This window comes from Kitasatospora sp. NPDC097605, assembly GCF_040302725.1.
GTDB lineage: Bacteria > Actinomycetota > Actinomycetes > Streptomycetales > Streptomycetaceae > Kitasatospora.
In genome coordinates, this window is record NZ_JBEOSF010000029.1 from 1 (window position 1) to 103,871 (window position 103,871).

The following is a 103,871-nucleotide window of genomic DNA, read 5'->3' on the forward strand; positions in this document are numbered from 1 at the left end:
GCCCCGCGCGCCCACCCCGCCCACCACGCCCCCGGGGGGGCCCCGCCGCTGCCCCCGCCCGGCCCGCACCCCCACGACGGCGGTGCCCCCTGCTCCAAGGGGGCACCGCCGTCGTGGCGTTCCGGGCTCGCGGGCTACCGCGCCGCCGCCGCGCGGGCGGTCTCGGCCCGCACGAAGTCCGCGAGCCGGGCCACGCCGGCCGCGATCCGCTCCGGCGTCAGGGAGCTGGTGGAGAGCCGCAGCCGGTGCTCACCGCCGCCGGCCGGGTAGAACGGCGCCATCGGCGTCCAGAGCACCCCGGACTCCCGTGCGCAGCGCTCCATCGCCGCGTCGTCGGCCGCGAAGGCCACCGTGAGCACCGCGAAGAAGCCGCCCTCCGGCACGTTCCAGGACAGCCCCAGGCGCTCCCGCTCGGCGGCCGGGAAGCACCGCTCCAGCTCCGCCAGCAGGACGCCCATGTTGGCCGCGTAGTGGGCCGCGGCGGGGGCGTTGGCGGCCCGCAGCCGGCAGTCGTGGGTGAGCAGCATGCCGCCGATCACCGCCTGGCTGAGGGCCGGGGTGTTGACCGTCGTCATGCTCTTCAGCTTCGCCAGCTCGTCGGCCAGCAGGGTGCGCCGCCCGCCGGGGCCGGTCACCTCCTGGTCGGCGACCACGTAGCCGAGCCGGGCGCCGGGGAAGCAGGTCTTGGCGAAGGACCCCAGGTAGACCACCCGGCGGTCGCGGTCCAGCGCCTTGAGGGTGGGCCGCTCGCCGCCGTCCCGGGCGAAGAAGCCGTACGGGTTGTCCTCGATGACCAGCAGGTCCTCCCCGGCGGCCGTCTCCAGCAGCCGGGTGCGGGCCGGGACGGGCATCGAGGTGCCGGAGGGGTTGGCGAAGTCCGGCACCACGTACAGGGCGCGCGGGCGCCGGCCGGCGGCGCGGACCTCGCGGGCGGCGGCGCGCACGGCCGCCGGGTCCGGCCCGCCGTCCGGGCCCTCGGGGACGGGCACGGTGGTCAGGTCGAGCAGCCGGGCGGCGCCGGTGACGCCGACGTAGCAGGGCGAGCTGACCAGCAGCACGTCGTCCGGGCCGGCGCAGAGCGCGCGCAGCGCCAGCAGCATGCCCTCCTGGGCACCGACGGTCAGGACCAGCGCCTCGGGCGCCACGGCGAGGTTCTCGTCGTGGGCGAGGGTGCGGGCGACCAGGTCGTTGATGACGCCCTTGGTCGGCCCGTACTGGAACAGGGTGGTGCGGATCGCGTCGCGGTCCAGGCCGGTCGCGGCCAGGTGGTCCAGGTAGGCGTCCAGGTAGACCGGGACGTCTTCGGGCTCGAAGAAGCCCTCGTAGGGGCGGCCGGGGGCGAAGGAGACCGCCCGCGGGTAGCGGGTGGTGACCTCGTTGAGGAAGGTCATCGCGTCCAGCAGCGGGTCCGCGAGCGAGGCGTGCAGCTCGGCGAGCGGGAGCGTGACGGGCCCGGTCGGCCGGGCCGGTGCCGAGGCGGCGGAGGCGCTCACGCGAGGGCCTCGCGCAGTCGCGCGGCCGCGTAGGCCTGGGCTTCGGCGGCGCCGTCCAGGGTGCCGGTCATGGCGAAGAACCCGTGCGGCATGCCCGCCCAGCGGCGCAGTTCCACGGGGACGCCCGCCGTGCGCAGCGCCTCGGCGTACTGCTCGCCCTCGTCGCGCAGCGGGTCGTACTCGGCGGTGATGACGGTGGCGGGCGGCAGGCCGGCCAGGCTCGGGGCGCGCAGCGGGGAGGCGTGCGGGTGGGCGCCGTCGGCCGGGTCGGCCAGGTAGTGGCTCCAGTACCAGGCGACCGAGCGGCGGTTGAACAGCGCCGGGTCGTCGTGCTCGCGCAGTGACGGGGTGTCGGCGCGGGCGTCGGTGTTGGGGTAGACGAGCAGCTGGTGGCGGAGCGCCGGGCCGTCCTCGTCGCGGGCGAGCAGGGCGAGCACGGCGGCGAGGTTGCCGCCGGCGCTGTCGCCAGCGACGGCGAGGCGCCCGGCGTCCAGGCCGAGCCCGTCCGCGTGCGCGGCCAGCCAGCGGGCGGCGGCGGCGCAGTCCTGGACGGCGGCGGGGAACGGGTGCTCGGGGGCGAGGCGGTAGCCGACCGAGGCGGTGGCGCAGCCGACCGCGTTGGTCAGCGCGCGGCAGATCGCGTCGCTGGTGTCGGGCGAGCCCAGGGTCCAGCCGCCGCCGAACAGGTAGAGCAGGACGGGCAGCGGGCGGCCGTCGGCGGGCGGCTCGGGCCGGTAGAGGCGCAGCGCGAGCTCGCCGCCGGGGCCGGGGAGGCGGTGCTCCTCGACGGCGGCGACCGGCTCGGGCGTGCCCGCGGCGGCGCGGATGTCGGCGAGGTCGGCGGCGCGGGCCTCGGCCACGGTGAGGCTGTAGAGCGGGGCGGTGCCGGAGCTCGCGCGGCGGTCGCGCAGCGCCTGGGCCTGGGGGTGCAGGGGCATCGGGGTTCCTCGGGACGGGGCCGGATCGGCGGTCGGCCTCGACGTAGCTGGTCTCGTCGGTACGGAGGGGGAAGGGCAGGGGGTGGAGCGCGGTGTGCGGGTCGGCGGCGTCGGCGCGGGCACCCCGGCCCTGGATCCACCGGTGACCGTAGTGACGGCGGATCAGGTTGGCCAGGAGGACGGGCGCGCCGGACCCCCTCGGCGGGGTGGTGTACGCCCGAAGGGGTCATCCGGGCCAGGGCGCGAGGGCAGTGCGGTCCAGGTCGGCGACCGTGGGGCGGCCCAGCAGGGCCATGGTGTGCTCCAGTTCGTCGCGCAGCAGGTCGAGGACCCGGCCGACGCCGGCCTCGCCGCCGGTCGCCAGGCCCCAGAAGGCGGGGCGGCCGACCAGGACGGCGCGGGCGCCGAGGGCGAGGGCGACGGCGATGTCCGCGCCGCCGCGCACGCCGCCGTCGAGCAGCGCCGGGATGTGCGGCGGCAGGGCGTCGACGACCTCCGGGAGGGCGGCCAGGGCGGGCATCGACCCGTCGAGTTGGCGCCCGCCGTGGTTGGAGACGACGACCGCGTCGACGCCGTGGTCGGCGGCGCGCCGGGCGTCCTCGGCGGTCAGGACGCCCTTGAGGACCAGCGGCAGCCGGCTGCGTTCGCGCAGCCAGGCGAGGTCGGCCCAGGTGAGGGTGGGGTCGAACTGTTCGCGGGCGTGCTCGGCGATGCCCGAACTGCCCTGGCCGGCGTGATGGGTGGCGGCCATCAGGGCAGGGTCGAGGTTGACCGCGCGGATCTCCGGGGGGACGGCGAAGCCGTTGCGCAGGTCGCGCAGCCGGCGGCCGATCCGGGGGGCGTCGACGGTGAGCAGCAGGGCGGCGAATCCGGCCGCCTCGGCGCGCTCGACCAGGGCGGCGAGGGCGTCGCGGCGGCGCAGCCAGTAGAGCTGGAGCCAGAGCGGGCCGGTCGCGGCGGCGGCCATCTCCTCCAGGGTCCGGCTGGCGAAGATTCCGGCGACCAGCAGGGCGCCCGCCTTTCCGGCCGCCCGGACGGTCGCTGTTTCACCGTCCGGATGGACCAGTCGGTGGTAGGCCATCGGGGCAATTCCGACCGGCAGTTGGAGCGTCGTGCCGAGCAGCTCGACGGCCGGTGCGCAGACGGAGACGTCGACGAGCGTGCGGGGGCGGAACGCATAGCGTCCGAACATTTCCCGGTTGCCCGCCAGAGTGCGTTCGGCGCCGCTGCCGCCTTCGACGAAGTCCCAGATCTCCGGGGCGAGTTGATCGCGCGCCGCGCGTTCGATCGCGGCCAGTTCGAGTGGTGCCACGGGCGTCCTCGTTCCCGGACCGGCCGCGTTCGGACCGGTCCACGGATCGGCAGCGTAGGAGGTCTACACCTCATTGGTATAGACCTTGATTTGACCAATCGTCTGTGCAATGGTCTGGCAACGGAATTGGACGTATTGCTTGTGATGACCTGTGAACATCACCATCGTTCAAGTGTCCATGACAAATCTCCTCACTGTGTGGAGTGGCGTTGACCGGCTTTTCCCCTTCCTCACCGGCGCCCGCCTCACCCCCGCTTGCCGATGCTCCCGCCGACTGGGTCGACCGGGTGCTGCTGGCCGGTCCCGGGGGCGAGGAGTGCCTGCGATTCGGCACACCCGTCGACCGCGACGCCCTGCGCGCGCTGGTCGCCGAGCAGGCCGAACGGCTGACCGCGGTCGGCCTCGGCCCCGGCGGCACCGTCGCCCTGCGGCTGCCGCCCTCCCTGGGCTTCGTCGCCGTGCTCCTGGCGGCCTGGCAACTGCGGGCCCAGGTGGCCCTGTTGGACCACCGGCTGACCGACCACGAGGTCGATCTCGCGGTCGACCGGCTGGCCCCCCAGGTGCTGGTCGGCTCGGCCTCGCGGCCCGCGGCCGCGGCGCTGCGCGGCTACTCGCTGGTCGACCCGGTCGCCGTCCGGCTGCCCGCCGGCCGGCCCGCCGGGACCGGCCACGCGCTGGTCCAGCTCAGCTCCGGCTCGACCGGCCCGGCCAAGGTGATCGCCCGCACCGCGGGCGACCTGATCCGCGAACTCGACTGCTACCGCAGGCTGGCGGCGTTCCCCGGCGAGGGCGAGCGGGTGGTCCTGCTCTCCTCGGTGGTGCACGTGCTCGGCCTGGTCGGCGGGCTGCTCAACAGCCTGCACGCGCGCGCCCCGCTCACCGTCCCGGACCGGATGACGGCGGCGGGCATCCTCGGCGCGATCGCCGCCGACGGCCGGCCGACCACCGTGATCGGCGTGCCGTTCCACGCCGAACTGCTGGCCGGCGCCGCCGACCCGCCGGAACTGCCGCAGCTGCGGCGGATGGTGGTGGCCGGCGAACTCGTCCGCCCGGGCCTGCCCGCCGCGTTCACCGCGCGGTACGGCGTCCCGCTCGGCACCATGTACGGGATGACCGAGACCGGGGTGATCGCCACCGACCTGGACGGCACCCTGCACCCGGCCAAACAGCCCGTGCACGGCATGGAGTCGCGGCTGGTCGGCGGCGAGCTGCAACTGCGCACCCCCGCCTCGCCCTACCCCGGACTCGACGACCCGACCCGCTGGGCGGACGGCTGGCTGCACACCCGCGACGCCGCCGAACTCGACCCGGACACCGGCCTGGTCACCGTCCTGGGCCGCCGGGACTCGCAGGTCTCGATCGGCGGCCTCAAGGTCGACCTCACCGAGGTCGAGCAGACCCTCGCCGCGCTCCCGCAGGTCCGGGAGGCCGTGGTGGTCTTCGACGACGGGGCCATCGAGGCCTACCTCTCGGCCGAGGACGGCGCCGACCGGGCCCTCGTCCAGGACGGCCTGGCCCAGCAGCTCGCCGCCTACAAGCGGCCGCGCCGGCTGGCCTTCCTCCCGCAACTGCCCCGCACCGCCACCGGGAAGCTGCTGCGCGACCCGGTCGCGCTGCGCGCCGCCGCCGGCTGACCCGCCGCGCCGCGACCCGCCGCGCCGCGACCCGGCGCGCCCGGCCCCAGACCTTCCCCGCCCAGGCACCCCGGTGCACGCCCGGGCCGACCCCGGCCCGAGCACCACCGGAGCGCCCCGACGGGGCCGCGTTCCCCTCCCCGACGACCCCGGGCGCCGCACGCGCCCGAGCACAAGGAGCAAGCCATGCAGGACCGCATCCGCGCGTTCGTCCTCGCCGCCCTGGCCGAGATGCAGTACGACGTCTCCGAGGTGACCGGCGACACCGACCTCGGCCCGGCCGGCCTGGACCTGGAGTCGCTCGCCCTCGCCGACCTCTCGGTCCAGGTCGAGGACGAGTACGGGGTCAAGTTCGACCTCGACGAGATGGAGACCACCGCGCTGATGACGCTCGACCAGTTCACCGCCGACGTCGCCGCGCGGATCGCCGCCGCCACCGCCACCTCGGGCAGCCCGGCGTGACCGACCTCGCCCGCCCCGACCGGGCCGAGGTGCTGGCCATGCTCGCGGCGTTCGGGCAGCGCGCCGCCGAGGACGTCCCGGACGAACTCGGCTCGCTCGAACTCACCTGGCTGATCGCCGAGTTCGAGCAGCGTTACGGCATCGAGCCGGACCTCGACGACGACGCCTTCGAGGCCGTGCGGACGGTCGACGACGCCGTCGCGGTGTTCCGCGCCGCCGTGCTCGCGGCCGGCGGCCCCGCCGTCACCGACGCCACCGCGGGGGCCGCGCGGCCATGAACCGCCACGCCCCGCCCGCCGTCCGGCCCGTGGTGACCGGTGTCGGCGTGCTCAGCGCGGCCGGCGACGGACCCGCCGCGCTCACCGAGGCCGTCGTCCACGGGAAGGCCGCGTTCGCCGCGGTCACCCGGTTCGACGTCTCGGCGCGCCGCACCGTCCGCGCCGCGCTGCTGCCCGAGCCGCCGCCGCTGGCCGACGCCGTGCTCGCCGCCGTCGGCCAGGCCTGCCGCCGGGCCGGCCTGGCCCCGGCCGCGGCCGGCACCGGCCCGCCCGTGCTGCTCGCCCTGCACAGCGACCTGCGCACCCGGGCCACCGTCGCCTCGGTCGCCGCCGGGACGGCGGCCGCCTGGGGCGCGCCCGGGGTCACCCGCGCCTACACCGGCGCCTGCGTGGCGGCCGCCACCGCCGTGGCCGACGCCGCCGCGCTGGTCGCCGCCGGCCGCCACCCCCGGGTGCTGGTCGCCGCCGGGCACCTGGTCGAGCCCGGCGTCTTCGCCGCCTTCGACGCCGGCCGGGCGCTGGCCCGCGACGGCGAGCTGCGCCCGTTCAGCACCGGCCGCACCGGCACCCTGCTCGGCGACGCGGCCGCCGCCGTGCTGGTGGAGGCCGAACCGGAGGCCGAGCGGCGCGGCGCGCCCGTCCTGGCCCGGCTGGCCGGCTGGGCCCGGACCGGCGACGCCCACCACGTCTGCCGCCCCGAACCCGAGGGCGAGGGCGTGACGCGGGCGGTGCGGGCCGCGCTGCGGCGGGCCGCGATCGCCCCGGACGAGGTCGGCTACGTCAACGCCAACGGCACCGGCTCGCCGATGTCCGACCTCGCGGAGGCCAAGGCCCTGCACCGGGTCTTCGGCGCGCACACCGCGCGGCTGCCCGTCAGCTCCAGCAAGGCCGTGCACGGCCACGCTCTGGAGGCCTCGGCACTGCTCGAACTCGTCGTCACCATCGGGGCGCTGACCGAGAGCCTGCTGCCGGTCAACGCCGGCTGGCTCGGCCCGGACCCGCAGATCGGCCTGGACCTCGTGCTGGACGGCCCGCGCGCCGCCCGGCCGCGCTACGCGCTCACCCTCAACTCCGCCTTCGGCGGCGCCAACACCGCACTCCTGGTGGCCGCCCCGTGACCGTGCTGCGCATCCTCGCCGAGGCCTCCTGGCCCGACCCCGACGCCCGCGAGCCCGAGCCGCTCCCCCCGCTGCCCGGCTTCGCCGCCTCCTCCTTCAACCCCCTGGTGGCCGAGACCGCCGAACGCTGTCTGCGCGCCCGCCACGGCGCGGCCCCGGCCCCCGGCCGGACCGCGCTGCTGCTGGCCAGCTCGGGCGGCGACCGCGCCACCGCCCGCGCCATCGACGAGGCCGCCGCCGACACCGGCCGGCGGATGCCCCCGCTGCTGTTCTTCCAGTCCAACCCGAACGCCGTCCTCGGCCACATCGCCGCCCGCTGGGGCCTGACCGGCCCGGTGGTGGCGATCAGTCCGGCCCAGGCCCCGCCACCCGGACGGGTCCCGCAGGACGCGCTCGACCTGGCGGAGCTGCTGCTCACCGACGGTGACGCCGATCAGGTCCTCGTCATCGCCGCCGAGCAGGCCGACAGCACCGGCAGCACCGGCAGCACGGACGGAACCGACGACGCCGACGGCCCGCACGGCACCGACCGGGCCGTGGCCCTGCTGGTCACCGCCGTCTGACCCCCGCCCACCCGACCGACCCGACCCGCCGAACGTCCGCACCCACCCCCCTGCGCACCACCGGCGCGAGCGGTCCCCCACCCGCCGCGTCCCGCCGCAGCACGCCCCGCACGCCCGCACCCCGGGAGGGATCCACCCCGTGAGCATCCGCAGTATCCGCACCCAGCTGGCGGACGATCCGGCCGTCGGCGCCGGAAACGTCCTCACCAGCCGCCTCGCGCTCGGCGTCGGCCTCGACGAGCCGCTGCTGACCTTCGACACCCCGGTGGACGACCACGCCGCCTGGCAGCCCTTCACCCTCAACGAGCTGGACCGCGCCGTGCGCGCCCGGGCCGCCGCCCTGCACGCCCTCGGCATCGGCCGGCGCGACCCGGTGGTGGTCTACGCGAGCGACGCCGCCGACCATGTGCTCGCCTTCCTCGCGCTGGCCCGGCTCGGCGCCATCCCCGCGCTGCTCAATCCCAACCTGGACGGCGAGCGGGCCGCCCGCTACATCGCCAAGCTCGGCCCGGTCGGCATCCTCGCCGACGCCGCGCACCTGGCCGCGCTGGACGGCCACGAGCCCGGCGCCCCCGCGCTGCCGGAGATCGCCACCCTCGGCGCCGGCGACCCCGAGGCCGCCCCGGAGCCCTACCGGCACTGGGCCGGCGACCCGGTCGCGATCACCCACTCGTCCGGCACCACCGGCATGCCCAAGGCCGTGGCGCACTCGCACGCGAGCCTGTACGCGGCGATCCGCCACCGTGCCCGGCTGCCCCGCCCGCAGGGCCAGGACCGGATGCTCAGCGCGCTGCCGGCCCCGCACGCCGCCACCCTGATCGCGGTCAACCTCGCCCTCTCCACGCACTCCCAACTCGCTCTGCTCTCCAGCCAGTCCGGCGCCGGCGTGCTGGACGCCATCGAGCAGTGGCGCCCCAGCGGCGTGATCGGCTTCGCCGCCACCTGGGCCGAGCTCGCCCACCACGACCTGGCCGCCCGGGAGTTGGAATCGGTCGCACTCTGGTGGAACACCGGCGACTGCGCCCACGAGGTGCACATCCGCCGCCTGGTCGCCGCCGGCAGCCGCGAGTCGGTGACCCGCGAGGGCCGGATCCGGGTGCCCGGCTCGCTGTTCGTGGACGGCCTCGGCTCCACCGAGATGGGCCACTCGCACTTCTTCATCACCCACGGCCCGGACACCGAGCGCTACGGCCGCTGCGTCGGACGCCCGCACACCTTCGTCGACTGCGAGCTGGTCGGCCCCGACGGCGAACCGCTCGGCCCCGGCGAGGTCGGCGAACTCGCCACCACCTCCCCGACCCTGGCCCTCGGCTACTGGAACGACTCCGCCACCACCTACCGCACCCGGCTGCGCGGGCGCTTCCTCACCGGTGACCTGATGTACCGGGACGAGGAGGGCTACTACTACCACGTCGACCGCGCCGTCGACTCGGTCGAACTCGGCGACGGCAAGCGGCTGTTCACCGCGATGTCGGAGGAGCGGGTGCTGGCCGCCTGCCCCGACGTGCTGGACTGCACGGTGGTCGCGGTGCGCGACGGCGAGCGGGTGGTCACCGATGTGCTGCTGGTGCTGGCCGCCGGGGCCGATCCGGCCGCCGACCGCACCAAGGCCGTCACCGCCGCCCTGGACGAGGCCGCCGCGGCCACCGTCCGCCAGGTCGTCGTGGTGGCCGGGGACGACATCCCGCTCGGCCCCACCGGCAAGGTGCGCAAGGTCCTGCTGCGCCGGCGCTACCTGGACGCGGTCGCCGCCGGGGCGAGCGCATGAGCGCCGCCCGCCGCCCGGGCGCCGTGGTCACCGGCATCGGCCTGGTCACCCCGCTCGGCCGCAAGCCCGCCGAGGTCTTCGACGCGCTCACCGCCGGCCGCTCCGGCATCCGCGCCCTGCCCGAGGGCCACGCCGCCCACGGCTGGCTGACCGCGGCCGGCCTCGCCCCGGCGGTGGACGGCCGCGAGGTGCTGCCGCCCACCGAGACCCGCTGCGTGGACCGCTTCGTGCTGCTCGCCCTGGCCGCCGCCGACGACGCGCTCGCCGACGCCGGCCTGGTGGTCGGCCAGGACGCCGACCCGCACCGCACCGCCGTGGTACTGGCCACCGGCGGCGGCGGGCTGGAGACCTTCGAGCAGCAGTCCCACCGGCGTCTCGACCGGGGCCGGCCCGGCGTCAGCCCGTACCTGCTGCCCGGCATGCTCTCCAACATGGCCACCGCCCGGATCGCCATCAAGCACGGCATCCGCGGCTTCAGCACGGCCATCGTGACGGCCTGCGCGGCCGGCGCCCAGGCCGTCGCCGAGGGCCTGCGGCTGATCCGCTCCGGCGACGCCGACGTGGTGGTGTGCGGCGGCACCGAGTCCTCGCTGCATCCGACGATCGCCGCCGCGTTCACCAACGCCCGCGCGCTGTCCTCCGGTTGGGAGGATCCGGGGCAGGCCAGCCGGCCCTTCGACCGCCGCCGCAACGGCTTCGTGCTGGGCGAGGGCAGCGCCGTGCTGGTGCTGGAGAGCGCCGAGCACGCCGCCGCCCGCGGCGCCGCCGGCTACGCCGACCTCACCGGCTGGGGCGCCTCCACCGACGCCCACCACCCGACCATGCCGCGACCCGACGGCGCGGGCGCCGCCGACGCGATGCGCGCCGCGCTCGCCAACGCCGGCCTCGCGCCGTCCGACATCGGCTACGTCAACGCCCACGGCACCGGCACCAAGCTCGGCGACGTGGCCGAGAGCGCGGCGCTGAACGCCGTCTTCGGCGAACACCGCCCCGCGGTCAGCTCCACCAAGGGCGCCACCGGCCATCTGCTGGGCGCCGCAGGCGCGTTGGAGGCGGCGGTCACCGTGCTCGCGGTGGCCCGGGGGACGCTTCCGCCGACCGTCAACCTCGACGAGCCGGACCCGGCCTGCGACCTGGACCACGTCCGGGGCGCGGCCCGCGCCGTCCCGCTCGCCGCCGCCCTGAGCAACGCCTTCGCCTTCGGCGGGCACAACCTCAGCCTGGTCTTCGAGCCCGCCTCCACCCCGTCCCGCCGCTGACGCCCACCGGCGCCCCAGCGCTTGGACACCCGTGCCAGGCCACTCGTCAACTCGCCATCCCCCGGGGAGATCCCGTTGTCCATCCAGTCCATCGCCCACGTCGAGTACCACTGCGCCGACGCCGACGCCACCGCGGCGGAGCTCTGCGCCGACTACGGCTTCACCGCCACGACACCCGATCCCGACCAACTCGCCGCGGCCGAGTCCGCGAACGCGCGCACCGTCCTGGTGGCCCAGGGCAGCGTCCGGTTCCTGCTGCGCTCCGCCGCCGACCCGGCGCACCCGGTGGCCCGCTACGCCGCCCGGCACGGCGAGGGCGTCGCGGCGCTCGCGCTCTCCTGCCCCGACCCGCAGGCCGCACTGGACCGCGCCGAGCGGCACGGCGCCCGGGTGCTGGACCGGTCCGGCGGACTGGTGGCCGGTTTCGGCGACACCGCCCTGCGGTTCGTCCCGGAGGCGCCGGCCGCGCCCGAGCCCGCCGCCGACGGCGAGCCGCGCCTGCTGGACGCCCTCGACCACGCCGCGATCTGCCTGCCGGCCGGCGAGCTGGCGGACGCGGTGAAGTTCTGCGAGGCCGCGCTCGGCATGCACCGCATCTTCGGCGAGTACATCGAGGTCGGCGAGCAGGCGATGGACTCCAGCGTGGTGCAGAGCGCCTCCGGCGAGGTCACCTTCACCCTGATCGAGCCCGACACCACCCGCCGCCCCGGCCAGATCGACACCTTCCTCGCCGACCACGACGGCGCCGGCGTCCAGCACCTGGCCTTCCGCACGGCTGACATCGCCACCGCCGTCCGCACCATCCGCGGGCGCGGCGTGGCGTTCCTGAGCACCCCCGGCACCTACTACGACGCGCTCGCCGAGCGGCTCGGCGGCACCGCCATCCCGGTGGAGACGCTGCGCGAGCTGGACGTGCTGGTCGACCAGGACCACGGCGGACAGCTGTTCCAGATCTTCGCCCGCTCCACCCACCCCCGCCGGACGTACTTCGTGGAGCTGATCGAGCGCCAGGGAGCCGGCACCTTCGGGACCGCCAACATCAAGGCCCTGTACGAGGCCGTCGAGCGGCAGCGCGCCGGCGCCTCCGTCTGAGCCCCGTCCGCCCCGAGCCCTCACCCACCCCCGAGCCCTCATCACCACAGGAGGCCCGACCCCCATGACCACCGCACCCGCCGCACCCGCGTTCCACCTCACCGAGGCCGAACGCGCCCTGCTGCCCACCCCGGAGGAGGTGGCCGGCTACCTGGAGCACGGCTGGTACCTGTCCCGCAAGCTGTTCAGCGACGAGGAGCTGGACACCCTGCAGGCCGCCACCGAGCGGTACTACACGGGCGAGCGCGACCGCACCCTGCCGGTCCGGCCGCCGCGGCTGGCCTCCTGGGAGCCCGCGCACGGTCCGGTCCAGCGCCACAACGACTACGTGCACTACGAGAGCGACGCGATCGGCGCGATCCTGCGCAAGCCGCTGCTGGGCGCCGTCGCCGCGCTGCTCGCCGAGGCCGAGGAGATCCGGGTCTTCCAGGCGACCCTCATCTACAAGCCGCCGGTGCCGGGCGAGCCCAGCAACCAGGTGCCGTGGCACTTCGACAAGCACTACTGGCAGACCACGTCCTCGGACCGGATGCTCACCGCCTTCCTGCCGTTCCACGACTGCACCGAGGAGAACGGCACCATCACCATGGTGGACGGCAGCCACCGGTGGAAGGAGCTGCCCTCCGTGGAGGACTCCACCCGGCACTTCGCCGACCGCGACAACTCCGAGCTGGACGCCATCCTGGACGCCAACGCGGCGTACAACGGGACCGAGGTCCGCAAGATCCCGATGATCATCCCGCGCGGCCACGTCAGCTTCCACCACTGCCGCACCTACCACGGCAGCGGCCCCAACCTGGCCACCCACCCGCGCCGGGCGGTCTCGCTGCACCTCCAGGACGGCGCCAACGCCTACCGGCACGCCACCCGCCCGGACGGGGAGACCGTCGTCTACAACCACGACGTGCTGGTGCGCCGAGACGCCGACGGCCGCCCCGACTACGCCGACCCGGAGTTCTGCCCGACCGTCTGGCGGGGCGCGCTGTGACGACCACGGCACCCGCCGTCGCCGCGCTCGACACGCCCGAGCGCCGGTACCGGATGCTGAGGCTGATCCGCTCCTTCGAGGAGCGGGCGCTCGACCTGGTGAAGTCCGGGGTGATCATCGGCGGCATCCACCCGTACATCGGGCAGGAGGCCGTCGCGGTCGGCGTCTGCGCCGCGCTGGGGGCGGGCGACCGGCTCGCCTCCACCCACCGCGGGCATGGCCACGTCCTGGCCCGCGGGCTCGACCCGGCCCGGCTGCTGGCCGAACTGGCCGGGCGGGTCGGCGGCTCCAACGGCGGCCGGGGCGGCTCGATGCACGCCGCCGACCTGCGGCTGGGCATCCTCGGCGCCAACGGCATCGTCGGCGCCGGCGCGCCGATCGCGGTCGGTGCGGCCTGGGCCGACCTGCGGGCGGGCTCGGACGCGGTCGCGGTCGCCTTCTTCGGCGACGGCGCGCTCAACCAGGGCGTGCTGCTGGAGTCGTTCAACCTGGCCGCGATGTGGCGGCTGCCGGTGCTCTTCGTCTGCGAGAACAACGGCTACGCCACCACCCTGCCGGCCGGCACCGCGGTCGCGGGCAGCGCGACCGGCCGGGCGGCCGCCTTCGGCATCCCGGCCGTCGAGGTCGACGGCATGGACACCGAGGCGGTCCGGGCCGCCGCCGAGCAGGCCGTCGCCCGGGCCAGGTCCGGCGGCGGACCCGGTTTCCTGGAGTGCCGCACCTACCGGTTCGAGGGCCACCACACCATGGAACGGCGGATGAAACTGCACTACCGCACCCCCGAGGAGGTGGCCGCCTGGCGCGAGCGCGACCCGCTCCCCCGGGCCGCCGCCGCGATCGGCGCCGACCGCGCCGCCGCCCTGGACGCCGAGGTGGCCGCCGAGCTCGCGGCGGCCGAGGAGTTCGCGCTCGCCTCGCCGCACCCGGACCCGGCCGGCGCCGCCGACCACCTGTACGCCTCCGGGCTGCGGCCCCGGGCGGGAGCGACCGCATGAGACTCTCCTACACCAAGGCGCTCAACCGGGCGCTGGCCGACGAGCTGGACGGCGACCCGGCGGTCTGCGTGTTCGGCGAGGACATCGGCGCCGGGATGGCCGGGCCCACGCTCGGGCTGCTGGACCGGTTCGGGCCGGAGCGGATCGTCGACACCCCGCTCTCCGAGCAGGCCTTCACCGCGATGGCGCTCGGCGCGGCACTGGCCGGGCGGCGGCCGGTGCTGGAGTTCCAGATCCCCTCGCTGCTGTTCCTGGTCTTCGAGCAACTCGTCAACCAGGCCCACAAGTTCTCGCTGATGACCGGCGGCCAGGCGGGCGTCCCGCTCACCTGCCTGGTCCCCGGCTCCGGCTCCCGGGACGGCTGGGCGGGCCAGCACTCCGACCACCCGTACAGCCTGTTCGCGCACGCCGGGATGAAGACCGTCGTCCCCGCCACGCCGACCGACGCCTACGGGCTGCTCCGCTCGGCGGTCCGGGACCCGGACCCGGTGGTGGTCTTCGCCCCGGCCGCCGCGCTGCCGGTGCGCGAGACCGTCACCTGGGAGCTGGCGCCGATCCCGCTCGGCAGCGCCCGGGTGCACCGCGCCGGCACGGACGTCACCCTGGTCGCCGTCGGACACCTGGTGCACGACGCGCTGGCGGTGGCCGAGGAGCTCGCCGGGGAGATCTCGGTCGAGGTGCTCGACCCGCGCACGCTGTACCCGTTCGACTGGGCGGCGCTGGGCGCCTCGCTGGAGCGCACCGGACGGCTGGTGGTGATCGACGACTCCAACCGCAGCTGCGGGATCGGCGCCGAGGTGCTGGCCACCGCCGCCGAGGAGTTCCGGCTCGTCGCCCCGCCGCGCCGGGTCACCCGGCCGGACGGCACGGTCCTGCCGTTCGCCCCCGCGCTCGACCGGGCCCTGCAGCCGGACCGGGAGCAGCTGCGGCAGGCGCTGCGCGCCGTCATGAAGTGACACTTCGTCAATCTGCGATCCGGGGGCTGCCGTTCTGGCCGCCCCCGGATCCGTTTCGGCGGTTCAGAGCACCTTGGGCACGGCCGCGAGCAGGGCCGGCAGCTCGTCCGCCGGGTCCCGGTAGCGGTGCAGCGCGGCCCGCCCCTCCGTCCCGCGCACCCGCGCGGCCAGCCGGGCGGGCAGCACCACCGTGGCGAGCGTCCCGCTGCCGCCGAAGCCCTCGACGGCCCAGCAGATCCACGGCAGCGGGTAGTTGGCGGTCGGGCTGAAGAACACCGGCCGCTGGCCCTGGAAGGTCATGTCGTAGAGGCCGAAGCGGCTCCAGTTGGAGAAGCCGAACCGGCGCTGCTGCGGGTCGAAGCCGATCGGCACGCAGGCGCCCAGGCCGGGGCGGCCGAGCTCGGCCAGGAAGCGCAGATTGGAGCGCAGGTTGAGGTGGTCCTCGGTGTACCCCTGCACGGCGGTGCGCAGCGCGCCGGCGAGGGCGGCCGGGCCGTCCGCCGGCGTGTGGGGCAGGTGGATGTCGCCGAGCAGGTTGCCGACCAGGGCGTCCGACAGGCCGAGCGCGCGGCGGACGTTGACCGGGACGGTGATCCAGCGGGTCTCCCGGTCGCCGTCCAACTCCCGCAGGGTGTGCGCGACATGGGCGCATACCGCGTCGCCGGAGGAGACCCGGAGGCCGGCCGCCGCGCCGAACTCCTCGCGCATCCGGGCTATCTCGGCGTCGCCGAAGTACAGCTGGACGGTCCGGTTGGCGCGCGGGGCGGCCGCCACCTCGCGGTCCAGCACCGCGCGCTCGGCCGGTCCTGGCACCCGGAAGCCGGGCCGGCCGCAGTCCTCGGCGGGCAGCACCCGGTCGAGCAACGCGTCCTGGTCCTCGACGAGTTCGACCTCCGGCAGCTCGTCGCCCTCGACCGCCGCCGACCAGGCGCGCAGCAGCAGCGCGAAGCTGTGCAGGTCGCCGATCGCGTGGTGCCAGGTGCAGCCGAGCACGGTGCCGCCGTCGCCGGTGCGGGTCACCCGGACGGTGAGCAGCGGCCCTTCGCCGGTACGGGCGGACCGGGCGTCCAGCGGGTCGACGTGCTGAGCGCCGGGCGCGGTGACCCGCCCCATCGACTCGGCGAGCGTGCCGTGGACGCGGTAACTCACCATCGGCACGCCGGAGTCGTCGCAGACCGCCTCCAACACGCCGTCGACGGTGCGCAGTCGGCCGGCGAAGACCGGGACGCGCTCCAGCGCCCGGGCCAGGCCGGCGGCGAGCCGGTCCTCGTCCAGCGCGCGCTCGAAGAAGAGGACGACCGAGACGGTGAGGTCGGCGAACATGGTGTCGGCCAGGCCGCAGCGGAGCACCGTCCCGGGGGCGGTGCCGACGCTGACCGTTCGGGTGTCGCGCAACTGCGGCCAGACGCTCATCGATTCGTCCCGGGGCGTGGGAGGGAGTCGTGCGGAGTGCCCCGGACGACCGTGCAGATCACTCCGAACGATAGGGCAGTCCCCGGCAGTGATCCAGTGGTCCAGTCCAATTCCGTGGTATCGGACCGGACGACCGGTAGGGAACGGCGTCCGGACGCCCCCGGGCCGCCGGCGGACTAGAATCCGAACCATGGGAGAGCGCCCGGGCGCGCCCGCCGCGCCGCCTCTGGTCCTCGTCACCGACACGGATTCGCAACTGATCGACCCGCGCCGGGCGTACCACGTCGGCCGCGACCCGACCAGCGAGATCGTCCTCGACGACCCCCGGGTCTCCTGGCACCACGCCGTGCTGCGCACCGCCGCCGGCCACTGGCACCTGGACGACGTCGGCAGCACCAACGGCACCTTCACCGACGGCCGCCGGATCCGCTCCGAGGACATCGGCCCCGGCACCCGGCTGCGGTTCGGCGACCCCGCCGACGGCCCGTCCGCCACCTTCGCCGGCCTGCCCGCCCCCGCCGCCGCCGAGCGCCCCTCGCTGGTGGCCCCGCGGGTGTCCGGCACCTTCCGCCGGCCCAGCGCCGTGCTGCGGCTGCCCGGCCGCACGGTGCGGATCGGCCGCGCGCCCGACAACGACCTCGTCCTCGACGACCTGGTGGTCTCCCGCCACCACGCCGAGCTGCGCACCCTGCCGGACGGCGGCCACGAGATCGCCGACCTCGGCAGCCACAACGGCACCTACCTCAACGGCAGCCCCGTCGAGCGGGCGCCGGTCGGCCCCGCCGACATCGTGGGCATCGGCCACTTTGCGCTCTGCCTCTCCGGCGACGAACTCGTCGAGTACACCGACACCGGCGAGATCTCGCTCAATGTGCAGAGCCTGGTGGTGCGGGTCGGCGCCGACCGGCGGGTGCTGCTCGACGACGTCTCCTTCCCGCTCGCCGAGAAGGCGCTGCTCGCCGTCGCCGGCCCCAGCGGCGCCGGCAAGTCCACCCTGCTCAACGCGCTCACCGGGCTGCGCCCCGCCGACGACGGCACCGTGCTCTACGACGGGCGCGACCTCTACCGCGACTACGCCGAGCTGCGCCGCCGGATCGGCCTCGTCCCGCAGGACGACATCCTGCACACCCAGCTGACCGTCCGGCGCGCCCTGTCGTACGCCGCCGAATTACGCTTCCCCGGCGACACCGCCAAGGAGGAGCGGGAGGGCCGGGTCTCCGAGGTGATCCGGGAACTCGGCCTGGACAGCCGGGCCGACCTGGTCATCTCCAGCCTCTCCGGCGGCCAGCGCAAGCGCGTCAGCGTCGCCCTGGAACTGCTCACCAAGCCCTCGCTGCTCTTCCTCGACGAGCCCACCTCGGGCCTGGACCCGGGCATGGAGCGCTCGGTGATGCAGATGCTGCGCGGGTTGGCCGACGACGGGCGCACCGTGGTCGTGGTCACCCACAGCGTGCTCAGCCTGGACGTCTGCGACCGGCTGCTGGTGCTCGCGCCCGGCGGCCGCACCGCCTACTACGGGCCGCCCGCCGAGGCGCTGCCGTTCTTCGGCTTCACCGAGTGGCCACAGGCCTTCGAGGCCTTCGAGAACGAGGACCACGAGGCCTGGCAGCGCCGGTTCCGGGAGTCCCCGCAGTACGAGCGGTACGTCGCCGCCGAGGCGCTGCCGCCCGCCCGGCCCGTGCCCGTTCCGACCCCCGCCGCGCCCGGCGGCCCGATCGGCCCGGAGCAGCCGCAGGGCTGGTTCTCCCAGCTCGGCACGCTGATCCGCCGCTACACCGCGGTGCTCGCCGCCGACAAGCTCTTCCTGACCGTGATGATCGCCCTGCCGTTCCTGATCGGCGTGATGTGCCGGGCGATGGCGGGCAGCCGGCTCTCCTCGGAGAACGCGCTCAACATCCTGCTCACGCTCTGCATCGGCGGCCTGCTCACCGGCTCGGCCAACGCGGTGCGCGAGATCGTCAAGGAACGGCCGATCTACCAGCGCGAACGCGTGGTCGGGCTGTCCCGCTCGGCCTATCTGGTCTCCAAGGTGGTGGTGCTCGGCACCATCACGGTCGCCCAGGCGGCCGTCCTGACCGTGGTCGGCCTGGCCGGCGTCGACCTCGATCCGACCCTGCCCAACGGCGTCACGGTGCACAGCGGCGTCCTGCTGCCGCCGCTGGCCGAGCTGATCATCGCGGTCGCGCTGCTCTCCTTCTCCGCGATGATGCTCGGCCTGCTGGTCTCCGCCCTGGTCCGCAAGGAGGAGGCCACCATGCCGCTGCTGGTGCTGCTCTCCGTGGTGCAGATCGTGTTCAGCGGCGCCATGCTGAAGCTGCACGGGGTACCCGGTCTGGAGCAGTTCGCCTGGCTGGTGCCCTCCCGCTGGGGCCTGTCCGCGATGGCCCGCACGGTCGACCTGCACACCGTCCTGCCGAACGACATCACCGACGACCCGATGTTCCAGCAGGAACGGGCCGGGTGGCTGCTCGCGCTGGCCGTGCTGGTGGCGCTCGCGGTGGCCCTGGCGGTGCTGGTCCTGGCGCTGCTGCGCCGGCAGGAGCCGTCGATCATGCGGAAGTGAGAAGTGGCCTGGCCCATGGAGGAGTCCGCGTTCCGTCCCACCCATGTCGCGCCGCCGGACGGCCTGGCCAGCTGGGCCGCCCCGGACCCGACGCAGCCCACCTCCCCGCTGGACGGGCTGCTGCCGCTCCAGCTGATCGGCCGGGCCGGCGACTGGGCGCAGGTGCTCTGCTCCAACGGCTGGACGACCTGGGTGGACGGCCGGCTGCTGGTCTCCCTCCCGGGCACGCCGCCCACGGCGGGCGGCCCGCCGGCCCGCACCGCCGACCCGCGCCCCGCGCTCGCCGAGGCGGAGGGCACGCTGGCCCGCTACCGCTCGCTGCTGGAGGACCTCGCGGCCGGCGGCGCCGACCTGGAGACCTTCCGGGACCGGGCGCACGGCCTGCGGATCGGCCTGGTCGTCGACGGCGAGCGGCTCTGGGTGTTCGACCCGGTGCACGACCGCTGGTGCTACTGCGACGGCCTGCAACTGCACACCTACGCCGTCGGCGACCGGCCGAGCCCGCCCGTCGGACGGACCCCGGCCACCGACGAGCCCACCCGGGTGGCGGAGCCGTGATCCCGCCGCCCGGCGGCTCCGGCGACCGGCCACCGCACCGCCCGACCGAGCACGCCGGTCCCGCCGGCCCCGCCGGCCCCGCCGATCCAGCCGCCGCCGTCGGCCCGCCCGACCTCGCCGAACCGCCCGGACCCGTCGAGCCGCCCGACTTCGCCGAGCCGCCCAGTCTGCCCGCCGGCATGGTCGGGCGCCGGGTCGCCGGCTACCGCCTGGAGTCGGAGGTCGGCCGCGGCGGCATGGCCGTCGTCTACCGGGCCAAGGACCTGCGGCTCGGCCGCACCGTCGCCGTCAAGCTGCTCGCCCCCGAGCTGTCCCGCAACGAGGTGTTCCGCCAGCGCTTCATCCACGAGTCGCAGGCCGCCGCCGCGATCGACCACCCGCACATCATCCCGGTCTTCGAGGCGGGCGAGGCCGACGGCATCCTGTTCATCGCGATGCGCTTCGTCGAGGGCGGCGACCTGCGCGCGCTGATCACCCGCAGCGGCGCCCTCCCGGTCGGCCGGGCGGCCGGACTCGCCCTGCAGATCGCCTCCGCGCTGGACGCCGCGCACGACCACGAGCTGGTCCACCGGGACGTCAAGCCCGGCAATGTGCTGGTCGCCGCCGGCACCGACAGCGAGCACCCCGAGCACCTCTACCTCGCCGACTTCGGCCTCACCAAGAAGTCCCTGTCGCTCAGCGGCCTGACCGGCATCGGCCAGATCGTCGGCACCCTCGACTACGCCGCGCCCGAGCAGATCTCCGGCCGCCCGCTCGACGGCCGCTGCGACCAGTACGGCCTCGGCTGCGTGGTCTTCGAGATGCTCACCGGCGCACCCCCGTTCCACCGCGAGAGCGACCTCGCCGTGCTCTGGGCCCACGTCAACGACCCCCCGCCGGTCCTGCGCGAGCACCGGCCCGACCTGCCGTCCGCCGTCGGCACGGTGGTCGCCCGCGCCCTCGCCAAGGCGCCCGAGGAACGCTTCGCGAGCTGCCTCCAGTTCGTCGCCGAACTGCGCGCCGCCGCCACCGCCCAGCCCGGCACCGCCGCCCCGGCCGAGGGCCCGTGGGCCTCCGGCGGCCCGCCCACCGCGGTGGTCCCGGTTCCCCTCCCCGGCACCGACACCCCGCCCCCCGGCGTCCCCGAACCGCCCGCCTGGGCCCTCCCCGTCGTCAGCCCGCCCGCGCGCAGGAGCTTCGGATGAACGCCGTCAGCCAGGTCTTCGCGCTGATCGCCGCCGCGGTCCACCTCGTGGTGTGGCCGCTGGAGAGCTTCCTCTACGGCCACCCCCGGGTCCGCCGGCTGCTCACCGCCTCCACCGCCGACGCACCGCAGGTCCGCCTCTGGCGGGTCAACGTCGGCTTCTACAACCTCTTCCTCGCCCTCGGCCTGGTGGCCGGCCTGGTCGCCCTGCACGTCGGCGAACCCGTCGTCGGCCGCACCCTGATCATCTACCTCAGCGCCTTCCTGATCGCCGCCGGCGCCACCCTCGTCGCCTCCGACCCCCGCCTCTGGCCCGGCGCCCTCGCCCAGTCCCTCCCCCCGACCGCCGTCCTCCTCGCCGACGCCCTGGCCTGAGACGGCCCGCACGGACCGGGGACCGGGCAGGAGTCATGGCTGCCCCGGCCTCACCCGGCCGGTCCCCGCGGCCTTCGCCGAGGCGGGGCCGTCATCGACGAGGACGGACTCGCCCGGGGGTGCGTGAGTCCCGGGATCGAGGGAGGGACCCTGGTGATCGGCCCGTGGTGCGATCCGTGCACCGGCGACCGGAGCGACGGGGTCCTGCGCCTGTGCACCGACCCGGGCTCCCGCGTCGGAGCGGCGCAGGCGTACTGCCACGGTGCGCGCGCGGCACCGGCGCACTCGCCGACACCCCTGCCGCCGTGCGCTGAACCCACCCTCGGCCTGAGCCCGTTGATGCCCGACCGCCCCCGCTACCCCGTCTCGCCGCGGCGGGGCAGGCGGGCGGCGGCGAGGGCGCCGAGGGCTCCGGCGAGGAGGCCCCAGCCGGCGGCGAGGGGGACCAGGATCCACAGGCGCGGGTCGAGGGTGAGGGTGCCGCCGGCGAGGGCGGCGGCGGGGCCGGCCGGGCCGACGGCGGGGCCGAGGACGGAGCTCAGCAGGTCGCCCAGGCCGCCCTCGCCGAGGCCGACGCCGAGGACCGAGAGACCGTAGTCGGCGGAGACCCTGGTCCAGACGCCGACCAGCAGCATGGTGACGGCGGCGGCCGCCGCCAGCCGCACGGCGTGCTGCCAGGGGCGGACGCCGCGCGGTGAGCGGTGGGCGGCGAGCACCCCGGCGGCGAGCATCAGGACGGCGGCCAGCGGGAGCAGCCACCAGGCCCGGGCGTCCTGTTCGGCGAGCGTGCCGAGGCTCACCGTGCCGTCCTGCCCCTCGCCGGTGCGCAGCACGGCGGCCAGCGGTTTGGGCACCGGAAGGCCGATCGCCCCCACCAGGTGGCCGTGCCACTCACCGCCGAGGCCGACGCCGAAGGCCAGCCAGACCAGGTTGGGCAGGGCGAGCAGCGCGACGGCCGCGACCTGCCGGGCCTGGCCGTGCACGAGGGCGGTGCCGATCGCGGCCACCACGCCCAGCAGCACATAGCCGAGCAGCACCACCAGCATCGCGAACGCGGCCGGGCGGACGGCCTGCTGGAAGGGCACCAGGGAGCGCGGCAGCGGCGCCCGGCGGGAGACGGCGAAGGTCGCGGCGAGCACCACCAGCAGCCAGAGCAGCCCGAGTCCGAGGGTGGTGGCGGGCTCCGCGTGGAAGCCCACCTCCGGGGTGAGCCCGAGGGCGCCGCCGAGCTGTTCGGCGAGGCCGTCGCCGAGCGGCACCGTGAAGGTGCGCCGGGCGGCGGCGCAGAGCAGGGCGAGCGCGGCCAGCCAGACGACCGCCGTCCGGGCGGCGCGGCCGAGCAGTTCGCGGCCGCCGGCCACCGCGCGGTGGCGCAGTTGCCGCAGGAACACCTCGGCCACGGCCAGCGCGCCGGCGAGGCCGACGGAGAGCGGCATCGCGGTGATCCCTGCGTCGACGGAGGCGAAGAAGCCGGCGCCGCCGTCGAGGTCGACCGACCCGCCGACGGCGAGCGCGAGGGTGGCGGCGAGCACGGACGGGAAGCCGCCGCCGGGCAGGTTGTCGGCGCCGGCCGCCCAGAGGCCGAGCGCGGCCACGGCCGCCATCGCGGCGAGGCCGGCCAGGACGACCGCCACCGCGTCCAGCCAGCCGCGCAGGGCGCCGGGCGGTCCGGCCGTCGTACTGCCGGCCGGCCGGCTCGGACGGGCCTGCTGCTGCATGCGGGCCTCCTGTCGGGGTCGGTGTCCCCCGCGCGGCCGCTGACGGCCCCCGCCCCCGGCGCCTGGCACCAGGGTGACCCAGGACGGGCCGGTCCGCCCGGGCAGCACGGCCCCGCCGCGCGGCGGGAGGCGCGCCGATGCCGAGAGCCGGGCCCCTCCTGCCCGATGGCGGGCAGGAGGGCGAGCGACAAGCGGCCGAGGAGCGCCGGAGGGTGGGGCACCTCCGGGTCGTCAGGCCGGGGGCGAGCGTCGGCATCGGACCGGAGCGCCCGCCGCCGCGTGGCGGGGCTCCGAGGGCCGCGACCCGCCACGCGGCGGCGGGTGCTGCTGTTGCGACCGGCCGGGACCGGGGGCAGAAATGGATTCCAGTGGCAGGAGCGTCCTGCGCCGGCCGGGTGGACCGGCCGTCCGGGTGGACCGCCGTCCGCGGATCGGCGCCCTCGATCGGAGCCCTCGATGAGTTCCCAACCGCCTTCCTCCGGGCCCCCGCTCGGCCCGCCCTCAGGGCCGCCGTCCGGGCCGCTCTCGGGTCCGCCGTCCGGCGGCGGCCGCCCCGGTCCGCCCGGTCCGCCCGGACCGCCGTTCGGCCCGCCCTCGGGCGGTGGCGGTGGGGCGCCCGGGGCCGGCGGGCCCCCCGGGGAGCCGCCGAAGCCCTGGTGGCGCGACCGCCGGAAGGCCGCGCTGCTGATCATCCTGGCCCTGCTGGCGGCGGGGGCGACCGTGGTGATCGTCAACGCCGGCGGAGGCGGCGGTGGCGGAAGCGTGCACGAGGAGGCCATTCCCACCGCCAACGAGGTCGCGCTGCAGACTCCGCAGGACCCGGGCCCGGCGCCGTTCACCCAGTCGGTGGAGACCCAGGCCATGCAGGCCCCGGCCACCACCCCGGCCCCGACCGCGGCCCAGACCGCGCCCCACACCCCGGCCCAGACCCCGGCCCACACCCCGCCGCACACCGGGCCCGCGGCCACCGCGCCCGGCACCGCCACCGCGACCGCCGCCCTCCACACCGTCGAGGGCACGTCCGCGGGCGTGTACGGCGGGACGATGAACAAGCCGAGCTGCGACGTCGAGCGGCTGGTCTCGATGACCTCGACCGGGGACACCGGCCGGGCGTGGGCGTCGGCGGAGGGCATGGAGCAGTCCGCCCTCCCGGGCTATCTGCGCTCGCTCACCTCGGCCTACCTGCGGGTGGACACCCGGGTCACCTCGCACGGCTACAAGGACGGCACGGCCGTCGCCTACCAGGCCGTGCTGCAGGCCGGCACCGCGGTGCTGGTGGATGCGCAGGGCGTGCCGCGGGTGCGGTGCGGCTGTGGCAACCCGCTGAAGCCGCCGACGCTGGTCAGCGACGCCAAGTACACCGGCAAGCCGTGGACGGGCTTCCAGCCGAGCACGGTGGTCGTCGTGGCGCCCGCGCCGAAACCGGCGGCCGAGATCGTGCTGGTGGACGTCACGACCGGCGGTTGGTACACCCGGGCGACGGGGAAGGCCCAGGTCGTCGACAAGCCGGCGCCGGCACCGCGCGGCCCGCTGGCGCCCGGTGTCCCGCCTCCCGTGATCTGGAAGCCGGTCTCGCCGACGGCGTCCGCGCCGGGCTCGGCCCACCCCTCGTCCTGGTCCCCCACCGCGGGCACCACGACGTCCTCGGGGTCGCCGTACGGCCCGACCCCCAGCGGCTCGTCGAGTCCGTACAGCGAGTCGGCGACGCCCACCACACCGGGGCCCTCCACACCGGGGCCGACCACGCCGGGCACCACGGCCCCCGCCACCACCCCGCCGCCCTCCCCCACTCCGACCACCAAGGCGCCCACCACCCCGACGCCGACCGCGAAGACCCCGACCGCCACCGCCACGCCCACGACCGCGAAGCCGACGGTGAACGTGACCAGCACCCCGGCCGCCACGGCGACGACCGCCAAGACGGCCACCAGCACGACCACCGCGGCCGGTCCGGCCACCGCGACCACCACCTCCGTCGAGGAACCCGCGACGGCCACCGGAACCACCGGATGAGCCGATCCGACCACTGGGAGGACCCATGCTCCGCTCTCGCCCCAAGCGTTCGGCCGCCCTCGGTGCGGCCGTCGCCCTCACCGCCGCGCTGACGGCGTTCGCCGGCGCCGCGCCGGCCCAGGCCGCCGTCTCGCCGACCGTCTCACCGGCGGCGCGGTTCGGGCACGTCCCGCCCGACAGTGACTACCAGTGCGCCCCCGGCAACCTCTGCGCCCTGGTCTGGGACCCCACCACCGCCGACTACAAGATCTTCTACCTGTACGACTGCGCCCGGTACAGCCTCAGCGGCTGGAACGGCCAGGGCTTCTACGCCGACAACCAGACCGGCGGCGTGCGGTCGTACTTCTACGGCGCGAACGGCGGCGTGCTGAAGTCCTTCACGCCCGACGGAGGCGCCAACCACACCCAGGACTGGACACCCGTCTGGTCGATCCGGAACTGCTGACACCCCCGCCCCTCCTCCCGCGCGCCCCGTCCACCGCCCCGGTGGACGGGGCGCCGCGCACGGTCGGGGCGACGGTCAGGGCAGCAGGACCTCGGTGTCGTCCGGCCCGAGCACCCGGCCGTCGGACGCCCTGACCTCCACCCGGGCGACCGGCGCGCCGGCGGCCCGGTCGACCAGGCGGGCGCGCGGCTCGTCGCCCGTGAAGAAGTACTGTTCACCCCACTGGCGCAGCGCGGTGACGACGGGAAAGAGCGCCCGCCCCTTCTCGGTGAGCCGGTACTCCTGGTACGGGCTGCCGTCGGCGGCCGGGGTGAGTTCGAAGACGCCGTTGGCGACCAGGTTGGCGAGGCGGGCGGAAAGGATGTTCTTCGCCAGGCCGAGGTTCTTCTGGAACTGCCCGAACCGGCGCAGCCCGTCGAAGGCGTCACGGACGATCAGCAGCGTCCAGCCGTCGCCGAGCACGTCCAGCGGCCGGGCGACCGGGCAGGCCGACTCCTCGTGCGAGGTGCGTTTCGGCACGCGCCCCTCTCCTCTCACCTGCGGTCCCGCGCTCCGGCGGGAGCGGGTTTCACCTTGCAACCCTACCGCTCCGGCCTTCCAGGACTCGTGGTTGCTTTATAAAACCTCGCCGTGCGAGGGTAACGCGGTAGCACTTTGCAACCACGCTGCCCCGAAGGAGTCCCTCCGCCGTGCCCACCCCCGTGGTCCCGCCCGCCCGCACCAGCGGCACCGCCCCCGCGGGCGCCCGCCGGCTCTCGCCCGCCATCGCCTGGCTGTTCTCCGTGGCCGGCGGCCTGGCCGTCGCCAACGTCTACTACGCCCAACCCCTGCTCGACCTCATCGCCGACGACCTCGGCATCGGCCGTGCCACGGTCGGCCTGGTCGGCACCCTCACCCAGACCGGCTACGCCGTCGGCCTGGTGCTGCTGGTCCCGTTCGGCGACCACCTCGACCGGCGGCTGCTGATCACCGCCCAACTCGGGCTCTCCGTCGTGGCGCTCGCCGCCGTGGCCGTCGCCCCCTCGGCGCTGCTGATGCTGCTCGCCATGGCGGCGGTCGGCGTGCTCGCCGTGGTGGCCCAGGTGATGGTCGCCCACGCGGCCTCGCTCGCCGACCCCACCGACCGGGGCCGCGTCGTCGGCACCGTCACCAGCGGCATCGTGATCGGCATCCTGCTCGCCCGCACCGTCGCCGGAAGCATCGGCGACCTGGCCGGCTGGCGCGCCGTCTACGTCGTCTCCGCCGTCGCCACCGGAGCGACGGCCGTCGTGCTCGCCTCGGTCGTCCCGGCCGAGACCCGCCGCCGGACGGAACGGATCCACTACCCGCGGCTGGTCGGCTCGGTGTTCACGCTGTTCGCCGAGGAACCCGTGCTCCGGGTCCGCGCCGGGCTCGCGCTGCTCGTCTTCACCGCCGTCACCGTGCTGCTCACCCCGATGGTGCTACCGCTCGCCGCCCCGCCGTTCCACCTCAGCCACACCGAGATCGGGCTCTTCGGCCTGGCCGGGGCCGCCGGGGCGCTCGGCGCCGGGCACGCCGGGCGGCAGGCCGACCGGGGGCGGGCGCGGCGCACCCTGGGGATCGGGCTCACCGCGATGCTGGTCTCCTGGCCGCTCGCCGCGCTGCTGCCGCACTCGGTGTGGTGGCTGGTGCTCGCCATGGTGGTGATCGACTACGGCCTGCAGTCGGTACACGTGGTCAACCAGCACCTGCTCTACCAGGTCCGCCCCGAGGCACGGAGCCGGCTGACGGCCGGGTACATGCTGTTCTACTCGATCGGCAGCGCGCTGGGCGCGATCGTCTCCACCGTGGTGTACGAGCACGGCGGCTGGACGGCGGTCTGCCGGCTGGGCGGCGGCGTCAGCCTGCTCGCGCTCGCCTTCTGGTGGGCCACCGAGCGCGGTGCCGGCGAGCGCGGTGCGGGCGGACGCGCCGTCAGCCGATGACCGCCAGCTCCGCGACCACCGCGCGGTGGTCGGTGCCGCGCACCGTGTGCTCGGCGACCGACACCGCGCGCAGCGCCTCCCCGTGCAGCACATGGTCGATCTGGATCACCGGCCGGAGCCCGGGGAAGTCCGCGTTGGACTCCGGCCAGGTCGGCGCGAGGCCGCGCCCGAGCTCGGCGTGGGCGTCGGTGAGGCCGGTGTCCAGCAGCGCGCGCATCGGCGCGTGGTCGAGCGTCGCGTTGAAGTCCCCCAGCAGCACGGCGTCGCGGGTCGCGCCGTCCACCGCCGCCCGGAGCTCGACGAAGTCCTCCGCCCAGCGGCCGGCGTCGCCCATCGGGTAGTAGGTGTGCACGGCCGTCAGCCGGACGGTGCGCGCGCCGACCGCCACCTCGGCCGCGATCTGCTCCCGGGCCGCCTCCGGCGCCGAACCGTCCAGCGGGGTCAGCGGCAACCGGGAGTAGATCGCGGTGTCCCGGCCCGGTCGCGCCTCCCGGTAGGGCAGCACCTCGGCGATCCCCGCCCGGTCCAGCCGGTCGGCGGCCCCCGGCCCGAACTCCTCCATCGCCAGCACGTCGACCCGCTGCTCACGCACCAGCCCGACGAGTGCGGCCGCGTCGACCTGGCCCAGATAGGCGTTGCTGGTCGCGACCCGCAGCCGCGGCGCGGCCGCCGGAGGCTCGCCACCGCCCTCCGGCACCACCCTCGGCACCAGCCAGAAGAGTTGCACCGCCACCAGCACACCGGCCAGCCCCGCAGGCCACCACGAGCGCAGCGCCAGCAGCACTCCGAGCGCGAGCACGCTCGCGAGCGCCGCGTACGGCAGCCCGACCACGACGAGCGCGAGCGACGTCCCGTCGTCCCACCCGCCGAGGCGGACCACCACCAGCCCCGCCGACCCGCCGAGCACGGCCCAGCAGACCCCCACCAACACCCGCCGCACCCACACCCACCAGCCCGCCCGGCCCACCCGCTCCCCCGTCCGTCACTCCGGCACCACGCTTCCGCCGGAAGACGCCCGCTCCGCGGAAACGGTTCCGCCCACCGGGCCTTCCCCTCAGTCCACGCAGGGGATGCCGCCGGCCTTGACCGCGGGGCCCTGCATCGGAAGGTCCGGGGTCGGCTCGTCGGTCGGCGTGGCCGTGGTGGCGGCGGCGGACGGGGTGGACGGGGTGGGGGTGCGGGCGGCGGCGAGGGTGATCAGGACGTGGCCGGCCGGGACCGTGGTGGAGGGGGTGGCCGTGACGCCGTAGCGGGCGGCGAGCTGTTCCGCGTCGGCCTTCGCGCCCGTGCCGTAGGCGACCGTCGTCACCCGTACCCGCGCGGCGGCCGCCGTCCCGGTCGCCTTGCCCGCCGGGTAGCCGAGTCCGGCGAGCGCCTTCGACTCGGCGGCGGCCGCCTCCGCGCTCGCGCCGTGGACGTCCACGACGGAGCGCGCCGCGGACGGGGTGGCCGACGGCGCGGCGGAGGTCGGCTCCGCGGGCTCGGGCGCGGGTGCGTCGGTCGCGGCCGGCGGCGGGGGCTCGTGCCCGAAGAGCTGCTTGACGATGCGCTTGATCTGGTCCGGGTCGACGGTGTTGACCTCCTGGCCGCCGATGTTCTTGAACCCGGTGATCGGCAGCGTGTTGAACTCGACGTTGCCGCCGGTCAGGTTGGGCGCCTGCTGGGCGAAGTCCAGGACGTTCCAGCGGTCGTCGATGACCACGTCCTTCTTCACCACGTCGAACAGCCGCTGGAGCTGCCCCAGGTCGTTGACCACGCCCTGTTGCTTCAGCTTGTAGACGACCGAGGAGATGAAGGCCTGCTGCCGGTGGGTCCGGTCCAGATCGCCGTTCTTCAGGTGGTGGCGCTGGCGGACGAAGGACAGCGCCTGCCGGGCGTCGAGCGAGCTGACGCCCGCCGGGAGCTTGAGCCCGGTGCCGCCGCCCTCGTGGTTGGCCGTCCGGGCCACGATCGGGTCGTCGACCGGGTTGTTGAGGCAGACCTGGATCGGTTCGACGGCCTTGGCGATGTCGTAGAAGCCGATCAGGTTCACCTCGGCGAAGTGGTCGATGGGGATGTCCAGGAACGCCTGCACGGTCTGGAGGGTCGCGGACCGGCCGGCCTCGCGGCTCTGCCGTTCCAGCTCGGCCTTGGAGAGCCCCTTGCCGCCCAGCTTCTGCTCGGCGGCCTCCTTGGCGATCCCGTACGCCTCCTTGATCTTGTGCATCTTCCCGTCCGCGCCGACGGTCTGCACGTAGTCGTCGCGCGGGACGGACAGCGCCGTCACCCTGCCGCCGTTGGCCGGTATGTGCAGGACGATCAGCGCGTTGGTGTTGTAGCCGCCGATCTCGCTGGAGCCGGCGTGCAGTTCCTCCTCCACGAACTCCTTGGGGAGGTCGTTGCCGTCCATGTCCTTGCGGCTGTCGAGGCCGATCAGCAGCAGGTTGACGGACTTGTCGAGGTGCGGCGGCGCGTTCTTCCGGGCCTCGGTGAGGGCGGCCGACTTGACCATGCCGCCGTCGAGTTGCCGGTACTCGTACCAGGTGAAGCCGCTCGCGCCGAGGACGGCCAGCGAGACGGTGCCGGCGAGGGCGCGGCCGGCCACGGTCAGCGGCCTGGTACGGGGCTCAGCCACGGTGGCTCCTCCGGTCGGGGGTCGGGGTCTCGGGGGTGGGCGTCCCGCCGGCCGTGGTGCCGGCGGGCCGGCGCCGGTCGGTCGCCCGGCGGTCGGTCGCATGCCGGTCGGTCGCATGCCGGTGGTCCACGGGCCGGTCGGTCGCCCGGCGCTCGTCCACCCGCCGGTCCGGGCGGGCCCGCCGGTCGAGGAGCACCCGCACCACGACGGCCAGCAGCGCGGCCGCCACCGCCGCCGCCATCACCGGGAACGCGCCGACCACCCAGCGCACCGCCGCCGAGGCGACCGCCTTGCCCTGCAGTCCGTCGCGGTCGGCGAGGAAGGCGGTGCCGGCCCGGGTCGCCAGGACGACGGGCGGCGCGCCGATGACGACCCACCAGCGCCCGGCCCGGCCGCAGAGCGCCGCCGCGGCGCCGGTACCGAGGACGGCGCCGGCCGCGAACAGCGGGCCGCCGCCGGGCCCGGTCAGTTCGCCGGCCACCGCACCGGCCACCGGAAGTCCGACCGCCGCCGCCAGCACCGGCAGCGCGCCGGCGGACCGCCGGGCCCCGGCGCGCTGCCCGGCTCGCCGACTCCGGTCCGCCCGGCGCCCGGTGGAGCGCCGCGGGGCCGGCACGGACGCCGCGTCGGAGCGCGGCCCCGCCTCCCGGTCCGAGGTTCTCGCTCGCCGCCCGGCCATGCCCCACACCCCTTCCGCACATCCGCCAGCCAACTTCTACAATGCTGTAGAGCAAGTCAGGAGCATACAAACCCGCCCCCGCAAAGTCATCCCGCCGGCCCCCGGCTCCCAGGAAAGGCCTGGTCAGCGGCGGTTAGGATGGGCGCGAACCGCGCCGCACGAACAGAAGGACCATCATGTTCGACAACCTCAAGAACCTCGCCGACAAGGCCACCGACCTCGCCCGCGAGCACAGCGGCGCCATCAGCCAGGGCCTGGACAAGGTCGCCGACGTCATCGACGACAAGACCGACGGCAAGTACAGCGGTCAGATCGACACCGCCGCCGACAAGGCCAAGGACTTCATCAACGGTCTCGACGAGTCCAAGTAGCAGCGGAGCGTGGGTTCCCCGTCCCGGCGCCCGGCCCGCCGTCCGGCCGGGTGCGGGGAACCGACGGCCCGCGAGGCCGGTCAGGCCGTGGAAGCCATCCGGTCCGCCCACCGCGAGCGCCAGGCGAGCGCGTCCGCGACCCCCTCGGCGATGGTCCGGCGCGGCGTCCAGCCGAGCAGCTCGCGCGCCGCCGTCACATCGCTGTAGCAGCCGAGCACGTCGCCGGGCCGCGGCTCGGCCTCCCGCACGTCCAGCGTCGCGCCGACCACCTGCTCGAAGGCGGTGACCAGCTCGCGGACGGTGGTTCCGTCGCCGGTCCCGATGTTGACGACCCGGTAGCGCTCCTCGGCCCCGGGCCGGACCACCTCGTCGAACCGGACCAGCGCGGCGACATGGGCCTCGGCGACGTCCTGGACGTGGATGTAGTCGCGGATGCCCGAGCCGTCCCGGGTCTCCCAGGCGACCCCGGTGATGGTGAACGGCGTGCCGTTGGCGTGCGCCTCGATCAACTTGCCCAGCGCGTGGCTCGGGTGGAGGTCCTGCAAGCCGGTGCGCAGCTGCGGATCGGCGCCGATCGGATTGAAGTACCGCAGCGCGATGACCCGGGTCAGATCGGCCCCGTCGCCGCGCGTCCAGTCCTGGAGCACCTGCTCCATCATCTGCTTGGTGCGCGCGTACGGGCTGTTCGCCTCGACCGGGCAGGACTCGTCGACGCGGCCGGTCGGGGTGGGCCGGTAGATCGAGGCCGAACTGCTGAAGACCACCCGGGTGCAGCCGTTGCGCTGGAGCGACTCCAGCAGGTCGACGGTCTTGCCGACGTTCTCGCGGTAGTAGAACAGCGGCCGGGCGACCGACTCGGGGACGACGATCCGCGCGGCGCAGTGCAGGGCCGCGTCGATGTCGGGGTGCTCGGCGAAGATCCGGTCGACCAGCTCCGGATCCGCGATGTCGCCCCGGTAGAAGAGCCGGCCCTCGACGAACTCGGCCCGCCCCTTGGAGAGGTCGTCCAGGATGACCGGGGTGATGCCCGCGTCCAGCAGGGCCGACGCCACGGTGCTCCCGATGAAGCCCGCACCGCCCGTGATCAGGACCTTGCGCATGACCGGACGCTCCTTTCCCTCGCGCGGGCGCCCGATGGCACCCGTCGCAGGAGGGGGACGCCGGTTCGCATCCGATGGTTCTCCCGGACGCCGAACTCCTGCCCGCCCGAGGGGTCGGCCCCGCGTTCGGCACCCGCGCGGAGACTCGACGGCGGCGCCGGTGGCGCGCGGCGGGCGCGCAAGCCCCGATGGGGGCGCGCGCCGACGTGGCGGGGGCGCGCGGCGGGCGATGCAGCTACCGAGCGCGGGGCGGACAATCCGCGGCAGCGCCGGGAACGGGCGCGGGAAGACGGGCACCGCGCACAGAGCGGCGCCGGGGAGCGTACTCGGGGGGTGTACGCTCCCCGGCAGGGGGTGGTGGCGGCCACCGCACCGGTAGTCCGGGGGTCCGGAAACCGGTTGCCGTGACCGGAATGCTAGACCTGCGCGCAGGTCGTGACCAGAGCTCTGACCAGCTAATTTCCCGTCCAGGACATGCCACTTGACCCCCAGGAACCGCTCCGGCCCCGCCCGGCCCGACGGTCCGTCGACCATCGGGCGGGTGTCCGTCCGGCCCGCACCGCGCGGCGGACCGACGAGGCGTCACGAGCGCCCGGCCGCCCCCGGCACACCTCCCCACGCGCCCTCGCGCGCCCAGGTGCCCCCCGGGCCCGGCGCGCACCGACCGGCCGGATCCGGGCGGTCGACGGCGGCGCCGTCCGCCGCGCCCGGTTCGGCCGGCGTGCCCCGCTCGGCCGGCGTGCGCTCAGGCCGCGACGTCGAGCCGCTGGACCGCGAGCCGGGGAGCGCCGTGCCGGTGCAGGCCGGCCAGTCCCGCGGCGAGCCGCCGGGGGTCCCCGGTCAGCCAGAACCGCAGAGCGGCGGCCAGGGCCGCGCTCGCCGGGCCGATCCGCAGCCCGCTGACGGCGGCGATCCGCTCGCCGACCAGCGGGAGCAGGTCGGCGACCGGCGCCGGCAGCCAGAGCGTCACCGCGCACGGGGCGGGCCCGCCCAGCACGCGCAGCAGCCGGGACACCCCCGGGTCGCCGGGGACGACGGGCAGCGCGGGCTCCACCGGCAGCACCCGGCCGACGGGCGGAGCCTCGGCGACCGGCAGGGCGCCACCACCGGGCAGGGCCGCGGCGACCGGCAGGACCGCGCCGACGGGCAGCGCGGGCAGGACGTGCAGGCAGGGGATGACGTCCAGCAGACCGTCCACGACCACGTCCGACACATCGGTGCCGTGGCCGCGCGCGAGTTCGCGCAGCAGGGCCCGCTCGGCAGCCGTGATTCTGACGGTCAGCATGACTTCTTCGCAGTCCATGGTCCCAGTTCCCGTCCAGAGCGTGGTGGTGTGCTCGTCCGTTGTCGGTCGTGTACCGGTCAGCCCGTGCCGATCACTACCTGCCCGTCAGTGGGCCCCCGCTATCGGCGTGATCAAGCCATAGTGGCCGTCGTAGCGGCGGTAGAGCACCCGGCCGCGACCGTCGGCGGGATCGGTGTGGAAGACGAACGGCCAGCAGGTGAGCCAGAGTTGGCGAGCGGCCTCGGCCGGCTCCAGCCGGGGCGCCGGGTGCGGGCTCTCGACGAGCGGCAGCCCGGATCCGCCGAGCCGGACCGAGGAGTGCGCCCGGACCAGCCGGAACCCGCCGTCGCCGGGCCTGCGGTGGACCAGGCTGTCCTGTCCGGTCAGCGCGTCCGAGAAGAGGTGGAAGCGGTAGTCCAGCGCCAGCATCTCGCGCACCGCCTGCTCGGGCGTGCGGCGGGCCAGCGGCACGGACTTGCGCCGGACGATCCGCCGTTCGGCCGGCGGGCGCGGCGTGTACTGGGGCCGGTAGGAGCTCTCGAACGCCGAGGCGAGCCCTATGTCGCCCAGCTCGCGCAGTCGCACCGCGCGCCCCTCCAGCGTGCCGAGCGCCAGGTCGACCGCCTCGCGCACCGTCACGGTGGCCAGTTCCACCCGCACCCGCCCGGCACCCTCCAGCTCCACGGAGGCCTGCGCGACGGCGGGCCTGGTGACCGAGCGGTCGCGCGGCCGGGTGAGCCGCAGCCGCGCGGCGTGCGCGTCCGGCCCGAGGTCCGTGATCAGCGCCAGCGACCGGGTCCGGGCGTACTCGGCGTCCTCGCGGGGCAGTTCGCCCCGGATCTCCACCCGGAGGTCGAGGGCTGGCCGGTGGCGCAGACTGGTCATCAGAGGGTCCTCCTTGGTTCTGCACCATGCTGGACCTGCCCGCACCGTCCCGCCGAGGGCCGAAAGGCCCTGCCTGCCAGGCAGGACGGCCCCGGTGGGCACCCGTGCCGGCGGCTCCGCGGGGCGGCGCGGCCGGTGTCCGCCGGAGCGCCCTCATCGGGACACGCCGCACACAGCTTGAGGACACTCCACCGATGGAGTGATCCATCCGGGTACGGCGCAACGCTCACGCGACCGGCGCGTTTCCCATGGCGTGCGCCCTCTGTCCAGGGCGCGCGCGGGGGTCTGCATCGACAGGCCTCCGGATCCCGGCTGTCGCGGCGGCGGCTCCGGCGGTACCGCGGTGCCGGGCCGGTCGACCGGTCCGGCACCGGCCGGTCTCGCCGGACCGTCCCACCGGTCCGTCCCCCCGGTCCATCTGGTGAGAGGTGATGTCATGATCCTGACGAACGAGACCCACAGACCGTCCGCCCCGCCCAGAACCGCCCCGGCGGAGAGCAGCCCGGCCCTCCCCCCGTTCGCCCCCGGCGCCGTGCCCGGCCTCGGCCACGCCCCGGCCCTGCTGCGCGACCCGCTCGGCTTCCTCGGCTCGCTCTCCCGACACGGCGAAGTGGTCCGGATCCGGCTCGGACCGCGCACGGTCTGCGTGGTCACCGACGCGGGGCTGGTCCACACCCTGCTGGTGGCGCTCGCCCACGACTGCCCGCGCGGCGCCGTCCAGGACACCCTCAAGACCGCCTTCGGGGACGGCCTGCTGATGTCCGAGGGCCGCGCCCACCGCGACCGCCGGCGGATCATCCAGCCCTCGTTCGGCCCGGACCGGATGGCGGAGTACCTCGCCGTCATGCACCGGGTCACCGAGGAGCGGGCCGATCGCTGGCGTCCCGGCCAGATCCTCGACGTGGCCAAGGAGATGAACCACCTCGCGCTGGAGATCGTCACCCGCGCGCTGTTCGACGCCCGGCTGAGCGAGGACGCCACGGTCGCCTTCCACCGCGCCCTGCCGGACATGGTGAAGGGCCAGATCGTCCAGTCGCTCTACCCGCACCGGGCCTTCGCCCGGCTGCCGCTGCCGGTCAACCGGCGCTTCGACGCGGCGGTCCGGGTGCTCAACCAGGTCGTCGACGAGGCGGTCAACGGCACCGCGCCCGGCACCGCGCCCGACGGCCCGTTCGGCGCCGCGCCGGCCGGCGGGTGCCCGGTGACCGGCGACCGGCGCGGCGCCACCCTGCCCGCGCTGCTGCGCGCCGCCGTCGACCCCGCCACCGGACGCCCGCTCACCGAGGCGGACGTCCGTTCCGAGGCGATCACCATGTTCGGCGCCGGCACCGAGACCGTCTCCACCACGCTCACCTGGCTGATCGACGAGCTGGTCCGGCACCCCCGGGTCGAGGCACGCGTCCTGGCCGAGCTCGACGAGCACCTCCCGGCCGGCACCGTGCCCACCCCGGAGGCGCTCGCCCGCCTCACCTACACCCGGGCCGTCACCCAGGAGGTCGTCCGGCTGCACGCGCCGAACGCCTTCCTGATGCGCACCGCGCGCGTGCCGGTCGACCTGGGCCGGTACCGCATCCCGGCCGGCACCGAGCTGCTCTACAGCCTCACCGCGATCCACCGCGACCCCGCGCTGTACCCGGAGCCACTGCGCTTCCACCCCGGCCGCTGGCACGGCGCCGGTCAGGAGCAGGGCCCGGCGGGCGGCCCGGCGCAGGGCCCCGCCGGCGGCGGAGGCGTCGCCCGGCAGGCGTTCCTGCCGTTCGGCGCCGGCAAGCACAAGTGCATCGGCGAGGCCTTCGCCTGGGCCGAGCTGACCGTCGCGGCCGCCGCCATCCTGCGCCGCTGGCGCCCGACGGCCATCCCCGGGATCCGGGCCCGCGAGGTGGTGTGGACGACCGTCCAGGCGCAGGGCCTGCGGGTACGGCTCACCCCGCGCGGCGGTCGCGCCCCGCACGCCGTCGGCCCGCGCCGCACGCCGTCGGCGGGCCGCGACGACACACCGGGCCAGTGCCTCCCGATCATCCGCCCGCGCCAGTCCGACTCCGGTGCGCACGCGCCACGCGGACCGCGCGGGTCACGGCCGGGCGCCGTCTCCGGGTCTTCCGGGTCCTCAGGCGCCTACGGTTCCGCCGGGTCCGCCGCCGGCTCCTCCGGCTCGTCCGGCTCCTCCGGTCCGACCCGCTTCGCCGGCTCCGTCGTGCTCCCCGCCCAGTCCTCGCTCGCCACCCGCCGGTCCGCCGCCGCCGACGGCCCGCGCGCGAGCGCCCTGCGGACCGCGCCGCGCGCGGTCGCGCGCACCGCGTCACGCACCGGCGCGCCACGGACCGAATCCACCACCACCCGGACGATCACCGCCGACCCGGTCCGCACCGTGCGCCCGGCCGGCTGTCCGGGGCCGCTCACCACGATCGTCCCGGTCACCACCCTCGGACCGCTCACCACCGTCCGGCCGATCACCACCGTCCGGCAGCTCACCACCCTCCCCCGGCCGGCGCTGCCGGCCCGCACCGAGGCCGTGCTCGCCCCGGCCGCTCCCCCGGCCGCCCGGCGCGCGCCCGACGCGCTGCGCCCCCAGGGCGAACCGCGCGCTCCCGGCGAGCTGTGCGCCGCCACGGCCCGGCACAGCGACTGGGCCCTGGCCCACGGTCTGCTCGCCCCGGAGGACCTCGCCCGCTACCACACCTACGCCTTGCCCGAGCTGATCGGCCATTCGTATCCGCAGGCCCGCGGCAGCGAGCTGGACCTGCTGGTCGACATCCTCGGCTGGTTCACCATCCTCGACGACCGCTTCGACGGCCCACCCGGCCGCGACCCCGCCGAGGCGCGCGCCATCGTCGAACCGCTGCTCGCCGTCCTGGCCGGGCGGCCGGTCCCCGCGGGCACGTCCCAACCCCACCTGCTCGACGCCTGGCGGGAGCTCTGGCAGCGCCAGACCGCCCCCATGCCGCCGGGCTGGCGCCGGCGCGCCGCCGCCGAGTGGCGCTCCTGTCTGGAGACCTTCCTCGCCGAGACCGCCCACCGGGCCGCCCGGACCCAGCCCGACCTCGCCGAGACCGTGCGGCTGCGGCGCCATGCCAGCTGCCTCTACCCCTTCATGGACATACTGGAGCACGTCCACGGCGACGAGGCGCCGGCCGGCCTGCACGCCGACCCCGCCCTGCGCCGGCTGCGCGCGAACACGGCCGACGCCGCGACGCTGATCAACGACCTCTACTCGGCCGACCGCGAGGAACGCCAGAACGTCGCGGCCTTCAACACCGTGCTCACCCTGCAACGGATCCGCGGCTGCACCCGCAGCCGGGCCGCCCGCGCGGTCGGGGCCCGGATCGACCGGCTGACCGAGGAGAGCGAGACACTGCGCCACAGCCTGCTGCTCCGGCATCCCGCGGAGCGCTGGTACCTCGACGGCACCCGGGAACTGGTCGAGGGCGTCCACGCCTGGACCAGCACCAGCCCCCGGTACAGCGCGGAGGACGCCCCGCACTGATCCCGGTGTTACGGCCGTCGGACCGCGGCGGAACCGGTCCCGGCCGCTCCCCGGCCGGGACCGCTCGGGCTGCCCCGAGCCGGGGAGCGGCCGTCAGCCGGTCACTTCCGGCCGCCGAGGGCGAACAGCAGCAGCACGAACCCCGCGAACAGGTGGGTGGCGAAGATGTAGATGCCCGCCCGGACCAGCATGGCCTTGCGCCGCGCCTTCTCCTCCCGGGTGGCCTCGGCCTCCCGGCCGCGCTCACCGGTGCTCTCACTCATGGCCGGGGACTCCTTCGGTCGACGGGCCGGTCATCGGTTGCCCGTGCGCGTGGTGCCGGCACCGGCGCCGGCATCGGACCCCGGTGCCCGCAGCTCGGTGAGCAGCGCGCCCTGGTCGGTGATCAGCTCGGTCAGGATCCGCCGGGCGGCCCGCAGCAGCTCGGCGACGTCGGGCGTGCTCAGGGCGTAGACGACGGTGTTGCCCTCGCGGGTCGCGGTGACCAGCTGGGTGCGGCGCAGCACCGCGAGCTGCTGGGACAGGTTCGAGGGCTCGATCTCGATGGCGGCCAGCAGCTCGCGCACCGGGCGCGGACCGTCCTGGAGCAGCTCCAGGACCCGGATGCGCACCGGGTGTCCGAGCGTGCGGAAGAACTCCGCCTTCGCCTGGTACAGCGGGACCGGCATCGTCCGTCTCTCCCTGCGCGTCGCTGGATGGGCTCCCGATCGGCCTGCCCGGCCTGCTCGGCCGGTTCGGCCTGCCCGGCCGGTTCGGCCGTCGGCGGGAAGCATCATCCCTTGCAGATGAAGATTTCTTCAAGTCATCACGGTCGGCCGGCCTCGTGGACCCCGGGCCCGCGGGCGGGAAGCCGGACGGGCCCGGGGTGACTCGCACCCCGGGCCCGCCCGCCCCCGTCGATCCCTCAGGATCGCGTCATCAGCACGGCACCACGACGTCGACGGTCACCGGAACCGGCGACCACGGGAAGGTGGCGACGCTGAAGCTGCCGTGCACGGTGGAGCCGCACGGCACGGTCCCGCTGACACCGGGCACCTCCACGGTGCTGGCGGTGAAGCGGGTCTGGCCGCTGGCCGTCCCGAGCGAGGCGCCACCGACGACCTGGCCGGAGATGCTGGTGAGCAGGTCGACGGTCTGCGGCTCCGAGCCCGGGGTCGGCGGGCCGGCCAGGCTGATCCGGCCGAACAGCCTGACGCTGTCGCCGGTGACCTCGGCGCACAGCTGGGTCGACTTGCCGGCCTGCAGGCCGGACGCGCCACAGGTCACGGTGGTGCCGGTGGTGGTGGTCTGCGCCGCGTTCGCCTGGGCGGGCACGGCCAGCAGAGCCGCCGCTCCGGCGATCCCGGCAGCGGTCAGGGCGAGTCGGTTCATCCGCATGATCCCACTCCTCCTCTTTCTTCTCTTCGTTCTTCTCAGGGCATCTGCACTGCCACATGTGACATGTCACATGTGGCATGACGAAACTCTGACAGCTGGATCGGAGGCTGGAAAGGACCAAGATCCAAACAGTTGATGATCAGACTGGAAACTGTTCCTTGGATGGCGCGATCACGGCCTTGACCAGCGACGCCGCGCCCCGCTAGTCGCCGAGGGACAAGCGCTCCGCCCCCAGCGAGCGGGCGCTCTCGATCGCCATGTCCATGAACGCCAGCGCGTCGGACCGCCGGACGAACGGGTTCGGGTAGGACGAGCGCCCCCGCCCGCCGTCACGGATCCGCAGGCACTCGTCCACGATCCGGTGCCACCGCTCGTCGAACACCGCCCGGGCGTACTCGCCGGCCCCGCGCTTGGAGGCGATCCGCCCGGTGGCCAGCGTGTAGTGCAGCCGGCTCACCCCGAGCACCCCCCGGACCGGCCCCCACCCGTTCAGACAGGCGAGCCCCGCCCGCGATGCCAACCGCGACGAGCGCCGCCACCACGGGCGCCAGTACTCCTCCAGGTCGGCGACCGTCCAGGCGGCCAGCTCCGCCGGGTCCGTGTCGATCATCAGCTCCTGGGCCCGCGGCCCGCAGAGCGTGACCCCGTGCCGCGCCAGCGTGTGCCAGAGCACCGGCGTGCGGTCGGACCGCACCCGGTGCCGGACCGTCCCCCCGAACACGTGCGGCCCCGGGGCCGCCTGCGCCGGCGAGCCCGCCAGTTCGTGCCAGGTGAGATAGGGACCGTCGAACACAGGGCTCGGATAGCGGACCGCGAGCCGGGCGTGCGCGCGCTCCAGCCCGACGAGCTGCTCCGCCGTCACCGGATCCGCGGTCACGGCCACGAAGTCGATGTCGCTCCGCGCCGGATGGAAGTCGTCCAGGGCCGTCGAACCGACCGCGTACAGGCCCTCGACCAGCCCGGGCGCGGCGGCGTCGACCAGGGTCAGGTAGGCATCGGCGATCTCACGTACGAGAGGGTGCACAGTCACGGCGGAAAGCCTGCCATCCGGATGACCCTCCGTGTCCGCTCGTTTCCGCTACGGATCGGCGCGTGTTGGTCGCCCGTGCACCCTCTTCGCGCCACCCTCACCCCTTTTCGCGCCACCCCCGCGCCAGCCGCCCACCTCACCCCTCCCTGGGCACCCGCGCCAGCGCGGCCCTGATCGCGTCCGCCGGATCGGGGACGTGGGCGCCCATGGCGCGGAGCCAGTCGGCGACCTGGGTGAGGGAGAAGCCGGTGCGACCGGCGATGCGGATGAGCTGGTAGAGGCGCATCGGTTCGGCCGACGGCGCCGGCAGGTCCTCGGCGAGCCCGTCCGCCACCAGGAGGCGCACCGCGTCGGGGAAGCCGAGCCCGTCGGGCAGGTCCAGCGCGCTCATCCGGACCCCGTACGAAGCCAGCCGCACCGCGACCTCCTTCGGCTCCCGGCCCAGGTCCCGCGCCAGCAGCACGGCCACGGCGAACGGCACGACCTCGCCCGCGGTCCGGCCCCGCCACCAGCTCGTTTCCGCTTCGTCCTCCCGCCCCGAGGGGAGAAGCTCCCGGTCCAGCGCGTCGAAGCGCTCCGGGATCCGCAGACCGATCGGGATCCCCAGTTCCTCGAGCCGTTCGACGAGAGCCGAGAGGGAAGCACCCTCCTTGCACCCCCGGTCGAAGATCGAGTCATAGCTCGGGGAGGTTCCCGCAGTGAACCCGGCCCCGAAGGGTTCACCCACCAGGGCCGACAGCTCCGCCAACGTCATCCGGGACGGGATCGGCGCCACGGTGAAACCCATGGCGTCGTACCAGTCCGCGGCCCGCCCGTACGTCCAGCCGCGCTCCGCGCACACGGCGACGAGGTGCGGGAAGGGGACCGGCGTGCGCATGCTGAGCCAGCCCGGGAACTCCATGCTCCAGTCTCTGAGGAGATCGCTGCTGCCGACCTCCGCCGAGGCGGGCACCTCCCGGCTCTCGACCACCAGCCCCCAGGCCTCCAGACGCTCCCGCACCTCCGCCGACGGCAGCCCCGAGGCCTCCGCCACCGAGAGCAGATGACCGAGCGGGACAGTCTCCGTGGCGTCGAGGTACTCACCATCGAAGGTCCGCAGCAGCACGAGGTCGCCCCGTGCCGGGAAGCCCGGCGGCAGTTCGGGGACCGCGACCTCCAGTCCCAGCGCCCGGAGACGCTCGACCGCCTGCTGGAGGGCGAGACCCGTCTGGTCGCACATGATCAGCAGATCGTCGAGCCGGACGACGGAATCCTTCAACCGCCACGGCACCCGGTCCGACAGCAGCACCCTGGCCTCCCAGGAGCCGTGGTCGGTCTCCGCGAAACCCCGGGGATCCACCGAGGCACACCCCAGTCGCACCGCCCGCTCCGCGATCTCGCGAGGTGACCGGCCGGTCAGGTCGGCCACCTCCAACAGGAAGCCCGGCCAATCGCCAGGGCCGCGCCAGAAGTACCTGTCCCGGTAGCTGCGGGACAGCAGCAGATAGTCCGTGGGCAGAGCCGGCATCCCCGGGGCCGCACCGGCCAGCTCCGGGACCAGGACCGCCAACTGTTCCCTGAGCTTGCTCGGGCCGAGCGCAAGGAGGCGCCAGATCAGGATGTGGTCCGGGACCTCGTTCAGTTCGCCGAAGCGATGGTCCCACCAGTCCCGGTAATCCGCATACGAAACCCTGACCCCGAAGTGACGGCCCACCACGTAGTCGTCCGAAGGGAAGAATCCGGCCCGCGCCAGGTCATAGGGGACTCCCAGGACATCCAAGGACCAACCGAGCGCGGAGGCCCGCGCCACGACGACGTCCGCCACGCACGGGGCTTCCTCGGCCTGGCTGCTGACCCATTCCCAGGTCTCCGGTGAGTCGCCGTCCCATGGGAGGCTCGACACCGCCGCCGCCAGAAGCCGCTCGACGTCGGCGGAGACGTCACTGAGGACCTCCGCCCGGTCGATGGAGAGCTGCGACGGAGCATGCGGTCCGCTGAGATTCACCACCGCGCCGACCAGACCGCTGCCCGCGCTGCTCAGCACCCCGCGCCGGACACCCGGTCGCACCACGAGGCCGTCCACCAGGAGGGTGCCGCCCTCCTCGCACCAGATCACCCTGGCGCCCTCCGGCGCTCCCGGCCAGTCGCGGAGCCATCCGGCGGCGTGCAGGCCCGCCCGTCCCCCGTCGTCCCGAGCCCTCGCCCGCAGCACCCCCGGCTCCCAGGTCACGCTCCGCTGACCGTGCACGGCCGTCGTCGCGAACTCCGCGATGCCGAGCAGGCGTTGCAGTACGTCGACGCTCGACCAGACGCGGCCGTCGCCCAGGCCCTCCCTGAGGTACAGGCGGACGGTCGTTCCCGGTGCCCTGCCCCGCTTCTCCCGTTCCACGATCCGGAAGAGGTGGCCCGGGCCGCAGATCGCCGCTTCGACGACGGGGCCCGGGAGGCCGCCGCGGTCCATGCGGCAGCTGGTGACACGGATCTCGTCGGCGAGCATGAAGTAGCTGAACACGCCGATACCGAAACGGCTGTTGGGGTAGAGCTTCACCGGCGGGTCGAGCTTCTCCCACTCGGTGCGCTCCAGCAGGAACTCCGGCTGTTCGGCGAAACGCTCGCCCGCGTGCGAGAAGACGCCGGCGAGTTCGGCCTCGCCCATGCCGACGCCGTTGTCGCGGCACTCCAGGTAGGCGCGGCCGTCCTCGTCGACGCCCTGTTCGAGGACGAGGGCGCCCTCGAAGGGGTGCACGGGAACGCCCGTGCGCTCCAGGTGCTCGGTGCGGGCACGGCGGTAGCGGCAGGCGTCCAGGGCGTTCTGGTACAGCTCGCGAACGGCCAGGTCGCGGTCCTTGTAGAGCTGGTCGCCCATCAGCAGCTCGCGCACCCGCCGTTCGCCCAGGCGGAACCGGGCGGAGCCGACCACGGCGGCGTCGGCGAGCCGAAGGCCGTCGGCGGAGAGTCGTTCGGGCAGCCGGGGCATGGGGACGGTGATGCTGCGGGCGGTGGTGCGGCGAACGGCGTGCAGGAGGTCGTCGGCCCGGTCCGTGTACTCGCGCAGGGCCTCGACGACGGCCTCGTGCCGGCAGTCGGCGCGCAGGACGGGCAGGTGGCGCAGGTCGCCCCAGACCGCGTCGGTGACGGTGGCGCGCAGGTCCGCCGGGTCGACCGGGTCCGGGATGCCGACGTGTTCGACCACGATGTCGGGCAGTCCGGTGGGGTCGATCGTCAGACCGTGGGCGAGGGCGAGCAGGAGGACCAGCCGCTGTTCGCGGATCCGCTGGCGGCCCGGGCCGCGCAGCGCGTCGTCGACGGCGAGGGTGTCGAGGTACTCGCGGTTGCAGACGCCGGGACCGCGGCGCAGGCCGTGTACCAGCCGGGCCACCCGGTCGTGGCGCAGCGCGTCGGCCAACCCCTCGCAGCCCTCGGCGAGTCGCTCCAGCAGGGCGGGCTCGACGAGTTCGGCGCGGCCGGCCGTCCAGCGGTGGAACAGCCACCAGCCGATGGGGCGTTCGGCCGCGGGGCGGCGGCGGGCCCGGCCGGCCAGCAGGTCGTGCTCGGCCAGGTGCCGTTCGTAGTCGGCGCGTTCGGGGCCGCCGTCGCCGTGCCGGGGTGCGAGCAGGTCGGGGCCGACGGCGGTCAGCCGGGCGGCCAGGCGCAACCGGTGGACCTGGTCGATCAGCGGCACCAGGAGGAAGAGGCCCGCCTCCGCCGGGTGGAGGTCCAGGGGCTCGTCCCCGAGGAGCCATTCGACGCGTTCCAGGAACCGCTCCGCGAGTCCCGGGTCGTGCCAGGGATCCTCGGCCAGGGCCGGCGCCGCCTCGTCGCGCAGGACCGCCAGCCGGCGCGCGGCCTCGGCTGCCTCGGCCCTGCTGCGCTGCGGGGCGCGGTCGTCGGGGACGTGGTCCCACACCCTCGATTCGAGCACCGCCCGCACCCAGGGGTCGGCGGGGGGCGTCGGAGCGGTGCCGGGGTTCCCGGGGTCCCCGTGGTGGTGGACGGTGACCCGACCGCCCTGGATCACCACGCCGACCCTCGCGGCACCGGCCACGCTGTTCCAGGTACCGCCGGCCGCGTCCGCCCCGGTGTCCGTCCCCATGCCCCACCCGATCGTCGCCGTCACCAAGGGCGCCAGCCTACTGACCCGGCCCGCCCGCGCCCCGGGCCCGGCGGACCGGGTCCGGGGCGCGGGGCGTCCGTCAGGAGGTCGTCGCCAGGGAGCCGCGCAGGGCGTCGACGCGGTGCACGGCCTCGGTGAAACCGGCGGTGTCGAGGCGGCCGCTGTCGAGGGCGGCGGCGAGGGCCTCGACGGCGGCGTCGCCCTGGTGGACGTCGCGGGCGGAGCAGAGCACCAGGTCCATGCCGGCGTCGGCGGCGGCCACGGCCCGCTCGCCGGCGTCGCCGAAGGCGGCGAGGGCTCCGGCTTCGAGGGCGTCGGTGACGGTCACGCCGCGGAAGCCGAGGCGTTCGCGCAGTTCGCCGTGGACGATGGTGCGCGAGAGGCCGGCCGGGCGGTAGGCGTCGAGGGCCGGGTAGACCGCCCAGGAGGCCATGACCAGCCGGACGCCGGCGGCGATGGCGGCGCGGTACGGCTCCTCGCCGCGGGCCCGGAGGTCGGCGAGCGGGACGGGGAGGACGACGGCGCTCGCGTCGGTGTTCTCCCCGGCCGCGGCGGCGCCGAGGCCGGGGAAGTGCTTGGCCGTCGCGGCCACGCCGAGGCTCTGCTGGGCCGTGAGGAAGGCGGAGCCCAGCTCGGCCACCACCTCCGGCTTCTGGCTGTAGGAGCGCTCGAAGTGGTCGATGAAGTTGTCGGGCGTGTCGAAGACGTCGAGCACGGGTGCGAGGTTGACGTTGAGGCCCGCCTCGCTCAGGGTGCGGGCCGCTCCGGCGCCGGCGTCGGCGGCCGCTCCGGCCGGGTTCGCGGCCAGGCCGGTCTGCTTGGCCGAGAGAAGCGGGGCGCCCTCCAGCCGGTGGACCTTGCCGCCCTCCTGGTCGGTCATCAGCAGGAGCGGCGCGCCGGTCGGGGCCTCGGCCGCGGCCTGCCGCAGCTGGGCGACGGCCGCCTGGAGCTTGGGCAGCGTGGGGACGTTGTCCTTGAAGAAGATGACGCCGGCGGCGCGGCCCGCGCGGATGGTGGTGAGCAGCTCGGTCGGCGGGGTGTCGCCGGCGTAGGAGTAGATGACCCGGCGGCCGGCGAGCTGGAGTGAATCGGTGGTGGGCACGGGGGTCGTCCTCTCCGTGGGGGTGGGGGTGGGGTGCGTCGGGGCCGTCGGCTCGGGTCGGGCGGGGCCGGGCCGGGCGGACGGGCCGAGCGCTGCGGACGGGCCGAGCGTTGCGGACGGGGCGGACGGGGCCAGGGCGGAGAGCAGCAGGGCGAGGAGTGCGACACGGATCGTTCGTCGGGGTATCGGCATCCGGCCTCCCTTGGTCGGTCGGGTCCCCGGGACGTCACCCGCGCGGTGCGCGCGGTGACACCAGCAGCCTCACCCCGGGAGCGGTCGTCCCGCCTCCCGGAGCAGCCGTCCGAGGACGGCGACGCCCTCCTCGATCTCGCCGGGCGCGCCGGCCGCGTAGCCGAGGACGAGACCGGGCGGGTGCGGCAGCCGGGCGTGCCAGGACAGCGGCTGCACCTTGACGCCGTGGGCCAGCGCGGCTGCGGCGAGTTCGGTGTCCGTGCAGGTCAGACCGCCGGGGAAGGTGACCATCAGGTGCAGCCCGGCCGCCGCGCCGTGCACGACGGCGCCGGGCAGGTGGGCGGCGATGGCGGCGGTCATCGCGTCGCGGCGGCGCCGGTGGCGCGGGCGCAGCTGCCGCAGGTGGCGGTCCAGCGCGCCGCAGTCCATCAGCCGGGCGAGGACGAGCTGCGGCAGGGCGGCGTTGCCGAGGTCGCTGAGCCGTTTGGCGTCGAGCAGGAGGTCCCGGTAGCGGGCCGGGGCGAGCATCCAGCCGGTGCGCAGGGCGGGGGCGAGGAGTTTGGAGACGCTGCCGAGGTAGAGGACCTGTTCGGGGAGGACGCCGCGCAGCGCGGGCACCGGCGGGCGGTCGTAGCGGTGTTCGGCGTCGTAGTCGTCCTCGATGACGAGCCCGCCGTCGGCCGCCCACTGGAGCAGTTCGCGCCGCCGGGCGCCGCCGAGGACCACGCCGGTCGGGAACTGGTGGGCGGGTGTGAGCAGGACGGCGCGGGCCCCGGTGGCGCGCAGCGCGTCGACCCGGATGCCCTCGGCGTCGACGGGGACGGGCGGGGTGGCGGTGATCCGGTGGCCGAGGTGCTGGCGGGTGCCGAGCGAGCCCGGGTCCTCCACGGCGACGACGTCCAGGCCGGTCGCGCGGAGCACCTCGCCGGCCAGGGCGAGCGCCTGGGCGGCCCCGGCCACGACGAGGACGTCCTCGGGGTCGGCGCGGATGCCGCGGTTGCGGCCGAGCCAGTCGGCGACGGCGCGGCGCAGGGCGGGGGTTCCGCGCGGGTCACCGTAGCCGAAGTCCTGGGCGGCGAGGTCGTGGAGGACGGCACGTTCGGCGCGCAGCCAGGCGGTGCGGGGGAAGGCGGCGAGGTCGGGGACTCCGGGTGAGAGGTCGATCCGGGCGGGGGCGTTGCGCAGGGTGTCGAAGCTGGCCGGGACGGGGGTGCCGTCGAAGGGTGCACCGGGCCGGGGTGCCGGGGGTGCCGTCGGCGGTGCCGGGGGTGGTGACGGCGGCGTCGGGTGCGCCCGGTGCGGGGTCTGGGTCGGGAGCGGGGTCGGGGTGAGGGTCCGGGCGAACGGGTCGACCACGACGGTGCCGCCCCTGCCCCGGCCCGCGATCCGGCCCTCCTCGGCGAGCCGGCGGTAGGCGTCGGTGACCACGCCGCGGGAGACCCGCAGGTCGGCGGCGAGCAGCCGGGTGGCGGGCAGGCGGCTGCCGACCGGCAGCCGGCCGTCGGCGATGGCCTGCCGCAGGCGCCGGGCCAGCCAGTCCGCGAGTCCGCCGGCGGGGGCCTCGCCGGGGTCGAGCTGGAGGAAGTCGGCACCGGCGGTTGTGGACCTGTCGACTGGCCGGTCATTGGACCTGTGCACCGGTCCATTGTGCCGGGAGGGTGGGGGCATGACCACGAGCACCCCGCACTCCGCCGCGCTCCGTCCCGAGCCGGCCACCGGCGCCGACGTCGACGTCGACCACGGCTACGTCCACGGCTACTCCCCCACCGAGGCCCGGCGCCTCGGCGACCAGGCCGACACACTGGCCGGCCTCCTGCACGCCGACACCTTCTACCCACCGGGCAGCCGGGTCCTGGAGGCCGGCTGCGGCGTCGGCGCGCAGACGGTGCACCTGCTGGCCGCCAGCCCCGGCGTGCTGCTGACGGCCGCCGACATCTCGGCGGACTCGCTCGCGCAGGCCCGGGCCCGGGTCGCGGCGCACGCTCCCGACGCGCGGGTCCGCTGGCACCACGGCGACCTGCACCGGCTGCCCTTCCCCGACGACTCCTTCGACCACCTCTTCGTCTGCTTCGTGCTGGAGCACCTCGCCGACCCGGCGGCGGCGCTGGCCGCGCTGCGCCGGGTACTGCGGCCCGGCGGCACCGTCACCGTGATCGAGGGCGACCACGGCACGGCGTGCTTCCACCCGCACGGCGAGGCCGCGCAGCGGGTCGTCGACCACCTGGTCCGGCTCCAGGCGGACGGCGGCGGGGACGGCCTGATCGGGCGGCGGCTGTACCCGCTGCTCCTCGACGCCGGTTTCCGGGACGTCGCGGTGGGCCCGCGCACGATGTCCGCCGACGACGGCCGGCCCGCGCTGGTCGAGCGGTTCACCCGGCGCACCTTCGTCGCGATGGTCGAGGCGGTGCGGGCCGATGCGGTGGCGGCCGGCCTCACCACGGCCGAGGCGTTCGACCGGGGCGTCACCGAGCTGCGCCGCGCGGCGGAGCCGGGCGGGACCTTCCACTACACCTTCTTCAAGGCGGTCGCGGTCAACCCCTGACCGGCCCGCGGTGACCAGGCCCCCGGCGCACCGGGTCACCGCGGACCGTCCGGTCAGTCCGGGCTGTCCCCCAGGGTGTCGAGCACGACGCGCAGGACGTCGATGAACGCGGCGGTCTGCGCCTTGTCCAGCCCGGCCAGGATGCGGCGCTCGGTGGCGAGGTGGTCGGGCAGGGCACGGTCCATCAGGGCGTACCCCGCCTCGGTGAGCTCGACATCGCGGCTGCGGCCGTCGGAGCCGCTGGGGGTGCGGGTGACCAGGCCGCGGGCCTCCAACCGGTCGAGGCGCTGGCTGATCGCCCCGGAGGTGACCATCGCGGACCGCATCAGGCCGGTCGGGGTGAGCCGGTAGGGCGGGCCGCTGCGGCGGAGGGTGGCGAGCACGTCGAAGGAGGCGAAGTCGAGGTCGTGCCGGGCGAAGGTCTCCTTCAGCTCGGCGTCGACCAGCCGGCTCAGCCGCTTCAGGCGGCCGATCACCTCCATCGGGGAGACGTCGAGGTCGGGTCGCTCCGCGCCCCACTGCCGGACCACCCGGTCCACATGATCTTCGTGTTCTGCCATGCCCTCCAGCCTAAACGATGCCTTAGCGGTGAGGTACCTCACAGCATTCGATCCACCACCCCCTGCCCAGATTCCTTAGCACTGAGATACATTGGCTTAGTGCTAAGGAATCGACTCGCCATCGTGCTGATCACCGCCCTCGCCCCCGCCATCTGGGGCTCCACCTACCTCGTCACCACCGAGCTGCTGCCGCCCGGACGCCCCCTGCTCGCCGGCGTGCTGCGCGCCCTGCCCGCCGGACTGCTGCTGATCGCCCTCACCCGCCGCCTGCCGAAGGGCAGCTGGTGGTGGCGCTCGCTCGTCCTCGGTGCCCTGAACATCGGCGCCTTCTTCGCCCTCCTCTTCGTCGCCGCCTACCGCCTGCCCGGCGGGGTCGCCGCCACCGTCGGCGCCGTCCAGCCGCTGATCGCCGCCGGCCTCTCGGCCGCGCTCCTGGGCGACCGCCTCTCCCTGCGCACCCTCCTCTCCGGCATCGCCGGCGTGGCCGGCGTCAGCCTGCTCGTCCTGCGTGCCAACGCCCAGCTGGACGCCCTCGGCATCGTGGCCGCGCTCGGCGGCGCGGTGGTGATGGCCACCGGCGTCGTCCTCTCCAAGCGCTGGACCTCGCCGGCCCCGCTGCTCGCCACCACCGGCTGGCAGCTCACCGCGGGCGGTCTGCTCCTCCTTCCGGTCGCCCTGCTGGTCGAGGGCCCGCCGCCGTCCCACCTCACCGGTGCCAACCTGCTCGGCTACGGCTACCTGAGCCTGATCGGCGCGGCCGTCGCGTACGCGCTCTGGTTCCGCGGCATCCGCGCGCTGCCGCCCACCTCGGTCACCTTCCTCGGACTGCTCAGCCCCGTGGTCGCCACCGCGCTCGGCTGGCTGGTGCTCGGCCAGGACCTCGCGCCCGTCCAGGCCGTCGGCGCGCTGATCGTGCTCGGCTCGCTCGTCGCCGCACAGACCCAGCGACCGCGCACCCCGTCGAAGGTCGTCGCCGGGGCGCCCGCCGCCGCTCCCTCCGACGGTGCCGCCGCCGACCGCACCGGCACCCGGGCCCGCCAGAGCGCCTGACCGCACCACGCCTGACCGCATCACCGCCTGACCGCTGACCGTCCGGCCTTCAGGCACCTCCTTCCTTCCCGATCGACATCCAGGAGAACTCCCCATGCGCATCACCGTGTTCGGCGCGAGCGGCAACGTCGGCAGCCGGGTCGTCGCCGAGGCCACCGCCCGCGGCCACCAGGTCACCGCCGTCCTGCGCGACCCCTCCCGCCCGCACCGGCTCCCGCCGTCGGTCGGGATCGCCACCGGTGACGCCCGCGACCCGGCCGACGTCCGCCGCCTCGCCGCCGGCCAGGACCTGCTGGTCACGGCCACCCGCCCGGCCCCCGGCCGCGAGGACGAACTGGCCACCGCGACCAAGGGCCTGCTGGCCGGCCTGGCCGGAACCGGCGTGCGGCTGCTGGCCGTCGGCGGCGCCGGCAGCCTCACCCTGCCCGGCGGGGACGGCGTCACCCTGGTGGACGCCCCGGACTTCCCGGCCGCCCTGCGCCCGATCGCCGACGCCTGCGGCGAGCAGCTCGCCCTGTACCGCGCGGACGCCGAGGTCGACTGGACCTACCTCAGCCCGGCCGCCCTGCTCGAACCGGGTGAGCGGACCGGCCGCTACCGACTGGGCCGCGACGAGCTCCTGGTCGACCCGGACGGCGCCTCGGCCATCTCCATGGAGGACCTCGCCGTCGCCCTCCTCGACGAGGCCGAGCACCCCGCCCACCGCCGTGTCCGCTTCACCGTCGCCTACTGACCCCCTTCCCCGGCCGGCACGGCGCCCGCAGCCTCCGACCGTCCGACGCCCTGGGCATTCCCGCCGCCCCGGGCGTCCTCGGCGCCCGGCGCCCGACGCCAGCCCGCCACCCGCTCCGCGGCCCCGCTCCCACTCCCGCTCCCGCGGGCGCCCCCGCCCTCACCTTGCCGTTGCGCATCTCCGCACTCCCTCCTCGTGGTCCACCAGGTCCGGGCGGCCGTCCACCGGCCCCACCGCCGCGCCGCCGCGACGGCCGCTCACCCCCATCGACGGACCCCACCCGGGAAAGGGTGCAGCCGCCGTCAACCATCTCGCCCGAAACTCACCCCGGCGAGGGACCACCTGGACCTGACTTCCCGTCAAAGGGTGGTCCGGGCACCAGGGGGAAGACGGGTGTCCGCCGGATCGACCACGATCTTTCCAGCGGCCAGGATCGACGCCATGACCACACGAACCACGATCCGACCCACCGACCGCACCCGGCGCCGCCGGCTCTCCGTCCTCGGCCGGCGCACGGCGGCCCTGCTCGCCGTCCTCACCCTGGCCCAGACCGCGGGCACGGCGGGCGCCGTCGCGACGCCCGCCGGACCGGCCGCCCCGGCGGTGCCCGCCCGCTACGCCCACCAGCGACTCGACTGGCAGCCCTGTGCGCAGCCGGCCGTGCTGGAGTGCGCCACCATGACCGTGCCGCGCGACTGGCACCACCCCGGGAAGGGGGCCGACCTCACCATCGCGGTCTCGCGGCACCGCGCCGGCGACCCCGCCCGGCGGATCGGCACCCTGCTCACGGCCGCCGGCGGCCCCGGCGGCAAGGGCCTGGAACGCCCGGTGGAGTTCGTCAAGTACGCGCCCGAGCTCGGCGCCGCCTACGACGTGGTGGGCTTCGACCAGCGCGGCGTCGGCCGGAGCACCCGGGCCGTCTGCCAGACGCCCGAGGAGTTCCAGGCGTTCTTCGCCGGGGACTTCCGCGACGACACCCCGGCCGACCGGGCCCGGGTGATCGCCGCCTCCCGCGGTTTCGCCGCCGACTGCGAGCGGCGCAGCGACGGCCTGCTGCCCCACCTGACGACCGAGCAGACCGCCCGGGACCTCGACCTGCTGCGCGCCCTGCTCGGCGAGCGCCGGGTCAGCTACTACGGGCCGTCCTACGCCACCATGGTCGGCGCGTACTACGCGACGCTCTTCCCGCAGCGCGTCGAGCGGATGGTGCTGGACAGCGTCATCGGCTTCGACGGCACCTGGGAGCGGTTCCAGCAGCGGCTGCCGATGAGCTTCCAGCGGCGGTTCGAGGAGGACTTCCTGCCCTGGCTGGCCGCCCGGGACTCCACCTACCACTACGGCACGACCGCCGCCGAGGCCAAGGCCCGCTGGGAGGCGCGCCGGGCGGCCCTGCACGAGCACCCGGTCGTCGACGGCGCGCTCACCATCGGGCCCAACCAGTTCGACAACGGCGCGATCCAGGGCGTCTACCGCACGAACAAGGGCTTCACCCAGCTGGCCGGCGCACTGGCCGCGCTCGACGACCTGCCGAACGCCGATCCGGACGCCCGCGCCAACGCCCACCGGGTCTTCGGCGAGTACCTCGACCCGGAGTTCCTCGCCGAGTACTTCGCGGTCACCTGCAACGACACCCCCTGGACCCGTGACCTGTCCGTCTGGGCGGAGCGGGGCGCCGAGAGCACCGCGCGCCGGCCGCTGGCCGGGGCCCGCACGCTCGCCTTCTCCGCCGTCTGCGCCTCCTGGCCGAAGTCCGCCGCGCCCCGGGTGCGGGTCACCGGCGCGGGCCTGCCGCCCACCCTGATGCTCAACTCGGTGCACGACCCCGCCACGCCCATCGAGTCCGCGCTCTCCGCGCACCAGGCGCTGCGCGGCTCGCGCCTGGTGACGGTCGCCGGGAACGGTGACCACGGCCAGTACCCCGGGCCGAACGCCTGCGTGCGCTCCGCCGTGGAGTCCTACCTGCTCGCCGGCACGGTGCCGCCCGGCGACCTCACCTGCCCGTCCCCGGAAGCGGCATGAGCGGCGCGCCGGGCACGGCCCGACCCCCACCCGACACCGTGACCTCGCGCCTGCGCACCACCCGCCCGCAAGGCCGACTGACGCTCCCGGCGCCGAACGCGGTCGCCCGTGGCGGGATCCTCCCCCCGGAGGACCCCACCACGGGCGGTGTCGGCCGACGGTCACACCGTCGTCAGGGGGTCAGGAGGTCAGGGGCGGTCCAGGGTGATGGAGTTGATCGGCGTCAGGTCGGCGTAGACACCGGTCTGGGCGGGGAGGTCCTCGCCGCAGCCGGTGCCGTTGGAGCCGGTGCAGAGGTGGGCGTGGGCGCCGCCGGACTGGTTGTTGAGCACCCAGTGCCAGCCGTTCTGGTTGCGGAGGTTGTGGGCGCCGTAGCTCCAGAAGACGTCGGTCGGCGGCCGGCTGGTGTCGGCGTCCTGCGGGTAGATGCAGACGGCCCCGTACGGGCAGCCGTCCCAGGGGCCGTCGGCGGCCTCGGCGCCGGAGGTCCCCATCGTGGTGAAGGCGGCGGCCGCGAGGGCGAGCGCGGCGGCGGTGTTCAGGATCTTGCGCATGGTGGTGCTCCCTCAGGTGCTGGTCCGGCCCCTGTCCGGCCGGTGCTCAGCAGCGTAGGAAGGAGCCGCCCGCAGCGGTCCCTGACGGATGACAGGGTGCCACCGGGGTACCCAGCCGAGCCGATCCGAGCCGAGCCGGGTCCGGTGCCCGGGCCCGGCGGCGGTCAGCGCTGCGCCGCGAAGGTGTCGCAGCGGGCCGGGTCGCCACTGCGGTAGCCGGTGGTGAACCAGGCCTTGCGCTGATCGGAGGAACCGTGGGTCCAGGTGTCCGGGTCGATCCGGCCGGTGGCCTGCTTCTGGATCCGGTCGTCGCCGACGGCCGCCGCCGCGTCCAGGCCCTGGGCGATGTCCTGGTCGGTGAGGGTGCTGATCAGCGGCCGTCCGGTGGAGGCCTGGGGCGTGGTGGTGGCGTGGTGGGCCCAGACCCCGGCGTAGCAGTCGGCCTGGAGCTCCAGCTTCACCGAGGCGCTGTTCTGCCCCTGCCGGTCCTGCCCGACCTTCTGCATGGCGCCGGTGAGGTTCTGGAGGTGGTGGCCGTACTCATGGGCGACGACATAGGCCTCGGCGAACGGGCCGCCGCGCGCGCCGAAGCGGGTGGACAGCTCGTCGAAGAAGCCGAGGTCGAAGTAGGCGCGCCGGTCGCCGGAGCAGTAGAACGGGCCGACGGCGGAGCTCGCCGCGCCGCAGGCGGTGGAGACCCGGCCGGTGAACAGGACCGTCTCGGCGGGCCGGTAGGCGACACCGGACCGGGGCAGCTGGCCGCCCCAGTACTCCTGCAGGCTGTTGGTGACGGCGACGATCCGGCAGTCCTGGCGGCGGTTGGCGTCGGCGCCGGTCCTGCAGGCCTGCTGGACCTCCCCCGCGGTGGTGGTCCGGCCGGCCCCGTCGCCCGACCCGCCCCCGCCGTCGGAGAACCCGAGGATGCTCGGGTCGACACCGAAGAGCACCGCGATCAGGACGGCGATCAGACCGGCCGCGCCACCGCCGATGGCGACCTTCCCGCCGGGAATGCCGCGCCGGTCGTCCACCTGCGAGGTGTCGAGGTCGCCCTGGTCGTCGAACTGCATGCCGGTCCGTCCCTGTGTGCTGCCGACGCCGGGGCGCCGGGCGGCCGACGCCGGCCGCCCGGCCACGGTAGCCGCTGCGCACTCCGCCGCCGGACAGGGACGCGCAGGTCAGAGGCGGTTTCCCGGGACCTGACGTCGCCCGTGACCGGCGGTCGCGGGCCCGTCACTCCGCGCCGAGGGCCGGCCCGGGCGCAGCCGGGAACGCCACGGCCCTGCCCCGCGCCTCCTCCGGGAGGTCCGGCGCCGAGGCGGTCGCCGCCCCGCGGAGCGCGGCGGCGAGCCGGGCTGCGCGATCGGGCCGGGCCGCCCAGACCTCCGGTGCGCGGCCGAGCACCGCGGACGGGAGGTCGCCGGGGTGGAGGTCGCCCTCGGCCGGCGGGTCACGGCAGAGCAGGTCGACGGCGAGCGGCAGCAGGTGCGGCAGCCCGACGTCCTGCCCGATGAGCAGCCGCAGCTCCTCGACGCCCAGACCGGCGAGCGGCCGGCGGCGCAGCGCGTGAACGGTCGCGACCAGCCGCGTGGCACCCTCGCCCGGCTCGGACCACCGGGCGCCTTCGAGTGCAGCGAGGTGTCCCGTCCGGTCGCCCGGAGCACCGCAACCGGCGGCACCCCGGATCCCGGCCCGGTGGTCCTGCCGGACGGGCTCGGGCCCGTCGACCGGTGGGAGGGGCGGGCCGGCGCGGCCGCTCCGGCCGTCGGTGCGGACGGCCCACGACGTGGGTGCGCGGTAGCGTCCGCGCCGGGGGCTACGGTGGCGGGCATGATCACTCATCTGGTCCCCACCTGGGAGGTTTCGGCGAGCGGGGGCGTCGAGACCGCCTGGATCGAACTCGGCGACGGCACGCTGCGCGCCCATGGACGGGTGGCCGGCCTGGTGCCGGCGCCTTACTGGATCGACTACGAACTCGACACCGGGCCCGCCTGGACCACCCGGCGGCTGGCGGTCCGCGCCGCCTCGGCGGAGGGCACCCGGGAGCTGGAGCTGCTGAACGACGGCGGACGGTGGACCGTCGACGGGCGCCACCGGCCGGAGCTGGACGGGGCGCTCGACTGCGACCTCGGCCTCTCGCCGCTGACCAACGCCATGCCGGTGCTCCGCCACCGGCTCCACCGGGAGCCGGGGCGGCACGAGTTCCTGATGGCGTGGGTCCGGGTGCCCGACCTGACGGTGCACCCGTCGCGCCAGACGTACACCCACCTGGGGCCGGCCGGCGACGACGGCGGCGGCGACGCGGCGGCGGCGGCCACGGTCCGGTACGAGTCCGGGGACTTCAGCAGCGACCTGCTGCTCGACCGGCACGGTCTGGTCCTCGACTACCCCGACCTGGCCCGCCGCCACCGACGCCACCACTGACACCACTGACATCGCCGCCACCGTTGCCAGCCGGTGGCCGCCGCACCGGTGCGGCGGCCACTCGGCCTCAGCGGGCGGCGGCTCCGGCCGGTGCCGGGGCGTAGCCGGCCGGCCGGGTGGTGAACGTGCCCCGGCCCTGGGTGCGGCTGCGCAGCGCGGTGGCGTAGCCGAACAGCTCGGCGACCGGTACGACCGCCGTCACCACCGCCGTCCCGCCGCGCGGGTCCGAGCCCTGGACGCGGCCCCGGCGGGCGGCGAGGTCACCGAGGACTCCGCCCACCGCCTCCTGCGGCACGGTCACCGTCACCTCGGCGACCGGTTCCAGGAGCACCATCCGGCAGGCCCGCAGGGCCTCGCGCAGCGCCAGCCGGCCGGCGGTGCGGAACGCGAGCTCCGAGGAGTCCCTCGGGTGGGTGGCCCCGTCGGCCAGGACGACCCGCAGGCCGGTGACCGGGTGGCCGCCCAGCGGGCCCTCGGCGAGCGCGTCCTGACAACCCGCCTCGACCGCCTGGACGTACTCCTTCGGCACCCGCCCACCGGTGACGGTGGACGCGAAAGCGAACCCCCTTCCCTCGTCCCCGGGGCCGTCCAGCGGCGCCACGTCGAGCACCACGTGGGCGAACTGGCCGGCGCCGCCGTCCTGTTTGACGTGCCGGTGGACGTGGCCGGTGACCCCGCGCTCCACGGTCTCCCGGTGGGCGACCTGCGGACGGCCGACGGTCACCTCGATCCCGTTCTCCCGCCGGAGCTGCTCCACCGCCACCTCCAGGTGCAGTTCGCCCAGCCCTGACAGCACCCGCTGCCCGGTCTCCGGATCGGTGCGGACGACCAGCGACGGGTCCTCCTCGGTGAGCCGGGCGAGCGCGACGGCCAGCCGCTCGGTGTCGAGCGAGCGCCGCGCCTCGACGGCCACCGTCACCACCGGCGCGGCGTTGACGGCCGGCTCCAGGACCAGCGGCGCGCCGGGGGCGCAGAGCGTCGTCCCGGTGCGCGCGGCCTTGAGACCGACCACCGCGACGATGTCGCCGGCGACGGCCGTGTCCGATTCGAGGTGGTGGGCGGCCACCCGCATGATCCGGGCGATCCGTTCGGTGCGGCCGGTCCCGGCGTCCAGCACGGTGTCCCCCTTGCGCAGCGTGCCCGCGTACAGGCGCAGATGGCTGAGCCGGCCGGAGGCGGTGACGTTGACCTTGAACACCAGCGCGGTGAGCGGCCCGTCGGGATCGGCGGCCCGCTCCACCTCCCCGGTGTCCGCCGTGCCGCGCACCGGCGGAACGTCCAGCGGCGACGGCAGGTAGGCCGCGACGGCGTCCAGCAGCGGCTCGATCCCGCGGTTGCGGTAGGCCGAGCCGCACAGCACCACCACCGCCTCGCCGCTGCGGGTGAGGTCCCGCAGGGCGGCGGCCAGGGTCGCGGTGGAGAGCGCCGCGTGTTCGACGTACTCCTCCAGGGCGGCCGGATGGAGCCCGGCCACCGCCTCGTCCAGCTGCCCGCGCCGCCGCTCGGCCTCGGCCCGCAGCCCGTCCGGCAGCGGTCCCTCCCGGAAGCCGTCGCCACTGCCGCCGCCGATGCCGCCGGGGCCGTCGTCCCAGGTCAGGGCACGCATCGTCAGCAGGTCGACGACGCCGGTGAAGCCGCCCTCCCGCCCGATGGGCAGCTGGACGGCCAGCGGGGCCGGATGCAACCGCTCGCGGATCGAGGCGACGGCCGCGTCCAGATCGGCGCCGGCCCGGTCCAGCTTGTTGACGAAGGCGATCCGCGGCACGCCGTACCGGTCGGCCTGGCGCCAGACGCTCTCGCTCTGCGGTTCCACGCCCGCGACGGCGTCGAACACCGCGACCGCCCCGTCCAGTACCCGCAGCGACCGCTCGACCTCGTCGGCGAAGTCGACGTGGCCGGGGGTGTCGATGAGGTTGATCCGGTGATCGCCCCAGACGCAGCTGACCGCCGCCGCGGAGATGGTGATGCCGCGCTCGCGTTCCTGCGGGCGGCAGTCGGTGACGGTGGTGCCCTCGTGGACCTCGCCGCGCCGGTGGGTCTCGCCGGTCAGGTGGAGGATCCGCTCGGTGACGGTGGTCTTGCCCGCGTCCACGTGGGCGAGGATGCCCAGGTTGCGGACCGCGGCGATGCCGGCGGCCCCGGTCATGGTGGTCGTGCTACGGATGTCGGTGCTGCGCATGGCCCGGTGCCTTTCGAAGCTCTCGGGAAGTAGAGGGCAGCGCGATTGCGGCGACGACGACGCCCGGCGTTCCGGGCCCGCGTCAGGTCGTCGCACGTCCCCGGTGCCGGCCGCGCAGCGGGCACCGGAAGGACGAGGACACCAGGATCACCTCGAACCGGGACGAGGGAACGACGGCAACACGGCGGTGACGCACGACCGGCCCTCCCTCGACTCATCACGGCGCGCGCCGCCCCCGGAACCCCGGGGCGGCGCGCCTCTGGGCGCCGAGTGTAGGAACCGCCCCGCCCCCGGGTCACCCGGTTTTCCCACCGCCCGTCAGCAACGCCGGTGGGCACGGTGTCCACCGCGTCTCGCGGAGTCGGCCCAGCACCAACGGCGCGGCCGGCGAGGGGGCGGGCCCCCGGCGGTCCGCCGGTCAAGTGGGCGGCCCATGGGCCGTCTCAGCCGTCGGCGCGAGGGTTCGTCCGGCAGGGCGAGCCGGTCGGAGCAGGGGTCTGCCGAACGCCGGCCACCGGCCTGCGCGCCTCCGGAGCCGGCGCGGCCCGCGCGCGGGTGACGCCCCGGGACGGGCGGCCGAGGGCGACGCCGGTCAGGACCAGCAGCAGGCCGGCGAGCTGGAGCGGGCCGAGGGCCTCGCCGGCCAGCGCCGTGCCGAGCAGGACGCCGGTGAGCGGGTTGAGCAGCCCCACCAGGCCGACCGTCCCGGGCGGGAGGCGGCGCAGGCCGGCGAACCAGGCCGTGAAGGCCAGCGCGGTGGCCACCACCGCGACGTAGCCGAAGGCGAGCAGCTCCCGCCCGGTGGGCTCCGGGGGCGCGCCCTCGAAAGCGGCGGCCGCAGGCAGCAGGACCAGTCCGCCGGCCACCAGTTGCCAGGCGGTGGTGGCCAGCACGTCCGCGCCGTCCCGCCAGCGGGCGGCGAGCACATAGCCCAGCGAGGAGAGCAGCATCGCCGCCGCCGAGGCGGCCAGGCCGGGCAGGCTGACCGGTTCGGCCCGGGTCAGCAGCATCAGCGCGACCCCGCCGAGGCCGACCAGCGCGCCGAGCAGATGGGCCCGGGCGGGGCGGGCAGCGGTCAGCGCCCAGGCGAGCAGCAGCATGGCGAGCGGGGAGGCCGCCATCACGGTGGAGGCGACGCTGGTGGCCAGCGACTGCGAGGCGATGTAGAGCAGGACGAAGAACCCCGCGGTGTTGAGCAGCCCGAGCAGGGCCGAGCGCCACCACCAGGCGCCGCGCGGACGGCGCGGGCGCAGCGCCAGCAGGAGCAGGCCGGCGGGCAGGGCCCGTAGGGCGGCGCCCCAGAGCGGACGGTCGGCCGGGAGGAACTCGCGGGTGACGTAGTAGTTGGCGCCCCATGCCACCGGCGCGACGGCGGTCAGCACGACCCACCGAAAACTGGCTTCCATGGAAGACAATATAACTTCCCAGGAAGCTACTGGGCTACGATGGGCGCATGGAGCACAGCCGAGACCACGTCGCCCTCATCCAGGCCGAGTGGCGCCGCGAGCGGCCCGACCTCGACGTCTCCCCGCAGGCGGTGATCGGCCGGCTGCACCGGCTGGCCGGCCGGCTCACCGAGGAGCTCTGCCTGGTCTACGGGCGCTACGGTCTCGGCGAGGGCGAGTTCGACGTGCTGGCCGCGCTGCGCCGGGCGGGCGCGCCGTTCGAACGGGCTCCCGGGGAACTGGCCGCCCACACCATGGTCACCACGGGCGCCATGACCAAGCGGATCGACCGGCTGGAGCGGGCGGGCCTGGTCACCCGACGCCGCAGCGAGGCGGACGGGCGCGGCCGGGTGGTCGCCCTCACCGAGGCGGGCCACCGGCTGATCGACGAGGCGTTCACCGCCCACATGCGCAATGAGCACCGCCTGCTGGACCTGCTCACCGCCGAGGAGGCGACCACGCTGGAGGGCCTGCTGACGGCCTGGCAGCAGCGCCTCGACCACGGGGCGGAGCACCGGGCGGGCCCGGCAGGGAAAACCGGATGATCCCACCGGTTCCCGCACGATAGCGTCGCCGGGTGACGAATCGGACCTGGGATCTCCTCCTGCTCGGTGGCGCCTCCGGCGTCGGCAAGAGCCTGGCCGCCGCGCGGCTCGCGGCCGACACGGGCGCCTTCGTCGTCGAGTTCGACGACGTGGTCGCCGCCGTCCAGGAGCTGACCACCCCGGCGCACCACCCCGACCTGCACCTCTTCGACGACGGAAGCGACGTCGGCGACGGAAGCGACGTCCGCGACGGAAGCAACGTCCGCGACGGAAGCGGCGTCGGCGCCACCCCGGCACAGGACCTGCCGCCGGAGCGCGTGCTGGACCTCCAGATCGCCACCGCCGAGGCACTGGAGCCGGCCCTGCTCGGCGTGGTGCGCAACCGGCTGACCGTCCCCGTTCCCGCCGTCGTCGAGGGCGACTACCTCACCCCGGCCGCCTGCGCCCGCGCGGTCGCGCTGGGGCGGGCGGCCGGGCGGGACGTCCGGGCGGTCTTCCTGCACGAGGGCGACGCCGGCCGGATCACCGCCAACTACGCGGCCCGCGAGCCGGGGAGCGGCGTGCAGGCGGACCGCGCCGAGGTCAGCGCCCGGTACTCGCGCTGGCTCGCCGCCGGGGCCCGCCGGCACGCCCTCCCGGTGGTCGACTGCCGCCCGTGGGCCACGCTCGCCGACCGGCTGGACCGCGCGCTGGAGACGGCCGGCGCCGCCGGCGGTCAGATCAGCGTGTAACCGCCGCTGCGGAAGGTCGAGCCGACGTTGCTGCAGTAGGCGTAGGACCAGACCCCGCCCGACCGGGTCGGCCCGTAGACCACCTGGTTGTTGGCACAGACGGCCCAGGCGTAGTAGCTGCGGGTGCCGTCGCAGGAGGCGCCGTAGCTGACGTAGTTGCTGTACGTCGAGCAGGCCGCCACCCGGGCGGGCGCGGCCGAGGCCGGGACGGCGGCGAGGACCGGGACGGCGAGGGCGGCGGTGGCGACGACGGCCGCGGCCGCGGTGCGGATGCTCATGGTGGTGTTCCCCTCCGGTGGAGCGCGTTGACGAGGACGAGGTCGTGCGCGCTCCACTGTGCGCCCTCGGCGCGCTCCGCAATCGGCAGCAGGACGGGAAACGGCGATCCTCACCGGCCTTGTCCGGGCAGCCTGTTGTGTCATGTTCCCGTGATGAATGGGGCTTTTGTTCGCGTGGCCGAACGGGCCGGTTCACCATCGCGTGGTGTGACGGTCGATCGTGGACGATTGGCTGCCAACGGCCTGGTGATCATGTGCCCGGGCCGCGCCGTTCACGGCACCCCACGCCGCCGACCGCGTCCTGCGCTCGCACCGGCGGCACGCACATCCCGTAGCAGTACGAGGAGCTGAACCACCGATGTCACCGCCCGTCACCCCCACGACGACCACCCCCGCCACCACCCCCCGCCGGCGCCGGCGCCCCGCCGCGGCGCTCGCGCTCTGCGCGCTCGTCGCCGCCGGCCTGCCCGCGCTCGCCCCCGCCACCGCCTGGGCCGCGCCCGGCGGACCGGCGGCTCCCGGCGCGGGCGGCACCGCCGCCGACCCCGGCCTGGTGCTCGACCGCCCCGGCGAGTCGGTCGTCACCCGGCGCGACGTCACCCCGATCGCCCCGGGGCTGACCATGACCGCCTTCGACCGGCTCGGCAGGAGCGGCTGGATCCGCGGCAAGGTGCTGGTCGCCGACCTCGCCACCGAGGGCCTGAGCGTCGACTACCTGTCGTCCGGCCAGGTGACGACCCGCCAGACCGTCACCGAGATGGCCCGGGGCGCCGGCGCGGTCGCCGCCATCAACGGCGACTACTTCGACATGAACGCCTCCGAGGCCCCGCTCGGCGTCGGCGTCTCCCGCGAGGACGGCCTGATCCACGCCCCCATCGAGGGCTGGAACCAGGCCGTGACCGTCGGCACCGACGGCCTGGCCCGGATGGCCGAGGTGTTCCTGGAGGGCCATGCCGCCCTGCCCGGCGGACGCGAGCTGACGCTCAACGGCGTCAACACCTACGGCCTGCCCGCCGACGGCGTCGGCCTGTTCACCCCGGCCTGGGGCAAGGCCTCCCGGGCCAAGGTCGCCGACGGCTCCTCGGAGGTCGTCGAGGTGGAGCTGCGCGACGGCCGGGTCACCGCCGTCCGCGACCAGCTGGGCGGCGCCGTGCCCGAGGGCGCCACCGTGCTGGTCGGCCGGGAGGCCGGCGCCCGCGCGCTGCGCGAGCTCAAGCCCGGCGACCAGGTCTCCACCGGCTACCGGCCGCGCGCCTCCTTCGGCGAGGTCGCGGTGGCGGTCGGCGGCTACCAGGTGCTGGTCCGCGACGGCGTCGCCATGCGGCCCGGCGAGAACGACGGCAACGAGCTCAACGCCCGCACCGCGGTGGGCTTCTCGGCCGACAGCAAGCGGATGTACCTGGTCAGCGTGGACGGCCGGCAGGCCGACAGCCCCGGCATCAGCCTGCCCGACCTGGCGGTGCTGATGCGCGACATGGGCGCGCGCAACGCGCTCAACATGGACGGCGGCGGCTCGGCCGCGATGGCCGCCCGGCTGCCCGGCACCGCGCAGGCGGGCACCGTCAGCAGCCCGTCCGACAACGGCGGGGAGCGCGCCGTCGCCAACGGGCTCGGCCTGTTCTCCGCGCCGGGCTCCGGCCAGGTCAAGGGCTTCCGGGTCCGCCCGGCGGAGTCCGTGGACACCGCGACCCGGGTCTTCCCCGGCCTGCACCGCACGGTCCGCGCGCTGCCGCACGACGAGGCCTTCGGCCCGGTGACCGGCGCCACTCCGCCGGTCCGCTGGTCGGCCGGCAAGGACACGGCCAAGGACACGGCCGAGGACGCCGCCAAGGACGCGTCCAAGGACGGCGCGGCGGGCAGCGGCACCGTCGAGGTCTCCGGCAAGGGCACCGAGGCCGTCGTCACCGGCCGCGTCTCCGGGCCGGCCGCCGTCACCGCCGCCGCCGACGGCGCCCGGAGCGGCACCCTGCCGCTGACCGTGCTCGGCGCGCCGGTGCGGATCACCGCCGGCACCGACCCGATCGGCCTGGAGAGCGCCGGCGCCACCGCGAAGATCGCCGTGACCGGCTACGACGCCCAGGGCCACGCCGCCCCGGTCGAGGCCGCGGACATCACCGTCACCGGCGGCGCGGGCGTGGTCGAGACCTCCACCGCCGAGGACGGCTCGATCGCCCTCAAGGCGCTCGCCGACGGCACCTCCGCCACCCTCAAGCTGACCGTGGGCGGCCTGGAGAGCGCCGTCGCCGTCACCGTCGGCATGACCGAGAAGCCGTTCGCCGACTTCTCCGACGCGGCCGCCTGGAAGTCCGGCAACGACCGCGCGCCCGGCGGCGGCGTCGCCCCGGCCGCGGGCCACGACGGCGGCAAGGGCCTGCGGCTGAGCTACGACTTCACCCAGTCGACCGGCACCCGCGGCCAGTATGCCATCGCCCCCGAGGGCATCGTGCTGCCCGGCCAGCCGCGCTCGATCTCCATGTGGATCGAGGGCGACGGCAAGGGCGCCTGGCCGCGCATCCAGTACCGCACCGCCGCCGGCGTCACCGCCAACCTGGACGCGCCGATGGTCACCTGGACCGGCTGGCAGAAGGTCGAGTTCCCGATCCCGGCCGGTGTGCAGTACCCGCTGACCTTCCAGCGGTTCCGGCTGATGGAGACCGGCGCGGCCCGGTCCTACAGCGGCGCGCTCACCCTGGCCGACCTGCGGGTCGAGGTGGCGCCGGACGTCGAACTGCCGGTGCGCCCGCGGGTCACCGACCCGGTGGTGCTCACCCACGGCACCGTGGACGGCAAGCCGCTGCGGGTCGCCGTGATGTCCGACGCCCAGTTCATCGCCCGGGCCCCGGAGAGCGACATCGTCCAGGCCGCCCGCCGCACGCTGCGCGACATCGCCGCCGCCAAGCCCGACCTGCTGGTCATCGCCGGCGACCTGGTCGACGAGGCGAGCCCGGCCGACTTCGCCCTCGCCCGCAAGGTGCTGGACGAGTTCGACCGGCTCACCGGCCGCAGCATCCCCTGGCACTACGTGCCCGGCAACCACGAGGTGATGGGCCCCGGCACCATCGACAACTTCAAGGCCGCCTTCGGCGAGACCAGCGAGGTCTTCGACGTCAAGGGCACCCGCTTCATCACCCTGAACAGCTCGCTCGGCTCCTTCCGGGCCGGCGGCTTCGACCAGATCGCCAAGCTGCGCAGCACCCTGGACGACGCCGCCAAGGACCCGTCGGTCACCGGTCTGCTGCTGTTCGACCACCACCCGACCCGCGACCCGCTGCCCGACCAGGGCAGCCAGCTCGGTGACCGCAAGGAGGCCGCCCTGGTCGAGCAGTGGCTGGCCGGCTTCCGCGCGGGCGGCAAGTCCGCCGCCATGGTCAGCGGCCACGTCGGCGCCTTCCACGCGAGCAGCGTCGACGGCGTCCCGTACCTGATCAACGGCAACTCCGGCAAGGGCCCGGCCGCCGAGCCGGACCGCGGCGGCTTCACCGGCTGGACGATGCTCGGCATCGACCCGGCCGCCGGCAAGGTCACCGACCCGTACGCGGTGCCGGACGACGCCTCGGCCTGGCTGCGCGCCGAGGTCCGGGCCCGCGCCGACGCGGTGCAGCTGACCGCCCCCGAGTCGCTCGGCCTGCTGGACACCGTGCCGGTCAGCGCGACCTTCACCCAGGACGGCGAGCGGACGGTGCCGGTCGCCTGGCCGGTCACCGCCCAGTGGGGCGGCCAGGGCGTGCACATCGGCCCGGCCGCCAAGGCCCCGCACGGCGCCGTCGCCGCGTACGACCCGGCCACCCGCACGCTCACCGGCCTGCGCCCGGGCGGCGCGACGCTGACCGTCACCGTCGGCGGCGTGACGGCGGAGCGCAAGCTCACCGTCGGCTCCGTCCCGGCGTGCACCACCACGCTGCGCGGCGCCCAGAAGAAGCTCGCCGTCACCTCCGGCGTCACCTGCCTGGACGGCGCGACGGTCACCGGCCCGGTGCTGGTCCAGCCGGGCGCGGCGCTGGTCGCCCACGGCGCGACCATCAAGGGCCCGGTCTCGGCGCGCGGCGCGGCGGCCTTCGTGCTGACCGACACCCAGGTCTCCGGCCCGGTCTCGGTGAGCGGCTCCACCGGGCAGGTCGCCCTGCTCTGGTCGACCGTCGACGGCCCGGCCCACCTGGCGCTCAACACCGGTGGCACCGCCGTCGCCGGCAGCACGGTGCGCGGTCCGCTGGACTGCTCCGGCAACACCCCGGCGCCCGGCAACGGCGGCCACGGCAACACCGTGAGCGGCCCGAAGGGCGGTCAGTGCGGCGCCCTGTGACGCCGCCGGCCCGTCCCTGCCCCCGGCCCGTGCGGCCGCCCCCGTCTCAACGGCGGGCGGCCGCACGGGCCTTCGGCGTTCCTGCGACGGCTCGGAGCCCCCGGAGCCCCTCGGTGTCCGCGCGGTCAGCCGGCCCGTCCGTCGTGGGCCTCCCGGTGGGCCAGCACCTCCGGCATGTTCTGCTCGGCCCAGTCCTTGATCGCCCGCAGCAACGGCAGCAGCCCGGCGCCGAGCGGGGTGAGGGCGTAGTCCACCCGGGCCGGGACGGAGGCGGTGACCGTGCGGGTCAGCAGGCCGTCGCGCTCCAGGCCGCGCAGGGTCTGGGTGAGCATCTTCTCGCTGACCCCGGCGAGGCGGCGGCGCAGGTCGCTGTAGCGCTGCGGGCCGTCGGCCAGGGCGTTGACGATCAGACTGACCCACTTGTCGCCGATCCGTTCCAGCAGCTGCCGGGCGGGGCACTCGGCGAGGTAGGCGTCGTAGTCGGCCCGGGCGGCCGAGCGGCGCTGGGCGGCGGTCGTGGTCGCCATCGGCTCTCCTCTCGGTGCGGTACGCACTCCCGGGTGCGTCCTTCCTTCCGGAGAGCAACTCTCCTTAGGTTGGGGGCCGTTGGCAAGCCCCGCCCGCGTTGGAGGCGGGCCCCGCTGGAAGGAGAGCGCGATGCGCGCCGTGGTCGTCCGCCGGTTCGGCGGTCCGGAGGTGCTGGAGCTGGTCGAGGTACCCGTCCCCGAGCCCGGCCCGGGCCAGGTACGGGTGCGGGTGGCCGCCGCCGGGGTCAACCCGGTGGACGCGGTGACCCGTGCCGGGGTGCTCGCGCAGGCGGGGCTGATGGCGCCGCGGAAGACGGTCGGGATCGGCTGGGACGTGGCCGGCACGGTGGAGCGGCTCGGCCCCGGGGTGTCCGGGTTCGCGGTCGGGGACGCGGTGATCGGGCTGCGCGACCGGCTGGACGTCCCGCTCGGCGCCTACGCCGACGCCCTGGTGCTGGACGCCGCCGCGCTCGCCCCCGCGCCGCCGGGCGTGCCGGCCGTCGCGGCGGCGACCCTGCCGCTCAACGGGCTCACCGCCGTCCAGGCGCTGGACCTGCTGGACCTGCCGGCCGGGGCGACGCTGCTGGTCACCGGCGCGGCGGGCGCGGTCGGCGGCTTCGCCGTGCAGCTGGCGGCGCGGCGCGGACTGCGGGTGGTCGCGACGGCGGACGAGCGGGACGCCGCGGCGCTGCGGGAGCTGGGCGCCGAGTGGCACGTCCCGCGCGGCGCCGCCGATCCGGCCGCCGAGGTGCGCGCGCTGGTGCCCGGCGGGGTGGACGGCGCGCTGGACACGGCGCTGCTCGGGGTGGCGGCGCTCGGCGCGGTGCGCAACCGGGGGTCCTTCGTCGCGGTGTCGGCGGGCGCGGCGCCGCCCGGGCTGCGCGGCATCCGGGTGGCCCACGTCTGGGTGGCGGCCGACGGCGCGGCGCTCGCCGGGCTCGCGGCGCTGGCCGCGCACGGGGAGCTGGCCCTGCGGGTGGCGGACACCCTGCCGCTGGAGCACGCCGGGTCCGCGCACCGCCGGCTGGCCCGGGGCGGTCTGCGCGGGCGGCTGGTCCTGGTGCCCTGAGCCGAGCGCGTGGTCCGCCGGGCCTCGGTGGCCTGGCATGATCGCAGGATGAACGACCGAATCATCGCCGCCTGTGACGGGGCGGCCAAGGGGAACCCGGGCCCGGCGGCCTGGGCCTACGTGGTGGCCGACGGTACGGGCGCGCCGCAGCGCTGGCAGGCCGGTCCGCTCGGGCACAGCACCAACAACGTGGGCGAGCTCACCGCCCTGGAGCGGCTGCTGACCGCCACGGATCCCGCCGTGCCGCTGGAGGTCCGGCTGGACAGCACGTACACCCGCGACGCGGTGACCAAGTGGCTGAAGGGCTGGAAGCGCAACGGCTGGAAGACCGCCGCGGGCAAGCCGGTGGCCAACCAGGAGCTGATCCAGCGGATCGACGGGCTGCTGGAGGGCCGGGAGGTCGAGTTCGTCTACGTGCCCGCCCACCAGGTGGACGGCGATCCGCTGAACGCCATCGCCGACAAGGCCGCCAGTGACGCCGCGCGCACCCAGGAGGCGGCCGGCGGGACCGCCGCCGACCTGCCGGTACCGGACCCGGTGGCGAGCTCCCCGGCCCGGACCCGGCGCGCCCCCGCCGCGGCGGCCGCCAAGCGCCGCCCCGCCGGCGGTTCCGGCGGTTCCGGCAAGGCGCCGACGCTCGCCGCCCGCTTCCCCGGCACCTGCCCGTGCTCCCGCCCGTACGCCAAGGGCGACAAGATCACCAAGGTCGGCAGCAGCTGGGGCCACCTGGAGTGCGCGGCCACGCAGTCCTGAGGCCGGCCCGCCGGCCGCTCAGGACGCGTCGGCGCCCCGGCCCGCCCGGCGGACCCGCAACCGGGCGACGGCGGCCGTCGGACCGACCGCGCCGCCGACCCCGAGCTCCGCGGCGCCCTCGGCGACCAGCCGGCCGAGGCCGGGGACCGTCCAGCCCCGCCCGTGGAGCACGGCCAGCAGCACCACGCCGCCGCAGCGCCCGACCAGCACCGTGACCACCACGGCCGCGCGGATGGGCAGTTCGTGCTCCGCCACGGCCGGATCGTTCGTCCCCCGCGTGTCCATGGCGGCGAGTCGCAGGTCGGAGACGCCCCCGGGCGGACCCCGCCGATCGGCCGCTTCGGCGGGCCGGGTCAGCGCCGGGTCAGCGCCGGGCGTGGTGGGTGTCGCCGACGTGCTCGCCGGTCTCGTGGTCGGGGAAGCTGACGGCGAGGGTGACCCGGTACTCGAAGACGTCGTCGCGGTGGCCTGGGACCCGTGCCCAGGCCAGGGAGTGCACTTCCGCCTCGGGCGCCTGCCGGCACCAGGCGGCGGCCTCCTCCAGGGCGCGGGCCGCCGACCGCCCGGTGCAGACCACCGCGGTGTACGCGGCCACCGAGAGGTCGCCGCCGCCCCGGCCGTCCCGGGAGGCGGACCGGACGGCGGCGGCCGCCCGGGTCAGGTCACGGGCGAGGTCGTCGACCACCCGGGGCGGCGCGGGCAGCACGGCCGGGGCCTCCACCACGGTCTCCGGCAGGTTGGTGCTCATTCTCAGGGCCTCCGTCCCTCTGGCATCCCCTTGGTCGCGCGCCCCGCCCCGTCCGGGATCCGCATGATCACGGCTCAGGATGCCGGGCCGCCGTTCCTGGCATGACCACTTTCACCAGAACGTCACCCGTCCGGGGAAGACGCCGTCCCGTGCTCGACACCGGCCCGGCGCCACTGGTATTGCGAGGTCCTCCGCATCCGGGCAGGTCAGCTCGGCCCGCCCCGGGCGCCGCCGGGAGCCCGGCCGCACGTGCGCGTACCACCCCCGTGCCCCGGACCGCCGTCCCGGGCGCCCGGGCGCGCCGGTCCCGCGACCCGCCGCCCGTGACCTGGCTGTCCAACTCCCGTAGCGTGAACGGGAAGTACCGAACCGCCCCGGACCGTAGGATCCTGCCACGCCGCCGTCCGCCGCACCGGCGGACGCCATCGGAGGGGGTTCCATGGACCGCAGGTCTCCGCTCACGTCCGTCCGCCGGTACGGCCGGCTGTCCGCGCTCGCCCTCGCGGCCGTCGCGGTGGCCGGCTGCTCCTCCTCGGGCGGGGGCTCGACGACGGCCGCCTCCGCGCCGCCGAGCACCGCGAGCAGCACCCCGGGCAGCCCCGCCGCGAGCAGCCCCGCACCGGCCACCACCAAACCGGCCACCACCGCGCCGCCCGCACCCGTCCCGACCGCCACCACCGCGCCGACCACCGCCGGCAACCGGCCCGAGGACGCCTGCACCCTGCTGGACTCCCCCCAGGTGATCGGCATCGTCGGCACCGGCGGGCCGTTCACCGGCACCCACTTCTCCCCGAAGGACGGCAAGCCGGTCTGGGGCTGCACCTGGGGCTCCCGGCAGTCCTACGCCGACATCCGGGAGATCGACCCCGCCCTGTTCACCTCGCTGCGGACCGACCCCGAGTTCACCGCCGCCCGGGTCCCCAGCAACGGTCAGGACGCCTACCTGCTCCGCCGCAAGGACGGCACCCGTCCCGAGGTGAACTTCCTCGCCGCCGACGGCCGCGCGTACTCCGTCGAGGTGGTCAAGGACCGCGGCCCGGGCGACGACGTCAACGCCGAGGCCGAGGCGGGGGCCGCCACCGAGCTCGCGCTCCTGCTCTCCAAGAAGATCTGACACCGGGCCGCGCCGCCGCCCGGCGCAGCCGGTTCCCCCCGGGGCGTGAACGGAACGGGCACGATGGTGCCGGGCGGATGCGGGTGCGAGACGGTCGTTCGCACAATGACGCCACGGCGCCGTTCTCCCGTACTCCCCCGACAGCCAAGGCGGATCGCATGAGCCGATCTCACCCACCCGCGCGCCCCACCGGACCGGCCTCGGCGCCGGGCTCCGCCGAACGATCCCCGGTCACCACCACGTCCGCCCGGCGAGCCCGGACCTCGCGGACCGCGGCGGCCCTGCTCTCCGGGCTGACCCTGCTCGCCCCGGCGCTCGCCGCCGGCGCGCTCGGCGGTTCCACGCCCGCCCGGGCCGACAATCCGACCGTCTCCGGCAACGCCCTGCGCACCGCCTGGGACGCCGCCGAGCCCGGACTCGCCCCGGCCAAGGTGTCCTCCGCGGACTTCGGCCGCCGCTGGTCCACCGCCGTGGACGGCGCGGTGTACGCCCAACCGCTGGTGGCCGGTTCGACCGTGGTGGTCGCCACCACGACCAACCACGTCTACGGCGTCGACGCGGCCGACGGACGGATCCGCTGGCAGCGCGCGCTCGGCACCCCGGTGGCCTCCTCCACCGCCTGCCTCTCCCCCGCCACCGGTGTCGTCTCGACGCCGGTCTACGACAAGGCGAGCGGGACCGTCTACCTGGTCTCGAAGTCCGACGAGAGGGGCGCGCACTTCTCGGTGCACGCCCTGGACGCCGGTTCGGGCGCCGAGCGCGCCGGCTGGCCGGTCGCCGTCCAGGGCTCGCCGGTGAACAGCCCCGGCGTGCCGTTCGACCCGGCCACCTCCGCCCAGCGGGCCGGACTGCTGCTGCTGGACGGCGCGGTCTACTTCGGCTTCGCCTCGGACTGCGGCGCCGGCACCTACGTCGGCACGGTCGCGGGCGTCGACACCGGTACCCGCGAACTCACCCTCTGGTCCACCGAGTCCGGCTCCGCCTCGCAGAACGCGGGCGTCTGGATGAGCGGCGGCGGCCTGGTCTCGGACGGCCCCGGGCGGATCTTCCTGGCGACCGGGAACGGCGCCGGCGAGGGCTCCTCCCCGCTGAAGGGCCCGGGCGAGCGGCCCGGCGGCCACTTCGCCGAGTCCGTCGTCCGGCTGGGCGTCAACAGCGACGGCAGCCTCGCCCCGCGGGACTTCTTCAGCCCCAGCGACAACCGGGCGATGGACCACGGCGACATCGACCTCGGCTCCGGCGGCCCGGCCGCCCTGCCGGCCGGCTTCGGCACGGCCGCGCACCCGCGCCTGATGGTGCAGGCCGGCAAGGACGGCCGGATCTTCCTGCTCGACCGCGACCGCCTCGGCGGCATGGGGCAGGGCCCGAACGGCACCGACGCCGTGGTCGGCACCACCGGCCCGTTCAAGGGCGTCTGGGGCCACCCGGGCGTCTGGGGCGGCGACGGCGGCTACGTCTACCTGGTCGAGAACTACGGCTCACTGCGTGCCCTCAAGTACTCGGTGAACGCCGCCGGGAACCCGCAGTTGACCAGTGCCGCGACCAGCCCCGAGGGCTTCGGCTACGCCTCCGGCTCCCCCGTCGTCACCTCCGACGGGACGGCCACCGGCTCGGCCCTGGTGTGGACGGTCTACTCGGGCACCGGCCCGGGCGGCCAGAACGGCGAACTGCGGGTCTACGACGCGCTTCCGGTCAACGGCGCGCTCAAGCTGCGGCGCAGCTTCGCGCTCGGCACGGTGACCAGGTTCTCGGTGCCCGCGACGGACGGCGGGCGGGTGTTCGTCGGCACCAAGGACGGCCACCTGCTGGCGTTCGGCCGCTCCGCCTGACACCGCGGCCGTCCCCGGCGTACACCTGACAGACCCCGCACGGCCCACTCGACACGGTATGGCCCGACCGGCACACTCGACACCGGTCTTCCCGCGCGGGTCCGGCCCGCGCGGGCCCGTCGCGTCACTCGTTCGAGCGCGATTGTCACGCGATCGCGCGGGTTGGACCGGCGGGCGGGCCGGGCGGCTCGTAGCGTCCTGCTCCAGGGGCCGCCGGGCCCCGGAACCCCCCGAACCCCCACTTCACCGAGGAGGGCAACTCCCATGAAGTCCACGCTCGCTCCCCAGCTCCCCGCCACCACCGCCGGCGCCGCGCCGTCCGCTCCGGCGGCCCCGGCCAAGCCCGTCTGGTCCGCTCCGGCGGTGGAGTGCCACCGCACCGGCGCCGAGGTCACCGCGTACGCCGCGCGGACCACTCGGTGACCCACGCCCCCACCAGCGCGTCGAGCCGCGAGGAGTTCGCGGCCAGGCTGTACGGCCTGCGGGGACGGTACTGGGACACCCACCCGTTCCATCTGCGCCTGCACTCCGGCGGCTGCACGCCGCCGGAGCTGCGGCGCTGGGTCGCCAACCGCTGGTACTACCAGCTGGTGCTGACCCGGAAGAACGCCGCGATCATCGCCAACTGCCCGCTGCCGGAGGTCCGTCGGGAGTGGACCCGGCGGCTCGGCCAGCAGGACGGCCCGCACGAGGGCGAGGGCGGGCTGGCCGACTGGCTGGTGCTCGCCGAGGCCGTCGGCCTGACCCGGGCCGAGGTGCTGGACGAGCGGCACGTGGCGCGCGGCGTGCGCTTCGCCGTCGACGGCTACCTGCGCTTCTGCCAGACCCGCCCGTGGACCGAGGGGGTGGCGGCGGCGCTGACCGAGATGTTCTCGCCCGACCACATGGCGGAGCGCGTGGTCGCCTGGCGGAAGCACTACGACTGGATCGACCCGGCCGGCTACGCCTACTTCGAGCACCGGATCCCCGACGCCCGCCGGGACAGCGCGCGGACCCTGGACCTGGTGCTGGACCACTGCGTGACGGCCGAGCAGCAGCGGGCCGCCGTGGACGCGCTCGCGTTCAAGTGCGAGGTGCTGCGCGCGATGCTCGACGCCGTCGACTACGGGCCGGAGACCGCGGCCACCGCCGGCACCGCCGCACCGGTGGGGACCGCGGTTCCCGCCGGGACCGCCCGGTGAACGCCGCACCCGCCGCCGCGGCCCCCGGGCTGCGACGCGGGGTGCGGCTGGTCGAGGACCCGGTCCGGCAGCAGGCCGCCCTGCTCTACCCGGAGGGCGTGCTGCTGCTCAACCCGACCGCCGCCGCCGTGCTGCGGCACTGCGACGGCGGGCGCGACGCCGCCCGGATCACCGCCCGGCTCGCCGAGGAGTACGAGGGCGTGGACGCCGGCCAGGTGCTGGCGCTGCTGGCCGACCTCGCCGAACGCCGGCTGCTCACCCTCGACGGCACCGGATCGCCGGCCGACCCGTACCCGGCCGCCGGACTGCCCGGCGCCGCCGCCGGGAAGCGGGCGCCGGCCCCGCTCGGCCTGGTCGCCGAACTCACCCACCGCTGCCCGCTGCAGTGCTCCTACTGCGCGAACCCGGTGGAACTGATCCGGCAGCGCGACGAGTTGGACACCGAGCAGTGGCTTCGCGTCCTGGACCAGGCACGCGGCCTGGGGGTGCTGCAGGTGCACCTCACCGGCGGCGAACCGCTGCTCCGCCGCGACCTGGCCACCATCGTGGCGCACGCCCGCGAGCTGGGCCTCTACACCAACCTGATCACCAGCGGACTGCCGCTGGACGCCGAGCGGGCCGCCGAGCTCGCCGCGGCGGGCCTGGACCACGTCCAGCTCTCCGTCCAGGACGCCGATCCGCTGCGGGCCGACGCCGTCGCCGGGCTGACCCGGCTGACCGGCCCCACCGGCCACGCCCGCAAGCTCGCCGCGGCCGCCCTGCTCACCGGCGCCGGCCTGCCGCTCACCGTCAACGCGGTGCTGCACCGCGGCAACCTCGCCCGGCTCGGCGCCATCGCCGACCTCGCCGTCGACCTGGGCGCCGACCGGGTCGAACTGGCGCACACCCAGTTCTACGGCTGGGCCTGGGTCAACCGGGCCCGGCTCGCGCCCGGCGACGAGCAGGTCCGACGGGCCGAGCGGGACGTCGCCGAGGCCCGGGCGCGGCACGGCGACCGGATCGAGATCACCCATGTGGTCGCCGACCACCACGGCGGCACCGCCAAGCCGTGCATGAACGGCTGGGGGAACGAACAGCTGGTCGTCGCACCGGACGGCGCCGTGCTGCCCTGCCTGGCCGCCGCCCAGCTGCCGGGCCTGACGGTGCCGAACGCGGTCACCGACGGGCTGGCGGCGAGCTGGCACGACTCGCCCGCCTTCAACCGGTACCGCGGCACCGACTGGATGCCCGAGCCGTGCCGCAGCTGCGAACTGCGCGAGCAGGACTTCGGCGGCTGCCGCTGCCAGGCCTACCAGTTCACCGGCGACCCGGGCGTCACCGACCCGGCGTGCCGGTTCTCGCCGCACCACCACCTGGTGCGGGAGGCGGCGGAGCCGTCGCCGGAGCCGACAGCGGAGCCGGTTCCGCGCCGGTTCACGGCAGCCGTGCCGCCACTCCCGCCCGTGCCACCCGTGCCGCCCGTCCCCGACCCGGCGTGAGGAGCCCGCGCTGAAGATCCGGATCCTCGGCACCGCCGCCGGCGGCGGCCTGCCCCAGTGGAACTGCGGCTGCACGGGCTGCGCCACCGCCCGCCGCACCGGCGCCGTCCGCGCCCAGGACTGCCTGGCGATCAGCGCCGACGGCGCCGCCTGGTACCTGGTCAACGCCTCCCCCGACCTGCGCTCCCAGCTGCTCGCCGCCCCCGAACTGGCACCCCCGCCGGGCACCCGGGCCACCCCGCTGCGCGGCGTCCTGCTCACCAGCGGCGAACTGGACCACGCCCTGGGCCTGGTGACCCTGCGGGAGGCTGCCGAGCTGACCGTGCACGCCACCGCGCCGGTCCGCACCGCGCTCCACGAGGCGTTCCCGGTCGCCCCGCTGCTGGCCCCCTACACCAAGGCGCACTGGCACACCGTCACCGCGGGCCGGCCCGTCGAACTGGCCGGCGGGCTGGTCGCCGAGGCGCTGGCGCTCGGCGGCAAGCGCCCCCGGTACGCCGCCGACCCGGCCGGCCTCCCGGCGGGCGACCCGGCCGGCGAACGGGCGGACTGGGTGGTCGGCTACCGCTTCACCGAGGCGGGCGGCCGGGCCCGCGCGGTCTACGCACCCGGCCTCGCCGCCTGGACGCCCGCCCTGGACCGGGCGGTGGCCGACGCCGACGTGGTGATCCTGGACGGCACCTTCGCCACCGACGACGAACTCGCCGAACGCACCGGCGGCGCCCGCACCTCGCGCGGCATGGGCCACCTGGCGGTCGCCGACTCGCTCCCCCACCTGGCCCGCCGGCCGGGCCCGCGCTACCTCTACACCCACCTCAACAACACCAACCCGCTCGCCCACCGGGGTTCGCCGGAGGCCGCCGCCCTGGCACCGGCGCTGGCGGCGGCGGGCGCGGCCGTCGCCGAGGACGGGACGCTGCTGGAACTCTGACGCCTCCCCGGGCCCGGGCCCGCCCCGCCCCGCCCCGCCCCGCCCGGCTGACCGTGTCCGGTCGAACCCGTCCACCGTCCGTTCACCGAACGGTGGCGCCCGGTACCGCCCTTCGCCACCAGGGGCGTGTCGGATCGTCGTGATACTAATCATTCCGATAAAAGAACAGTCACGCACCGGCAGGCACGATGGTGACAGCCCGTCCGTTCCCCCGGGGACCGGACGGTGACGGGAGGGGCACGGCATGGTGAGCAGGAACAGCGAGGCCACGCGGGACGGCGGGAAACCCGCCGCGGCCGGGGCACGGCAGGGGGGCCGGCCGGCCGGCCGCCGGCTGCGGCTCGGCAAGCGGGTGACCGGGATGCTGGCGGTGTTCACCGCCCTCGCGGCGCTGACGGGTTCGCAGACCGGCCTCGGCTTCTCCCCGGTCGCTGCGGCGGGCACCGCGGACACCCTGCCCGGCCGGGCCTCGGTGGGCGGCGCGGCCGACGGCAGCACCGCCTCGCCCCTCCTCCCCCGCACCGACGGCATTCCCGGTGTCCCCGGCACGCTCGGCATCGCGCCGGTCGACGGCGGCGGCACCCTGCCGCTGGCCCAGCCGCCGCTCGCCCCGCTCACCTCGCCGTTCGCCGACCCGCTGCGCGGCGGCCCCGCCCTGCCGCAGACGGTCTTCGCCGCCTACCGCAAGGCCGAGGCGGCGCTCGCGCTGCGCTCGCCCGGCTGCCACCTCCCCTGGCAGCTGCTCGCCGCGATCGGCGAGGTCGAGTCCGGCCAGGCCGGCCGGGGCGCGGTCGACGCCGCCGGCACCACCTACCGCCCGATCCTCGGCCCAGTGCTGAACGGCGCCGGCTTCGCCGCGATCGCCGACACCGACGGCGGCCGCTACGACGGCGACGCCGGCTGGGACCGCGCCGTCGGGCCGATGCAGTTCATCCCCTCCACCTGGGCCTCCTACGGCGTGGACGCCAACGGGGACGGCAAGGCCGACCCGAACAACATCTTCGACGCCGCCGAGGCGGCCGGCCGGTACCTGTGCGCGGGCGGGCGCGACCTGTCCGACCAGGCCCAGCTGGACCGGGCGGTGCTCGGCTACAACCACTCCTCCGAGTACCTGCGCACGGTCCGGAACTGGATGGCGCACTTCGGCAACGGCAGCCCGGTCACCACCCCGGACCGGCCGGGCACCCCGACCCCGCTCGCCCCGCTGCTGCCGGTCACGCCGCCGAGCCCGCTCGCGCCGGTGACGCCGGGCGCGGGCACCGGCCCGACCACCACGACGCCGTCCGGAACCCCGTCCACCACGCCCACCGGCACCCCGAGCGGCGCCCCGTCGCCGAGCCCGACGCCCTCCGGCTCGCCCTCGCCCTCCGCCTCGCCCTCCGCATCCCCGTCCGCGAGCGCCTCGCCGTCGGAGCAGCCGAGCACCACGCCGTCCGGCAGCGCGAGCCCCAGCGCGACCGCGACCCCGACCGGCACGCCCACGACGCCGACCACGACGCCGTCGGGCACCCCGACCGGGACCCCGTCGACGAACCCGACCGGCACCCCGAGCGCCACGCCGACGGAGACGCCCACGGAGACGCCCACCGGCTGCGCCACGCCGACGGGCGCCCCGACCGGGACCCCGAGCGCGAGCGCGAGCCCGTCCGCGAGCGCGAGCCCGTCGGCCACCCCGAGCGCGACGGCCACCCCGACCGGCCCCGGCTGCCCGACGCCGGCCACGACGCCTTCGGGCGCGCCGTCGGCGGCTCCGTCCGAGACCGCCGGCCCGAGCTCCTCGCTCTCCCCCTCGGCCGCCGCCCCCTCGGCGCGCTGACCTGCCCCGGCGGCCACCCTCGGCACGGCTCGGCCCGTCCCCGGTTCGTCCGGGAGACGGGCCGACGCATGCGCGGGCGACCGCCCGTCAGCCGCCCTCCGGCTCGCCGTCCCCGAGGTCCTCGCCGTCCTCCCCGTAGACGATGCCGGCCGCGCGGTCGCGCTGCTCCTGCACCCGCAGCGGCACGTCCGGGTCCCAGTCCGAGGTGCGGGGCAGCTCCGGCCCGTCCGGCCCGAGGCGGACCACCGGCTCGACCCGGACCAGCCGGAAGCGGCGGTGGGCGGCCCGCACCTCGACGGCCCGCTCGGCGTCCAGCCGGTCGGCGGCCTCCGCGTACCGGGCCAGCTCCTCCGCGCCGAGGTCCGGGTCCAGGCGGGGCGCGAACTCCCGCAGATAGGCGGCCAGGCTGTCCCGCGCGCCCTGCGGGGTCTCGCAGGCGCCGGTCATCGGCCCCCAGCGGCCGTCCCGGTGCTCCGCGACGGCGCAGTGGGCCGGCAGGACCATCACATTGGGGTAGAGGTGCGAGGCGAGCCGGGCCTCGGCCCGGACGTCCTCCGGGATGAACCGCCCGGTCGGCACCAGCGCCGTCATGTCCAGCCGCAGGATCCCGTCGACCAGCGTGACGCCGGCCGCCGGGTCGATCACGAAGCCCGCCACCCGGGAGGGCAGCCGGTGGGCCTGGCCGACGGGGGCCGGGTCCGGGTCGGTGGGGCGGGGCGGCTCGATGCCGTCCGGGCCCGAGCGCAGCACCTGCTCGGCGCGGAAGACCCGGTAGTCCCGGCCGGCCACCGAGATCTCGTCCAGCGCCTCCCACTCCAACCGCTCGTAGGCCGCGGTGTAGGCGGCGCGCTCCGCGTCGCCGAGGGTCCGGGGGGCGGCGAGTGGCGTGCCGGGCTCGGCCAGGGCCCAGGCCCGGAAGGTGTGGCCGAGGTCGTCCCGGGCCGCCTGCGGGGTGGTGGCGTGGAAGTGGAGGATCCGCCAGGCGCCCGTCCCGGTCCGCTCCAGGCTGCCGAAGACCGGCGGCATCATCATCAGGTCCGGGTACTTCTCCCGGGCTGCCCAGGCCTCCAGGCCGGCCACCGCCGCCACCGGGTCGTCGGTGTGGGTGACCCGGATCGTGAGGTGTTCGGGCAACTGCGCGGAGTCATCGTCCATGCGGCCAGTGGTAGCGGACCCGCGAAGAGCGCCGCAGGGTAATCGCGGAACTCCACCCGACCGGGCAGAACCGCTTCCCGGACCGGCCGGCCGGGGTGCCGGCCGGCCGGTCCGGGACGCCGTCAGAGGTGCTTGACCAGCTCCGGCATGAGGTCCTGGAAGGTGCGTCCGCTGGCCGGCTGCCCGATCGCGGTCATCTGCCAGCCGCCCGCCGAGCGCTGCACCTTGGCCATGATCTGCGCGGTGTACGCGCCGCCGCCGGTGAGCGTGTAGCGGGCCAGCTCGGTGCCGGTCTGGGTGTCGACCAGCCGGCAGAAGGCGTTCTCGACCTCCTGGAAGGTCTGCCCGGTGAACGAGTTGACGGTGAAGAGGATCTGGTCCACCTCGGCCGGTACGGAGGCGAGGTCGACGGTGATGGTCTCGTCGTCCGTCGCGTCCCCGGCGCCGCCGGTCAGGTTGTCACCGCTGTGCCGCACCGAGCCGTCGTTGCTGGTGAGGTGCTGGAAGAAGACCACGTCGACCGGCTTGCCCGCGGCGAACAGCACCGCCGAGGCATCCAGGTCGATGTCCTGACCGGCGAACAGCTTCGCGAGGAAGCCCTTCTTCTGCACGGCGCGCCAGCCCAGGCCCATCCGCACCACGCCCAGTCGGCCTCCGCCCGGCTTCTCCAGGCTCAGCTTCTGACCCTTCGCCAGCGAAACGCTCATCGCGCCCTCCTCGTTGCTCACCTGCGCGCCTCGAATCTACAGCACTGTAGATCTTTCCCGCGCCCCGCGTACGCCCTCGTCCCGGGACACCTGCATACCCCGCGGGCGCGCCCGGGAAGCGGATCCCCCGCCGCCGTGGCTCAGACCGACCGCTCCAGACGGACCAGCGCGTCGACGGCCTCGGCGTCGCCCACCGGACGGCGGACCCGCTCGGCGCGCACGGTGCGCAGCCCGGCGCCGGCCAGGTCAGCCAGGACGTCCTCGGGGGTGAAGAGCACGGCCGGGTCCTGGGGGCCGCCGGTGCCCTCGGTCAGGTTGCCGGAGTCGTGGCCGACCACCAGCAGGGTGCCGCCGGGGGCGAGGGCCCCGGCGGCGCGGCGCAGCGCGGCCCGGCGGTCCTCGGCGGGGAGCTGGAGGTAGGCGACGAGGACCAGGTCGTAGCCCTCCGGCGGGGCCTCGACGGCGCGGGCGTCGCCGTGCCGCCAGGTGAGGCGGTCGGCGACCTCGTCGGGCAGCGCGGCGGTGAGCCGTTCGGCGCGGCCGAGGGCGACGGTGGAGAAGTCCAGGCCGGTGACCTCCCAGCCCCGCTCGGCGAGCCACATGCTGTTGCGGCCCTCGCCGGCGGCGAGGTCCAGGGCGCGTCCGGGGGCGAGCCCGGCCAGTTCGCGGACCACCCAGCGGTTGGGCTCGGTGCCCCAGACCAGCTCGCTCGCGGCGTAGCGGTCGTCCCAGGCGCGGCTGTCCATGACCCGTTCTCCGTTCGACGCGGGACCTCTCGGGAGGCCACCGTACCGGTCCGGCGCGCGTCGCACCGGTCGTGCGGCCGCCGACGGTCCGCCCACCGGACACCCTTGACGGCGAATATTGGTCCAGTCCAATCTGTGATGTCGTGACCGCGACGGCCTCCGGGCCGGCCGGCGCCGCACATCCGCACGCCCTGCCGCATCCTGCCCTGCCGCACGTGTACACCCGACCGCGCGCCCCCACAGCGCCCGGTCCGGCTCCCCCGGCCCACCCCGGGCCATCGCACCGCCGGAACCCCCACTCCTCCGGAGGACCACCGCATGCACGACCGTGTCATGTCCGCGCGCCCCGCCGAGCGCCGGAGCGTAGCTCCGCGCCGCCGGGCGCTCGCGCTCGCCCTGGCCGCCACCCTCAGCACCGGCAGCGCCGCCCTGGCGCTCTCCTTCAACAGCGCCTCGGCCGCCGCCGTCAACCTGCTCGGCAACGCCGACCTCGAGACCGGCACCCTGGCCGGCTGGACCTGTGCCAACGGATCGGTCGTCACCACCCCGGTGCACGGCGGGAGTTACGCGCTCAACGGCGCCGCCTCGGCGTCCGACACCGCGCAGTGCCAGCAGACCGTCGCCGTCCAGCCGAACACCACCTACACCCTGGCCGGCTGGGTCCGCGGCAGCTACGTCTACCTGGGCGCGACCGGAACCGGCGTCAACGCCCAGACCTGGGCGCCCAACGCCACCGGCTGGACGCAGCTGAGCACCACCTTCACCACGGGCGCGAACACCACCTCGGTGAACGTCTACACCCACGGCTGGTACGGCACCGGCGCGTACCAGGCCGACGACCTCAGCCTGACCGGCCCGGCCGGCCCGACCGGCACGGCCAGCCCGACGGCGACCAACAGCCCCACCGCGACCAGCAGCCCGACCGCGACGAACAGCCCCACGGCCACCAACAGCCCGACGGCCACCAACAGCCCCACCGCGACCAACAGCCCGACGGCGACCAACAGCCCGACCGTGACGCCCACCGCCACCTCGACCGGGACCGGCCCCACCGGGGACGGCAAGGTCACCACCCCGACCGGCGTGACCGTCACCAAGGTCACCCACAACGCCGTGGTCCTCAAGTGGCAGCCGTCCACCGCGACCGCCGGCGACGCCCCGGTCGCCTACAAGGTGTACGCGGGCGACCAGCTGGTGGCCACCTCGATGGGCACCTCGGTGGCGGTCAGCTCGCTGCTGCCCACCCGCGGGTACACCTTCACCGTCCAGGGCTACTCCGGCACCCACGCCTCGGCCCAGTCCGCCCCGGTGAACACCACCACCGCCGCGGCGCCCGCCAACAGCCCGTTCCGGGCGGCCTACTTCGACCAGTGGGGCGTCTACGAGAACGCGTACCACGCGAAGAACGTCGACACCAGCGGCGCGGCCGGCAAGCTGGACGTCATCAACTACGCGTTCGCCAACATCCACCCGACCAACCTGACCTGCTTCCAGGCGGTCAAGGCCTCGGACTCGGCGAACGAGAACAACCCGAACGCCGGTGACGGCGCCGGTGACGCCTACGCCGACTACCAGGCCGACTACAACGCCGCCACCAGTGTGGACGGCACCGCCGACACCTGGGAGCAGCCGGTCAAGGGCAACTTCAACCAGCTGCGCCAGCTGAAGGCGAAGTACCCGAACCTGCGGTTCACCATCTCGCTCGGCGGCTGGACGTACTCCAAGTACTTCTCGGACGCGGCCGCCACCGACGCCTCGCGCAAGAAGTTCGTCTCCTCCTGCGTCGACATGTTCCTCAAGGGGAACCTGCCGGCCAACGTCGCCGGTGACCCGGCGGGCGGCGCGGCCTCGGCGGCCGGCCTCTTCGACGGCGTCGACATCGACTGGGAGTACCCGGGCTCGGCCGGCGGCCACACCGGCAACCACTACTCCCCCGCCGACAAGCAGAACTTCACCCTGCTGCTGAAGGAGTTCCGCACCCAGCTGGACGCCCTCGGCAACGCCCAGGGCAAGAAGTTCCTGCTGACCGCGGCGCTGCCCAGCGGCCAGGACAAGATCGCGCAGCTGGAGACCGACAAGATCGGCGCCTACCTGGACTACGCCGACATCATGACCTACGACATGCACGGCGCCTGGGACGCCAAGGGCCCGACCAACCACCAGGACCCGCTGCACGACAGCCCGGCCGACCCGACCACGCCGATCACCCCGGGCAACCGCAAGTACAACGTCGACACCACGCTGGCGGCGTACACCACCGGCCTGCCGGAGTACGGCATCTCGGGCGGCTTCCCGGCCAACAAGATCGTGCTGGGCGTGCCGTTCTACTGGCGCGGCTGGACAGGTGTCCCGGCCGGGAACAACTTCGGCCTGTACCAGAGCGCGACCGGCCCGACCCCGGCCAAGCCGCTGAGCGCGGAGGCCGGCCTGGCCGCCTGGAAGGAGCTCAACGCGACCGCCGCCAACACCCACTGGGACCCGGTGACCGAGTCCTCCTGGGTGTACGACGGCACCAACTTCTGGACCGGTGACACCCCGCAGGCCGTCCAGGCCCGCGGCGCGTACGCCAAGAGCAAGGGCCTGGCCGGGATGTTCGCCTTCTCCCTGGAGAACGACGACGCCTCCGGCACCATGCTCAACGCGATGAGCAGCAGCCTGAACTGACGCCCTGACGCCCGCGTCAACGGCCCCGGTGGGCCGGCCGGTGGTGGTGCACCGGCCGGCCCACCGGGGCCAAGGAGGTTCTGCGGGGCCTGCGGGGCCTGCGCGGCCCACGGATCCACGGCGTCGGCTCAGTGCTCCGGCACCGGGTCGACGCCGCCGCCGCGCCGGGCCGCGCCCGGGCGGCAGCGCAGCAGCCGGCCCGCGGTGAGGCGGGCGCCGCGCAGCGCGCCGTGCCGGTGCAGCGCCTGGACGGCGTAGGTCGAGCAGGTCGGGGTGTACGGGCAGCAGGCCGGACGCCCGGGGCTGATCTCGGTCCGGTAGTGGTGCACCGCGCCGTACAGCACCCCGGCGGCCAGGCCGCGCGGCGGGGGCGCGGCCGGGTCCGTGCGCTGCGCCGCCACGCGCCGCGTCCGGCCGCCGCCGAGGGCGAACCGGAGGCCGGCGGCCATCATCACCGGGAAGAGGGCGAGCAGGCAGGGGCCGTCGCACCCGCCGCCACCGCCACCACCGCAGCCGCCACCACCGCCGCCGCCGCTGCAGCCGGACGGGAGGCAGTCCTCCGGGTCGTTGTCCTTCTTCTTCTGCTGCCCGTGCCTGCGCAGGTACGCCTTCCACTCCTGCTGCCGGCGCTTGCGCCGGCGCCGTTCCTCGGCCGGCAGCCACCACCAGGCGCGTCCAGGGTCCTGGGTGGTCGGGAACTGTTCGCCCTGGGAGGGCTCTTGACGGGACAACGCTGGCGGTTCCTCTCGGCGCACGCACGCCGGGGCCGACCCCCAGCGGCTCGATCAGACTATCGGAGGCCGCGGGGACCAGCCCCGGGAGGAACGTTCAGGCGCTCAGTCGCTCCCGCCACCCAGGTGCGGGAACAGGTCGGTGAACGTCTGGGTGGTGACCGAGACGCTGCGGCCGAAGGGGTCGTCGAAGTCCCAGATGAGGAACAGCAGGAAGGCGATCAGCGCGCTGAACGCACCGGCCAGCAGCAACTCCCGCCGGGAGCGCCGGATCTGCAGGGCGAACACCATGCCGACCGTCACCACCGCCCCCACGATCAGGCCGAACCAGACCACCCCCGGCATGGTCGGGCCGGCGTTCTGCCCGCGCGCGTTGCGGGCGTCGTCGGCGATGCTGATCCGGTCCATGATCGGCTGGTAGGCCTGGGCCTCCAGGTCGGAGACCGGGGCGCGGGTCGCGACGTCGGTGCGCAGCTTCTCCAGCAACTCGGTGCCCCGCTCGGAGATCTCGCCGTGCTCGCGCATGTACGTCCACTCCACGTCCACCACGTAGGAGACGTAGGCGTCGACGTCGGCGCGGACCTGCTCCCGGAACTCCACCGGGTAGATCTGCGCCCGCTCGCTCACCTCGTGCAGCGACTGCGCCTCGCGGAAGACGTCGTCCTGCGCCACGCCGCGCGCCTCCCAGACACCGGCGATGGCGAGGCCGAGCACGATCGCGTAGACCACCCCGATCATCATCGTCATGTACTCGATGACGTCGGGCGTCTCGTCGGTGTCCTCGTCCGCACCGGCGCGGCGGTGCCTCAGCAGCACCACCGCCACCACGACGGCGCCGGCCGCCAGCATGGCGATGGCCAGCGCCAACCACTCGGACATGGGAACTCCTTTCTCGGTCGGGGATCGACAGGGTCGATCGAAAACAGTCGGGACCGTTCGTCGGGCCGGGTGCGGTCCGACGAACGGGAAGCGAAGGGGGAACGGGAAGGGGGAACGGGAAGGGGAAGGGAAGACAAGGGAGACGGCGTCAGGAGCCGCTGGACCCGACGGACCCGCTCGATCCACGGGAGCCGCCGCCGGCGCGACCGGCCCGGCCGCGTGGCCGCAGGGCCGCCGCCGCGAGCACGGCGGGCACGGTGACGACCAGCATGGTCCGGGTCTGCGAGCCGCCGTGGTGCCGCTCCGGTGCTTGGACGGGCGGGGCCTGCGGGACGGGCCGCAGCGTCGGGGCCGGGCGCACCGGGCCGGGCGCCGGGGGCGTCGGCACCGCGCTGGGCGGCGGCGTCGGCGCGGGCGGTTCGGGCGCGGGCACCGGGGGCGGCGGGACCACCGGCGCGGGCTGCGGGGTCGCCGGTCTCGGCGGCGGCGTCGGGGTGGGAGCGGGGGCCGGCGGCCGGGGCGACGCGGGCGGCGGGGTGGGCCGTGGCGTGGGCGACGGCGGAGCGGGCGGCGCCGGCGGCACGGGAGCCGGACTCGGTGGCGGCGTCGGCACCGGCGCGGCGGTGGGGGTGGGCGTCGGCGTCGGCGTCACGGTGGTGCTCGGGGTGGGCGTCGGCGTAGGCGTGGGAGTCGGCGTCGCGGTGGGCGTCGGCGTCGGCTTCGGCGTGGGGCTCGGCGACGGGCTCGGCGACGGGCAGGGGTGGTGGTGCGTCGGCTTGGGCGGCCAGGGCTTGGTGGGCCACGGCTTCGGGGGCTTCGTCGGCGGGTGCGGGTGGTGCAGGATGCCGGAGAGGTCGACGCCCACGCCGACCGCCACGTCCACGTCCACCTCGACGTCCACGCCGTCCCGCCCGACCCCGACCGCGACGCCCGCCCCGGTGTGGACGCAGGTCTCGACGACCGGCCCGGGCGGCCACCCGCCGCCGTGCTGGGCCCCGGTGGGACGGGCCGCGGCCGAGCCGCTCACCAGCGCGCAGAGCGCCGCCACCCCGGCGGCCGCGCCGGCCAGCCGGATCCGCCGCGCGCGCGGGCCGGGGACACCGGGCCCGGCGGCGACGGTCGCCCGGCTCCGGCCCGCCGTCACGACGACCCGTCCATCGGTATCCGCCGGGGCGGCTGGGGCTGCGGCATGGGCTCCGTGCACCTCTCGTGTCGGCAGGAGGTCGGCCGCGCCGGGAGGGGGCCGACACCGGACGGCCCGCCGCAGGGGCGGGCCGTCCGGTATCCGGTTGAACGATCATGCGGTGGACCGGTTACGCCCGGCCCGGGGCGAGCCCTCCGGGGACGGCCCGCCCGAGCGGCGCCTAGCGGCGCCCGTGCGCGATCTCGACGTTCTCCAGCACACCCACCGCGTCCGGAACCAGGATCGCGGCGGAGTAGTAGGCACTCACAAGGTAGGAGATGATCGCCTTCTCGTCGATCCCCATGAACCGGACGGAGAGGCTCGGCTGGTACTCGTCCGGGATGCCGGTCTGGTGCAGGCCGATGACGCCCTGGTTGTCCTCGCCGGTACGGATGACCAGGATCGAGCTGGTGTTCTCCTTGCTGATCGGGATCTTGTTGCACGGCAGGATCGGAACACCGCGCCACGCCGGCACCTGCTGCCCGCCGAGGTCGACGTGGTGCGGGTAGAGCCCGCGCGCGTTCAGCTCGCGGCCGATCGCGGCGATGGTCCGCGGGTGGGCGAGCAGGTAGTCGGGGTCACGGCGGCGGTTGAGCAGCTCGTCCAGGTCGTCCGGGGTGGGCGGGCCGGAGTGGGTCTGGATCCGCTGGTCGAAGTCGGCGTTGTTGAGCAGACCGAACTCCGGGTTGTTGACCAGCTCGTGCTCCTGGCGCTCGCGCAGCGCCTCGATGGTCAGCCGCAGCTGGTGCTCGGTCTGGTTCATCGGCTGGTTGTAGAGGTCGGCGACCCGGGTGTGCACCTTGAGCACGGTCTGGGCGACGCTCAGCTCGTACTCGCGCGGCTTGAGCTCGTAGTCCACGAAGGCGCCGGGGAGCTGGTACTCGCCGTGGTGGCCGGCCGACATCGCGATCTCGGCCTCGCCGCGCTCGTTCTGGGCCTGGAGCGGCAGCGCGAGGAAGGCCTCCAGGTGCTGCTGCAGGGCGGGCGAGTTGTCGCGGATCTGCTCGAAGTCCCGGCGCGGCAGCGACAGCACGGTACCGGCGGTCACCGTCTTGGCGGTGAACTCCCAGACGGCGCCCGGGTCGAGCACCGCGTGCTCGCCGAAGCGGTCGCCGTCACCGAGGACGCTGACCACCGTCTCGTCACCGTACTTGCCGGTGCCGATCTGGTTGATCTTGCCGTGCGCGATCAGGTAGATCCGGTCCGCGGGCTCGCCGCGCTCGGCGAGCACCTCGCCGGGACCGAAGTCGCGCTGCTCGCAGCGGTCGGCCAGCGCGGTGAGCACCTCGTCGTCCTCGAAGCCGCGCAGCAGGGCGAGCTCGCCGAGCTCCTGCGGGATGACCCGGACCTCGGAACCGGTCTTGATGAACTCGACCCGGCCGTCGCCGACGGTGTAGGTCAGGCGACGGTTGACCCGGTAGGCGCCACCGGCGGCCTGCACCCAGGGCAGCACCTTGAGCAGCCAGCGGGAGGTGATCTCCTGCATCTGCGGTGCGGACTTGGTGGTCGTCGCAAGGTTGCGGGCAGCGGCCGTCGTCAGGCTGGACTGCTGGGCCACCTGCGGTGTCTCCGGGGTGGTCGTCTCCACGGACATCGGCAGGGATCTCCTTCGTGTGATCGGGTCACGCCGACCCGTCGGACGGCCGGCGACAGCCGGTGGGTCTGTTTCGACGGATCATCAGATACGCGTATCGGTGGGAGTTTTGGCGGCCTTCGCGATGCGGTGCGCCCCGCTCGGGCGATCCATCGGAACCCTAGATCACCAAGGCCCGGGCAACCCCGCACCGCAACCGAGCGCCCCCCGATAGGGTGAATCTCTCCGATCGGAAGGTTTGAATCCGGAGACCGCGCCTGACCGGCGCCGCCAGTCTCTGCGCATGCGAATCACCCAGACGTAGGAACGATTCACCCCACCCGAACGGAGGGGCGTGAAGGTCCGCGCCCCAGCCCGCGGGGCGCGGACTCGTCGCACACCCGTTCGAGGATCGAACGATAATCGAACACCTTCCGCGACGGTCCCGGCTCGGACCAGCGCGGGCAGCGCGGAGATCTTGCTCGAACGGCAAGCCGGTGGCCGCTCCCCGCGGACCCGCGGGCAGGCTACCCTCGGTGTCGTGGCGGCCCGTCAGGGGGAGTCGGAGGCAGGTCCGTCGCGCCCCGGTCGGCGCGGGCGGAGCGACCCCGGCGCGGGTGCAGTTCGCGCCGGTGCGCGATCCACCACAGCCCGCTCACCAGGACCGAGAGCGCGATCAGGACCAGGGCCAGGACCGGCCAGCGGCTGTCGGCGAGCCGGATGTCGGCGACCAGCAGGACCCCGATCGCCGCGAGCGGGACGAACAGCGCCACCAGGACCCGGACCGCGCCCGCCACCATCCCGGCGTCGGCCCGGGCCGGGCGGACGGCGGGCCAGTCGGCCGGCTCCCCGCCGAAGTGGAAGGCGAGCCCGCGGGCGGCCAGCCGGTCGGTGGCCCGGTTGTAGGAGAACGCCATGTAGGGGATCCAGATCAGCGGGGCGACCATGCCCACCAGGAGCACCAGGGCGAGCAGCCCCCACTCCCCCGCGGTCCGCCACCGGGACGGCGGCGGGACGACGTCCTCACTGGTGAGGCCGAGCAGGCGGGCCATCCGCCACAGCAGCGAACCGAACCCCCGCAACCGGCCGCTCCGCCCCTCCTGGGGCGGCGGGCCGGCCGCGAGGGCCCGTTCGGCGGAGGCGAGGTCCGGATGGGCCCCCTGGAGGACGAGCAGTTCGGGGGCGCGGGCCCGGTCGGTGGGGTCCTTGCCCGACAGGGCGGCGATCTCCAGCAGCATCTGCCCCTGGGCCAGCAGCGCGGTGCAGAAGGCGAACGGGGCCATCCAGAGGAACGGGCCGGCGACGAACGCGCCCTCGCTCTGGCTGACCCGCCGGGCATGGTCGACGGAGCGCTGGGCGAGGTCGCGCTCCGGGACGTCCGGGCGGGCCTCCCGGAGCGCCGCCACCCGGCGGGCGGCGCGCGGCCCGCGGTGGCGCACGCCGAAGACGGCGAGCAGCTCCGGCATCCGGGCCGGATGGGCGCGCATCGAGCGCATCAGCTCGGCCAGGGGGGCACCCTCGGCGCCCTCGGGCCGCTCCGGGCGGCCGGGCTGTACCGGGTCCCCGGGGTCCGGGTCTGTTGTCGGGGCCACGTCCGTCCCACCGCTCCGCCGCGCGCTCCGGCCGCGCCCGGGCCTTCTCCCAGCGTAGGCGTGGCCTCGGAGGTCCCGCCTGTCAGGCGATCTCGAAGCCGTGGCGGACCCGGTCGAAGCGGGCGGCCGCGAGGTCGTCGGGGGTGATCCAGAAGGAGACGTTGACGCACTCGCCCCAGTCGGCGTCCAGCACCGCGCTCTCCAGCTGGAGCAGCGGGCGGTGGCCCTCGGGGCGGCCGGTGTCGGTGTCGCACCAGCCGAGCACCCGGGCGGTGGGGCGGGGCAGCTGCTCGGCGAGGTCCTGGGCGAGGTCGAGGGCGATCAGGAAGTCGTCGGGGAACAGCCGCTCCAGCTCGCGGTCCTGGTAGGACGGGGCGGACAGCGCCCGGGTGGCCCGGACCGGGACGGCCGGGACGGCGGGCGTGCCGTGCTCGGCGGCCGGCGCGGGCCGCGGCGGCGCTCCGGCGGGCACGTGCAGGACGCGGCAGCCGCGGCCGGTGAAGTCGGCGAGCCACTCGTCGTGGAAGAACAGCAGCAGCCCGTCGGCGGGCAGCGGCCAGTCGCCGGCGTCCGATTCGGCGTCCGGGCCGGGGCCCGTTCCGGGGGCCGCGAAGGCCGCGGCGAGCGCGGCGCAGTCGAGCTCGGCGAGCAGCTGCATCGGGCGGCCGGCGAACTCCGGCCAGGCCGTGTCCTCCGGTAGCGCGGGCAGCCCGCCGAGCCGTCCGACGGCCTCCCCGTCCGCGACGTCCGTGTCCGTGCCGCCCCCGTCCGCGTCCGCCTCCGGCGCCGGTTCGAGGGCGAGGGAGGAGCGGAACAGCCCGTGGACCAGGGGCGCCAGCCGCTCGCCGGCCCGGGCACGGATCAGCTCCGCGACCTCGCCGGGAATCGGCGGCACGCCCTCGCCGGGGGCGGTCGCGCGGGTGTCGGTCGTCACGAGTTCGGCCATGCGCCAAGCCTTTCACGGGGGTCCGACAACGCCGGGTGAATGTCCCGGCCCGGCGACGGCGAAGGCCCCGTCAGGCGCCGCTACGGGGGCGACCGGCGCCTGACGGGGGGTCATGGCGGGGCGAAGGGCCGGGCAGGTCAGGCGCAGACGACCTCGTTGCCGGGGACGGAGAAGATGCCGGAATCGTTGGCCGTGCCGTTCGCGTACTCGTAGTAGAGGTAGGTGTAGAAGTCGATCCGCGCGCCGTTGCCGCAGACCGAGTCGGTGCCGATCGAGTACGTCAGCGTGACCGTGGTGGTGGCGCCGGCGGCGACCGGCACGGAGTGGTGGACCAGGCCGCTGGTGGCACCGGTGTCACAGCCGGTGACATTGCCGCCGCAGGCGGAGAAGGCGTACTTCAGCCCGGTGTTCAGGGTGGTGCCGTAGGTCGGCTGGATGGACTCGTAGACGAACTGGGCGTCCGTGTCGTGCGGATTGGTCAGGGTCAGCGTCAGGGTGACGTCGGAGCCCGGGGTGGCGGTCGCCCTGTCGACGGAGACGGACAGCACCGGGGTGCCGGCCTGGGCGGGGGTCGCCGACAGCAGCAGGGCGACGAGGAAGGCGAGGACGGCGGGGAGGCCGAAGCGGCTCAGCAGTGATGTGCGCATGCCCAAGGAGCGTAGGCGGCCGTCCGGGGCGCCGGTGGTCCCCTCCGCACCGGTCCGTACCGGCGGATGACCGGCGAGCGGACGCCGGGACCACTACCCTCCGGTTCCCCCGCCGCCGGGCGGCCGGCCCCCTACCCTCCCCTTCACGTCCGCCCGCGCCGGGAGGCCGGCCCGTCAGAGCGGTGGCGGCAGGATCGCACAGAGGGCCTCCAGCGCCGCCTGGTAGGCGTGGTCGGGCGGGGTCGCGTAGCCGACCACCAGGCCGTCCACCGCCGGCATCGCCTCCGGGGCGAGCAGCGGGTGCCGGAAGTCCGCCAGCCCGTCCACGGCCAGCCCCCGGTAGGCGGCCGCCTTGAGGACCGAGCGCTCGGTGCCGGGCGCGAGCCGGAGCACCGCGTGCAGTCCGGCCGCGATCCCGGTGACCTCGATGTGCGGGGCCCGCTCGGCCAGCGCGCCGACCAGCCGGTCGCGGCGGTCGCGGTAGCGGCGGCGCATCCGCCGCACGTGCCGGTCGTAGCCGCCCGAGTCGATGAACTCCGCCAGGGTCAGCTGGTCCAGCGCGCTCGCCCAGCCCTCGCGCTCCCCCTTGGCGGCGAGCACCCGGTCCACCAGGTGGTCGGGCAGCACCATCCAGCCGAGCCGCAGCGCGGGGCTGAGGCTCTTGCCGGCCGTGCCGAGGTAGACCACCCGCTCCGGGTCCAGGCCCTGCACCGCGCCGACCGGCTGCCGGTCGTAGCGGAACTCGCCGTCGTAGTCGTCCTCCAGGACGAGCCCGCCGCGGCCCCGCGCCCAGTCGATCACCGCCGCCCGGCGGCCCGCGTGCAGCGGTCCTCCGGTCGGGAACTGGTGGGCCGGGGTGAGCAGCGCCGTGCGGACCTCGTCGTGGAGGGCCAACGCGCCGACGCGGGCGCCGTGTTCGTCCAGCGGGAGCGGGACGGCGGTGACCCCGGCGGCGGCCAGCAGGCCGCGGTGGAAGGCCAGCCCGTAGCCCTCGACGGCGAGCGGGCCGGTGCTCCGGGCGGGCAGCACGGCGCGTGGGCCGTCGAACAGCAGCCGCAGCGCGTGGGCGAAGCCGGAGCAGATCACGATCCGGTCCGGGTCGGTGCGCACCCCGCGGGCCCGGGCGAGGTAGTCGGCGAGGACGTCGCGCAGTTCGCGCCGGCCCTGCGGGTCGCCGGGCCCGAACGCCTCGTTGGGCGCGGCGGTGAGCGCCCGGCGCCCGGCGGCGAGCCAGGCGGTGCGCGGGAAGGCGGCGGCGTCGGGCTGACCCTGCCGCAGGTCGTGGTCGGGGCGCGGCGGGCGGGAGGAGCGGCGGGCGCGGTTCGCGGCGACGGGTTCGGCCCGTTCGGCGACGGCGGTGCCCGAGCCCTGGCGGGCGGTGAGCCAGCCCTCGGCGACCAGTTCGGCGTAGGCGTCGGCGGCGGTGTTGCGGGCGATGCCGAGGTCGGCGGCGAGCGTGCGGTACGGCGGCAGCCGGGTACCGGGGGCGAGCCGTCCGCTGCGGATCGCCTCGCGCAGGGCGGTCATCAGGGCGGACCGGCGGCTGCCGGCGGCGGGCAGGTCGAGGTGCAGGTCGGTGCCGGACGGGCCCGCGTCGCAGCGGGTGGCGGCGGCGGTGGCGCTCACGCCGTCCGTCCGGCAGCCGGGCCGGTGGGCCGGCCGGGCGGCGGAACGCGCCGCCTCGTCCGCTCCGGCGGGACGGCGGCGGGATGTCCGGGGCGGATCGACCGAGGTGTCCGTCATGGTCACGCACCCTATCGCCGGGCCCGTGCGGGTCCCGGGGCCGGGCCTGCCGCCCCGGGGCCCGCGGTCCGCCGGACACGGCCGGTCGCCCGCTCGGCCGGTGTTCGGCGGCTGCTCGGCCGGGGCTCAGTCGATGCGGACCGAGTCGACGATGTAGGAGCGCACGTCGTTGCGGGTGCGCTCGGCGAGCGCCGAGTCGGTGGAGTAGGCGCTAACGGACAGCCAGATGTTGCCGGACTGCGGGACGCAGACGATGGTCGCGATGACGTCCGCGGTGCCGCCGATCACCTGGTAGTCGCCGTCGCCGGCGAGGTCCCAGACCTGGAAGCCCTGGCGCAGCAGCGCGGTCTGCGCCAGGCCGAGGCAGTCGGCGAGGGTGTCGTTCTTGGTGAAGGTGCCCCAGTGTGCGTACATACGGGTCTCCCGTTCGTGCCGTGGTGGCGGCGGGGCGGCCGGGGTCGTTCGGCCCGGTGCCGTCGCCGTGCATCGAGGGTCGGGGAGCGGTGGTCCCGGGCGCACGGGGCCGGGGTCCCGTTCCGGCCCGGGTCCGACCCGGTTCCGGGGCGGGACACCCGGGCGGGTGCGCCGCACGGGTGCGCCGGACGGGTGGCGGCGTTCCTGCATCGGTGTGCGTTCACGACTGTGTTCGGGTGATCCGATGGTCGGATCGTGTCGTCATCAGCGTGTCGGCTGGCTATTCCTTCGGCATGACCAACACCAGGAAGTACCTGCTCGCCGCCGGTCTCAGCACCGCGCTGGCGGTCCTCTCCGCCGGCCCCGCCTTCGCGGGCGACTGCGACGAGTCCGGGCACCACGCCCCCGTGCACCACTCCCCTGGGCACCACGAGTCCGGGCACCACGAGTCCGGGCACCACTCCCCCACGTCCTTCCAGGGTGGCGGCACCACCTGTATCAACGAGGGCGGGGCCTACGCCAGCGGCGTGGTGGCCAACTCACCGGGCGTGCTGTCCGGCAACCAGATCCAGATCCCGATCAGCATCCCGATCAACGTCTGCGGCAACGGCCTGTCCATCCTCTGACCGACGGCCGCCCGCGCGCCGGCGCCGAGCCGGCGCTCCCCCTCCGCACCGTCAAGGGCTGCGGTCCCGGAAACCCGGGGCCGCAGCCCTCTCCTTTTGTTCCCCGCGCGCCTACGGGACCACCGTGACCGGCCAGCGGCCCGCCTTGACCAGCCGCACCGCGACCGAGCCGATCACCCGGTGCCCGGCCTGCTCGGAGGCGCCGACCACCACGCCGTCCGCCCGCAGCTCGTCCGCCAGCCGCGCCAGCCCCGTGTACGGGTCGCCGCGCACGGTCAGGAACCGCCAGTCCACCTGCCAGACGTCGCGCAGCCGGTGCTCGGCCTCGCGGAGCGCGGTGAGCAGCTCCTCGGCGATCTCCCGGGTGGTCTCCTCGACGGCCGCGCCGGCCAGGGCGGTGGCCGCGCCCAGGACCGGCTGGATGTAGGCGATCGCCAGGGTGGCGTTCTGCCGCCGGGCCAGCCCGGCCGCGTAGGCGGTGGCCCGCCAGGAGGAGTCCGAGCCGTCCAGGCCCGCCAGGATCATCCTGGGACCGTCGGTGCCCAGCTCGAACCCGGCCGGGGCGACCGCCGCCTCCCGCTCCCCGCCGTCGAAGGCCGCCTCGTCCCGCTCCGCATCGCTCTCGTTGCTCATGCGCCGAGGCTATGCCGGACACGCCGGGTGACGGCACGGGGCACGGCGGGTGAGGCCTGTGGTCCGGGCCACCCGGACCGCCCGCGCCGGTCCGCCGGAGGGGCCGATTCGTGCACGGCGCGACGGGGGGCCGTCACTCGCCGTCGACCGTGTGCGCGGCCTCACAGGGCCCCGGACGTGGCCCAGGCCACTTTCGCCAGAGGTTTGATCTTGAAAATAGGGACATTTGCCTTCAAATCAGCCCATTTTCTTGATCCTTACTACCAGTAACCCCGCTCTGACGTGGCTAAACCTGCGATTCCTTGAAACGACCCCCCAGCCCCCGTAACTTCGAATGCGTTGCACCGAGCAAGCCGCTCACCAGGGCCTCACCGCCCGGGAGCGAATGCGGTGCCGAACCACGCGAACGACGTGTCCCCGAAACCGACGGCCTTCCGAGGGCCTGGTTCCGCGCGCTCGCAAACCCTCTCCGAAAGGAAACCCATGACCTTCCGTAACGAGACCACCGCTGCCACCACCACCACCGCCACCAAGCGTCGCAACCGCGTCCGGATGGCTCTGATGGCCGGGGCGCTCACCGCCCTGCCGGTGGCCGGCCTCGTCGCGGCCAACAGCGCCTCCGCCGCTCCGGTCTCCGTGTGGGACAAGGTCGCGGCGTGCGAGGCCACCGGCAACTGGGCCATCAACTCGGGCAACGGCTTCTACGGCGGCCTGCAGTTCACCTCCAGCACCTGGGCCGCCTTCGGTGGCACCGCCTACGCCCCGCAGGCCCACCAGGCCACCAAGGCGCAGCAGATCGCCGTCGGCGAGAAGGTCCTCGCCGCGCAGGGCCCCGGCGCCTGGCCGGTCTGCTCCGTCAAGGCCGGTCTGACCAAGTAGGACCCCCGCCTCCCCCTCCCGGGGAGCGCCACGACCACGCCGCTGCACTCGGCCGGGCCCGCGAAGGGCCGGCCGGAGTCCAGCGGCGTCGTGCGTTGCGCACCGGGCCCCCTACCCGGCGGGTCCGGGGCGGGCCGGCAGCGGCAGCGGGATCGCCGGCAGGCCGTCGAGGCTGGTGGCCACGTGCGGCTTCCGCCCGCAGTAGTCACTGAACTCCTCGTCCGTCTGCCGGCCGAAGTACTGCGCGTGCAGGTCCCGGTCCTCCCGGAAGTCCATCAGCGGGACGGCGAAGCCGCAGGAGTCGCTGACGCGCTCGGCCCGCACCAGGACGATCGCGCGCAGCGAGGGCCCGTCGACGGCCGGGTCGAAGCGGGCGAGCAGTTCGGCGAAACGCGGGTCGTCGCGGAACACCGCCTCGCCCTGGCCGTGCACCCGAAGGATCTTCGGCGGCCCCTCGAAGGCGCACCACATCAGGGTGATCCGCCCGTTCTCCCGCACATGGGCCACCGTCTCCGCCCCCGAACCGCCGAAGTCCAGGTAGGCGAGGGCGTGTTCACCGAGGACGGCGAGCGTCCCGGAGCGTCCCTTGGGCGAGAGGTTGACGTGCCCGTCGGCGGCGAGCGGCGCGGTCGCCACGAAGAAGACGGGCTGGGCCTCGATGAACGCGCGCAGGCGATCGTCGATCTTCTCGTAGGTTTTTCCCATAGGAGGATTCTGACTCCGGACGGCCCGCCGGGAGATCGGTTTCCGGCATTCGGGACGCCCGCCACGCCTCGGCGGCCGGCCCCGCGCGCCCGGCCAGTATCCTGAGGGCGTACCGGCGTGTGAGGGGAGAGGGCCTTGGCCGACAACGGGCTGCTGGCCCATCAGCGGCAGGCGATGATCGCCGAGATGGTGCGCCGCAGCGGGGCCGTGCGCGTCGCCGAGCTGGTCGAGCAGCTGGGCGTCTCCGACATGACGGTGCGCCGCGACCTCGACGCCCTGGAGCGCTCGGGCGTGCTGAAGAAGGTGCACGGCGGGGCCGTCTCCGCCGCGGGCACGGCCATCGACGAGCCGGGCTTCGAGGCGAAGTCGGCGCTGGAGTCGGCCGCGAAGGCCGCCGTGGCGGAGGCCGCCGCCACCCTGGTCGAGCCGGGCAGCGTGGTCGCCGTCGCGGCGGGCACCACGGCGTACGCGGTCGCCGCCCGGCTGCTGCACGTCCCGCGCCTGACCGTGGTCACCAACTCGCTGCCGGTCGCCGAGCTGATCCGCTCCACCGGCGACGAGCCTCTCGCGAGCGCGCCCACCCTGCTGCTGACCGGCGGCTCGCCCACCCCCTCGGCGGCACTCGTCGGCCCGCTGGCCGACCAGGCGGTCCGCTCGCTCCACGTCGACCTGCTGATCCTCGGGGCCCACGGGGTCTGCGAGAAGGCCGGTCTGACCACCCCGAACCTCGCGGAGGCGCAGACCAACCGGGCGCTGATCGCCTCCGCCCGCCGGGTCGCGGTGGTGGCCGACCACACCAAGTGGGGCGTGGTCGCCCTCAGCGGGTTCGCCGCCCTCGACGAGATCGACGTCTTCGTCACCGACACCGGCCTCGACCCCCAGGCCCGCGCCACCCTCGCGGAGACCGTCGGCGAACTGCTCGTCGCACCGGTCCCGCCGGTCTGAGCCCGGACACCCCGGCCGGTCGGCTCACGAGCCGGGCCGACCGGGGCCGGGGCGTTCAGTCGCGGATCACGGAGTGGTGCAGACGGCGGTCGCCCGGATGGACTCCGTCGCGGTACCGGTGTTGGTGCCGCGCACGACCCAGTAGCCGCCGCTCGGGTAGGAGTCGGTGAAGAAGATCCGGAAGGCGCTGGTCTGGCCGCCACCGCCGGTGGGCACCTCGCCGGCCGGACAGGCCACGTAGGCGAGCCCGTTGCCGCCCGGGGCGACATCGACCCAGTCACCGACGACCTGGTCGTGCGCGGCCAGCAGCGCGGGGTCGGCGGCGGCCTGGGCCTGGGGCGCGGTGAAGGCCGGCTTGACCGAGGCGGGCTTGTCGGCGGGCCGGTCGTCGGCGGCGGCCGCGGTGCTCGCGGACAGGACACCGAGAAGGGCGAGAGCGGTCAGGAGCAGGGGCTTGGTACGGGCCATGTCGGCCTCCTGGGGGGTCGGTTCCTCGGCGGGGACGGTTCCCCGCGCCGGCCCGATCCGTACCCGAACCACCACACTCCTCCCCCGCCCGACCCCCCGGTTACCCGGGCGGCGGAAAGGCCCTGCCTGGCCGGGCTAACCGCCGGCGTCCGGTGGCGACGTCGAGGCGCCTCTCTCTAGCCGGGGAGGCCGACGGGGCGGTCGCCGGTGCGGGATTGCTGGACGACGACCGCGGCGATGAGGAGGGAGCCCTGGGCGACGTTCTGCCAGAAGGCGTTGACGCCCTCGACCGTGAGGCCGTTCTCGAGGGCGCCGAGGAGGGCGACGGCGAGGAGGGTGCCGGCGATGCCGCCGCGGCCGCCCTTGAGGGCGCAGCCGCCGAGGGCGGCGGCGGTGATGGCCTTGAGTTCCAGGCCCTCGCTGCCGGAGACCGGCTGGCCGGAGCCGGTGCGGGCGGTGAGCAGGATGCCGGCGAGGGCGGCGACCGCGCCGATCAGGGCGTAGACGGCGACCAGGTACCTGTTGATCGCGATGCCGGCCAGCCGGGCGGCGGTGTCGTTGCCGCCGATCGCGTAGAGGTTGCGGCCGAGGTCGGTGTAGGTGAGCAGGACGTGCACGGCGAGCGCGACGAGGATCAGGATCCAGACCATGACGGGCAGTCCGGCGATCCGGCCGCGGCCGAGGAAGACGAACACCGGGTCGCCGAGGACGTAGCCCTGGGCCCGGCCGTCCGAGACGAGTTGGGCGATGCCCTTGTAGGCGGCGAGGCCGGCCAGGGTGGCGATGGTCGCGTTGACCCGGCCGTGCACGATGACGACGCCGTTGACGGTGCCGACGAGGACGCCGACCGCCACCGCGGCGGCCGTGCCGGCGAGGGCGTTGGAGCCGGCCGAGGTGTACGCCATGGCGCTGACCACGGAGGCCAGACCGGCCTGGGAGCCGACCGAGATGTCCAGGCCGCCGCAGATGATCACCACGGTCTGCACGACGGCGAGCAGGCCGGTGATGGTCGCGGCCTCGGCGATCACCTGGATGTTGGTCCAGCCGAGGTAGTTGTCGTCGAGCAGCCCGAAGACGGTGAGGACCAGGGCGAGCGCGCCGAGCAGGCTGAGGTTCTGGCCGCCGACGGCGGCGAGCAGGGCGAGCGGGCGGCCGCCCCCGCGCCGCGCGCGGCCGGGGTCGGGGCGGTCGACGGCGGACGGGTCGGTGGCGCTGGTCATGAGGGTGCTCCCGGGGAGGTCGGGCGGGCGGGGGCGCCGGCCGCGGTGAAGTCGTCGGCCATGGCGAGCTGCAGGACGGCCTCCTCGGTGGCGTCGGCGCGGTCGAGTTCACCGGTGACCCGCCCGTTCTGCAGGACGACGATCCGGTCGGCCAGGCCCAGGAGTTCGGGCAGTTCGGAGGAGATCACCAGCAGGGCGACGCCCTCCTCGGCCAGGTCGGCGACGATCCGGTGGATCTCGGCCTTGGCGCCGACGTCGATGCCCCGGGTCGGCTCGTCGAGGATCAGCAGCTTGGGCCGGCGGGCCAGCCAGCGGGCGAGCACCACCTTCTGCTGGTTGCCGCCGGAGAGCTTGCGGACCTCGTGCTCGATCGACGGGGCGCGCACCCGCAGCCGGTCCGTGTGGGCGCGGGCCAGTTCGCGTTCGGCCGCGCGCCGCACGAAGCGGGCGCGGCGCAGCCGGTCCAGGACGGCGATCGAGGTGTTGTCGCGGATCGACCGGTGCAGGAAGAGGGCTTGGGCCTTGCGTTCCTCGGGGGCGAGGCCGAGTCCGGCCCGGATCACCCGGCCGGGGTGGCCGGCGGGCAGCGGCTGCCCGTCGAGGGTGACGGTGCCGGAGCGGACCGGCAGGTCCCCGGCGAGCGCGAGGGCGAGTTCCGAGCGCCCGGCGCCGATCAGCCCGGCCAGGCCGACCACCTCCCCGGCCCGGACGGTCAGGTCGACGTCGCGCACATGGTCGGTGGTGAGGCCGCGGGCCCGCAGCACGACCCGGTCGGTGGCGACGCCGCCGCGCACGGACAGGGCGGACAGGTCGCGGCCGACCATCTGCCGCACCAGGTCGGCCTCGGTGGTGTCGCGCGCGTCCTGGACGCCGACGAGCGCGCCGTCGCGCAGTACGGCGATCCGGTCGGCGAGCCGGAGGATCTCCCGCATCCGGTGCGAGACGTAGACCACCGCGACGCCCTCGGCGCGCAGCCGGCCGATGAGCGCGAAGAGGGCGTCGGCCTCGTGCTCGGAGAGCGAGGAGGTGGGCTCGTCGAAGGCGATGAGTTTGGCCTCGCCGGTCAACGCGCGCATGATCTCGACGAGTTGGCGCTGGGCGGCGGTGAGCCGGGAGCCGGGGAGGTCGGGGTCGAGGACGCCGGTGAAGCCGAGCCGGTCGAGGTCGGCGGTGATCCGGCGGCGCAGCGCGGCGCGGTCCAGCCGGCGGCCGCGGCCGGTCGGCAGGGCGCCGGCGTAGACGTTCTCGGCGACCGAGACGTGCGGGACGATCTCGGGTTCCTGCGGGACGATGCGGATGCCGAGGGCGCGGGCCTGGGCCGGGGAGCGCAGTTCGACGGGGCGGCCGTCGAGCAGGACGCGGCCCTCGGTGGGCCGGTGGTCGCCGGTGAGGATCCTCAGCAGGGTGGACTTGCCGGCGCCGTTCTCGCCCATCAGCGCGGTGACCGCGCCCCGGGGGAAGTCCAGGGTGACGCCGCTCAGGGCCCGGACGGCGCCGAAGGTCTTGCCGACGGCCATCACGCCGGTGCCGACCGGCGGCCGCGGGGCGGGCGCCCCGGCGGCGGCCGGTTCCGCGGCGGCCCGGTCAGCCACAGGTGACTCCCGCGCCCTGCCAGTTGGCGGCGTCGACCATGGTGGCGCGCGCGAACAGCTCGGCCGGGAGGTCCTTGCCGTTCTTGAGCTTGTCGTACATGGTCTGGACGGCGAGCGCGCCGACCTCCCTGCCGTTGATGAACAGCGCGGCCTTCATCCCGGTCGGCTTGCCCGAGCCCCAGTCCTTGCAGGCGAGGTAGGCGCCGAGGCCGATGCCGATCACGTCGTTCGCGCCGACGCCGGCGTTCTGCAGCGCGGTGACGCCGCCGTGCACGTTCTCGTCGTTGCAGCCCCACACCACCCAGTGCTTGACGCCGGCGTTGGCGGTGACGGTCGCGGCGACCTTGTCCTGGGCGCCGGTGGGGGTGTTGTCGGTGGCGACGTCGATGGCCTTCACGCCGGGAACGGCCGCGTCGAAGGCCTCCTTGGCGGCCTTGACGCGGTCCCCGCATACGGTGACGTCCTGCTTCCAGGCCGAGATGACCCGGGTGTCGGCCGCGCTCCAGCCGGCCTTGGTGTACTCCTCGGCCGCGCGCTTGCCGACCTCGGCCCCCATCTGGGCGCCGCTGAAGCCGATCCGGGGCACCAGGTCGGCCTTGGCGCAGGCGGCCGGGTCGGGGCCGGTGGCGCAGACCTGGTCGTCGGAGGTGAGCAGGGTGATCCCGGCGTCCCGGAGGGTCCGCACGACCTGCGGTCCGACGGCCGGGTCGGGGACGACGACGATCACGCCGTTGGCCTTCCGGGCGACGGCGGCCTGAACCTCGCTGACCGTCTTGTTGGCGTCGCTGCCGAGGTTCACCACCTTGAGGTCGACGCCGAGTTCGGCGGCCTTGGCCTTCGCCCCGGCGGCCTCGCCGATGAAGTACTCCTGGTCCCCCTGCTTCTGCAGGTAGGTGATCGAGATCTTCCCGCTGACGGGCGCCGCCGAGGTGGTGCCGCCGGTCGTCTCCTGCCCGTCGGAGCAGGCCGCGGTCAGGCCGAGCGCCAGCAGGAGGGAGCCGGCCGCGGCGCGGCGGCTGGTGCTTCTGATCATGAAGGGGGCCACTCCTCATCAAGCAGAACCGAACAGATTCCAACGCGGGTGAAATATCACACGCGATACTGACGAGCCGTCAAGCCCTTTGACACGGAACGGCCCTCTTGAGTGTCGACTCCGACCCTGGCTATGCTGCGTTGCTTTCTGTTTGAAAAAGAGACAGAAAGCATCATCGCTGCTCCCCTTCACCAGCGAACCTCATGCGCCCCCACTCCGCGCCCCCTGGAGCGCCCATGCGCAGAAACGCGTCCCGTTCCGCCACCCGCACCCTGCTGGCGCTGGCCCTCGCCGCGTCCGGCCTCGGCACGCTCGCCCTCGGTCCCGCGACGGCCGCCCCCACGGCCGCGCCCCCCGCCGCGCCCACGGCCGTGACCGTCGAGAACGGACAGGCCCTCACCCCGCCCATGGGCTGGAACTCCTGGAACACCCTCGGCACCGCCGTCACCCAGCAACAGGTCGTCCAGACCATCGACTTCATGGTCTCCCGCGGCCTGGTCGCGGCCGGCTACAACACCGTCACCATCGACGACGGGTGGTCGCTGGGCCACCGCGACGGCCAGAGCGCCGACTTCGCCAAGACCGCCGAAGGCGCCATGCAGCTCTACGACGCCAACCGCAACCCCGTCAGCGGCACCGACGGCACCGGTCTCGACGTCACCAGCGGCCACCTGGTCCCCGACCCGGCGCGCTTCCCCTCGCGCACCGTCGACGGCCGCACCCTCAACGGCATCGAGTACCTCTCCTGGTACGCGCACAGCAAGGGCATGAAGCTCGGCCTCTACGCCACCACCACCTACACCACCTGCCAGGGCCGCCCCGGCAGCCTGGGCCACGAGAGCACCGACGCCGCCGACTTCGTGACCTGGGGCGTCGACTTCGTGAAGTACGACGACTGCCCGTACGGGCCGAGGATCGTCGGACCCGACGGTCACGACTACTACACCCAGGGCATCGGCCGGGAGCTCACCCGGTCCATCTACGCCCGGGCCCAGGACTTCCGCCGGGCGCTGGACGCCGCCTCCGCCGCGCAGAACCGGCCCCGGGTCACCTTCAGCATCTCCGCCCAGCCCGTGCACACCGGCGTCCCGTACCTGCTGGCCGCCGACGACCCGGCCCGCACCGACCCGGTGGTGGTCGCCGCCGGCACCCCCGAGCGCGAGGCGCCCGGCTACGCGCCGACCGGCAAGTGGTGCGGCCAGGTCGCCAACCTCTGCCGGATCGGCGGCGACCGGGGCCCCGACCTGGACGGCGTGCTCTACAACGGCCAGCTGCGGACCGCCCTGGAGTACCCGGGCAACGTCCGGCCCGGCAGCTGGAACGACATGGACATGCTGTTCGCGGGCTGGCTGTCCCCCTACGGCGTCTACGGCACCACCGACACCTGCCTCTGCCACAAACCGATGACCGACGACGAGGCGCGCAGCGAGATGTCGATCGTCGCGATGATGGCCTCCCCGTTCATCCTCGGCGCCGACCTGCGTACCGCGGCCGACTCCCGGCACACCGACCAGGGCGTCACCTGGAGCACCGGCGTCAGCGACACCGCCCTGGCGATGTACAAGAACACCGACGTCATCGCGGTGAACCAGGACCGCCTCGGCAAGCCGGCCACCCTGGTCGGCGCCCCGCCCGCCAACTCCACCGCGCCCCTCGTGCTCAAGCGCCAACTGGCCGACGGCGACACCGCGGTGCTGCTGGTCAACCAGGACCCGTCCGGCTGGCAGTACATCACCCGCACGTTCGCCGACCTCGGGCTGACCGGTCCCGGCTACACGGCCAAGGACCTCTGGACCGGCGCCACCGGCACCCTCACCGGCGCCGTCGGCTCCTGGGTGCCGGCGCACGGTGTCGCGTTCTACCGCCTCAAGCCGCTGCCCGCCACCGTCCCGGCGGCGGTCGTCGGCGACGGCCGCTACCACGGCATCAGCGCGGGCGGCACCGGCGGCCAGGCCCTGGAGGTGCGGGGCATGTGCGCCGCGCCGGACGGCTCGACCACCGACATCAACACCTGGTGGGACTGGCACACCTCGGAGCAGTGGAAGTTCAGTCCCAACCCCGACGGCACCGTGCGCATCACGAACAACTGCGACACGCCCACCCAGGTGCACGGCACGCTGACCGGCGGCAACGGGACCGGCTCGGCGGCCTGGGTGCTCAACCGCTGGGACCCCGCCAGCCCCCACCAGAAGTGGCGGGTCCTGCAGAACACCGCCACCGGGGCGCTGATCATCACCAACGTCGCCACCGGGCTGGCCCTGAACGCCCCGCAGGCCGCGCCGGCCTCCGCGGTCGTGCTCAGCCCGTCGGACCCGGCCGCCGCGGGGCAGGCCTGGACGCTGCTCAACTGAGCCGCCCCGCCCCACCCTTCGACCTCGGGCCGACTCCCCCGGCCCGCCCGCCCATTCCGCTCCCACACCTGGAGGACACGTGCGCACCCCCGATGCCCGACCACGCCGCCGCCTCGCGGCCGCGCTGACCGCCCTGGCCCTGACGGCGGGCGGCGGCGCCCTCGCCGTCGGGCTCCAACTCGCCACCGCGCCACCGGCCGCGGCCCTCGACAACGGCCTCAACCTGACCCCGCAGATGGGCTTCAACAACTGGAACTCCACCTACTGCGGGGACCAGTTCAACGAGGCGATGATCAAGGGCATCGCCGACATCTTCGTCGACAAGGGCCTCAAGGCCGCCGGCTACCAGTACGTCAACCTCGACGACTGCTGGGCGCTGCCCCAGCGCGACGCGGCCGGCAACCTCGTGCCCGACCCGGTCCGCTTCCCGCACGGCATCAAGGCGCTCGCCGACTACGTGCACGGCAAGGGCCTGAAGTTCGGCATCTACTCCAGCGCCGGCGACCACACCTGCGACGTCAAGGGCTTCCCCGGCGGCCTCGGCCACGAGCAGCAGGACGCCGACCTGTGGGCCTCCTGGGGCGTCGACTACCTCAAGTACGACAACTGCAACAACAAGGGCCTCGACGCGCAGACCCGCTACCGGACCATGGGCGAGGCGCTGAAGCGGACCGGCCGGCCGATCCTCTACAGCATCTGCGAGTGGGGCAGCACCGGGCCGTGGAACTGGGCGCAGCCGGTGGGCAACTCCTGGCGCACCACCGGTGACATCAGCGACAACTGGCAGAGCATGATCTCCATCGCCCAGGCCAACCAGGGCCTGGCCAACTACGTCAAGCCCGGTGCCTTCAACGACCCGGACATGCTGGAGGTCGGCAACGGCGGCATGACCGGTACCGAGTACCGGACCCACTTCAGCCTCTGGGCGCAGATGGCCGCCCCGCTGATGATCGGCACCGACCTGCGCGGCGCCGAGCCGGAGACCCTGGAGATCCTCACCAACCGGGACGTCATCGCGGTGGACCAGGACCCGCTCGGCCGGCAGGGCACCGTGGTCTCCCGGGAGAACGGGCTGGTGGTGATGAGCAAGCCGCTGGCGGACGGCAGCCGGTCGGTGACCCTCACCAACGAGGGCTCCTACGACGCCACCATCAGCACCACCGCGCAGGCCGTCGGCATCGGCGGCGCCGCCTCGTACACCGTCAAGGACCTGTGGTCCAAGCGGAGTTCGACCAGCACCGGGGCGATCAGCGCGGTCGTGCCCGGGCACGGCACGGCGATGTTCCGGGTCACCCCGAGCTCCCCGGTCGCCCCGCCCAGCGGGGTGACCCGGCTGAGCGACCTGCCGTTCACCTCCGCCGCCAACTTCTGGGGCCCGGTGGAGCGCGACCGCAGCAACGGCGACCACCTGGCCGGCGACGGGAAGACCATCACCGTCCGCGGCGTCCCGTACCCCTACGGCCTCGGGGTGCACGCCCCCAGCGAGATCGGCTTCCACCTGGGCGGCACCTGCCGCAACCTGGTCACCGACGTGGGGATCGACGACGACGCGTACGGCAACGGCTCGGTGGTGTTCCAGGTCTTCAAGGACGGCGTGAAGGCCGCCGACAGCGGACCGGTCACCGGCCGGGACGCGGCGAAGCGGCTGACCGCCGACCTCACCGGGGCCCAGGAGCTGCGACTGGTGGTCACCGACGGCGGCGACGGCACCAGTTGGGACCACGCCGACTGGGCGAACGTCCGGATCGCCTGCGGCAGCGGCCCGGCCGCCGGGACGTACCAGCTCTCCGACGTCGCCTGGTCCGCCGCGGGCAACAGCTGGGGCCCGGTCGAGCGGGACATGAGCAACGGCGGCAACCAGGCCCGGGACGGCTCCACCATCACCATCGGCGGTGCCACCTACCAGAAGGGCCTGGGCGTCAACGCGTTCAGCGAGATCGTCTACTACCTCGGCGGCTCCTGCTCCGCGCTGAGCACCGACGTGGGCGTGGACGCCGAGGCGCAGGGCCGGGGCTCGGTCTCCTTCGAGATCTACGCCGACGACACCAAGGTCGCCGACAGCGGACGGATGACGGCCGCCTCCGGGGTCGGGCACCTCACCGCGGCGCTGACCGGGGCCAACGAGCTGCGGCTCGTGGTGACGGACGGCGGCGACGGCACCAACAGCGACCACGCCGACTGGGCCGCGCCGGTGCTCACCTGCTGAGCCGCTGACCTGGTGAGCTGCTGACCTGCTCACCTGCTCACCTGCTGACCGGGGCGGGCGCGGTGCCGAGGTCGCGCCGGTCTTCGCTCGGTTCACGCCCACCCACATCGAGCACGTCGCCGTCTGGCTGGCCGAGGTGTTCGGCGGC

Annotated in this window: 89 protein-coding genes and 2 pseudogenes; 44 read left to right on the forward strand and 47 right to left on the reverse strand. The window is 75.3% G+C overall.

Annotated features, from left to right (window positions below; genetic code table 11):
* Nucleotides 1-134: 134 nt before the first annotated feature.
* The 3 genes from ABTX81_RS27305 to ABTX81_RS27315 all read right to left on the reverse strand — a co-directional run bounded on the left by ABTX81_RS27305 (nucleotide 135) and on the right by ABTX81_RS27315 (nucleotide 3,743).
* A complete protein-coding gene (locus ABTX81_RS27305) occupies nucleotides 135-1,493 on the reverse strand; it encodes an aminotransferase-like domain-containing protein (protein WP_350550570.1) in 1,359 nt (452 codons plus the stop codon).
* Complete coding sequence (gene lipP1, locus ABTX81_RS27310; RefSeq protein WP_350550572.1) at nucleotides 1,490-2,431, reverse strand: LipP1 family hormone-sensitive lipase; 942 nt, start codon at nucleotides 2,429-2,431, stop codon at nucleotides 1,490-1,492. Before lipP1 ends, ABTX81_RS27305 begins: the two co-directional genes overlap by 4 nt.
* 226 nt (nucleotides 2,432-2,657) lie before the next feature.
* A complete protein-coding gene (locus ABTX81_RS27315; protein WP_350550575.1) occupies nucleotides 2,658-3,743 on the reverse strand; it encodes an alpha-hydroxy acid oxidase in 1,086 nt (361 codons plus the stop codon).
* Nucleotides 3,744-3,946: 203 nt separating this feature from the next.
* Between ABTX81_RS27315 and ABTX81_RS27320 the strand changes: the two genes are divergently transcribed.
* The 11 genes from ABTX81_RS27320 to ABTX81_RS27370 all read left to right on the forward strand — a co-directional run bounded on the left by ABTX81_RS27320 (nucleotide 3,947) and on the right by ABTX81_RS27370 (nucleotide 14,856).
* On the forward strand, nucleotides 3,947-5,377 hold the full coding sequence (locus ABTX81_RS27320) for a class I adenylate-forming enzyme family protein (RefSeq protein ID WP_502892873.1): 1,431 nt from the start codon (nucleotides 3,947-3,949) through the stop codon (nucleotides 5,375-5,377).
* A 186-nt stretch (nucleotides 5,378-5,563) separates the two neighbouring features.
* Nucleotides 5,564-5,839, forward strand: a complete 276-nt coding sequence (locus ABTX81_RS27325; RefSeq protein ID WP_350550580.1) for a phosphopantetheine-binding protein — start codon at nucleotides 5,564-5,566, stop codon at nucleotides 5,837-5,839.
* The gene (locus ABTX81_RS27330) at nucleotides 5,836-6,117 is read left to right on the forward strand and encodes an acyl carrier protein (RefSeq protein ID WP_350550582.1); all 282 of its coding nucleotides are present in this window, start codon (nucleotides 5,836-5,838) and stop codon (nucleotides 6,115-6,117) included. The genes ABTX81_RS27325 and ABTX81_RS27330 overlap by 4 nt, the downstream gene beginning before the upstream one ends.
* Entirely contained in the window at nucleotides 6,114-7,235 is a 1,122-nt protein-coding gene (locus ABTX81_RS27335; protein ID WP_350550584.1) for a beta-ketoacyl synthase N-terminal-like domain-containing protein, read from the forward strand. The genes ABTX81_RS27330 and ABTX81_RS27335 overlap by 4 nt, the downstream gene beginning before the upstream one ends.
* Nucleotides 7,232-7,798, forward strand: coding sequence for a hypothetical protein (locus tag ABTX81_RS27340; protein WP_350550586.1), 567 nt, complete (start codon nucleotides 7,232-7,234; stop codon nucleotides 7,796-7,798). Before ABTX81_RS27335 ends, ABTX81_RS27340 begins: the two co-directional genes overlap by 4 nt.
* Nucleotides 7,799-7,937: 139 nt before the next feature.
* Nucleotides 7,938-9,566 carry a class I adenylate-forming enzyme family protein gene (locus tag ABTX81_RS27345; RefSeq protein ID WP_350550589.1) on the forward strand — a complete coding sequence of 543 codons (1,629 nt, stop codon included), beginning with the start codon at nucleotides 7,938-7,940 and terminating at the stop codon, nucleotides 9,564-9,566.
* Complete coding sequence (locus ABTX81_RS27350; protein ID WP_350550592.1) at nucleotides 9,563-10,825, forward strand: beta-ketoacyl-[acyl-carrier-protein] synthase family protein; 1,263 nt, start codon at nucleotides 9,563-9,565, stop codon at nucleotides 10,823-10,825. Before ABTX81_RS27345 ends, ABTX81_RS27350 begins: the two co-directional genes overlap by 4 nt.
* Nucleotides 10,826-10,900: 75 nt before the next feature.
* Entirely contained in the window at nucleotides 10,901-11,917 is a 1,017-nt protein-coding gene (hppD, locus tag ABTX81_RS27355; protein ID WP_350550595.1) for a 4-hydroxyphenylpyruvate dioxygenase, read from the forward strand.
* 64 nt (nucleotides 11,918-11,981) lie between these two features.
* The gene (locus ABTX81_RS27360) at nucleotides 11,982-12,905 is read left to right on the forward strand and encodes a phytanoyl-CoA dioxygenase family protein (protein ID WP_350550598.1); all 924 of its coding nucleotides are present in this window, start codon (nucleotides 11,982-11,984) and stop codon (nucleotides 12,903-12,905) included.
* The gene (locus ABTX81_RS27365) at nucleotides 12,902-13,900 is read left to right on the forward strand and encodes a thiamine pyrophosphate-dependent dehydrogenase E1 component subunit alpha (protein WP_350550600.1); all 999 of its coding nucleotides are present in this window, start codon (nucleotides 12,902-12,904) and stop codon (nucleotides 13,898-13,900) included. Before ABTX81_RS27360 ends, ABTX81_RS27365 begins: the two co-directional genes overlap by 4 nt.
* Complete coding sequence (locus ABTX81_RS27370; protein ID WP_350550603.1) at nucleotides 13,897-14,856, forward strand: alpha-ketoacid dehydrogenase subunit beta; 960 nt, start codon at nucleotides 13,897-13,899, stop codon at nucleotides 14,854-14,856. Before ABTX81_RS27365 ends, ABTX81_RS27370 begins: the two co-directional genes overlap by 4 nt.
* 63 nt (nucleotides 14,857-14,919) lie before the next feature.
* Here ABTX81_RS27370 and ABTX81_RS27375 read toward each other — a convergent pair whose 3' ends face one another.
* Nucleotides 14,920-16,269 (reverse strand): acyltransferase, encoded by a 1,350-nt coding sequence (locus ABTX81_RS27375; RefSeq protein WP_350550605.1) that lies wholly within the window; start codon nucleotides 16,267-16,269, stop codon nucleotides 14,920-14,922.
* A 190-nt stretch (nucleotides 16,270-16,459) separates the two neighbouring features.
* Between ABTX81_RS27375 and ABTX81_RS27380 the strand changes: the two genes are divergently transcribed.
* The 4 genes from ABTX81_RS27380 to ABTX81_RS27395 all read left to right on the forward strand — a co-directional run bounded on the left by ABTX81_RS27380 (nucleotide 16,460) and on the right by ABTX81_RS27395 (nucleotide 20,948).
* Nucleotides 16,460-18,832 carry an FHA domain-containing protein gene (locus ABTX81_RS27380; RefSeq protein WP_350550608.1) on the forward strand — a complete coding sequence of 791 codons (2,373 nt, stop codon included), beginning with the start codon at nucleotides 16,460-16,462 and terminating at the stop codon, nucleotides 18,830-18,832.
* A 15-nt stretch (nucleotides 18,833-18,847) separates the two neighbouring features.
* Nucleotides 18,848-19,390: an SH3 domain-containing protein gene (locus ABTX81_RS27385; RefSeq protein ID WP_350550611.1), complete on the forward strand. Its 543-nt coding sequence runs from the start codon at nucleotides 18,848-18,850 to the stop codon at nucleotides 19,388-19,390.
* A 179-nt stretch (nucleotides 19,391-19,569) separates the two neighbouring features.
* Entirely contained in the window at nucleotides 19,570-20,574 is a 1,005-nt protein-coding gene (locus ABTX81_RS27390) for a serine/threonine-protein kinase (RefSeq protein ID WP_350550795.1), read from the forward strand.
* Entirely contained in the window at nucleotides 20,571-20,948 is a 378-nt protein-coding gene (locus ABTX81_RS27395; RefSeq protein ID WP_350550613.1) for a DUF1304 domain-containing protein, read from the forward strand. Before ABTX81_RS27390 ends, ABTX81_RS27395 begins: the two co-directional genes overlap by 4 nt.
* A 356-nt stretch (nucleotides 20,949-21,304) precedes the next feature.
* Here ABTX81_RS27395 and ABTX81_RS27400 read toward each other — a convergent pair whose 3' ends face one another.
* Nucleotides 21,305-22,666 carry a streptophobe family protein gene (locus tag ABTX81_RS27400; protein ID WP_350550615.1) on the reverse strand — a complete coding sequence of 454 codons (1,362 nt, stop codon included), beginning with the start codon at nucleotides 22,664-22,666 and terminating at the stop codon, nucleotides 21,305-21,307.
* Between the two features lie 456 nt (nucleotides 22,667-23,122).
* Here ABTX81_RS27400 and ABTX81_RS27405 point away from each other — a divergent pair, with 456 nt between their 5' ends.
* On the forward strand, nucleotides 23,123-24,679 hold the full coding sequence (locus ABTX81_RS27405) for a DUF6777 domain-containing protein (RefSeq protein ID WP_350550618.1): 1,557 nt from the start codon (nucleotides 23,123-23,125) through the stop codon (nucleotides 24,677-24,679).
* Nucleotides 24,680-24,704: 25 nt separating this feature from the next.
* Nucleotides 24,705-25,124: a hypothetical protein gene (locus tag ABTX81_RS27410; RefSeq protein ID WP_350550620.1), complete on the forward strand. Its 420-nt coding sequence runs from the start codon at nucleotides 24,705-24,707 to the stop codon at nucleotides 25,122-25,124.
* 75 nt (nucleotides 25,125-25,199) lie between these two features.
* Here ABTX81_RS27410 and ABTX81_RS27415 read toward each other — a convergent pair whose 3' ends face one another.
* Nucleotides 25,200-25,643 carry a winged helix-turn-helix transcriptional regulator gene (locus ABTX81_RS27415; RefSeq protein WP_350550623.1) on the reverse strand — a complete coding sequence of 148 codons (444 nt, stop codon included), beginning with the start codon at nucleotides 25,641-25,643 and terminating at the stop codon, nucleotides 25,200-25,202.
* 170 nt (nucleotides 25,644-25,813) lie between these two features.
* Between ABTX81_RS27415 and ABTX81_RS27420 the strand changes: the two genes are divergently transcribed.
* Nucleotides 25,814-27,070 carry an MFS transporter gene (locus ABTX81_RS27420; protein WP_350550626.1) on the forward strand — a complete coding sequence of 419 codons (1,257 nt, stop codon included), beginning with the start codon at nucleotides 25,814-25,816 and terminating at the stop codon, nucleotides 27,068-27,070.
* Here the strand turns inward: ABTX81_RS27420 and ABTX81_RS27425 are convergent.
* The 3 genes from ABTX81_RS27425 to ABTX81_RS27435 all read right to left on the reverse strand — a co-directional run bounded on the left by ABTX81_RS27425 (nucleotide 27,060) and on the right by ABTX81_RS27435 (nucleotide 30,363).
* Nucleotides 27,060-28,001, reverse strand: a complete 942-nt coding sequence (locus tag ABTX81_RS27425; protein ID WP_350550628.1) for an endonuclease/exonuclease/phosphatase family protein — start codon at nucleotides 27,999-28,001, stop codon at nucleotides 27,060-27,062. The genes ABTX81_RS27420 and ABTX81_RS27425 overlap by 11 nt on opposite strands.
* A gap of 123 nt (nucleotides 28,002-28,124) precedes the next feature.
* Nucleotides 28,125-29,684 carry an LCP family protein gene (locus ABTX81_RS27430; protein ID WP_350550630.1) on the reverse strand — a complete coding sequence of 520 codons (1,560 nt, stop codon included), beginning with the start codon at nucleotides 29,682-29,684 and terminating at the stop codon, nucleotides 28,125-28,127.
* Nucleotides 29,677-30,363: a DUF6542 domain-containing protein gene (locus ABTX81_RS27435; protein ID WP_350550632.1), complete on the reverse strand. Its 687-nt coding sequence runs from the start codon at nucleotides 30,361-30,363 to the stop codon at nucleotides 29,677-29,679. Before ABTX81_RS27435 ends, ABTX81_RS27430 begins: the two co-directional genes overlap by 8 nt.
* Nucleotides 30,364-30,539: 176 nt before the next feature.
* Between ABTX81_RS27435 and ABTX81_RS27440 the strand changes: the two genes are divergently transcribed.
* Nucleotides 30,540-30,734, forward strand: a complete 195-nt coding sequence (locus ABTX81_RS27440) for an antitoxin (protein WP_344325763.1) — start codon at nucleotides 30,540-30,542, stop codon at nucleotides 30,732-30,734.
* An 80-nt stretch (nucleotides 30,735-30,814) separates the two neighbouring features.
* Here ABTX81_RS27440 and galE read toward each other — a convergent pair whose 3' ends face one another.
* The 3 genes from galE to ABTX81_RS27455 all read right to left on the reverse strand — a co-directional run bounded on the left by galE (nucleotide 30,815) and on the right by ABTX81_RS27455 (nucleotide 34,004).
* Nucleotides 30,815-31,834, reverse strand: coding sequence for a UDP-glucose 4-epimerase GalE (gene galE / locus ABTX81_RS27445; RefSeq protein WP_350550634.1), 1,020 nt, complete (start codon nucleotides 31,832-31,834; stop codon nucleotides 30,815-30,817).
* Between the two features lie 745 nt (nucleotides 31,835-32,579).
* On the reverse strand, nucleotides 32,580-33,119 hold the full coding sequence (locus ABTX81_RS27450) for a hypothetical protein (protein WP_350550637.1): 540 nt from the start codon (nucleotides 33,117-33,119) through the stop codon (nucleotides 32,580-32,582).
* Between the two features lie 105 nt (nucleotides 33,120-33,224).
* Nucleotides 33,225-34,004, reverse strand: coding sequence for a sigma 54 modulation/S30EA ribosomal C-terminal domain-containing protein (locus ABTX81_RS27455; RefSeq protein ID WP_350550640.1), 780 nt, complete (start codon nucleotides 34,002-34,004; stop codon nucleotides 33,225-33,227).
* A gap of 436 nt (nucleotides 34,005-34,440) precedes the next feature.
* Here ABTX81_RS27455 and ABTX81_RS27460 point away from each other — a divergent pair, with 436 nt between their 5' ends.
* Complete coding sequence (locus tag ABTX81_RS27460) at nucleotides 34,441-37,488, forward strand: cytochrome P450 (RefSeq protein WP_350550643.1); 3,048 nt, start codon at nucleotides 34,441-34,443, stop codon at nucleotides 37,486-37,488.
* Between the two features lie 101 nt (nucleotides 37,489-37,589).
* Here ABTX81_RS27460 and ABTX81_RS27465 read toward each other — a convergent pair whose 3' ends face one another.
* The 7 genes from ABTX81_RS27465 to pdxR (ABTX81_RS27495) form a co-directional block, all read right to left on the reverse strand.
* On the reverse strand, nucleotides 37,590-37,751 hold the full coding sequence (locus ABTX81_RS27465) for a DUF6126 family protein (RefSeq protein ID WP_350550646.1): 162 nt from the start codon (nucleotides 37,749-37,751) through the stop codon (nucleotides 37,590-37,592).
* Nucleotides 37,752-37,781: 30 nt separating this feature from the next.
* Nucleotides 37,782-38,156 (reverse strand): ArsR/SmtB family transcription factor, encoded by a 375-nt coding sequence (locus tag ABTX81_RS27470; protein WP_350550649.1) that lies wholly within the window; start codon nucleotides 38,154-38,156, stop codon nucleotides 37,782-37,784.
* Between the two features lie 250 nt (nucleotides 38,157-38,406).
* On the reverse strand, nucleotides 38,407-38,865 hold the full coding sequence (locus ABTX81_RS27475; RefSeq protein ID WP_350550652.1) for a hypothetical protein: 459 nt from the start codon (nucleotides 38,863-38,865) through the stop codon (nucleotides 38,407-38,409).
* Between the two features lie 202 nt (nucleotides 38,866-39,067).
* Entirely contained in the window at nucleotides 39,068-39,895 is an 828-nt protein-coding gene (locus tag ABTX81_RS27480) for an aminoglycoside adenylyltransferase domain-containing protein (protein ID WP_350550654.1), read from the reverse strand.
* 136 nt (nucleotides 39,896-40,031) lie between these two features.
* On the reverse strand, nucleotides 40,032-43,991 hold the full coding sequence (locus ABTX81_RS27485; RefSeq protein WP_350550656.1) for an HD domain-containing protein: 3,960 nt from the start codon (nucleotides 43,989-43,991) through the stop codon (nucleotides 40,032-40,034).
* Between the two features lie 76 nt (nucleotides 43,992-44,067).
* On the reverse strand, nucleotides 44,068-45,090 hold the full coding sequence (locus ABTX81_RS27490) for a glycoside hydrolase family 3 N-terminal domain-containing protein (RefSeq protein WP_350550659.1): 1,023 nt from the start codon (nucleotides 45,088-45,090) through the stop codon (nucleotides 44,068-44,070).
* 261 nt (nucleotides 45,091-45,351) lie between these two features.
* Nucleotides 45,352-46,920 carry a MocR-like pyridoxine biosynthesis transcription factor PdxR gene (gene pdxR / locus ABTX81_RS27495; protein WP_350550662.1) on the reverse strand — a complete coding sequence of 523 codons (1,569 nt, stop codon included), beginning with the start codon at nucleotides 46,918-46,920 and terminating at the stop codon, nucleotides 45,352-45,354.
* 28 nt (nucleotides 46,921-46,948) lie between these two features.
* On the opposite strand from pdxR (ABTX81_RS27495), the gene ABTX81_RS27500 reads away from it, so the two are divergent.
* A complete protein-coding gene (locus ABTX81_RS27500; protein WP_350550664.1) occupies nucleotides 46,949-47,824 on the forward strand; it encodes a methyltransferase domain-containing protein in 876 nt (291 codons plus the stop codon).
* A 53-nt stretch (nucleotides 47,825-47,877) separates the two neighbouring features.
* Here the strand turns inward: ABTX81_RS27500 and ABTX81_RS27505 are convergent, their stop codons facing one another.
* Nucleotides 47,878-48,384 carry a MarR family winged helix-turn-helix transcriptional regulator gene (locus ABTX81_RS27505; RefSeq protein WP_350550666.1) on the reverse strand — a complete coding sequence of 169 codons (507 nt, stop codon included), beginning with the start codon at nucleotides 48,382-48,384 and terminating at the stop codon, nucleotides 47,878-47,880.
* A gap of 99 nt (nucleotides 48,385-48,483) precedes the next feature.
* Here ABTX81_RS27505 and ABTX81_RS27510 point away from each other — a divergent pair, with 99 nt between their 5' ends.
* From ABTX81_RS27510 to ABTX81_RS27520, 3 genes are all read left to right on the forward strand, one after another.
* The gene (locus tag ABTX81_RS27510) at nucleotides 48,484-49,434 is read left to right on the forward strand and encodes an EamA family transporter (RefSeq protein WP_350550669.1); all 951 of its coding nucleotides are present in this window, start codon (nucleotides 48,484-48,486) and stop codon (nucleotides 49,432-49,434) included.
* Nucleotides 49,435-49,528: 94 nt separating this feature from the next.
* Entirely contained in the window at nucleotides 49,529-50,167 is a 639-nt protein-coding gene (locus ABTX81_RS27515; protein ID WP_350550672.1) for an NAD(P)-dependent oxidoreductase, read from the forward strand.
* Nucleotides 50,168-50,608: 441 nt separating this feature from the next.
* On the forward strand, nucleotides 50,609-52,186 hold the full coding sequence (locus ABTX81_RS27520; RefSeq protein WP_350550675.1) for an alpha/beta hydrolase: 1,578 nt from the start codon (nucleotides 50,609-50,611) through the stop codon (nucleotides 52,184-52,186).
* Between the two features lie 188 nt (nucleotides 52,187-52,374).
* On the opposite strand, the gene ABTX81_RS27525 is transcribed toward ABTX81_RS27520, so the two are convergent.
* The 3 genes from ABTX81_RS27525 to ABTX81_RS27535 form a co-directional block, all read right to left on the reverse strand.
* Nucleotides 52,375-52,740, reverse strand: coding sequence for a hypothetical protein (locus tag ABTX81_RS27525; protein WP_350550678.1), 366 nt, complete (start codon nucleotides 52,738-52,740; stop codon nucleotides 52,375-52,377).
* 164 nt (nucleotides 52,741-52,904) lie between these two features.
* A complete protein-coding gene (gene ypfJ / locus ABTX81_RS27530; protein WP_350550681.1) occupies nucleotides 52,905-53,807 on the reverse strand; it encodes a KPN_02809 family neutral zinc metallopeptidase in 903 nt (300 codons plus the stop codon).
* Between the two features lie 163 nt (nucleotides 53,808-53,970).
* Nucleotides 53,971-54,579, reverse strand: coding sequence for a contact-dependent growth inhibition system immunity protein (locus tag ABTX81_RS27535; protein ID WP_350550684.1), 609 nt, complete (start codon nucleotides 54,577-54,579; stop codon nucleotides 53,971-53,973).
* Between ABTX81_RS27535 and ABTX81_RS27540 the strand changes: the two genes are divergently transcribed.
* A complete protein-coding gene (locus ABTX81_RS27540; RefSeq protein WP_350550686.1) occupies nucleotides 54,568-55,161 on the forward strand; it encodes a putative glycolipid-binding domain-containing protein in 594 nt (197 codons plus the stop codon). The two genes, ABTX81_RS27535 and ABTX81_RS27540, sit on opposite strands and share 12 nt — an antisense overlap.
* Nucleotides 55,162-55,228: 67 nt before the next feature.
* Here the strand turns inward: ABTX81_RS27540 and fusA are convergent, their stop codons facing one another.
* Nucleotides 55,229-57,340 (reverse strand): elongation factor G, encoded by a 2,112-nt coding sequence (gene fusA, locus ABTX81_RS27545; RefSeq protein ID WP_350550689.1) that lies wholly within the window; start codon nucleotides 57,338-57,340, stop codon nucleotides 55,229-55,231.
* Between the two features lie 443 nt (nucleotides 57,341-57,783).
* On the reverse strand, nucleotides 57,784-58,746 hold the full coding sequence (locus tag ABTX81_RS27550) for a DMT family transporter (RefSeq protein WP_350550691.1): 963 nt from the start codon (nucleotides 58,744-58,746) through the stop codon (nucleotides 57,784-57,786).
* 47 nt (nucleotides 58,747-58,793) lie between these two features.
* On the opposite strand from ABTX81_RS27550, the gene ABTX81_RS27555 reads away from it, so the two are divergent.
* Both ABTX81_RS27555 and ABTX81_RS27560 read left to right on the forward strand, forming a co-directional pair.
* The gene (locus ABTX81_RS27555; RefSeq protein WP_350550693.1) at nucleotides 58,794-59,330 is read left to right on the forward strand and encodes a MarR family winged helix-turn-helix transcriptional regulator; all 537 of its coding nucleotides are present in this window, start codon (nucleotides 58,794-58,796) and stop codon (nucleotides 59,328-59,330) included.
* Nucleotides 59,331-59,362: 32 nt separating this feature from the next.
* On the forward strand, nucleotides 59,363-60,061 hold the full coding sequence (locus ABTX81_RS27560; RefSeq protein ID WP_350550696.1) for an AAA family ATPase: 699 nt from the start codon (nucleotides 59,363-59,365) through the stop codon (nucleotides 60,059-60,061).
* On the opposite strand, the gene ABTX81_RS27565 is transcribed toward ABTX81_RS27560, so the two are convergent.
* Nucleotides 60,046-60,339 (reverse strand): hypothetical protein, encoded by a 294-nt coding sequence (locus ABTX81_RS27565; protein WP_350550699.1) that lies wholly within the window; start codon nucleotides 60,337-60,339, stop codon nucleotides 60,046-60,048. The genes ABTX81_RS27560 and ABTX81_RS27565 overlap by 16 nt on opposite strands.
* 358 nt (nucleotides 60,340-60,697) lie before the next feature.
* Between ABTX81_RS27565 and ABTX81_RS27570 the strand changes: the two genes are divergently transcribed.
* On the forward strand, nucleotides 60,698-64,639 hold the full coding sequence (locus tag ABTX81_RS27570; RefSeq protein WP_350550702.1) for a phosphodiester glycosidase family protein: 3,942 nt from the start codon (nucleotides 60,698-60,700) through the stop codon (nucleotides 64,637-64,639).
* 125 nt (nucleotides 64,640-64,764) lie between these two features.
* Here ABTX81_RS27570 and ABTX81_RS27575 read toward each other — a convergent pair whose 3' ends face one another.
* Entirely contained in the window at nucleotides 64,765-65,166 is a 402-nt protein-coding gene (locus ABTX81_RS27575; protein ID WP_350550705.1) for a winged helix-turn-helix transcriptional regulator, read from the reverse strand.
* A gap of 130 nt (nucleotides 65,167-65,296) precedes the next feature.
* Here ABTX81_RS27575 and ABTX81_RS27580 point away from each other — a divergent pair, with 130 nt between their 5' ends.
* A complete protein-coding gene (locus ABTX81_RS27580; RefSeq protein ID WP_350550708.1) occupies nucleotides 65,297-66,235 on the forward strand; it encodes an NADP-dependent oxidoreductase in 939 nt (312 codons plus the stop codon).
* Nucleotides 66,236-66,283: 48 nt separating this feature from the next.
* Nucleotides 66,284-66,988: a ribonuclease H family protein gene (locus tag ABTX81_RS27585; RefSeq protein ID WP_350550711.1), complete on the forward strand. Its 705-nt coding sequence runs from the start codon at nucleotides 66,284-66,286 to the stop codon at nucleotides 66,986-66,988.
* Between the two features lie 18 nt (nucleotides 66,989-67,006).
* Here ABTX81_RS27585 and ABTX81_RS27590 read toward each other — a convergent pair whose 3' ends face one another.
* Nucleotides 67,007-67,243, reverse strand: coding sequence for a hypothetical protein (locus ABTX81_RS27590; RefSeq protein ID WP_350550715.1), 237 nt, complete (start codon nucleotides 67,241-67,243; stop codon nucleotides 67,007-67,009).
* A gap of 109 nt (nucleotides 67,244-67,352) precedes the next feature.
* Nucleotides 67,353-67,736: a hypothetical protein gene (locus ABTX81_RS27595; RefSeq protein ID WP_350550718.1), complete on the reverse strand. Its 384-nt coding sequence runs from the start codon at nucleotides 67,734-67,736 to the stop codon at nucleotides 67,353-67,355.
* Nucleotides 67,737-68,175: 439 nt separating this feature from the next.
* Here ABTX81_RS27595 and ABTX81_RS27600 point away from each other — a divergent pair, with 439 nt between their 5' ends.
* From ABTX81_RS27600 to ABTX81_RS27630, 7 genes are all read left to right on the forward strand, one after another.
* Nucleotides 68,176-68,850, forward strand: coding sequence for a hypothetical protein (locus ABTX81_RS27600; RefSeq protein ID WP_350550721.1), 675 nt, complete (start codon nucleotides 68,176-68,178; stop codon nucleotides 68,848-68,850).
* A gap of 158 nt (nucleotides 68,851-69,008) precedes the next feature.
* Nucleotides 69,009-70,679: an outer membrane protein assembly factor BamB family protein gene (locus ABTX81_RS27605; protein WP_350550723.1), complete on the forward strand. Its 1,671-nt coding sequence runs from the start codon at nucleotides 69,009-69,011 to the stop codon at nucleotides 70,677-70,679.
* A gap of 264 nt (nucleotides 70,680-70,943) precedes the next feature.
* A complete protein-coding gene (gene pqqA, locus ABTX81_RS27610) occupies nucleotides 70,944-71,102 on the forward strand; it encodes a pyrroloquinoline quinone precursor peptide PqqA (protein WP_350550726.1) in 159 nt (52 codons plus the stop codon).
* The gene (gene pqqC / locus ABTX81_RS27615; protein WP_350550728.1) at nucleotides 71,099-71,860 is read left to right on the forward strand and encodes a pyrroloquinoline-quinone synthase PqqC; all 762 of its coding nucleotides are present in this window, start codon (nucleotides 71,099-71,101) and stop codon (nucleotides 71,858-71,860) included. Before pqqA ends, pqqC begins: the two co-directional genes overlap by 4 nt.
* Nucleotides 71,857-73,338 carry a pyrroloquinoline quinone biosynthesis protein PqqE gene (gene pqqE / locus ABTX81_RS27620; protein WP_350550731.1) on the forward strand — a complete coding sequence of 494 codons (1,482 nt, stop codon included), beginning with the start codon at nucleotides 71,857-71,859 and terminating at the stop codon, nucleotides 73,336-73,338. The genes pqqC and pqqE overlap by 4 nt, the downstream gene beginning before the upstream one ends.
* Nucleotides 73,339-73,360: 22 nt before the next feature.
* On the forward strand, nucleotides 73,361-74,269 hold the full coding sequence (gene pqqB, locus ABTX81_RS27625) for a pyrroloquinoline quinone biosynthesis protein PqqB (RefSeq protein WP_350550798.1): 909 nt from the start codon (nucleotides 73,361-73,363) through the stop codon (nucleotides 74,267-74,269).
* A gap of 244 nt (nucleotides 74,270-74,513) precedes the next feature.
* Entirely contained in the window at nucleotides 74,514-76,085 is a 1,572-nt protein-coding gene (locus tag ABTX81_RS27630; RefSeq protein ID WP_350550733.1) for a lytic transglycosylase domain-containing protein, read from the forward strand.
* Nucleotides 76,086-76,172: 87 nt separating this feature from the next.
* On the opposite strand, the gene ABTX81_RS27635 is transcribed toward ABTX81_RS27630, so the two are convergent.
* From ABTX81_RS27635 to ABTX81_RS27645, 3 genes are all read right to left on the reverse strand, one after another.
* Nucleotides 76,173-77,240, reverse strand: coding sequence for a DUF5954 family protein (locus ABTX81_RS27635; protein ID WP_350550735.1), 1,068 nt, complete (start codon nucleotides 77,238-77,240; stop codon nucleotides 76,173-76,175).
* Between the two features lie 122 nt (nucleotides 77,241-77,362).
* Nucleotides 77,363-77,947, reverse strand: a complete 585-nt coding sequence (locus ABTX81_RS27640) for a TerD family protein (RefSeq protein WP_350550738.1) — start codon at nucleotides 77,945-77,947, stop codon at nucleotides 77,363-77,365.
* 140 nt (nucleotides 77,948-78,087) lie between these two features.
* Nucleotides 78,088-78,693 carry a class I SAM-dependent methyltransferase gene (locus tag ABTX81_RS27645; protein WP_350550742.1) on the reverse strand — a complete coding sequence of 202 codons (606 nt, stop codon included), beginning with the start codon at nucleotides 78,691-78,693 and terminating at the stop codon, nucleotides 78,088-78,090.
* A gap of 318 nt (nucleotides 78,694-79,011) precedes the next feature.
* Here ABTX81_RS27645 and ABTX81_RS27650 point away from each other — a divergent pair, with 318 nt between their 5' ends.
* Nucleotides 79,012-81,357: a glycosyl hydrolase family 18 protein gene (locus ABTX81_RS27650; protein ID WP_350550745.1), complete on the forward strand. Its 2,346-nt coding sequence runs from the start codon at nucleotides 79,012-79,014 to the stop codon at nucleotides 81,355-81,357.
* Nucleotides 81,358-81,485: 128 nt separating this feature from the next.
* Here ABTX81_RS27650 and yidD read toward each other — a convergent pair whose 3' ends face one another.
* The 9 genes from yidD to ABTX81_RS27695 form a co-directional block, all read right to left on the reverse strand.
* Nucleotides 81,486-82,088, reverse strand: coding sequence for a membrane protein insertion efficiency factor YidD (gene yidD, locus ABTX81_RS27655; protein WP_350550748.1), 603 nt, complete (start codon nucleotides 82,086-82,088; stop codon nucleotides 81,486-81,488).
* Nucleotides 82,089-82,193: 105 nt separating this feature from the next.
* A complete protein-coding gene (locus ABTX81_RS27660) occupies nucleotides 82,194-82,967 on the reverse strand; it encodes a bestrophin-like domain (protein ID WP_350550751.1) in 774 nt (257 codons plus the stop codon).
* 148 nt (nucleotides 82,968-83,115) lie between these two features.
* The gene (locus tag ABTX81_RS27665; RefSeq protein ID WP_350550754.1) at nucleotides 83,116-84,111 is read right to left on the reverse strand and encodes a hypothetical protein; all 996 of its coding nucleotides are present in this window, start codon (nucleotides 84,109-84,111) and stop codon (nucleotides 83,116-83,118) included.
* A 220-nt stretch (nucleotides 84,112-84,331) separates the two neighbouring features.
* Nucleotides 84,332-85,744 (reverse strand): family 2B encapsulin nanocompartment shell protein, encoded by a 1,413-nt coding sequence (locus ABTX81_RS27670; RefSeq protein ID WP_350550757.1) that lies wholly within the window; start codon nucleotides 85,742-85,744, stop codon nucleotides 84,332-84,334.
* Between the two features lie 506 nt (nucleotides 85,745-86,250).
* Nucleotides 86,251-87,315 (reverse strand): hypothetical protein, encoded by a 1,065-nt coding sequence (locus ABTX81_RS27675; protein WP_350550760.1) that lies wholly within the window; start codon nucleotides 87,313-87,315, stop codon nucleotides 86,251-86,253.
* A gap of 82 nt (nucleotides 87,316-87,397) precedes the next feature.
* Nucleotides 87,398-88,261, reverse strand: coding sequence for a DUF1963 domain-containing protein (locus tag ABTX81_RS27680; protein WP_350550763.1), 864 nt, complete (start codon nucleotides 88,259-88,261; stop codon nucleotides 87,398-87,400).
* A gap of 137 nt (nucleotides 88,262-88,398) precedes the next feature.
* Nucleotides 88,399-88,908, reverse strand: a complete 510-nt coding sequence (locus ABTX81_RS27685) for a hypothetical protein (RefSeq protein WP_350550766.1) — start codon at nucleotides 88,906-88,908, stop codon at nucleotides 88,399-88,401.
* A 174-nt stretch (nucleotides 88,909-89,082) separates the two neighbouring features.
* A complete protein-coding gene (gene pdxR, locus ABTX81_RS27690) occupies nucleotides 89,083-90,651 on the reverse strand; it encodes a MocR-like pyridoxine biosynthesis transcription factor PdxR (RefSeq protein ID WP_350550768.1) in 1,569 nt (522 codons plus the stop codon).
* A gap of 126 nt (nucleotides 90,652-90,777) precedes the next feature.
* Nucleotides 90,778-91,065 carry a hypothetical protein gene (locus ABTX81_RS27695; protein WP_350550770.1) on the reverse strand — a complete coding sequence of 96 codons (288 nt, stop codon included), beginning with the start codon at nucleotides 91,063-91,065 and terminating at the stop codon, nucleotides 90,778-90,780.
* 293 nt (nucleotides 91,066-91,358) lie between these two features.
* Between ABTX81_RS27695 and ABTX81_RS27700 the strand changes: the two genes are divergently transcribed.
* Nucleotides 91,359-91,691, forward strand: a complete 333-nt coding sequence (locus tag ABTX81_RS27700; RefSeq protein ID WP_350550773.1) for a chaplin family protein — start codon at nucleotides 91,359-91,361, stop codon at nucleotides 91,689-91,691.
* 111 nt (nucleotides 91,692-91,802) lie between these two features.
* Here ABTX81_RS27700 and ABTX81_RS27705 read toward each other — a convergent pair whose 3' ends face one another.
* Nucleotides 91,803-92,216, reverse strand: a complete 414-nt coding sequence (locus ABTX81_RS27705) for a universal stress protein (RefSeq protein ID WP_350550801.1) — start codon at nucleotides 92,214-92,216, stop codon at nucleotides 91,803-91,805.
* Between the two features lie 591 nt (nucleotides 92,217-92,807).
* Between ABTX81_RS27705 and ABTX81_RS27710 the strand changes: the two genes are divergently transcribed.
* Nucleotides 92,808-93,203, forward strand: a complete 396-nt coding sequence (locus tag ABTX81_RS27710; RefSeq protein WP_350550775.1) for a transglycosylase family protein — start codon at nucleotides 92,808-92,810, stop codon at nucleotides 93,201-93,203.
* Nucleotides 93,204-93,314: 111 nt separating this feature from the next.
* Here the strand turns inward: ABTX81_RS27710 and ABTX81_RS27715 are convergent, their stop codons facing one another.
* A complete protein-coding gene (locus tag ABTX81_RS27715) occupies nucleotides 93,315-93,908 on the reverse strand; it encodes a pyridoxamine 5'-phosphate oxidase family protein (protein ID WP_350550777.1) in 594 nt (197 codons plus the stop codon).
* Between the two features lie 135 nt (nucleotides 93,909-94,043).
* Here ABTX81_RS27715 and ABTX81_RS27720 point away from each other — a divergent pair, with 135 nt between their 5' ends.
* Complete coding sequence (locus tag ABTX81_RS27720; protein ID WP_350550779.1) at nucleotides 94,044-94,853, forward strand: DeoR/GlpR family DNA-binding transcription regulator; 810 nt, start codon at nucleotides 94,044-94,046, stop codon at nucleotides 94,851-94,853.
* A gap of 66 nt (nucleotides 94,854-94,919) precedes the next feature.
* Here ABTX81_RS27720 and ABTX81_RS27725 read toward each other — a convergent pair whose 3' ends face one another.
* The 4 genes from ABTX81_RS27725 to ABTX81_RS27740 all read right to left on the reverse strand — a co-directional run bounded on the left by ABTX81_RS27725 (nucleotide 94,920) and on the right by ABTX81_RS27740 (nucleotide 99,166).
* Nucleotides 94,920-95,321: a hypothetical protein gene (locus ABTX81_RS27725; RefSeq protein WP_350550782.1), complete on the reverse strand. Its 402-nt coding sequence runs from the start codon at nucleotides 95,319-95,321 to the stop codon at nucleotides 94,920-94,922.
* Between the two features lie 176 nt (nucleotides 95,322-95,497).
* Complete coding sequence (locus ABTX81_RS27730; RefSeq protein ID WP_350550784.1) at nucleotides 95,498-96,541, reverse strand: ABC transporter permease; 1,044 nt, start codon at nucleotides 96,539-96,541, stop codon at nucleotides 95,498-95,500.
* Nucleotides 96,538-98,133, reverse strand: a complete 1,596-nt coding sequence (locus ABTX81_RS27735) for a sugar ABC transporter ATP-binding protein (RefSeq protein WP_350550787.1) — start codon at nucleotides 98,131-98,133, stop codon at nucleotides 96,538-96,540. The genes ABTX81_RS27730 and ABTX81_RS27735 overlap by 4 nt, the downstream gene beginning before the upstream one ends.
* Nucleotides 98,126-99,166 (reverse strand): substrate-binding domain-containing protein, encoded by a 1,041-nt coding sequence (locus tag ABTX81_RS27740; RefSeq protein WP_350550790.1) that lies wholly within the window; start codon nucleotides 99,164-99,166, stop codon nucleotides 98,126-98,128. The genes ABTX81_RS27735 and ABTX81_RS27740 overlap by 8 nt, the downstream gene beginning before the upstream one ends.
* Nucleotides 99,167-99,402: 236 nt before the next feature.
* On the opposite strand from ABTX81_RS27740, the gene ABTX81_RS27745 reads away from it, so the two are divergent.
* From ABTX81_RS27745 to ABTX81_RS27755, 3 genes and pseudogenes are all read left to right on the forward strand, one after another.
* Nucleotides 99,403-101,517, forward strand: coding sequence for an alpha-galactosidase (locus tag ABTX81_RS27745; protein ID WP_350550792.1), 2,115 nt, complete (start codon nucleotides 99,403-99,405; stop codon nucleotides 101,515-101,517).
* A gap of 79 nt (nucleotides 101,518-101,596) precedes the next feature.
* A pseudogene (locus ABTX81_RS27750) lies at nucleotides 101,597-103,270 on the forward strand (NPCBM/NEW2 domain-containing protein); the annotation flags it as partial.
* A 36-nt stretch (nucleotides 103,271-103,306) separates the two neighbouring features.
* Nucleotides 103,307-103,723, forward strand: a pseudogene (locus ABTX81_RS27755) (NPCBM/NEW2 domain-containing protein); the annotation flags it as partial.
* Between the last annotated feature and the right edge of the window lie 148 nt (nucleotides 103,724-103,871).

What these genes read in the sequence shown, in the direction of transcription:
- ABTX81_RS27385 (WP_350550611.1), top strand. Translation starts at nt 18,848, where the DNA reads ATGGAGGAGTCCGCGTTCCGTCCCACCCATGTCGCGCCGCCGGACGGC.
- ABTX81_RS27550 (WP_350550691.1), bottom strand. Translation starts at nt 58,746, where the DNA reads ATGGAAGCCAGTTTTCGGTGGGTCGTGCTGACCGCCGTCGCGCCGGTG.
- galE (WP_350550634.1), bottom strand. Translation starts at nt 31,834, where the DNA reads ATGCGCAAGGTCCTGATCACGGGCGGTGCGGGCTTCATCGGGAGCACC.
- ABTX81_RS27370 (WP_350550603.1), top strand. Translation starts at nt 13,897, where the DNA reads ATGAGACTCTCCTACACCAAGGCGCTCAACCGGGCGCTGGCCGACGAG.
- ABTX81_RS27640 (WP_350550738.1), bottom strand. Translation starts at nt 77,947, where the DNA reads ATGAGCGTTTCGCTGGCGAAGGGTCAGAAGCTGAGCCTGGAGAAGCCG.
- ABTX81_RS27395 (WP_350550613.1), top strand. Translation starts at nt 20,571, where the DNA reads ATGAACGCCGTCAGCCAGGTCTTCGCGCTGATCGCCGCCGCGGTCCAC.
- ABTX81_RS27435 (WP_350550632.1), bottom strand. Translation starts at nt 30,363, where the DNA reads ATGGCCGGGCGGCGAGCGAGAACCTCGGACCGGGAGGCGGGGCCGCGC.
- ABTX81_RS27400 (WP_350550615.1), bottom strand. Translation starts at nt 22,666, where the DNA reads ATGCAGCAGCAGGCCCGTCCGAGCCGGCCGGCCGGCAGTACGACGGCC.
- ABTX81_RS27470 (WP_350550649.1), bottom strand. Translation starts at nt 38,156, where the DNA reads ATGCCGGTCCCGCTGTACCAGGCGAAGGCGGAGTTCTTCCGCACGCTC.
- ABTX81_RS27350 (WP_350550592.1), top strand. Translation starts at nt 9,563, where the DNA reads ATGAGCGCCGCCCGCCGCCCGGGCGCCGTGGTCACCGGCATCGGCCTG.
- ABTX81_RS27450 (WP_350550637.1), bottom strand. Translation starts at nt 33,119, where the DNA reads ATGCTGACCGTCAGAATCACGGCTGCCGAGCGGGCCCTGCTGCGCGAA.
- ABTX81_RS27565 (WP_350550699.1), bottom strand. Translation starts at nt 60,339, where the DNA reads ATGAGCATCCGCACCGCGGCCGCGGCCGTCGTCGCCACCGCCGCCCTC.
- ABTX81_RS27375 (WP_350550605.1), bottom strand. Translation starts at nt 16,269, where the DNA reads ATGAGCGTCTGGCCGCAGTTGCGCGACACCCGAACGGTCAGCGTCGGC.
- ABTX81_RS27325 (WP_350550580.1), top strand. Translation starts at nt 5,564, where the DNA reads ATGCAGGACCGCATCCGCGCGTTCGTCCTCGCCGCCCTGGCCGAGATG.
- ABTX81_RS27520 (WP_350550675.1), top strand. Translation starts at nt 50,609, where the DNA reads ATGACCACACGAACCACGATCCGACCCACCGACCGCACCCGGCGCCGC.
- ABTX81_RS27730 (WP_350550784.1), bottom strand. Translation starts at nt 96,541, where the DNA reads ATGACCAGCGCCACCGACCCGTCCGCCGTCGACCGCCCCGACCCCGGC.
- pqqA (WP_350550726.1), top strand. Translation starts at nt 70,944, where the DNA reads ATGAAGTCCACGCTCGCTCCCCAGCTCCCCGCCACCACCGCCGGCGCC.
- ABTX81_RS27540 (WP_350550686.1), top strand. Translation starts at nt 54,568, where the DNA reads ATGATCACTCATCTGGTCCCCACCTGGGAGGTTTCGGCGAGCGGGGGC.
- ABTX81_RS27650 (WP_350550745.1), top strand. Translation starts at nt 79,012, where the DNA reads ATGCACGACCGTGTCATGTCCGCGCGCCCCGCCGAGCGCCGGAGCGTA.
- ABTX81_RS27695 (WP_350550770.1), bottom strand. Translation starts at nt 91,065, where the DNA reads ATGTACGCACACTGGGGCACCTTCACCAAGAACGACACCCTCGCCGAC.
- ABTX81_RS27570 (WP_350550702.1), top strand. Translation starts at nt 60,698, where the DNA reads ATGTCACCGCCCGTCACCCCCACGACGACCACCCCCGCCACCACCCCC.
- ABTX81_RS27360 (WP_350550598.1), top strand. Translation starts at nt 11,982, where the DNA reads ATGACCACCGCACCCGCCGCACCCGCGTTCCACCTCACCGAGGCCGAA.
- ABTX81_RS27335 (WP_350550584.1), top strand. Translation starts at nt 6,114, where the DNA reads ATGAACCGCCACGCCCCGCCCGCCGTCCGGCCCGTGGTGACCGGTGTC.
- ABTX81_RS27700 (WP_350550773.1), top strand. Translation starts at nt 91,359, where the DNA reads ATGACCAACACCAGGAAGTACCTGCTCGCCGCCGGTCTCAGCACCGCG.
- ABTX81_RS27600 (WP_350550721.1), top strand. Translation starts at nt 68,176, where the DNA reads ATGGACCGCAGGTCTCCGCTCACGTCCGTCCGCCGGTACGGCCGGCTG.
- ABTX81_RS27410 (WP_350550620.1), top strand. Translation starts at nt 24,705, where the DNA reads ATGCTCCGCTCTCGCCCCAAGCGTTCGGCCGCCCTCGGTGCGGCCGTC.
- lipP1 (WP_350550572.1), bottom strand. Translation starts at nt 2,431, where the DNA reads ATGCCCCTGCACCCCCAGGCCCAGGCGCTGCGCGACCGCCGCGCGAGC.
- ABTX81_RS27505 (WP_350550666.1), bottom strand. Translation starts at nt 48,384, where the DNA reads ATGGCAGAACACGAAGATCATGTGGACCGGGTGGTCCGGCAGTGGGGC.
- ABTX81_RS27715 (WP_350550777.1), bottom strand. Translation starts at nt 93,908, where the DNA reads ATGGGAAAAACCTACGAGAAGATCGACGATCGCCTGCGCGCGTTCATC.
- ABTX81_RS27635 (WP_350550735.1), bottom strand. Translation starts at nt 77,240, where the DNA reads ATGGACGATGACTCCGCGCAGTTGCCCGAACACCTCACGATCCGGGTC.
- ABTX81_RS27630 (WP_350550733.1), top strand. Translation starts at nt 74,514, where the DNA reads ATGGTGAGCAGGAACAGCGAGGCCACGCGGGACGGCGGGAAACCCGCC.
- ABTX81_RS27475 (WP_350550652.1), bottom strand. Translation starts at nt 38,865, where the DNA reads ATGCGGATGAACCGACTCGCCCTGACCGCTGCCGGGATCGCCGGAGCG.
- ABTX81_RS27390 (WP_350550795.1), top strand. Translation starts at nt 19,570, where the DNA reads ATGGTCGGGCGCCGGGTCGCCGGCTACCGCCTGGAGTCGGAGGTCGGC.
- ABTX81_RS27455 (WP_350550640.1), bottom strand. Translation starts at nt 34,004, where the DNA reads ATGACCAGTCTGCGCCACCGGCCAGCCCTCGACCTCCGGGTGGAGATC.
- ABTX81_RS27405 (WP_350550618.1), top strand. Translation starts at nt 23,123, where the DNA reads ATGAGTTCCCAACCGCCTTCCTCCGGGCCCCCGCTCGGCCCGCCCTCA.
- ypfJ (WP_350550681.1), bottom strand. Translation starts at nt 53,807, where the DNA reads ATGCAGTTCGACGACCAGGGCGACCTCGACACCTCGCAGGTGGACGAC.
- ABTX81_RS27465 (WP_350550646.1), bottom strand. Translation starts at nt 37,751, where the DNA reads ATGAGTGAGAGCACCGGTGAGCGCGGCCGGGAGGCCGAGGCCACCCGG.
- ABTX81_RS27725 (WP_350550782.1), bottom strand. Translation starts at nt 95,321, where the DNA reads ATGGCCCGTACCAAGCCCCTGCTCCTGACCGCTCTCGCCCTTCTCGGT.
- ABTX81_RS27680 (WP_350550763.1), bottom strand. Translation starts at nt 88,261, where the DNA reads ATGGCCGAACTCGTGACGACCGACACCCGCGCGACCGCCCCCGGCGAG.
- ABTX81_RS27705 (WP_350550801.1), bottom strand. Translation starts at nt 92,216, where the DNA reads ATGATCCTGGCGGGCCTGGACGGCTCGGACTCCTCCTGGCGGGCCACC.
- ABTX81_RS27595 (WP_350550718.1), bottom strand. Translation starts at nt 67,736, where the DNA reads ATGAGCACCAACCTGCCGGAGACCGTGGTGGAGGCCCCGGCCGTGCTG.
- ABTX81_RS27580 (WP_350550708.1), top strand. Translation starts at nt 65,297, where the DNA reads ATGCGCGCCGTGGTCGTCCGCCGGTTCGGCGGTCCGGAGGTGCTGGAG.
- ABTX81_RS27555 (WP_350550693.1), top strand. Translation starts at nt 58,794, where the DNA reads ATGGAGCACAGCCGAGACCACGTCGCCCTCATCCAGGCCGAGTGGCGC.
- ABTX81_RS27645 (WP_350550742.1), bottom strand. Translation starts at nt 78,693, where the DNA reads ATGGACAGCCGCGCCTGGGACGACCGCTACGCCGCGAGCGAGCTGGTC.
- ABTX81_RS27525 (WP_350550678.1), bottom strand. Translation starts at nt 52,740, where the DNA reads ATGCGCAAGATCCTGAACACCGCCGCCGCGCTCGCCCTCGCGGCCGCC.
- ABTX81_RS27745 (WP_350550792.1), top strand. Translation starts at nt 99,403, where the DNA reads ATGCGCAGAAACGCGTCCCGTTCCGCCACCCGCACCCTGCTGGCGCTG.
- ABTX81_RS27380 (WP_350550608.1), top strand. Translation starts at nt 16,460, where the DNA reads ATGGGAGAGCGCCCGGGCGCGCCCGCCGCGCCGCCTCTGGTCCTCGTC.
- ABTX81_RS27585 (WP_350550711.1), top strand. Translation starts at nt 66,284, where the DNA reads ATGAACGACCGAATCATCGCCGCCTGTGACGGGGCGGCCAAGGGGAAC.
- ABTX81_RS27460 (WP_350550643.1), top strand. Translation starts at nt 34,441, where the DNA reads ATGATCCTGACGAACGAGACCCACAGACCGTCCGCCCCGCCCAGAACC.
- ABTX81_RS27440 (WP_344325763.1), top strand. Translation starts at nt 30,540, where the DNA reads ATGTTCGACAACCTCAAGAACCTCGCCGACAAGGCCACCGACCTCGCC.
- ABTX81_RS27605 (WP_350550723.1), top strand. Translation starts at nt 69,009, where the DNA reads ATGAGCCGATCTCACCCACCCGCGCGCCCCACCGGACCGGCCTCGGCG.
- ABTX81_RS27685 (WP_350550766.1), bottom strand. Translation starts at nt 88,908, where the DNA reads ATGCGCACATCACTGCTGAGCCGCTTCGGCCTCCCCGCCGTCCTCGCC.
- ABTX81_RS27535 (WP_350550684.1), bottom strand. Translation starts at nt 54,579, where the DNA reads ATGAGTGATCATGCCCGCCACCGTAGCCCCCGGCGCGGACGCTACCGC.
- ABTX81_RS27740 (WP_350550790.1), bottom strand. Translation starts at nt 99,166, where the DNA reads ATGATCAGAAGCACCAGCCGCCGCGCCGCGGCCGGCTCCCTCCTGCTG.
- ABTX81_RS27500 (WP_350550664.1), top strand. Translation starts at nt 46,949, where the DNA reads ATGACCACGAGCACCCCGCACTCCGCCGCGCTCCGTCCCGAGCCGGCC.
- ABTX81_RS27660 (WP_350550751.1), bottom strand. Translation starts at nt 82,967, where the DNA reads ATGTCCGAGTGGTTGGCGCTGGCCATCGCCATGCTGGCGGCCGGCGCC.
- ABTX81_RS27710 (WP_350550775.1), top strand. Translation starts at nt 92,808, where the DNA reads ATGACCTTCCGTAACGAGACCACCGCTGCCACCACCACCACCGCCACC.
- ABTX81_RS27670 (WP_350550757.1), bottom strand. Translation starts at nt 85,744, where the DNA reads ATGTCCGTGGAGACGACCACCCCGGAGACACCGCAGGTGGCCCAGCAG.
- pdxR (WP_350550768.1), bottom strand. Translation starts at nt 90,651, where the DNA reads ATGACGGACACCTCGGTCGATCCGCCCCGGACATCCCGCCGCCGTCCC.
- ABTX81_RS27575 (WP_350550705.1), bottom strand. Translation starts at nt 65,166, where the DNA reads ATGGCGACCACGACCGCCGCCCAGCGCCGCTCGGCCGCCCGGGCCGAC.
- ABTX81_RS27515 (WP_350550672.1), top strand. Translation starts at nt 49,529, where the DNA reads ATGCGCATCACCGTGTTCGGCGCGAGCGGCAACGTCGGCAGCCGGGTC.
- fusA (WP_350550689.1), bottom strand. Translation starts at nt 57,340, where the DNA reads ATGCGCAGCACCGACATCCGTAGCACGACCACCATGACCGGGGCCGCC.